An 87,189-nucleotide genomic window follows, 5' to 3' on the forward strand; every position below is an offset into this window, starting at 1 on the left:
CGATAACCTCGTGAAGGCAGGAAAGATCCGCTACATCGGCGCTTCCAACTTCGCCGGCTGGGAGTTGATGAAATCGCTCGCGATCGCCGACAAGCACGGCTACGCACGCCATGTCGCCCATCAGGTCTATTATTCGCTCGCCGGCCGCGATTACGAATGGGAACTAATGCCGTTGGGCCACGATCAGAATGTCGGTGCCCTCGTCTGGAGCCCGCTGGCATGGGGCAGGCTGACAGGCAAGATCCGCCGCGGCCAGCCATTACCGGAAAAGAGCCGCTTGCATGAGACAGCGTCATTCGGGCCGCCCGTCGATGACGAGAAGCTGTTCGATATCGTCGATGTGCTGGATGAAATTGCTGTCGAGACCGGGAAGAGTGTCCCGCAAATCGCCCTCAACTGGCTCCTGAGCCGGCCGACGGTCGCAAGCGTCATCATCGGCGCGCGCAACGAAGAGCAGCTGCGGCAGAATCTCGGCGCGGTCGGCTGGATGCTTTCGAAAGAGCAGATCGAAAGGCTGGATAAGGTCAGTGAGATGACGGTTCCCTATCCCTATTTTCCCTATCGGCGTCAGGAAGGCTTTGCGAGACTCAACCCGCCGCTCGTTTGACACGACAGGCGATCCCAATGACGGCGGCGAAGCAGGCAAATGCTCCGCCGCCGGATGAAACTTAACGGCCACCCTCGATCTTGCGATGGCGCTGGTTCCGGCCGCTTTCGCCATAAGGATAGGCGGCGGGTTGCGGCGCGCTGATCTCGTTAAGCCGATCCATCTCCGCCTCCGTAAGTTTCAGCTTGGCGGCGCCGAGATTGTCGGCAAGCTGCTCACGCGTACGGGCGCCGAGGATGACTGAAGTCACGGCTGGGCGCGCGGCCGTCCAGGCAAGTGCCACCTGCGCCATGGTCACATCTCGTGCCTTGGCGATCTCCTCGACGGCAGCGATGATTGCCCAGGTCCGCTCCTGCGCATTGCGCGGCGCAAAGGATTCGCTGCCGCGATTGGGGTTTTCGCCAAGCCTTGTGGCGCCGGTCGGCATTTCGTCGCGCTTGTATTTGCCGGTCAGCCAGCCACCGCCGAGCGGCGACCATGGCAGCAGGCCCATCCCGGCATCCAAGCAGGCGTCGACGATTTCAAGCTCGATGTCTCGGACAAGCAGATTGTATTGCGGCTGCAGCGTCACCGGCCGCGTATAGCCCTGCGCCTTGGCAATCTCGGCGGCCTTGGCGATGTGCCAGCCGACATAGTTGGAGAAGCCGTAATAGCCGATCTTGCCGGCACGCACGGCGTCATCCAGAAATCGCAATGTCTCCTCGATTGGCGTTAAAGCGTCCCAGGCATGCATCTGATAGAGATCGATATGGTCGACGCCGAGACGGCGCAGCGAATCGTTCAGCGCCTGGCCGAGATGGCGGCGCGACAGACCGATATCGTTCGGTCCGTTGCCCATCGGAAAGCGGCCCTTGGTGGCGATAACGGCCTGACGTGCTTCTGTCGGACGCGCCTTCAGCCAACGGCCAATGATCTCCTCTGACTTGCCAGCACTGTAGACATCGGCGGTATCGATGAAGTTGCCGCCCCATGCGAAATAATCGTCGAGAAGCCTGTGCGACGCGGCTTCGTCTGCTTCCGCGCCGAAAGTCATGGTGCCAAGGCAATAGGCCGTGACGACGGCCCCGCTTGGGCCGAGCTTACGATAATCCATTCCTGCCTCCTCTGAACGAAGCGCCGGCGCCCGATCGGCAAAGCTGTCGGGAAAGCCGCAGGCTCCGTGATCCATAGCAATGTGGCGCTTGAGACGGCCTCCACCGTCGATGGGGTTCGACGCTCGGCGTTTGACCGCCTTAGCCGCGAGAGGAGCATAACCAATCATCCCATGATTACCAAGCGCATTCATTGCCTGAGGGGCCTGCCTTGCGTAAAATTCTCCGTGATGATTCTTCTCTCGCCGAATGCCCCCTTCATGGATGAAACGCCGACAAGCCGCATGCTTTCCTGGGCACGCAACTCCACCATCTATCGTCTCGAGCGCCGGATGATGACCGAGAAGCAGTTGTTCGATGCGATTTCCAAGAAAGCGAAGCAGAAATTCGAGGATATCAGCGGCGCACAGATCAAGGCGCTCGCCGACTTCGCCGTCAAATTCGCCTATGAACTGAAGGTGCTCGATGACGTCGCTTTTGCTGAGATCAGCACGCGCTCTGCGGTCCGTTCCGGCAAATCGAAGAAAGCCATTGCCTTCAAGCTCGCATCCAAGGGCATCAATGGTGAAACGGTTGTCGCGGCCGTGGAGGAGGTCGATGATCTCCGTTCGGCCGTCATTTTTGCCAGGAAGCGCGGTTTCGGACCTTTCCGGCGCGGTGAACTGGATGAGAAGCGCAAGGCAAAGGAATTGGCTGCCTTCGCGCGCAACGGTTTCAGCTTCTCCATCGGAAGAAGAGTCTTCGAGATGGAACGAGAGGATGCCGAGGAAGTGCTTGAATCAAACCCTGCATTTTGAAGAGCGATGCTCGTTGAAATAGACGGGACCAATGGATAGCTTCGCGGCGCTTGAGGCCGTGGATGTGAGGACGTTGGTGACCGTAAATTTTCGATTGCTCGCTATGGCTATGTCCATCGCTTTGTTGCCGATAGCGGCCCATGCCGATTGGCAAGCGGTCGAGACGACCAAGACCTATGCGATTACGGGAACATCGGGGCGCGAGCTCTACGATTCCATCGGCGAGCGCGGCCCCTTGCTCGGACCCAAAGTGAGGGCGATTGCGCATACGGACTTCAAGCTGACCTGGACGCGGAAATATGAGCCGCAGCCGGACGGCGCCTGTACGATCACCGTCAATATACCGAAGCTGATTATCACTTACACATTGCCGAAGCCTTCGGCGCAATTGCCGGCGTCGACCCGCAAAAGCTGGCAGACATTCATCGCCGGGGTCGAAGCGCATGAGCGCGTGCATGGCGGCTTCATCAAGGACATGGTGAAGGAAATCGAAGCCATGAGCGTCGGTTTCTCCGTGCCCGACGACCCGAAATGCAGCAAGATCCGTGTGGAATTGACGAAGCGGCTTGGCGAGATTTCCAATAAGGAGCGGCAGAAAAACAGCGAGTTCGATAAAGTCGAATTCAGCGATGGCGGCAATCTCCAGCAACTCGTTTTGAAGCTTGTCAGGGAAGAGTAATGGCAAGCAGCGCAGCCGGCCGAATGCTTCCGGCTGCGCCCGCTCGAAAATGGATCAGCGGCCCTTCTGTTTCCGCCATTCGGCGAATTTGAGTTTCGGCGCGTCGCTGGTCGCCGGATAAAGGCCGATGATAGTGGCGCCGTTCATCACCTCTTCGGTGACGAAATCCTCGTAGGCCGTCATTTCCACGGTCTCAGTGGCAATCTCATCAGCGAGATGTGCCGGAATGACGATGACGCCCTCATTGTCACCGACGAGAACGTCATCGGGGAAAACCGCGACGTCGCCGCAGCCAATCGGGCCGTTGATTTCGATGGCTTGATGCAGGGTCAGGTTCGTCGGCGCAGACGGGCGGTGATGATAGGAGGGAATATCGAGCGCGGCGATCTCCGGGCTGTCGCGGAAACCGCCATCGGTAACGACGCCGGCCACGCCACGCACCTGCAGCCGCGAGATGAGAATGGAGCCGGCGGAGGCGGCACGTGCATCCTTGCGGCTATCCATGACCAGCACGAAGCCGGGCGGGCATTGCTCGACGGCGGCCCGCTGCGGATGTTCCGGGTTGCGGAAGACTTCCAGCGTATTCAGGTCTTCGCGCGCCGGAATATAGCGCAGCGTGAAAGCCTGGCCGACCATGTTCGCCTTCTTCGGCGAGAGCGGGCGCACATCCTGAATGAACTGGTTGCGCAGGCCGCGCCGAAAAAGCGCGGTGGCGATCGTCGGTGTTGCGACGCCCATCAGCTTGTCGCGCGTCTCTTTGCTCAGCACATAATTGCTCATGCGATATATCCTTTATGATCAATAGATGTCTGGTTCGCCCGGCGTCGGGCCGAAGCTGTTTTCCAGGAAATCGAAGTCGCAGCCGGTATCGGCCTGGGCCACATGGCGCGAGAACATCCAGCCATAGCCGCGGCCGAATTTTTCCGTAGGCTTGACCCATGCGTCGCGGCGGCGCTGCAGCTCGTCCTCGTCGACCAGCATGTCGATGCGCCGCGCCTCCAGATCGAGGCTGACGATATCGCCATTGCGCAGCAGCGCCAGCGGCCCCCCGACATGGGACTCGGGTGAGACGTGCAGAATGCAGGCGCCGTAGCTGGTGCCGCTCATGCGGGCGTCAGAAAGGCGCAGCATATCCCTGTGGCCCTTCTTCAGGAGCGCCTTCGGGATCGGCAGCATACCCCATTCCGGCATGCCGGGGCCGCCCTGCGGACCAGCACCGCGTAGCACCATGACGTGATCAGGCGTGATGTCGAGATTTTCATCGTCAACCGCCGCCTTCATCTCCGGATAGCTGTCGAAGACGAGCGCCGGACCCTGGTGCTTGTGAAAGCGCGGATCGCAGGCGGCGGGCTTGATGACGGCACCGGTGGGCGCAAGATTGCCCTTCAGCACCGCAAGCGACCCCTCATGATAGACCGGATTGTCGAGCGAGCGGATGACATCGTCATTGTAGCATTTCGCGCCTTCGAGCGTTTCGCCGAGGGTAACGCCGGAGACGGTGAGCGCCGAGAGGTCGAGCTTCGAGGAGAGCTTCGCCATCAGGGCGCGCAGGCCGCCGGCATAATAGAAATCCTCCATCAGATAGGTCTTGCCGGTCGGCCTGATATTGGCGAGCACCGGTGTCGTGCGTCCGGCCTTGTCGAGATCTTCGAGCGAGAGATTGATGCCGGCGCGCCGCGCCATCGCGATCAGATGCACGACGGCATTGGTGGAACAGCCCGTCGCCATCGCGACAGCGACGGCATTGTTGACCGCGGCCTGCGTGACGATTTTCGAGGGAACGAGATCTTCCCACACCATCTCGACGATCCGCCGACCGACAGCTGATGACATGCGGATATGATTGGCATCTGGGGCGGGTATCGAGCTTGCACCCGGCAGCGTCAGGCCCAGTGCCTCGGCGATTGCCGTCATCGTGCTTGCCGTGCCCATGGTCATGCAGTGACCATAGGAGCGGGCGATGCCGGCTTCAACATCGACCCATTCCTTCTCCGAAATGGTGCCGGCGCGGCGCTCGTCCCAGAACTTCCAGGCATCGGAACCAGAGCCCAGATATTCGCCGCGGTAATTGCCGCGCAGCATCGGGCCGGCCGGCAGGTAGATCATCGGCAGGCCCATGGAGAGCGCGCCCATGACGAGGCCAGGTGTGGTCTTGTCGCAGCCGCCCATCAACACGGCGCCATCGACCGGGTGCGAGCGCAAAAGCTCTTCGGCCTCCATCGCGAGCATGTTGCGATAGAGCATAGTCGTTGGCTTGACGTAGCTTTCCGACAGCGACAGCGCCGGCAGCTCCAGCGGAAAGCCGCCGGCCTGCAAGATGCCGCGCTTCACGTCCTCGACGCGATGCTTGAAATGCGCATGGCACGGATTGGCATCGGACCAGGTGTTGAGGATGGCGATGACGGGCTTATCCGTCCATTCCTCGGGCGCATAGCCCATCTGCATGGTCCGTGAGCGATGTCCCGAACTTCTGAGATCATCAGGCGCGAACCATCGGGCACTGCGCAAGTCCTGGGGATTCTTCCTGCTATTCATCGTATTTGCGCCTTGTATTCGAATGTTGGTGGAAGGGATAATCCGTGCGCCGCCTCATTCTTTCATGCCCCATTTCAGCAAGGTGCGGCGTTCGATCGTCTGGAAGACCAGGTTTTCGACAATAAGCCCGATGACGATCACAGTCAGCAGGCCCGCAAAGACCGAGGGAATGTCGAGAAGATTGCGGTTTTCGAAGATGAACCAGCCAAGCCCGCCCTGGCCGGAGGAGACGCCGAAGACGAGTTCGGCGGCGATCAAGGTGCGCCAGGAAAAGGCCCAGCCGATCTTCAACCCCGTGAGGATCGACGGGAACGCGGCGGGGATCAGGATGCGGAATACATAGGAAAGCCCCGTCAGCCCGTAATTGGCGCCCACCATGCGCAAGGTGCGCGAGACGCCGAGGAAGCCGGCATGTGTGTTCAGAGCGACGGCCCAGAGCACGGAATGTATGAGTACGAAGACGAGGCTTGCTGGACCGAGTCCGAACCAGATAAGCGCGAGTGGCAAAAGCGAGATGGCCGGCAGCGGATTGAACATCGCCGTCATGGTTTCGAGGAAATCGGTGCCGATGCGGGTGTTGATCGCAACGACCGTCAGCACGGCGGCAAGTACCGTTCCCGAGATGTAACCGGTCACCAATATCTTCAGCGTGGTCCAGATGCGAGCCGGCAGGACGCCATCGGCGAACCGGTCATAAAGCGCGGTCAGCGTGTCGCTCAGCGTCGGGAATAGCAGCGGATTGTCGAGATGCCGGGCATAGGCCTCCCATATGACGGCGAGGATAACGATCAGCAATGATTTGCGGAACAGGCCGGACTGCCAGAGGAGTTCCATCATGCCGAGCTTCTGCTCGACGGCTGCGATAGGGTCGGCGGCTTCTGCGGCCTGCGGGGCAAGGATAATCTGCGGTGCGCTCATGGCTTACTCCCTGTGGCCCTGCTCGGCAAACAGCATGTGATGAATTTCCTGCTCCAGTTTGGCGGCGGCAGCGGGATCGTCACGGACGGCTTCCACATCGCGCACCTCGGCCTTAACGCGGCCGGGATGCGGCGACAGCAGCAGGATGCGGTTGGAGATCTTGATCGCCTCGGCGATCGAGTGGGTGACGAAGATGACGGTGAAGCGCGTATCTTCCCAGAGCTGTAGGAGTTCGTCCTGCATCTGTCGGCGGGTGAGGGCATCAAGTGCGGCGAAAGGCTCGTCCATCAAGAGGATATCGGGCTGCATCGCCATGCCGCGGGCAATTGCGACACGCTGTTTCATGCCGCCTGACAGCATGTGCGGATAGGTGTCGACCGCGCGTGTGAGCTTGACCTTGTCGATGTAGTCGCGGGCGATGGCCTCGGCTTCGCCGCGCGGCAGGCGACGAGCCGTCGTCAGCGGAAACATGACGTTTTCCAGCACCGTCTTCCAGGGCAGCAGCTGATCGAATTCCTGGAAGACCATCATGCGGTCGGCGCCTGGCTTCTTGACCGGTTGCCCCTTGATCTCAATCCGGCCCGTGGTCGGTGTCATGTAGCCGCCGATGGCCTTCAGCAGCGTCGATTTTCCGCAACCCGAGGGACCAAGGAGGACGAAGCGGTCAGACTGGGCAACCGAGAAGCTGACGTTTTCCGTCGCGGTGATCAGCAGGTTCGGCGTCTTGTAGCGAAGCGTTACCCTGTCGACATTCAGAAGCGGTTTTACGGTCATTGTTTCCGTTACCGGTATGTCGGCGTGCGTTTTTGCCTGAAGCATGAGCCTTCTCCGAGGGATGGCTTGAAGGCGGCATTCGCGCCGCCAACAGGCGTCAGTTGCCATTGAGATCGGCTGCTTCCGGCAGGTAATAGTCGGTCCAGGCCTTGGGCATCGTCTTCAGAGTGCCGATCTTGTAGAGGTGGGTCGCAAACTTCATGGTTCCCTGGGGATCCATGCGGAACTCCATCATGTGCGGCTCGTTCAGGACCGCCACGAGATCTTCGACGCTGGTTTTGTCGCCGCTGACGGTCTTGTAGGCTTCCACGGCCGATTTCGGATCCTGCTTGATGAAATCGATGGCCTCAGCCGTCGCCTCGCGCACGGCCTTGATGATGGTTGGATTGGCGGTTGCGAACTGCGTCGTAGTGAAGAAGGTGCCCTGGGTCAGTTCGCCGCCGATGATATCGCGGGAATCGATGACCTTGTGAACGCCCGGCTGCTTCAGCTCGAGATATTGGAAGGGCGGGGCGGAGAAGTGGTTCTTGACCTCATGGGTCTGGTTGGCAAGCGCTGCCATCGCATCGGGATGGCCAAGCTGCACCGTGTTGGTATCGAACTTGTGCACCTGATCGTCGCCATACATTTGCGCGGCGGCTATCTGCAGCAGGATTGCCTGCGTGGAGACGCCGACCGTCGGCACGGCGATCTTGTCGCCCGGCTGAATATCCTTCAGCGACTGAATCCGCGGGTCGCGCGAAACCATGATGACGGGTTGGGCCGAATTGGTGACGATACCCTTCACCTTGCCTCGGGTGCGGTCCCAAAGCAGCAGCAGATTGCCGGTGCCGGTATTGACGATATCGACGTTGCCGGAGAGCAGCGCGTCAGTCTGCGCGCCACCGCCACTGAAGGTGCGCCATTCAACCTTGACGCCCTGAAGGCCATCAGCGGCGGCATGCTTCTCAATCAGCTTCTGCGTCTCCATTACATGGCTGGCGAGATAAAGAATGCCCGGCTGACGCGTGATCGAAATATCGGTCTTTTCGGCCGCACCGGCTGAAAAGGTGCCGGCAATCACCACGCCGATCGCGGTCAAACAGCGAAGAAATCCTCTCATTTGCTCCTCCCAATTGATCCAACCCTTTGAGAAAGAGGTTGGCGTCGGTTCACTAAAGCACTAATGTATCAGTGCATCAAGCCCCGAACTGTGTTTAATGAGCAGATGCTCTTGATCAGAAAGGCCGCCAGTGAAGCTCAATCCGAAGGAATTCGCACTTGATCGCTCCCGTCAGGTGGGACCTCAGATCCTGGAGATCCTGCGATCGCGCATTCTTTCGATGAGCCTGCCGCCAACGACGGTCCTGTCGCGCATCTCGCTGCAAAGCGAATTCAATGTCAGCCAGACCCCCGTGCGCGATGCTCTGATCCGGCTCGAGGAGGAGGGGTTGGTGGAGGTCTATCCGCAATATGCGACCGTCGTTTCGAGGATCGATATCCGCAACGCTATCGAGGCGCATTTTCTGCGATTGTCGATCGAGCTTGAAGCCGTTCGACGGCTGACGCTGGATTCACCCGATGAAACGGCAGCGTCTCTGGAGGCCGTTCTGGTGCGTCAGAAACATGTCATGTCGCCTGAGACCTACGATCTTTTCGATTCTCTCGATAAGGATTTTCATCGGGTGCTTTACGAGAGAGCAGATATCCTCGGCCTCTGGTCGACCGTCCGGCGCCAGGGGGTGCACATCGACCGACTGCGCATGCTGAACCTGCCGATGCCTGGCAAGCTGGAGCAGATCATCGTCGATCATCAGTCGGTTGTCGACGCTGTCCGTTCCGGCGATGCGGAGACCGCCGTCGTCGCCCTGCGCAAGCATCTCTCCGGCACCCTGTCGATCATCGATCTCATCTGCGAACAATATCCGGACTATGTGAGCCGCTAGCCTATTGGCTTCCGCACCTACGTGAGATGTGGAGCGTGCCAGCACCCGCATTGGCTTGCGCGTTGCTTCATGCGACAAAGTTACAGGGAAACAAATCATGGAGTTCGCTTGACCATCGGGCTTGCGCATGCGGAGCTGATCGCGGTTCTGACGGCCGTTACGGGCAGTGATCCCAGGGTGATGACGGTGCGGTCGGGCGATGCCTTGCCGTCCGGTCCGTTTGAGCTCGGACATCGCACCTTGCAGAGCGGATTGCGCGAATGGGTTCAGGATCAGACCGCCCATCCCGTCGGCTATCTGGAGCAGCTTTATACGTTTGCCGATCGCGATCGAAACAATGACATTCTCGGCGGTCGCACGATTTCGATCAGCTATCTCGGGCTCGTGCGCGAACAGGCTGCCCCCGGCGGCGGGATGCCGGGCTGGCATGGCTGGTACGAATATCTCCCTTGGGAGGATCACCGAAACGGTTCTCCAGCTATTCTCGACGATATCGCCGCCCGGCTTGCGCCATGGATCGAGGAGGATGCGATGCGCCGCGATCAGCGCCGACGGCGCGCCGATTTCGACTTCGGGCTGAATGGTGCGGCATGGAACGAGGATCTCGTCCTGCAGCGCTATGAATTGCTCTATGAGGCGCGTCTCGTCGCCGAGGCGGGCTGCGATCTCAAGCACAATTTTGGCCGATCGATGTTTGCCGATCATCGCCGCATCCTTGCGACCGGCATGGCGCGGCTTAGGGCCAAGATCAAATATCGGCCCGTCGTCTTCGAACTCATGCCGGAAAACTTCACGTTGCTGCAATTGCAGAAAACCGTCGAGGCGCTGGCCGGCCTTACGCTCCACAAGCAAAATTTCCGCCGGCTGATCGAGCAGCAGGAACTTGTGGAGGAAACGGGCGGCACCGAAAGCGAGACCGGCGGCCGTCCAGCCAAGCTCTTCCGCTTCCGCCGCGCAGTCCTCGAAGAACGCGAATTCGCCGGAACGAAATTACCGCTCTCCCGCAATTGACATATGCTCATATTGAGAATATCTATTTGCTCATGATATGCTCAACATGAGTATAATAAGGAGCCGGCCATGAATCTTCCCATATCCGCATCCTCCCTTTACGATCGTGTCAGCCGCGTCATCCCCAAAGCCGAATGGCTGTCGTTCCAGGATGATGTCGAGGCGATCCTCGAATTGAAGCGACGGCACAATGCCGTCATTCTCGCCCACAACTATCAGACGCCGGAGATATTCCACGGCGTTGCCGATATCGTCGGCGACAGTCTCGCGCTCGCGCGCAAGGCCGTGGACGTCGATGCCGATATCATCGTCCTTGCCGGCGTGCATTTCATGGCCGAGACCGCCAAGCTGCTGAACCCGGAAAAGACGGTTCTGATCCCGGACATGGAAGCGGGATGCTCGCTAGCGGAATCGATCACACCCGAAGATATCGCGCTGCTCCGTCAGGCCCATCCCGGCGTTCCTGTCGTCACCTACGTCAACACGTCGGCAGCCGTGAAGGCGGCGTCTGATATCTGCTGCACTTCGGGCAATGCCCGGCAGGTGGTGGAATCGCTCGGCGTGCCGAAGGTGCTGATGCTGCCGGACGAATATCTGGCCCGCAACGTCGCACGCGAAACCAATGTCGAGCTCATCGCCTGGCATGGGCATTGCGAGGTTCATGAACTCTTCACCGCGGACGATATTCGCCAGCTACGCGAGAATTACCCCGGCGTAACGGTGCTGGCCCATCCGGAATGCCCGCCCGACGTCGTTGCGGCGGCGGATTTCGCAGGCTCGACGGCCGTCATGTCCGACTATGTCGGCAAGAAGCGCCCGTCGCGTGTGGTGTTACTCACCGAATGTTCGATGAGCGACAATGTCGCCGTGCATCATCCGGACGTCGAGTTCATCCGGCCCTGCAATCTCTGCCCGCACATGAAGCGCATCACCCTTGGCAATATCCGTAAGGCTTTGGAAGAGGGGCGGCACGAGGTCACGGTCGACCCGACGATTGCGGCCGATGCCCGTCGGGCGGTTGAAAGGATGCTGGCGATATGAGCGAGATCCTCGAAGACTTGAGCGGCCGCATCGTCATCGTTGGCAGCGGCCTTGCCGGATTGATGACGGCGCTGACACTAGCGCCCGAGCCGGCCGTGATCGTCACCCGTGCCCTGATCGGCGCGGAAACGTCGAGCGCCTGGGCGCAGGGCGGCATCGCCGCCAGCATCGGCAAGGGCGATAGTGCGGCCCTGCATCTCGCGGATACGCTTGCCGCCGGCGACGGGCTCTGCGACGGGAAAGTGGCGGCGAGGATTGTCGCCGAAGCACCTGCCGCGATCGCCGCCTTAGAACGGGCGGGTGTTGAATTCGACCGCGATATGGCAGGCGAATTGTCCCTTGGCCTTGAAGCTGCACACTCGCTTCGGCGTATCGTGCATGCCAAGGGCGACGGTTCGGGGGCTGCTATCGTCCGCGCGCTTGCCGAGGCGGTTGCCCGTACGCCGTCGATCACGGTGCTCGAGGGCTGTCAGGCGCAACGCCTGTTGCTGGATGGGGATCGCGTCGCCGGCCTTCTGTGCGTGACCGACAAGGGCAGCGTCGTCTTGCCGTCCTCCCGTATCGTCCTTGCCACGGGCGGCATTGGTGGCCTGTTCGATGCCACGACCAATCCGGTCGGCAATTTCGGGCAGGGGATTGCGCTTGCGGCACGGGCCGGGGCGCGGCTTGCCGATATGGAGTTCGTACAATTTCATCCCACCGCACTCGACAGCCGCAGGCGCCCGCTGGCGCTTGTCAGCGAAGCCGTCCGCGGCGAGGGCGCGCTTCTCGTTAATGAAAGCGGTGAGCGTTTCATGGCTGACGTCGAAGGTGCCGAGCTTGCGCCGCGTGATGTCGTCGCGCGCGCCATTAGCGCGCAAATCGCCCGCGGCGGCCGGGTTTTTCTCGATGCGCGAGCTGCGCTCGGCAACCGTTTCGCCAGCCGTTTTCCGGTGATCGAAGCCCTTTGCAACGAGGCAGGCGTCGATCCGGCGAGTGACCTCATTCCAGTACGTCCTGCCGTTCACTATCACATGGGTGGCGTTGCCACCGACGAGAACGGCCGCAGTTCGGTTCCTGGCCTTTGGGTCGTGGGCGAGGCGGCTTCCACCGGCCTGCACGGCGCCAACCGTCTTGCCAGCAATTCGTTGCTGGAGGCGGCTGTTATGGGCATGCGGGCGGCGCACGATATTGCAAGTAGCGATGTGAGCCCTGCAAGCTTGCCGAAACATTTCCCCGAGACATTCGTGCCAGACCCGGCACTCGTTCGGCCGATTGCCTCGCGGCATCTCGGCGTGCTGCGCAATGGCGGCGCCATCCATGGCGCCATTGCGGCTCTCCTGCCGTTTTGTGAGAACGAAAGCACGGCAACCGACCCTGCGCTGGTGGCCTTGCTGATCGCCGTCTTCGCAAGTCTCCGGATGGAATCGCGCGGCGCCCATGCCCGCACGGATTTTCCGCTGAAACTGCAGCATGCGCAACGCCGTATGATGCATCTTACCGACGCGCTGGATATCGCCCGGTCTGTTACCCCCTATTCCATGGCAAGGAGTGCCTGATATGACACTTGCTCCCCTCCCGCGCCTGATCGTCGAGCCGCTGGTGCGCAATGCGCTGGTCGAGGATCTCGGCCTTGCCGGCGACGTCACATCCACGGCCGTCATCCCGGCGGAACATCGGTCCCGCGTTGCTATGGTAACCCGCCAGCCCGGTGTCGTCGCGGGTCTCGATGCCTCCGAGTTGGCTTTCCAGCTCGTGGATCCCGCTATCGCCATGACCCGTCACGTGCCCGATGGTGCGAAGGTTGGTGTCGGCGATGTCATTGCGACAATTGAGGGACCGTCCCGCGGGCTGCTGACGGCGGAGCGCACCGCGCTTAACTTCCTCGGCCATCTCTCCGGTATTGCCTCCGTGACCGGCAGCATCGTCGAGGCGATCGCCGGCACGAAGGCCTCGATCGTCTGCACTCGCAAGACGACGCCGGGCCTCAGGGCTCTGGAAAAATATGCGGTGCGCGCCGGCGGCGGTATGAACCATCGCTTCGCGCTTTATGACGCGGTGTTGATCAAGGACAATCACGTCGCAATTGCCGGGGGCATCGCCGAAGCCATCCGCCGAGCCAAGGCGGGCGTCGGTCATATGGTCAAGATCGAAGTCGAAGTGGATACGCTGGTGCAGCTTCGCGAAGCGATGCAGGAAGGCGTCGACGCCGTGCTGCTTGACAATATGACACCGGATCAACTGCGCGAGGCGGTCGATATCGTCGGCGGCGGGGCCATTACTGAAGCGTCGGGCCGCATCACGCCGGCAATGGCTGCCGCAATCGCCGCCTCCGGGGTCGATCTCATCTCCGTCGGCTGGCTGACGCATAGCGCGCCGACGCTCGATATCGGGCTGGACTGGAAGGCGGCGGCTTAGAGCCGCCGATCCCGGGTCAAACGACCACCGGCACCTGTGCGCCGTCCATGCTGATCACGACGCCGGTGACGTAGCTTGCTTTGGCCGAACTCAGGAAAGCGACGACATTGGCGATGTCGGCTGGATCGGCCATGCGGCCGATCGGGATGCGCTTAAGGGCATCGGCTAGCGCTTCCTCTTCGGTCAAGCCTGAGATCTTCGCCGCCGCCTTCAGGCCTTCAGCAACGCGATCCGTCTCGGTGAGGCCCGGATTGAGGCCGACGACGCGCACGCCCTTGCCGGCATAGGCGTTGGCAAGCCCGACGCTTGCGAGCATCAGGGCAGCATTAGCCGATCCGCCGGCGAGATGGACGGGCGAGGCGACCTTGCCGCCGTTGCCGATGATATTGATGACGGCACCCGTGCCGCGCGCGCCCATGCGCTTGATGACGGGATCGATCACGTTGATGTAGGAAAAGTATTTCGCGTCCATCGCAGCCCGCCAGATGGCAGGGGTCAACTCATCCGCCGGCGTGCGGGCCGCGGCACCTGCGCTGTTGACGAGGACATCGATCGGGCCGACGTCGGACTCGACCTTGTTCACCACGGCAAGTGCCTGCTCGTCGGAGATCAGGTCGACGGCGTAGCCGCGTGTGCCGGGAAGCCTGGAGAGGGCGGCATCTATATTGGACTGTGAGCGCGAACAGATCGCGACCCGGGCGCCTTCCTCCAAGAAGAGTTCGGCACAGGCATAGCCGATGCCCTTCGAGCCGCCGGTGATCAGAACGACTTTATCCTTGAGGCCGAGGTCCATGGAATGTCTCCGGAATGATTTGCTTGGATCGCCAAGCTACGTCCCGAAATCACCACCGTACAGGGTCGCGGTCGTCACAGCTTGGTTACCGGAGCGCGATCTTACGAAAGACGCTTGGCCTTCAGCACCGAAACGGCCGTCTCGCTATTATGGACATAGTCGTTGGCGTCAGGCTGACGCTGCACCAGGAGAATGAACAGCAGGTCGGTCAGCATCAGCTGTGCATCGCGGGCGGTGATTGCCGAGGAGCGGACGCGATCTTCATCGCCGACGGTATGAAGGCAGATATCGGCGACGCGGGCGAGTGGATTGTCCTGCAGCCCGGTGACGGCGATGACGGTTGCTCGGCGCTGGCTGGCCAATTCCGCAATCCGTAGCGTCTCGATGCTGGCGCCGGAATAGGAAAGCGCAAAGAGCAGGTCATCCGGCCCCAAGGTCGATGCATTCGCCATCTGCACATGGCTATCGCTGTCATGCAGCACGTTGCGGCCGAGCTTCATCAGCTTGTAGGAAAAGTCGCGTGCGACCAGCGACGAGGCGCCGACACCTGCCAGATGGATGCGCCGCGCGTCATGAAGTGCCTCGAGAGCCTTTTCGATATCGGCTTCGTTGTTGACCGAGATCGTTTGCTGCATCGCCTGCATCTTGCTGCCGAGCAGCTTCTGCAGGATCGTGAGATAGCCGTCGCCCACCTCGATCGTGCCGTGGATCATACCGGCCGGCGCCTGCCATTCCTGCGCTTTCGCCTCGCTGACGGCAAGTTTCAATTCCTGATAGCCGGCATAGCCTAGCTTCTGGCTGAACTTGACGACGCTCGACTGGCTGCGGCCGGTTTCGACCGCGAGCGCTGCTGAGGACAGGCGCAGCATCTGGTCGGGATTATCGATGATGAACTGTCCGATCTGGCGATCGGCGGGCGCCATGGTTTCGAGCTGCGCGCTGATTTTCTTTAAGATCGACATTTGTCCCTTCGAGCCATCAAGGCCGCTTCACCCGCCGACGCGAGCGCACCGAAAATAGCATCCGGTTCTAGCTCGGCAATCTCGCTTCGTGCGATCGGACAGTATCACAGCAAATTGGAATAAAAAATTCCAAATCTGATTGACACTCTGGAATGGCCGATTAGTCTTTGGAAGAAATGCGTGAAGGACTCGCGGTGTCCTCACCTTTTCCTCGACGGATACTCATCATGGACAGACTTCGCATCTCCGGCGGCAGACGGTTGCAGGGCGCGGTGACCATCGCCGGCGCCAAGAATGCCGCCTTGCCGGAAATCGCAGCGGCGCTCTTGAGCCCGCATCCGCTGGAACTGACGAACCTGCCCGCAGTCAGCGATGTCGAGAACATGCTCGATGTCATTGCCCTGCACGGTGCCAGAGTTGAGCGCGGGCCGCATGGCACCACGATCGATGCGAATAACATCGTCTCGAAGGAGACGTCCTACGATACGGTCAGGCGTATGCGGGCGACTGTGTTGGTGCTGGCGCCGCTGCTTGCCCGCTTCGGCCATGCGCGTGTTTCCCTTCCTGGCGGCTGCGCCATCGGCGCGCGGCCCGTCGATATGCACATCAAAGCCCTGGCGACGTTGGGCGCCGATATTGCGATCGAAAGTGGCCTGATCGTCGCTTCGGCTTCAAATGGGCTGAAGGGCGCGCGGATCGTGCTGAGTTCGCCATCCGTAGGTGCGACGGAAACGGCCATGATGGCCGCCTGCGCCGCCAAGGGAGAAACCGAGATATTGAACGCAGCCCGCGAGCCGGAGGTGGCGGATCTCGCGGCCTGCCTCAGCGCCATGGGTGCGCGGATCGAAGGGGCGGGGACCCATCGCATCCTCATCGATGGTGACACCGACTGGCGTCCGGCCAAGCATCACGGCATCCCTGACCGCATAGAGGCAGGCACCTATGCGGTGGCAGCGGCGATCACCGGCGGTCAGCTCGAGCTTATTCATGCCCGGTTGGAAAATCTGGCCTCAGTCGTCCAGGCGCTTGAGGCCATGGGCGTCAGCGTCTGGCCGAGTGATCGCGGTCTGGTGGTCTCCCGGAACGGCCCGCTCAAGGGAGCCGATATCACAACCGAACCCTATCCGGGCTTCCCGACGGACCTGCAGGCGCAGTTCATGGCGCTCGCCTGCTGCGCTGAAGGCGCGACGCTGATCCGCGAGACCGTATTCGAAAATCGCTTCATGCATGTGCCGGAGTTGACGCGGCTCGGCGCCAATATCACCCTGCAGGGCACGACGGCACTGGTGCGTGGCGGAGCGCCACTCAAGGGCGCGCAGGTGATGGCGACAGACCTCAGGGCATCCGTGTCGCTGGTTCTCGCCGCCCTCGTGTCCAAGGGCGAAACCATCGTCAACCGCGTCTATCATCTTGATCGCGGCTATGAGCAGCTGGACCGCAAGCTGCGTCTCTGCGGCGCCGATATCGAACGGCTGACGTCATGACCGCCGTATCGGAAAACGCTCCTTATTTCCTCGGCATCGATGGCGGCGGTACTGGCTGCCGGGCGCGCATCGAGGATGCTGAAGGCATGATTTTGGGGCAGGGATTGTCCGGCCCGGCAACGACCAGGCTCGGGATCGCCGAAGCATGGGCGTCGATTTCGCGTGCCTTTGACGCAGCAATAGAAGAAGCCGGGTTGAGTGCCGACGATATCGGGCGCATCCACGTCGGCGTCGGGTTGGCGGGCATCGGCCGCAAGGGCGCGCTTGATGCGTTGAAGGCGATAGAGCATCCATTTGCCAGCATCAAGTTCATTAGCGACGGGGAGGGCGCCTGCTTCGGCGCGCATTCCGGTCGCGATGGTGCCATCGTCATTGCCGGGACGGGCTCGATCGGGCTCGGTCTCGTCGAAGGACGGCAATTGCGGGTCGGCGGCTATGGTTTTCCGATTTCGGATGAGGGCAGCGGCGCCTATCTCGGGCTGAAGGCGGTGCAGCTTGCGCTGCGTGCCCATGATGGCCGCGAACAGAAGACGGCGCTGTTGGCCGAAATCATGCAACGCTTCCAGAATGATCCGATGGAGGCGGTCGCCTGGATGGACAGGGCTTCGGCCACGGATTATGCGGCCCTTGCACCGATGGTCCTCCGCCATGCCGATCAGGGCGATGCCGCCGCGCGGCGTATCGTGCAAAGTGCAGCCGCCCATATCGATACGCTGGTTCGCACCCTGTTCGAAAAAGGTGCGCCGCGCGTCTGCCTGCTTGGTGGTCTCGCAAGCCCGCTCGAGCCTTGGCTCTCGCCCGATGTACGCCGTCGCTTGAAACCCATCGACGGCGATGCCGTCTCAGGGGCTATCATCCTCGCCAGAAGGGCGATTTGCCAACATTGAACGATGCGACTGAGGGCAGAGCTTTTGCGCGATCGATATGGAATATTTTATTCCTTTCTGGATTGACGAAAGGAATAAATGGACATAGTGTTAACCAAGGTAAACAGGGAATGGACGGGGAACGAAGCCAGAAAGGCCATCCTCAGTCCCGGCTGACTTTGGTCTTCCGTTTAACTGAAAGCCAATCTTTGCTGCGGCGAGCCCGATCTTAATGGATCGAGCTCGCCATCCTGACCTATTGATACTCAAGCGTTATTTCGCGAGCAGGCCCATGACAGAGCAGACGTTGATATCCGAACTGGAGCAGTTGGTTTCCGAAGGGCGCAATCCGAATACGATGCATATCGATCTGCTGCCGACCTTCGATATCCTACGTGAAATGAACTATGAGGATCAGACGGTGCCGCTCGCCGTCGAGAAGGTCATTCCGGCGATCGCCGCCGCCGTCAATCAAATCGTCGCCGCCTTCCAGAAGGGGGGACGGCTGATCTATATGGGTGCCGGCACGAGCGGCCGTCTCGGCGTTCTCGACGCTTCCGAATGCCCACCGACTTTCAGCGTGGCGCCGGACATGGTCGTCGGCCTTATTGCCGGCGGTCCGGATGCGCTGCGGCGCTCGATCGAGGGCGCGGAGGACGATCCGGCGCAGGGGCGCCAGGCGCTGGAGGAGATCGAGCTGAGCAAGGATGATGTCGTCGTCGGCATCGCCGTCAGCGGTCGCACGCCCTATGTGATCGGTGGCCTGAATTACGCCAAGAGCATCGGCGCCTTCACTGTGGCACTTTCCTGCAATCCGAACTCCATCATCGCCGGTATTGCGGATCTGGCGATCTCGCCGGTCGTTGGTCCGGAAATCCTGACCGGCTCGACAAGGCTAAAGTCGGGCACCGCGCAGAAACTCATTCTCAACATGCTGACGACGGCAAGCATGATCCGCATTGGCAAGAGCTATCAGAACCTGATGGTCGATGTCAGCGCCAGCAACAAGAAGCTCGTGGCGCGCGCCTCGCGCATCGTCATGCAGGCGACCGGCTGTACCCAGCAGGAAGCGCGCCGCGTGCTTGATCTCACCGGCAACGACGTCAAGCTTGCCATTCTCATGGAAATTACCGGGATGGGCATTGAAGAAGCCCGCGCGGCATTGCAAAACGCTGATGGATTCCTGCGTAAGGCCATCAACGCCAGGACTGCTTGAGACAACCATCGCGGCACGCCGCGACGGCAATCAATAGGCTAAAATCGGCCGGGGACATTTAAAAAAATTTGGAGGACTGAAAGTGAAAGGGAATTTTGCAAAGATGCTGATTTCGGGAGTAGCGCTGGCCGTGGGGGTTGGTCTGGCGACCGTCGCGATTCCGGCGCAGGCAGCGACGCTGCGTATGGCATGGTCGCAGGACGCGACCGGGCTTGATCCGCATAAGCAGACGGCCTTCTCCTCCATCCGCCTGCTGGAGCTGATCTATGAGCCGCTCGTTCGCCTCGGCAGCAATCTGCAGATCGTGCCCGGCGTTGCCGAGAGCTGGCAGTTCTCCCCCGACGGCAAGCAGCTGACCTTCAAGCTCAATGCCAAGGCCAAATTCCAGAACGGCGCGCCGGTGACTTCGGCTGACGTCAAGGCCTCCTTCCAGCGCATTCTCGATCAGGCGACCGGCGCCGTTGCCCGCGCCAATTTCCTGTCGATCGCTAGCATCGATACGCCCGATGCCAATACCGTTGTCTTCAATCTGTCGCAGCCCGACGTTCCCCTTTTGACGGCGATGACCAGCCTCAATGCTGCCGTCGTGCCGGCCAGCGAAATCACCGCCGGCACCATCGGCACCAAAGCGATCGGTTCCGGCCCCTTCAAGCTCGACAGCTGGGTTCCGAATTCCAAGGAAGTCTTGAGCGCGAATAAGGATTGGGCCGGCGGCGCCACGGGCGTCGATGGCATCAATATCAGCGTGCTGCCGGATGAAACCGCGATCCTTGCGTCGCTCCGCACCGGTCAGATCGATTTCGCGCTGCTCAACGATCCGCTTGTCGCAACGCTGGTGCCGAAGGAGCCGAAACTGCAGCTCACCCGAACGCCGGTGCTCTCCTACAACGTCCTGCAGCTCAATCCCTCTCGGAAGCCGATGGATCAGCCGGCCGTGCGCCAGGCAATTTCCTGCGCCATCGATCGCAAGGATGTGATGGATACGGCCGCCCTCGGCGAAGGCAAGGTGACGGGGCCGCTGACGATGCCGCTCTATGCGACCGATCCCAGCAAGCTCTTCTGTTACACGCGCGATGTCGCCAAGGCGAAGAAGCTGATGGCCGATGCCGGCTTTGCCAATGGTTTCTCGGCGACGGTGATCGCCGCAACCGGCGAGCCGCCGACCGCCACGGCCGAGGCGCAGGTCATCCAGTCGCAGCTTGCCGAAATCGGCATCAAGCTCGATATCAAGGTGATAGAACTCAACGTCTATGTCGACACCTGGCTGAAGGGCAATTTCGACATGGCCGTTGCGCTGAACGGCGGCAGTGCCGACCCCTATTCCATGTACAACCGTTATTGGACCAAGACGGGCAATCTGCAGAAGGTCGCCAACTATATCGACGACACGCTCGACAGCCTGATGCAGAAGGGCCGCGCTGAAACCGATCCTGCCAAGCGCAAGGAGATCTTCGCCGAGTTCGAAAAGCATCTTGCCGAAGTGTCGCCCTGGATCTGGCTCTATACGGCCTATGGCTACACGGCCGAGCAAAAGAACGTGGCGGGCTTCATACCGACGCCGACCGGCTCGCTGTTCGGTCTGAGCAAGGTCTCGATCAAGTAACGATGATCGGGACCTAGAGCATTTCCCTTTCGAGCGATCTCATGGAAATGCTCTATCTCTTTGTTTTTACGCAATTTCATCTGTCAGTTCACGTCTTGGTTCAGCTGAAATTGTTTTAGAGGAATTGCAATGTCATATCTGACGCGCCGGCTGATGACATTCCCGCTGATCATGCTGGGCGTGTCCATCTTCGTCTTCGTCGCCATCCGGCTGGTGCCTGGCGATGCGATCACAGCGATGCTCGGAACCAACGCGGGCCTGCTGACGCCGGAGCAGCGGCAGGCCCTTGCCGCCTATTTCGGCATCGATCAGTCCTGGCCCGTCCAATACTGGCATTGGTTGCTCGGCGTATTCCAGGGCAATCTCGGCATATCCGTTACCTATGGCAAGCCGGTTCTCGATATCATTCTGGAGCGTTTTCCGCTGACGCTCGAGCTTGCCTTGCTTTCAATGGTGATCGCGCTTACGATCGGCCTGCCGGCGGGCGTCTTTGCCGCCACCAGAAACGAAAAGTTCTCCGATCTTTTCGTGCGCATCGTCGCCATGATCGGGCAGTCCACGCCGAATTTCGTTCTCGGCCTTCTGCTGATCTATGCCTTGTCTGCCGGTTTCGGTGTGCTGCCGACCATGGGTGCCTTCACGCCCCTTTGGGAGAACCCGCTTGAAAATCTCGGCCAAATGATCCTGCCGGCGCTGACGCTGGGGTTCGCCTTCGCCGCCTCGGTGACGCGTGTCGTGCGTTCGGCCATGCTCGACGTCTTGAGCGATGATTATGTCCGCACCGCCCGCAGCCGCGGCGTGCCGGCGCGCGGTGTCATCTGGCGGCATGCTCTGCCGAATGCGCTGATCCCGGTGGTGACGCTGAGCGGCGTCGAATTCGGCTATCTGCTGGGCGGCGCTGTGCTGGTCGAGCAGATCTATGCCCTGCCGGGGCTTGGCCGCATGGTGCTCGATGCCATCCTGCAGCGCGACTATGCACTGGTGCAGGGCAGCGTGCTGTTCATTGCCTTCAACTTCATGATCGTCAATCTGCTCGTCGATCTCGCTTATGTCGCGCTTGATCCGCGCGTCCGTCTGGGAGAAGGCTAATGAGCATCGTCAAAGCCATCTTTGGACATATGAGCGGCCGGATCGGCGGAATCATCGTCCTCATTTATGTTCTACTTGCCATTCTCGGCACGTCGGGTGTGACCCCGCATGATCCCTTGACGCAGAACCGCATCGACCGCTTGCACGCCCCGAACCTCACCTATTGGATGGGCACCGATCTTTTCGGCCGCGATGTTGCGAGCCGCCTGATGCATGGCATCGGCGAATCCTTCACCGTCGCCTTCTTCTCCGTTGCCTTTGCGACCTTGCTCGGTACGCTGCTTGGCTTGACGGCGGCATGGTCTGGCAAGGGCTGGGATGGCATCATCATGCGCGCGATGGATGTGCTTTTAGCTTTCCCGGCGACCCTACTGGCACTCCTGATCATCGCCATTGTCGGGCCTGGCACCTGGACCAGCGTTGCGGCGATTGCGATTGTCTATACGCCGATTTTTACCCGCGTGGTGCGAGGCCCGGCCCTTTCGCTGAAGGCACGCGATTTCGTCAATGCCGCCCGCACCTTCGGCAGCAGCCGTTCCTACATTCTGACGCGGCATCTCTTGCTCAATCTCGTCGCACCCTTGACCGTGCAGGTGACGCTGGCGCTTGCCTGGTCGCTGCTGACGGAAGCGGGCCTCAGCTTCCTCGGTCTGGGAACGCAGCCGCCGGCCTCCTCGCTAGGCCTGATGCTGAGCGACAGCCGCAATCTCATGGAAACGGCACCCTGGCTGCTGATCTTCCCGGGCGTGACCATCATGATCTCCATCCTCGGCTTCAACCTTCTTGGCGATGCCCTGCGCGATATCCTTGATCCGAAGATGCGGAGGGCGACGGTATGACACCGCTTCTTTCCGTCTCTGATCTCAGCGTCGGCTTCGGGCGCAATCCCGAGGCCAATCCCATCGTGCGTGGTGTCAGCTTCGATCTCGAAGCCGGCGAGACGCTGGCGATCGTCGGCGAGAGCGGCTCGGGCAAGTCGGTAACAGCACTGTCACTCAATCGCCTCGTCGATTTCGGCGGGGGCCGGATCACCGGCGGCTCGATCCGCCTCAAGCGTGCCGACAACAGCATCCTCGATCTCACCAAGGCGAGCGAAGCGGAACTGACGAAGACCCGTGGTGCCGAGATCGGCATGATCTTCCAGGAGCCGATGACCTCGCTAAACCCGGTCCTGACCATCGGCACGCAGATCGAGGAATCCTTCCGGCTGCACCGCGGCCTGACCGGCAGCCAAGCAAAGGCGGCGGCCAAGGATGCGCTGGATCGCGTGCGTATTCCCGATGCCGCGCGGCGGATGACCTATTGCCCGAACCAGCTTTCCGGCGGCATGTTGCAGCGAGTGATGATCGCAACCGCGCTTGCCTGCAATCCGCGTCTATTGATTGCCGATGAGCCGACGACGGCGCTCGATGTCACCGTGCAGGCGCAGATCATGGCACTTCTTGCCGAATTGAAGCGCGAGACCGGCATGTCGATGATCTTCATCACGCACGATATCGGCCTCGTCGCCGGCATTGCCGACAAGGTGATGGTGATGCAGGCAGGTCAGGCGGTTGAGCAGGGCGAGCTTAATCAGATCCTCGATCATCCAACCCATCCCTATACCCGGCATCTATTGCATTCCGTTCCACATTTCGCCTCGGGACAGGCTGCACGCACCGATTTTCAAAGGGATGAGGCGTCGTCCAAGCCGGCATTGAAGGTTGATGGCTTGACCGTCCGTTTTCCGGTTAAGGGCAGCTTCTTGCATCGACCGACAGGCGCCGTTCACGCCGTCGAAGGCGTCGGTTTCGACCTGATGCCGGGCGAGACGCTGGCGATCGTCGGCGAGAGTGGATCGGGTAAATCCACCACGGCCCGCGCAATCCTCGGATTGGTGAAATCGACCCGCGGCACTTTTGCGACGAATAGCGGCAAGGCGGCGGATCGCACCAGCGCGGTGCAAATGGTTTTCCAGAATCCTTATGCCTCGCTTAATCCGCGCCTTCGTGTCGACAACATCCTCGCCGAGCCGGTGATAGCATCGGGTGCGCGCGTCTCAGTCGAGACGCGCGAACGCATGCTGATGCTGCTGAAGCGGGTGGGCCTGCCGGAAAACGCCCTTGAACGCTATCCGCACGAATTTTCCGGCGGCCAGCGGCAAAGACTGTGCATCGCGCGCGCTCTGATGCTGAACCCGTCCGTACTTGTGCTTGACGAGGCGGTTTCCGCGCTCGACGTGTCCGTCCAGGCACAGGTATTGGAATTGCTGATCGAACTGCAGCGCGAATATGGGCTTGCCTATCTCTTCATCTCTCATGACATGGCTGTCGTGGAGCGGATCGCCCATCGCATCGCGGTGATCTATGCAGGGCAGATCGTCGAGATCGGCGATGCCGCCTCAGTCTTGTCGGAGCCCAAGCATTCCTATACCAGGCGGTTGATCGCGGCGGTTCCGACGGTGGCGCGGCGCAAGGAAAACTTCACGCTCGACACCCGCCAGGTTCCGTCCCTGGTGCGTCCTTTAGGCTTCGAGCCCACCGTTCCCGAGTGGCGCCGCTTTGCGCCGGATCACATCGCGCTGGCGGAAGCTTGAACGAGGCCGAGGAGAGGCGAGATGGCAAGCAGGGGGAGCATGCAGTTTCAGGAGCGTTTTGATCGAGCCTTCGCGCCGATCGAGCAATCGGTTTCGGCGGCGCGCATCCCCGGCGGCGTGCTTGGCATGGTCGATCTCGACGGTATCAGGCAGGTCCGCGCCGTTGGTTCGGCACAGAAGGTACCGGATGTCAGGCCGATGCTGGTCGACACCTGGTTCGACCTTGCGTCGCTCACCAAGGTCATTTTCACCACGCCGCGCATCCTGGCCCTGGCCGAGGCCGGCACGATCGACCTCGATGCTCCCTTGGTCGAACTCCTGCCCGATCTGCGTCAATATAGTGCCGAGGCCTGGGAGCGGAAAGTGACGTTCCGGCAATGCCTCGGCCACCAGACACCGTTTCCGGCAGTCGAGCCAATCTACACCTATGGCCGTGACCCAGAGCTTCTGCGCGCCTTCATCCTGCAGCGCGAATGGCGCGCCGGGCCGCCCGTCTATTCCGATATCAACTTCATCCTGCTAGGCTTCGCTCTGGAGCGGCTGAATAGAAAGACGATCCGCGCTATGGATCCGGGGTCTGGATTTGCCTTTTCCGCGCCGCCGGAATTGGCCGCTGCAACGGAAGACTGCACCTGGCGCCACCGCGTTCTGTCGGGCGAGGTTCATGACGACAATTGTTCGGCATTGCAGGGTGCCGGCCATGCCGGTCTCTTCGGAACGGCGGACGCGATTCTCGATTTCGCCAAGGGGTTGCTTGACGGTAGCGGCGCGTCGGCGCAGTCAATCGCGCTGATGCGGACACCGCTTTCCGCCACTCGCACCCATGGCTGGGAACGGCCCCATGACGGTTGGCATGGCGGCACTCTTTGCTCGCCCGGCACGATCGGCCATACGGGGTTTACAGGCGTGGCCCTCTGGGTCGATTTTGACCAAGGCAAGGCCTGGACCCTCCTTACCAACCGCATCCATCCGACGCGCCACTTCGACAGCGGCATACTGGCGCTTCGTCAGTCCGTCAGCGATCTCGTCAACGCAGCATAGGAGCCTGACCATGGAACCAATCTGGGCAGTCGGTCTGATGACCGGGACCGTCCTCGACGGCAATATCGATGTCGCCATGCTGAAGACCGATGGCGAGCGCGTCGCGGAATTCGGCCCTTACGTGCTGGCCCCCTATCCCGATTGGATCCGCAGGCTCCTGGAAGAGACGCTGGCACAGGCGCGCGTTTGGAATTTTGAAGGGCCGGAGCCGGCGATCTTCAAGCAAGCCGAGGAGGCCTTGACGCGGGCGCAATCGGAGGCGGTCAGGGAATTGGTCGAAGGGAATGGCATGACGATGGCAGACATCGGTGTCGTTGGTTTCCATGGCCAGACTGTCCTGCATCGCGCGCCACAGAAGGATCGGTTGGGGCAGACGCGCCAGCTTGGCGATGGCGAGCTGATGCGGTCCATTCTCGGCACGAAGGTCGCCTATGATTTCCGCTCGGCCGACATGCGCGCCGGCGGGCAGGGAGCGCCGCTTGCTGCCGCCTACCATACCGCGCTGTTGCGCGGTGCAGGTGCTGCGGGCGAGGCGGCTATTCTCAATCTCGGCGGCGTTGCCAATGTCACCTGGTCGGATGGAGAAGGCAATTTCGTTGCTTTCGATACCGGCCCGGCCAATGCGCCGCTCAACGACTTCATCAAGTCGCACGGGCTTGGCGAGATGGACCGCGACGGTGCGCTTGGGGCTGCCGGCAAGGTCGATGAGGCACGGCTCGAGCGGCTGCTGCAGCATCCCTATCTCACGGCGCCCTATCCGAAGTCGCTGGATCGTTTCGATTTCGGCGCCTCCATGGCGGATGGCCTCAGCCCGGAGGATGGTGCAGCCACACTTTCGGCCTTCACGGCAAGCGCTGTGGGCAAGGCGCTGGATCTCCTTCCTCGCAGGCCCACCAAGGTCGTCGTCAGCGGCGGCGGCCGGCATAATCCGACGATCATGTCGATGCTGAAGAGCCGGGCCGGGGTGGAGCCGATCTTCGCCGAAGATCTCGGCTGGCGCGGCGACGCGGTGGAGGCGGAGTGCTTTGCGTTTCTCGCGGTGCGCGTGCTGCGGGGCCTGCCGATCAGCTTTCCCGGCACGACGGGCGTGCCGGCGCCGATGCGCGGCGGCCGCCTCGCGCAATAGCCGCCCGCGAACCAGCTATCGCGTGAGAGGTTTTCGCTTCCGTCCATCGATGATATGAAGAGGCCACGAATTTGCGATCGCTTGGTCTCGGACGGATATCGCTTATATGGCAGGCAGGCATTACCGGGCAGGCTTCGTCGGCATCATCGTTGCTTTTGCGATCGCATTTGCCATCGATGCTTTTGTTTTTAGCCCAGCAGCTGCGCAACCGGAATGGCGCGTTGCGCCTCCCGTCTGCGTTTCCGGCCCAATGACGACGGAGACGGGCGAGACGCTTTGCCTGCGCAAGGACAGCTACAATCGCGATCTCTGCACGGCCATCGAGTATTTCGCTCACAGCAATCGTCTGCCGCCGGAATATCTGGCGCGGCTGGTCTGGCGTGAAAGCCTGTTTCGCTCCGATGCAGTCAGCCCTAAGGGCGCTCGCGGCATCGCGCAGTTCATGCCGGGAACGGCGAAGCTGCGTGGCGTGCGCGACAGCTACGATGCGCTGGAAGCACTTAGCAAGGCGGCGACCTATCTCGATGAATTGCGTGACCGTTTTGGCAATCTGGGTCTTGCCGCCGCTGCCTATAATGCCGGCGAGGGCGGTCTTGCCAATTTCCTGAATTCCGGCGGGCTTCCCTATGAGACGCGCAACTATGTGAGCGCGATCACCGCCCACAGCGTCGAGGAATGGCGCGACGATCCGCCCGATATCGCAGCTCCGGTGCTGGATAAGAGCAAGCCGTTCGTCGATTCCTGTGTCGCGCTTGCGCAAAGCCGGCGGCTAAAGCCCATTCCCTTGGAGCAGGAGCGGCCCTGGGCGCCCTGGGGCGCGCAACTCGCCGAACATTTTCAGGTGGATGCCGCTCGCCGTCTGTTTACCGCAAATATCCGGAAGCTGCCGGCTCCGCTGAACGCGGAAAAGCCGTTGATCGTGCGGCAGCGCAATGCCGACTTTGGCCGCCGTGTCCGTTATGCGGCGCGCATTCCGCGGCAAACGCGGGAGGAAGCGGATGCCGTTTGCACGCAAGTCCGGCAGCAGGGCGGCTCCTGCCTGGTCTTCAGGAACTAATGTAAGCGCATAGCTCCGGCATGCTTGGTGATTGTTTGATTCTCTGTCGCTTGATTGTGCTTTACTCCCTGATGTCGCAAGCTTATTTCTTGCAAGCCCGACCTTTGGGAGGAAGCCGTTTGGGTTGCTAAAGGAGCGTATGATGGCGCAGAAGCGTGAAGTCCCCGGTATTCGTCCCTACAACAGCCCCGCTGGCGGTTGGGGAGCCCTGAAGGCGACCGCCAATGCAGTGCGCGAGCAGATGGACATCACCGAAGCGCCCGGCCTGCTGCTGCGCACCAACAAGCCCACGGGTTTCGATTGCCCTGGCTGTGCCTGGCCCGACAAGGAACACACCTCCACCTTCCAGTTCTGCGAAAACGGTGCCAAGGCCGTCACCTGGGAAGCGACGAACAAGCGCGTAACGCCCGAATTCTTCGCCGAGCACACGGTCAGCGAACTTCTGACCTGGAGCGACTACGAGCTGGAAAATTCCGGACGGTTGACGCATCCGATGGTCTATGACCGCGCATCCGATACCTACCGGCCGATTGCCTGGGAGGACGCCTTTGCCCGCATCGGCGAGGTCATGCGCAGCCAGCCCGATCCGGATATGGTCGAATTCTATACGTCGGGCCGCGCCTCCAACGAAGCGGCTTTCCTCTTCCAGATTTTCGCCCGCGAATACGGCACCAACAACTTCCCCGACTGCTCGAACATGTGCCACGAAGCGACCAGCGTCGGCCTGCCGCAATCGATCGGCATCGGCAAGGGCACCGTCTCGCTCGACGACTTCGACGAATGCGATCTGATCATCTCCATGGGGCACAATCCCGGCACAAATCATCCGCGCATGATGGGTACGCTGCATGAATGCTCGCGCCGCGGCGTGCCGATCATCGTCTTTAATCCGCTGAAGGAGCGGGCGCTGGAGCGTTTTGCCGACCCGCAGGATCCGATCGAGATGGGAACCTTCAGCTCGACCCGGATCGCATCGTCCTATTATCAGGTCAAGATTGGCGGCGATGCCGCCGCGCTCAAGGGCATCATGAAGGCGGTTCTCGCACTGGCCGAGACCTCGTCAGATGTTCTTGATCATGCCTTCATTGCCGAACACACCACCGGCTTCGACGCGCTTGTTGCCGATATCAATCAGACGGAGTGGGCCGATATCGAGCGTGTCTCTGGTCTTGCCCGGGCTGATCTGGAGCGGGTTGCCGACGCCTACGTCAAGTCAAAGGCGACGATCGTCGCCTATGGCATGGGCATCACTCAGCATGCCAAGGGAACGGCCAATGTCCAGCAGATCGCCAATCTCTTGCTGCTGCGGGGCAATTTCGGCAAGCCGGGAGCCGGCATCTGCCCTCTGCGCGGCCATTCCAACGTGCAAGGCAATCGCACCGTCGGAATTACCGAGAAGCCGACGCCGGCCTTGATCGAGGGTATCGAACGGGCGTTCGGCTTCACGTCGCCGGCTCATCATGGTCACGATGCCGTTGCCGCCATGCAGGCGATGGCGGAGGGGCGCTCCAAGGTGCTGCTTTGCCTCGGCGGTAATTTCTCGATTGCGCTTCCCGATCCGGAACTTTGCGCGCAGGCGATGCGTAAGCTCGATCTCGCCGTCCATATGAACACCAAGCTCAATCGCTCCAATCTACTTATTGGCAAGGAATCCTTCCTGTTCCCCGTGCTTGGCCGTACCGAGCAGGACGTTCAGGCAACCGGCGCGCAGTCAGTCACGATCGAGGATTCGATGTCGATGGTGCATGCGTCGCGCGGGCGGCTGAAGCCGGCCTCCGACCAGCTGCGTTCCGAGCCTGCCATCGTTGCGGGAATAGCGCAGGCGGCCCTGCCGAACAGCAAGGTTGCGTGGATGGAGCTCATCACGGACTACGATCTGATCCGCGACAAGATCGAAATCGTCTATCCGGATTTTGCCGATTACAATGAGCGCATCCGGGTGCCGGGCGGCTTTCGCCTGCCGATCGGGCCGACGGAACGCGTCTGGAAGACGCCCTCCGGCAAGGCGGAGTTCAAGCTGTTTTCCGGCCTCAACGAGGACATCTCGCTTTCAGATGGGACTATCCTCAAGCTCGCTACGATCCGCAGCCATGATCAGTACAACACGACGATCTACGGTCTCGACGATCGTTATCGCGGCGTCTTCGGCCGCCGTGACGTGCTGTTCATGAACGATAGGGATTTGAAGGCAAAGGGGTTGGAGCACGGCGATCTCGTCGAGATCGAGACCGCGCTGCCCTCAGGCGGCAAACGGCTCTTGAAGCTGACCGCCATTTCCTACGATATTTCCGAGGGCTCTGTTGCTGCCTATTACCCGGAGGCAAATTGCCTGATCCCGATCGACTACCAGGACAAGGAAAGCGGCACTCCTTCGTATAAGTCCGTTCCGGTGCGGGTCAGCAAGGCGGCTTGATCTTCACACGATCATCCAGCCGACGTTTGTTACCTTGTTGGCTGGGTAAACGACCTACCGCAGCCGTCCGCCCTGCTTGTCGAAATAGCGCCGACGTTCGGGCGGGCAGTAAAGATGGAGCGTGTCGCCGCGCTCGATCTCCGGCCCGTCGCGATATTCGGCGATGATCGCCTGGCCGTCCTCTGTCTGGCAATAGAGATAGCGTGTGCCGCCCAGATATTCGGTGACATCGACCGTGACCCGCACGGCATCGGCTGCATTTGAAACGACGACGAAATGTTCGGGGCGCATGCCGAGCAGGATCTTTTCGCCGGATGATGGTTTGTGCTGGCTAAGATCGACTTTGATGCTGCCATTGCCGACCTTTGCCGATCCGTCGCCTGACCATGTCGCTTCGATCATGTTCATCCTCGGCGAGCCGATGAAGCCGGCGACGAAACTGTTGGCCGGATCTTCATAGACCTCGCGCGGGCTGCCGACCTGCTCGATCCGGCCGTCCCTCAGCACGACGATCCTGTCGGCGAGCGTCATGGCCTCGGTCTGGTCATGGGTGACATAGATCATCGTATTGCCGAGCTCGCGGTGAAGTCGGGCAATTTCGATGCGCATCGAGACGCGAAGTTCCGCGTCGAGATTGGAAAGCGGCTCGTCGAAGAGAAAGACATCCGGCTCGCGAACGATGGCGCGGCCGATGGCGACACGCTGGCGCTGGCCGCCGGAAAGCTGGCCCGGCCGGCGGTCCAGGAGATGATCGATCTTGAGGATCGAGGCGGCGGAGCGCACCCGTCTTTCGATTTCGGAGGCATCGGTTCGGGCCATTTTCAGGCCAAAGCCGAGATTGTCGCGAACGCTCATATGCGGATAGAGCGCATAGGACTGGAAGACCATGGCGATGCCGCGCTCGGACGGATCGAGATCAGTGACGTCTCGGCCCTTGATGGCGATCTCGCCGTCCGTGACTTCCTCCAGTCCGGCAATCATCCGCAGCAGCGTGGACTTGCCGCAGCCGGACGGGCCGACGAAGACGACGAAAGCCCCTTCCGGTATGTCAAGATCGATGCCGTGAATGACCTCCAGTCCGCCAAAACTCTTGCGGACGCCGGTCAGGCGCATGCCGTTCTTGGTCATGTCAGGCTCCGCGCTGCATCTGACCGGCGCGGATCCAGACGAGCATCTCGCCCGGATCGCGATTGTCCCAGAGATGGTAGGGCACGAAACGCGCGGTGGAGGCAACGCTTTTCGGCGGTGTCGTCCGATAGAGATCTGAGCCCCAGTCCGCCTCATCTCGCGTGACCGAAACATCGAGCGCCACTGCGCCCTCCAATGCGGCAATTTCCGTCGTCTCGGCGGAGGACGGATCGCTGGAAAGCGAAATGCCGTTGAGGTCGTGACCATTGTCGGTAGTTTCGACGCAATAGACGAGCGGCCCGCGCATCAGGGCCGCACGCCCGGCGTCCTGGCGGACTTTCGGATTGGCAAACAGCGTGCGGGGGATGAGCGGAAGGGTCAGGTCGACGCTGTCGCACGCCTGCCATTCCCGCTCGATGCGGGCATAGCCGTCGACGGTGATCGTTGCCAGATCGACCGGTGCGCCATTGACTGCGAGCGTCGCGCCCTCGGCCCATTCGGGGATGCGCAGCGATAGTGCGAATTTGGCCGCGCGATCCAGATTGACCTCGAAGCGAATTGCACCGTCCCAAGGGTAGCGCGTTTTCTGGGAAAGCTGCACGGTCACGCCGCCGGCTAGAGGGACGCGGGCTTTGCTTTCGCCGTAGAGATGGACGGCGATCTCGTTGTCGGCGGCGGCATACATATAGGAGCCGACGGAGGCGAGCAGGCGTGCGATATTGGGCGGGCAGCAGGGGCAATGGTGCCAGGTCCAGCGGTGATGCTTGCCGGCGCTTTCCAGCGGGTTTTCATAGAAGAAGGTCTTGCCGTCTTGCGACAGGCCCGCCATTGCGCCGTTGTAGAGTGCTACTTCCATGATGTCGGCATAGCGCCGGTTCGGTCCGCGACCGAGCATGCGATTGGCCCAGAAGACCAGACCGACCGAGGCGCAGGTCTCGGCATAGGCGCTCTCGTTCGGCAGGTCATAATAGTCGGTAAAGCCCTCGTTGGAGGCAGCCGGTCCGATACCGCCGGTTATATACATCTGCTTCGTCGTCAGGTCGTCCCAGAGCGTCTCAAGGGCCGAGGTCAGCGTATCGTCGTTATATTCCGTGGCGATATCGGCCATGCCGGAATAGAGGTACATGGCGCGCACGGCGTGGCCGACGACCTTGGTCTGTTTGCGCACCGGCAGATGCGACTGGCTGTATTCATAGGTCTTCTGTACGAAATTCTTTGGGTCGCGACCATCGCGAATGGCTTCCTCAGTGAAGAAATGCGGTTCCTGGCCGCGCTGGTCGATGAAGTATTTGGCAAGATCGAGATATTTCTTCTCACCGGTGACGCGGCCCAGCTTGACGAGTGCAAGCTCCACCTCTTCATGGCCGCAATAGCCGCGCAGCTGGCCTTCGCCATGCCCGAAGACAGTGATCATGTAATCGGCAAAGCGGCTCATGATGTCGAGCAGCTTGCGCTTGCCCGTTGCTTGGTAGTAGGCGACGGCCGCCTCGATTAGATGGCCGGCGCAATAAAGTTCGTGATGATCGCGCAGGTTGGTCCAGCGACGGCCGGGCTGGACGCGCTGGAACCAGGCGTTCAGATAGCCGTCCTCCTGCTGCAGCTTTTCGTACATGTCGATGATGGCGTCCGCACGCGCCTCCAGTTCGGCATTGGGACGACGATAGAGCGAATAGGCGATAGTCTCGATCGACTTGCCGAGATCGCTGTCCCAGAACATCTGCGTCGAGCCCGACCATGTCTGCAACGGGATGACGATGCCGGGGCTTGGCTGACTGACGTCGATCGCCTGGATCATGCCCGCTTCGACGCACCGGTCGAGAAGGGTCGCAGCGGTGGAATTGCAGATGGCATCCTGGCGGGCGCCGAAAAGCCCTCCGAGCTCGACATTCGGAACGGGTAGGGGGCGAAACTGGCGGCTTTCTCTGTCAGACATGGCTTGATCCTTACTTAAAGGGTTATTTCACCGCGCCGGCCGTCAGCCCGCGCATGTAATAGCGTTGCAGAAGCAGGAAGACGATGACGCAAGGGATGGTCATGACGGCGATACCGGCCTGGACCGCTCCCCAGTTGACGGCGCCGAGGCGACCGGTCCTGACGGCGATCATCAGCACCGGCAGGGTGAATTTCTCGTTGCTCGACAGGAGTACCAAAGCTGCCAGGAACTCGTTCCAGGCATTGAGGAAGGCGAAGATCGCGACGGTTGCGACACCCGGCAGCACCAATGGGAAGAGAACGCGGAACAGCAGTTTCAGATCGCGTGCGCCGTCGATGCGTGCCGCTTCCTCGATTTCCTTGGGCACGGCGTCGAAGGCGTTGCGCATCATGAAGACCGAAAAAGGAAGCTGCAGCGTCACATAGACGAGCGTCAGCCCGATCAGCGAATTGTTGAGGCCGAGCCTTGCCAGGATGATGAAGAGCGGCGTCAGGATCGACTGGAAGGGGATCATCAGCGTCGCGATGATCAGGATGAAGAGCGCACTCTTGAAGGGGAAATGATAGCGCGAGAAGCCATAGCCGGCGAGCAGGCTGACGATGACGGTCAACAGCACCGTTCCGACCGAGACGAACAGGGAGTTCAGTGTATGCTGGACGACGCCGGCGCCGAAGCCATCGAGCGAGCGGTAGGCGTCGAAGCTGAAGCCGGTCGTCGGCCATGGTGGCAGCGGCGGCAGGCTCGCCTCGGTTCCATGCCGGAATGACGACAGCAGTGCAATGGCGAATGGCGCGAAGAAAAAGATGACGATAACGACGCCGATGCCGTGATAACCGATGCCGCCCCAGAGCTTGCGCCGCACGCGACGCTCCTTAGCCGTGCTCATGGCTTGTCCTCCCCGACGCGCAGCAGCCAAAGCTGGACGATGCTGATCAGCACCAGGATGACGAGGAGCGCGATCGAGAGCGCTGCGCCATAACCGAGATTGAAGGATACGAAGGACTGGTTGAAGATGTAATAGACCACCGAAATCATACGGTTCTGCGGGCCGCCTGATGTCATGATGTAGAACTGGTCGAAGGCAAGCACCGAGCCGGTGATGGAAATGATGAGCGCAAGCGCAATCGTGCGACGCATCAGCGGCAGGGTGAGATGTCGGAAGCGCTGCCAGCGCTTGGCGCCGTCGATTCGCGCGGCCTCGGTCAGTTCGGAGGGGATTGCCTGCAGGCCTGTCAGCAGGATGATCATGGTAAAGCCGGCGATCTTCCAGACCACCATGACGATGATGGTCGCGAATGCCATGTCGAAATCGGCAAGCAGGTTTGGCCTCTTGTCGACGAGACCGAGCGCCAGAGCGACCGGTGCGAAGAAGCCGGCGTCGACATTGGCGAGCCAGACCCAGAGCAGCGACGCCGTTGCAAGTCCGACGACGACGGGAAGGAAGATGATCGTGCGGTAGAAGCCGACGAACGGCCGGTGTTTTTCGACGAAGAAGGCGAGCGGGAAGGCTATGGCGAAGATCGCAATGGTCACGATCACCGTGTAATAGGCGGTGAAGCGCAGCGCTGCCATGAAGCGCATATCGGAGACCATGCGGATATAATTACCGAAGCCGATCCAGCGGGGATTGCCGAGCAATGGCCAGTTGTGGAAGCTCATCCAGAAGGTAAAGGCCACGGGTAGCAGGAAGAAGACGATCACGAGCGCCATGGCCGGCGCGATATAGAGAAACCCGTGCCAACTGGCACGCCGTCGTTTTCGGGGACGTGCGGTTGCGATAGCTCCAGGGCCAGCCATGGAATGCTCCCGATATTGCGATGGAGGAACCGGGGAACACAAAGCTCCCCGGCGCGGGTGAGTTTACTATTGTTGAGCGTTGTCGATGATCGACTGCATCTCCGATTGGGCATTGGAGAATGCGCCATCGACGTCGCTTCCGAAGATGGCTGCGTTGGTGAAGCCCGCCCACGGTCCGTTAGCGCTGTTGATCAGGTCGTTGAACTGTAGCGTGTAAGGCGTTTTGGCAACCGAGATTGCCTTCAGCCCGACCTGCATGCGCGGATCCAGGCCCTGAAGCACCTGGTCGGCGATATCGCCGCGCGTCGGCAGGCTGCCGTACTTCGCCATGATCTTCTGTCCGTCGAGCGAATAAGTGTATTCGAGGAACTTCTTCACGGCATCGAGCTTCTTCGTGCCCTTTGAGATGACGAAATTGTCGCCGCCAGCAAAAGAGGACGGCTTGCCGTCGACGCCGGGGATCAGCGTCACGCCGAAATGGATATCGGGATATTGCGTGATCAGTGTGCCGATCGAAAAGGCGCCGATGCTCTGCTGGCCGATCTTGCCGTTACTGATGCTCAGAAAGTTGGTGCCGGTATCACTTGCGGCACCCGCCGGCACCAGATCCTTCTTGACCATGTTGCGATAGATGTCGACTGCCTTGCGCATTTGCGGCGTGTCGAGCGTAGCCTTCTTGCCGTCCTCCGAGAGAATATCGGCGCCGGCACCCCAGACGAGTGGCGTGAAGGTGAAGATCATGCAGCCGCCGCAGCCGCCGCCGGAGAAGTAGAAGCCGTAGGTATCGCCACCGAGCGCGCGAATCTTCTCGGCATTGCTTGTGATCTCCTCCCATGTGGTCGGAGCCTTTTCAGGGTCGAGGCCGGCCTTTTTGTAAAGATCCTTGTTCCAGGCGAAAACCGAGGTTTCGACGGATAGGGGCAGGCCATAGATGTGACCGTCATAGGTGCCGAGCTTCACATGCGAGGGCGACAGCGAATTGAAATAGGGCAGGCTCTTTGCCCAGTCCGTCAGATCCTCGAGCTGACCGGCGGCGGCGAAAGCCGGCGTATAGATGAGGTCCATCGACAGAGCGTCCGGCGCCTGGCCGCCGGCAATCGCCGTCGCATATTTCTGCACGAGTTCGGCAAAGGGTACTTCGGTCAGCGTGACCTTGTCCTCATGGCCGGCATTATAGGCCTCGACGACCTTCTTGAAGGAATCGCCAATGCCGCTTCGAACCCACATGGAGATGTTTTCGGCAGATGCACCGGATGCAAGCATTAAGGATATGAGGCCTGTTGCGGCCAGAAATCGCTTCATCATGTTCTCCTCCCATGGGGCTACTCCCGTCAGCCCCTTTCCCTTTAATCAACGACCGGGGCTTCCCCCGCATGATTGCCGCACGATAAGCTCGCAGGGCAAAGTTCTGATGCCGGGTTCGACGCTGCGTCCTTCTGCAAGCGCGAGAACCGTCAGCCCGGCCTCGCGGCCAAGCGCCTTGAGATTCATGTCGACCGTCGTCAGCGGCGGCCGGGTCTGTGCGGCGACGATTTCCCAATTATCGAAACCCACCACCGAGACATCCTCCGGCACCCGCACACCGCGTTCGCGAAGCGCATCGACGACCGCGCGGGCAATCTGGTCGTTGCCGCAGAAGATCGCGTCCGGCTTTGCTCCAGCCACGCTCCAAAGCTGTGCGACGGCGTGGTGTCCCCAGGCCTCGGACCATGTACCGTACATGACCGGCAGCCCGTCTCCGGCGAGGTCGCGATAGGCCTTGGCGCGCTCACGCACCGAAACGAAGCTTTCAGGGCCGGTCACATGGGCAATCCGGCTTCGGCCGAGCCCCTGCAACCATTCGACGGCAAGGGCGGCCCCCTGATAGTCGTCGGCGCAGAAGGTGACGCTTCCCGGAGCCCCCTCGGTAAATGCATAGATGACCGGGATCGGCAGATTGGACAGATCGACGGGCAGGCGGCGGTCGATCCGCTTTCCAGAGGCGATGATGCCATCCACATGCTTGTCCAGCATCGCGTCCACATGAACCTTTCCAAGCGCCGGATCGTCTTCGATCGTGCAGAGGAAGACCGATACCCCGTGATCGACGAGCGCTTCCGTGATGCCGGCCATGACCGGCAGGGTGAAGCGGCCATATGTATCGTTGGTCAGAAGACCGATCGTGAACGTGCGATTGCTGAGCAATCCCTTGGCCAAGGCATTCGGACGGAAGCCGATGTCGGCGGCGGCACGCTTGACCCTTTCGCGTGTGTCGTCGCCCATGCGGCCGGTATTGTTCAAGGCCTTGGATGCCGTTGAAATGCTTACGCCCGCAGCCGCCGCAACGTCGTGAATCGTTGCGCGTCCGCTTTTCGCACGCTGATTTTCCAGATGTCTTCTCCCAGTCGAGTTTCCCTGAGAAAAGCTTTTCTCATGGCAAGAGTCAACTAGAGAAAAGCTTTTCTCAAAAATTTCTGCGCGAAAAAGAAGGAGGCCGGGAAGCTGGGTGAGGGCCGTAGCGAATTGGCAGGTCACTGCAGAATGTACGCCATGAAACGAAGCGGCGGCCGAGACCTGCCGGTCCCGGCCGCCGCGTTCTAGATCGCCGTTAGTTTCAGCCGATCGTCATCAGGCTGGCATTGCCGCCGGCGGCCGCGGTGTTGATTGATGTCGTCACCTCTTCGAGCAGCCAGTTGAGGCAATAGGCGTCTGCGTTCTTGGCAATTTCCTCGCTCGACGCAGCCTGTGTGAGAACCAGCGGGCCGGGGATAGCCGAGATCGTCTTGATCGCCTGCTGGATGCGTGCAGCGTCACCTTCGATGAGAGCGCCAGCGAAAGGTCCATCGGCCGCCCAGTCTTTCGTCCAGGAGATGCGGTTTGCGACCTGCGCCGGCAGGCCATGAAGCTCTTCCTGCAAGCCGGATGCTGCATCGATGGCGATCGAATTGCCTGTCGCAAGGCCTGCGGCGATCTGGACATGCAGGCCAGGAGCCGTCTGCGGAACAAGCAGGATCCTGCCGCGCGGATGCAGCGCGTAGAGGTTCAGCTCGCCGACCGGGCCTTGCAGCTCGGTATTGAAGCCGAGCGACGATTGGGCGGCGACGGCACGGGCCTGTTTGGCTGTGTCCGCGGCACCCTTGCTTTCGAGCCAGGCGATAAACTGCTGTGCAGTCGGATCGACCTGCACGGAGGCATCGCGCAACGGTTCCGTCGAGAAGGCGACCAGACGGCGCAGATACATCGGGCCGCCGGCCTTCGGACCGGTACCGGAAAGCCCGCGGCCACCGAAGGGTTGGACGCCGACGACGGCGCCGATGATGTTGCGGTTGACATAGAGATTGCCGGCGCGCACGCGCTCGGTCACATGGGCGATCGTATCGTCAAGCCGGGTGTGCAGGCCAAAGGTCAAGCCGTAGCCGGAGGCATTGATATCGGCGATCAGCTTGTCGAGCCCCTTGCGCTGATAGCGCATGATGTGAAGGACCGGGCCGAATACTTCGCGCTTCAGATCGCTGAGCTTCTTCAGCTCGATGATGGTGGGAGCGACGAAGGTGCCCTTGGCAGCGCTTTCAGGAAGGTCGAGCTGTTCGACATTGCAGCCGAGCTTGCGCATGCGTTCGATATGCTCGTCGATGCCGCGCTTGGCGTTGTCGTCGATGACGGGGCCGATGTCGACTGCAAGTTGATCGGTCCTGCCGACCGAGAGCTCGCGAAGGGCGCCGCGCAGCATGGTCAGCGTACGATCGGCCACTTCCTCCTGCAGGCAAAGGACGCGCAGGGCCGAGCAACGCTGGCCGGCACTGTCGAAGGCCGAGGCGATGACGTCGCCCACGACCTGCTCGGCAAGGGCAGAGGAGTCGACGATCATGCCGTTCTGCCCGCCGGTTTCGGCGATGAGGGGAATCGGCCTGCCGAATTTGGAGAGTCGTTCCGCAAGCTGAGCCTGGATCAGGCGAGCAACTTCCGTCGAGCCTGTGAACATGACGCCGGCGGTTTCGGGAGCACCGACGAGGGCTGCGCCCGTTCTGCCACTACCGGGGACAAACTGCAGGACATCGCGCGGGATGCCGGCCTCGTGCAGGATGCGGACGCCCTGCGCCGCAATCAGCGGCGTATTGCCGGCCGGCTTGGCGACGACCGGATTGCCGGCGACCAGCGCGGCCGCAACCTGTCCGGTGAAGATCGCCAGCGGGAAGTTCCACGGGCTGATGCAGACGACAGGGCCGAGCGGCACGCTCTCCGGCTTCAGCACCTGGCGTGCCTGCGCGGCATAATAGCGAAGGAAGTCGATCGCTTCCCGGATTTCGCCGACGGCGTTTGCGGCCGATTTGCCGGCTTCGCGGATGGTCAGGCCGACGAGAGCGGGCATCTCGCTCTGCATGAGATCGGCGGCGCGTTCAAGGATGGTGGCCCGCTCTGCGGGGCTCACCGCGGCCCAACGCTCGGCAGCCGCAGCGGCAAGCCGCATGACGTCGGGCGCATCTTCCGGCTCCAGTTCGACGACATGGCCAACGAGGTCCGCATGGTCGGCAGGATTGAGAACTGCACGGGCCACGCCGCGCTCGGAGCCGTCGGCGAGAAGTGGCTTGGCGGTCCAGTCTTTGGCTGCCGAAGCTTGCAGCTGCGCAGACAGATTGTTGAGCGCCGTTTCATTTGAGAGATCGACACCAGCGGAATTCCGTCGCGCGCCGCCGAACAAATCGGCCGGGAGAGCGATCTTGTCGTGCTGCACGCCGACAACCGTCATGCTGCGCACGATCTCGACGGGATCGGCGATCAGCTCCGATACCGGGACGGCAGGGTCGGCGATCTTGTTGACGAACGAGGAATTGGCACCGTTTTCCAGCAGGCGGCGGACAAGATAGGCAAGCAGCGTTTCATGGGTGCCGACCGGCGCGTAGATGCGGCAGGGGCGATTAAGATTTTCGGCGCCCACGACCTCTTCATAGAGCGGCTCGCCCATGCCGTGCAGGCACTGGAATTCATATTTGCCGACCGCAAAGTCGTCGCCAGCCATATGGTAGATGGTGGCCAGACTCTGGGCGTTGTGGGTGGCAAATTGCGGGAAGACCACGTCGGTGGCGGCCAGGAGCTTCTTGGCGCAGGCGATGTAGGAGACGTCGGTGTAGATCTTGCGGGTATAGACGGGGAAACCTTCCAGGCCGTCCAACTGCGCGCGCTTGATCTCGGCGTCCCAATAAGCGCCCTTGACGAGACGGACCATGAGGCGATGCCCGGAGCGGCGGGCGAGATCGATAATGAAATCGAGGACGAAGGGGCAGCGCTTGCCGTAGGCCTGCACCACGAAGCCGATGCCATCCCAGCCGGACAGATCCGGATCGAGGCACAGCTCTTCCAGCAGATCGAGCGACAGCTCCAGCCTGTCGGCCTCCTCCGCGTCGATATTCAGGCCGATATTGTAGCGTTTGGCGAGCAATGCCAGCGCCTTCACCTTCGGCAGAAGTTCGCCCATCACCCTGTCGGCCTGCGAACGCGAATAGCGCGGGTGCAGCGCGGAGAGCTTGATGGAGATCCCGGGGCCTTCATAGATGCCGCGCCCGGCCGAGGCCTTGCCGATCGCGTGAATGGCGTTTTCATAGTCGCGATAGTAGCGTTCTGCATCGGCGTGGGTCGTGGCCGCCTCGCCGAGCATGTCGTAGGAATAGCGGAAGCCCTTCGCTTCGAGCGCACGTGCTCGCTTCAATGCTTCATCGATGGTCTCGCCGGTGACGAATTGCTCGCCCATCATGCGCATGGCCATGTCGACGCCACGGCGGATGACGGGCTCGCCGGCGCGGGCAATCAGCTTTGTCAGTGCGGCGGAGAGGCCGCCTTCGTTGACCGTCGAGGTCAGCTTGCCGGTCACGACGAGGCCCCAGGTCGCGGCATTGACGAACATCGAGCGGCCACCGCCGATATGCGACTTCCAGTCGCCGCCGGCGATCTTGTCGCGGATCAGCGCATCGCGCGTCGCGGTGTCCGGGATGCGCAGCAGTGCCTCGGCAAGGCACATCAGCGCGACACCTTCCTGGCTCGACAGGGAATATTCGTGCACCAACCCCTCGACGCCGTCGCCCTTGTGCTTGGCGCGCAGCGCTTCGATCAGTTTCCTGGCCGTTTTCCTTGTCGCCTCGCGAGTCGTTTCCGGCAAGGTCGCCGTTTCAACGAGGAAGGGCAGGCACTCGGTCTCGGGGCGTCTGTAGGCGGCAGTGATCGCCTGGCGCAGCGGGCTCTGCTCACGAATGGGCGGCGCGAAATGCGAAAATGGGGCAGCATCTGCAGTTGGTTTTTCAGTGGCGAGCTTGGCAGAGACAATCATGATAACCTCAAGGTGCAAGGGGCCTAATGGTTTGAGCTGAGGTTAGCGATATCGCCACCCGTAGCCCTCCCGTTGCTTCGACGAGAACATACTTCATTCCAAAAAAGCGTTCCGCCTTGAAACTGCGGCTTTCCAGTCATATTGAACTTCAATAGCGCTTATTTCAAATAGGAATGCCTGCGAAAATGACCAAATCCAGTGAAATTGACCAGTTCGACCAAAAGATCCTCGACGCCCTCGTCGAAGACGGCCGCATGTCGATCACGGAGCTTTCCGAGCGGGTCGGCCTTTCCAAGACTCCCTGCCAGGCACGCCTTAAGAAACTGATCGATTCCGGCTATATCGACGGCTTCAAGGCCATCCTCAATCCGATCAAGCTTGGTCTCGATCACGTCGCCTTTGCCGAAGTGAAACTCACGGATACCCGTGAGGAGGCCTTGCTCAGCTTCAACAATGCCATCAAGAAAATCAAGGAAATCGAAGAGTGCCACATGATCGCCGGCCGCTTCGATTATCTCCTCAAGGTGCGGACCTCGGACATCCGCCGCTACCGCATCGTTCTTGGCGAGAAAATTTCCAGCCTGCCTTTCGTCGCAAGCACCTCGACCAATGTGGTGATGCAGTCGGTCAAGGAAAACTGGTCGTAATTCCGCTTCCTACTTCATCCGCTTTCCCATCCACCGCGTAAGGCTTCGCCGCCCGATCCATCTTGCCGGCTAAACAATGACCTAGATTTCGCCATTCGAATCGGATCATTGCGAGACGCTAAAATAAGTAGGATGGAGTATGCATGGAGATCAGTGCAGGCGACCGCGACCTTGTTGAGGTCATGAAGCGGTACTTTGCGGTGAAGGCCGAAGTCGAGGAAATGAAGCTTCGCCTGGAGGCGGCAAGGCGGGAGAGCGGCGAAGAGATCAACGCATTCTACAATCCGCGCAGCAATCTGAGCCACGCCGCCGATATTATCCGTTCGCATGCTCTCAGGCAGGAGATGGCGCGTCTGATGGATTGGGCCGAGGCCTGGGGGCGGCAGAGCCTAGCGCCAAACGAGGCCTGACGGTCGAATAGAAACCGCCAGGCCGCGATCACGAAATCGGGTCGTTTCAGCTATCCGATTTCAGCTTTCCTGCTGTCGCCCAGGACTCTTTCGAAATCTCGGTAATGATGATTTCCACCGATTCCGGCGGGCAGACGAGTGTTTCCACAGCGGCTTTGGTCGCTTCGCGAACGAAAGCGCGCTTCTGGTCTTGCGTGCGGCCGGGATGCATTTCCAAGCGCAGGATGGGCATGGCAACTCCTTGAGCAATTATCGCCGGATGTTCGGCGCCCACGGACTATCTTGCAAAACCAATCGGCGATAAATACGCTTCCATTTGCTTCATTCCGAACCTGTGGGTATGCAATCATGGACAAGTTGGCTGGAATGGCGATGTTCATCAGAGTGGTCGAACAGGGCAGTTTTGCTGCCGCTGCCGACATAAGCCGGGTGTCGCCGGCCATGGTTGCTAAACATGTGAGGACGATCGAACAGCGGCTCGGTGCGCGCCTGCTTCATCGCACCACACGCCGCCATCAGCTGACCGAGGTCGGCAAGCTTTATTACGAGCGTTGCAAGACGGTGCTGGCGGAGGTGGAGCTCGCCGAGCAATCGGCCTCCGAACTACAATCGGCACCGCGCGGGCGCCTACGGCTCGTCGCCCCCGTCAGTTTCGGGACGCAAAGCCTCGTGCCGGCGCTTGTCGACTATCTGCATGAAAATCTCGAGGTCAGCGTCGATCTGGCGCTCGACAATAATCCGCATGATCTGATCGGCGAAGGCTACGAACTCGGCATTCATATCGGCGATCTGACGGACACCAATCTCGTGGCGCGTCCGTTGAAACCCTATCGGCGCATTCTTGCGGCGTCGCCGGATTATCTGGATCAGTGCGGCAGGCCGCAAAGCCCCGAGGAGCTTGCCAATCATATGTGCCTCGGCCATTCCTACTGGCGGCTGCAGGGACGCTGGCATCTCGTCGGTCCAGACGGGGAAACGCGTGAGATCGCCATCAGGGGCAGGTTCACCACCAATCAGGGCGGGGCTTTGCGCGTTGCCGCTCTGCACGGAGCCGGCATCGTGCTGCAGCCGGAACTGCTCCTGGCGGCCGATCTCGATGCCGGCCGTCTTGAGCCCGTCCTGCCCCTTTGGTCGTACCAGCCGACACCGATGCACCTTGTCTATGCGCCGGACCGGCGTCCGACGGCCATGCTGCGCAGCGTCATCGATTTTCTCGTCACTCGCTTCGGCTGAAATTCCCCCTCTTTCATCTATCGCGAATCCATGATCAAATCTGATCATCGGGTTGGAAAATGAGGAAAGCGTGGCCAAGATTACGTTGAAGGATGTGGCGGCCGCCGCGGGTGTGGGAGCAGCCACCGTCGAGCGTGCGCTCAATGGCCGCGGCAATGTTTTGCCGGAAACGGCGGAAAAGATCTTCATCGCGGCCAAGCGGCTTGGCTACCGCACGCCGCCTGCAGGAATCAGGCACGGTCTGGTGCGCATCGAGGTCGTGCTGCTGCGGCCTGAAACCTATTTCTATTCAAGGCTCAATCGAGCCTTCGAGCGCATCGCCGCCTTGCTCGACAAGGATATCCAGATCCAGCGGACTTTCGCCAGGGAGGACGATCCTGCCGATTTTTCGCGTCATATCACCAATCCACAGGCACGGCGCTCCGCGCTGATCGTCGTTGCGCCCGATCATCCCGATGTGGTCGGAAGCATCCGCAAGGCTGCCGGCGATGGCATTCCTGTCGTGCAGATCATGACGCGGCCAGCATTGGAGCTGCCTTACGTCGGCATCGACAATGAGGCGGCCGGTCGCACCGCCGCCTTCTACATGGCGCGCATGCAGTCGAATATCTCCGGCACTTTCGTCGCGCTCTGCCACAGCGGCGCTTACGAGAACCACAAGGCGCGTATCCGCGGCTTTTCCAACTATCTGCTCGATCATGCGAACCCATCGCATCGCTTCGTTGAAGTCATGTTCGATGAGGACGATGAAATGAAGACGATCGAGCTGCTGACCAACGCCGTCGCCCGGTATCCCGATATTATCGGCCTTTATAGCGCCGGCGGCGACAATGCCGCGATTGCGACGGTTCTGCGCCGGTATCACCCTCGGCCGGTATTCTGGGTCGGGCACGAATTGTCCGATGCGACGCGCGGCTATCTGAAGGAGGGTTTGATGACGATCGTTCTCGATCAGGCTCCGGAGGTTCAAGCCCGCCGCGCCATCGATCTGACGCTGAAGCGGCTGGGCCTGATCGATACCGATGTCGATCTCGAACCGGTCCGTTTTCTGACCGTTACCCCTGAAAGCCTTTGAGAACGTTGGCGGGTTGGCTCAGATATCTCGAGCCAACCAGCGCTCGTGGCTTAAACTGCATAGGCGCCTGTGGGAGGGTTGTCTTGATTTTTCATGCCTACAGAGCTAAGTATATCCCAATTGCATATCCCAAAATCAGGAGCCGGACATGACGAGTTCGACTGTATTCATCAGCAACAGAAGCCAGGCTGTGCGTCTGCCCAAGGCTGTGGCATTCCCCGAGGACGTACATCAGGTCGATATCCTGAAGATCGGCCGCAGCCGCGTGATTGTGCCCAAAGGCAAACGATGGGATGATCTCTTCCTCCATGGCCCCCGTGTCAGTGACGACTTTCTGGACGAGCGTGAACAGCCAGTGGCGGAAGAACGCGAGTCCTTCTGATGCTGACCTATATGCTCGATACGAATATTTGTATTTATGTGATAAAGACCTATCCGCCCGCCGTGCGGGACAAGTTCAACGCGCTGGCGGAACAGCTTTGCATATCGAGCACAACGCTTGGTGAGTTGTACTACGGTGCGGAGAAGTCGGCTCGGCGCGTGGAAAACTTGACTGCCATCGAACATTTCGTGGCTCGGCTGGAGGTTCTGTCGTTCGGCGACAAGGCGGCTGCACATTACGGGCAGGTACGAGCTGAGTTGGAACGCGCAGGGACCCCATGTGGTCCGCATGACATGCAGATCGGCGCCCATGCCCGGAGCGAGGGACTGATCGTGGTGACGAACAACATGAAGGAGTTCACCCGCATGCCCGGCGTTCGGGTGGAAAATTGGGTGTAGCCGTCGCCGTCGTGATCTTGGCGAGGGGCGGTTCGAGTCGTCCAGATTGACGCCTAAGCGATTGCGGCATTGGCAGCAATCAGCCAGTTGCGAAACGTTTCAGCATCGTTGGAAAGATGGTTGGCTTCGATCAGCCAATAGGATTTATCGGTGTCCAGTGCCGTATTGGATAGGGCAACCAGCGTTCCATTGCCCAATTCTTCTGCAATCAAGGCCGAGGGGCAGAGGCCCACACCTTGACCGCCGATGACGGACCCGATCATCAAGCCGAAATCGGCAAAGATCGGGCCGGCTGTTGGAGGCTGGTGGATACCTTCGAGGGCGAACCAGCGTGTCCATGCGGCCGTCGTTTCATCGTGCAGGAGGTCGAGATCAAGGAGATCGGCTGGCGTCCTGATCGGTCCGTGACGGCGCTCATATTCTCTCGAACAGGTCGGCCGTGTTTCGGCCGTCAATAGCGAGATGGCATGCGTTGAAGGCCTCGCTCCGTGACTGATCAGAAGATCGACGCTTACCTCTTCCGGCGTCCTCGCATCGAGCGCGTAGACGATATTGATCTGGATTTCGGGATATTCTTTCTTGAATGCGGTCAGCCGGGGTATCAGCCAACGCGTGGCGACGGAAGCGATACAGGCCACGCTGACCGGCCGATTATTGCTGGCAAACCGCAGCTGCCGGGCGGCGATATCGATATGTCCGAGGCCGTTTGCAACGGCAGCCCCGAATTCACGGCCGGCCATCGTCGCCGTGACACCACGGGCATGGCGCGTAAAGAGCTTGATGCCGAGCCATTCCTCCAAGGTACGGACATGCTGGCTAACGCCCGCGGCCGTGAGATTGAGCTCGGCCGCCGCCTTGGCAAAACTCTCGTGGCGAATGGCCGCCTCGAAGGCGCGAAGGGAGGCAAGGGGGACATGTTGCATTCCAACAGGCTAAGTAAGACTTAGCCAAAGCGCAAGCGCGATCACCGTTGCGCAAGGAGCTGGTATCCTTACAGTGCTGCCGAGACGAATGTCTTCTTGTCAGATCGAGTAGGAATGAAAGCCGCCATGGACAGTATTTTCGATATGCCCGCACCCGCCGATGCCGAGGAGCGGCGCGGCAAGCCCCCCGTTGTCGTCTACCCGAACGGAACGCTGCCGCCGGTCGATATGGATGTGCTGCGCGCGGCAAGGCAAACCATGACCAAGATTGCCGAAATCATCGTGCCTGCGCGCGAAGGCGGCAGTTTTCGCGTGCCGAAGGGACATTTCTTCCGGATCGTCAGCGTCGAGGGCGCGCAGGTGGGCGATCTCAATCTGTGGAATGCTGCCGATCTTTCTGAGCGCTTCTTCAGCGGCAAGACGCGGGCTTTGCATGCCACCCATGTCGGTGTCGGCGATCGGCTGTGGAGCACGTTGCCCTATCTGCGGCCAATGGCGACGATCACCCATGATACGCTTGGCTGGTATGGCTGGGACGCGGATGGAGCCGGCGTTCACGACGTCATCGGCACGCGCTGCGATCCCTATACGAACCGGCTGCTGAACGGCGACGACTATCACCGTTGCTGCCATTCAAACCTGTCACGCGCGCTCGCCAAGGAAATGAACATCCCTGTCCAAGAGGCGGAGTTTCACGTTCACGACGTGCTGAACGTGTTCATGTGTACCGGATTTACGCGCGACACCCACCAGTATTTCATGAAGGCAAGCCCCGTGCGGCCGGGCGACTTCCTCGAGTTCTTCGCGGAGATCGATCTGCTCGGCGCACTTTCGGCCTGCCCCGGCGGCGATTGTGGCAGCGAACATTCGAGCGATACGGTGCCCTGCTATCCCTTGCTCGTCGAAATTTGGCGACCCGAACCGGAAACCCTTGCCGGGCGAGCATTCCCGGAGCGCAATGCCTATCCGAGGACGCACGGACTATAATTTACCGCATAAAATAAATTTGCCGGCGGTTCCGGCCGCCGGCAAATCCGAATCAAACGATGCCTCCATTCAGGCGGACGCATCGTTTATTGCCTAATTACAAACGCGAATGCGCTCGTAATGCCAGCCATAGTCATACTCGTTCTGGACGCGGCGATCCTCGTACCAGCACCTGGGCGGCGGCGGGGCGACTTCATAAACCGGGCCCCTGTTGGCAAGAGCGCCGCCAACAAGCAGGCCGCCGAGAAGACCGGCAGCAACGCCGCCGGCGATCGCGCCCCCATTGCCATGGTGGTGATGACGACGCCAATCGTCATGGCCGCGCCAGTCACCGCGATGGCCGTCGTAATACTGTGCCTGTGCGCTGCTGACGGGCGCCAATGCGCCGCCTACGACCGTAGCGGCCAGCAAAACCGTAAGAACCGTCTTCTTTATCATGACTACCTCCAAAGCAGTCTTTGTGCTCAGCGAATACGCGAGTCATCTAATTAACGCCTTCAGCATGATTATGTTCAGCTGAATATTCTATGAATGGCCCGTTCATCGGGCAATAGCGGCTGAAAACAGCCCCTTGCATGGGCTCCTGAGGGGCGATCTTGTCAATTTGGAGGCGTCTGCCGGCTCGCCGCCACCCATTCGAGCGTTCGCGATTCGGGGTCGGCATTGTGGGTGATATCCGTTACGACCGCGGCGATATCGGCGCCATGCTCGAATACGCCCGCAAGACGTTCGACCGTCAGGCCGCCGATCGCAACGAGAGGCCGGTTGCCGATGCGCGCCTTCCACGCGCCGATCCGATCGAGGCCTTGGGGTGCCCAGAGCATAACCTTGAGGACGGTCGGATAGATCGGCCCCAGCGCTATATAATCGGGTTCGGCAGCAAGCGCCGTCTCCAGCTCCGCCTCGTCATGTGTCGAAAGCCCCAGCTTCAATCCGGCATCCCGTATGGCGGAGAGATCGGCAGAAGCGAGATCCTCCTGGCCGAGATGGATGAAATCGCAACCCTCCTCGATTGCCAGCTGCCAATAGTCGTTGACGATCAATTGGCACTCATGCGCGGCGCAAATTGCCTTCGCCTCGCGAATTTCCGCGCGGATCTCAGGCGTTGAGCGATCCTTGATGCGCAACTGTACCAGCTTGACGCCGAGCGGCACCAATCGCCTGATCCAGGCGGCGCTATCGACGATGAGGTAGAAGGGATCGAGCGTCATGCGAACACCGGCTTTCCGATCACTGGTGTCGATGGCACCGCCATATCGCGCGGCTCAAGCATGCCGGCGCCGTATGCCTGCCGGCCGGCATCGATGGCCTTGGCGAAGGCTTCCGCCATCGCGACCGGATCGCCGGCCCCGGCAACCGCTGTGTTGAGCAGCACGGCATCGAAGCCGAGCTCCATGACGGTCGCTGCATGCGAAGGCCTGCCGATGCCGGCGTCCACTACCAGCGGAACCTCAGGAAAATGTGCCCGCATCGATCGCAGAGCGGATAGATTGAGCGGTCCGGCCGCCGTTCCGATCGGCGCGCACCAGGGCATCAGCACCTTGCATCCGGCTTCCAGCAGCCGCTCGGCGACGATGAGATCGTCCGTCGTGTAGGGGAAGACCTCGAAGCCGTCATCGGTGAGGATTCTCGCCGCCTCCACCAGCGCGAAGACGTCGGGCTGCAGCGTATCGTGATTGCCGATCACCTCGAGCTTGATCCAATTGGTCCGAAAGACCTCGCGCGCCATTTTCGCGGTCAGTACTGCTTCCGATACGCCGTGGCAGCCTGCTGTATTGGGAAGGACGCGAACGCCGAGTTCGCGGATCATCTCGAAGAATGCGCCGCCATTACGCCCGCCTGCCGTTTCCCGGCGCAGCGATACAGTCGCGATCCCGGTTTGCGAACGTTTGACAGCTTCCGCCAGTACGGCCGGGGAGGGATAGCGCGCCGTGCCGAGAAGAAGGCGCGATATAATTTGGGTTCCGTAGAGTTCAAGCATGGTCAGCCTCCCTGCATTGGCGTCAGGATCTCGATCCTGTCATCGTCGGTTAGGATATGGTCGCCGCGTTCCTCGCTATGGACGAGTTCGCCGTTGACGGCGGTTGCCAGCCACTCGCCCTCATATTCGAGAGCCGTGAGAAGTTGCGAAAGCGTCGTTGCTTCGACGATCTGCGCTTCGCCATTGATGATCAGGCGCATTGGCGGCTCCTTTCGTCGTGTCCGGAAAAGACGAGATCGGCGGCTTTCTCGGCCATCGCGGGCGCGAGCAGGAAGCCATGGCGATAGAGGCCGTTGACAAGGATGGCTTTGCCCTGCCGCGTCACGCGCGGAAGGTTGTCTGTAAAGGCAGGGCGGATGCCGGCGCCGGTTTCGACCACCGCAGCTTCGGCAAAGGCCGGATGCAGCGCATAGGCTGCGTTCAAGAGTTCCATCAGCGAACGGGCGGTGATCGGCCCTTTGAAGTCGGTCTCGATCATCGTCGCACCGACCATGAACAGGCCTTCGCCGCGCGGCACGATATAGACGGGAAAACGTGGATGCAGCAGGCGGACGGGGCGCGAAAGCACGATCTCATCGCTCTGCAGATAGAGCATTTCGCCGCGTACGCCGCGCAAATCGCGGATGCGGCCGATGCGGGCAGCTCCCGTGCAATCGATGATTTCAGAGAAGCTATCGTCATCCACGAGCCCGTCGATAAAGGTGACGCCTTTTGCAGATAGATCGCCCTTCAACGATTGCAGGACCTCGCGGGGATTGAGATGTGCTTCCTGCGGAAAGAACAGGCCCTGGCGGAATCGGCCGGCAAGCGAAGGCTCAAGGGTGGCGATTTCGTCTTCGTCCACCCAGCGATAGTCCGTCGTGCGGCCGGCGAATCGCTTCAGCTCGTTTTGATCGCGGTTCGGCGCGACGACGAGCGTTCCATTGCGGACGATCTTGCCAGGCAGAATCGCTTCCCATCGATCGGCGGAATCACGGCCGAGCGTCAGCACAGCCTCATCGGCACTTTCGCACTCGCACCATGGCGCCAGCATGCCGCCGGCAAGCCAGGAGGCGGCATGATGAAAATTCCGGCTTGGATCTGAGATCGTGACCTCCGCTCCGCGCCGGACTAGCTCGTGGGCGACCGTGAGGCCGGCAACGCCGGCCCCTTTAACGAGAATACGCATGTCATTCAGCCGGCTGTGCAGGGGTTTCGACCGGCATATAGAGGTCTCCGCCCTCTCGATACTTGGCCGCCATGGCTTCCAGCCCTTCCTTCTGCGCTTCGGCGCGGATGTCGTGCGAAATCCGCATCGAGCAGAATTTCGGACCGCACATCGAGCAGAAATGGGCCACCTTATGAGCTTCTTTCGGCAGGGTTTCGTCGTGGAAGCTGCGAGCCGTGTCCGGATCGAGCGAAAGGTTGAACTGATCCTCCCAACGGAATTCGAACCGGGCGCGCGACAGAGCATCGTCACGAACCTGCGCGGCCGGATGACCTTTGGCGAGATCCGCCGCATGCGCTGCGATCTTGTAGGTGATGACGCCTGTCTTGACGTCGTTGCGATCGGGCAGACCAAGGTGCTCCTTCGGCGTGACGTAGCAGAGCATCGCCGTCCCGAACCAGCCGATCATGGCAGCGCCGATGCCCGATGTGATGTGGTCATAGCCGGGCGCGATATCCGTCGTTAGCGGCCCGAGCGTGTAAAAGGGCGCCTCGCCGCAGACGGAAAGCTGCTTGTCCATGTTTTCCTTGATCTTGTGCATCGGCACATGGCCGGGGCCTTCGATCATCACCTGGCAATCCTTGGCCCAGGCGATCTTCGTCAGCTCGCCGAGTGTTTCCAGTTCGGCGAATTGTGCGGCGTCGTTGGCATCAGCTATCGAGCCGGGGCGCAGGCCGTCGCCGAGCGAGAAGGAGACGTCATAGGCACGGCAGATATCGCAGATTTCCTCGAAATGCTCGTAAAGGAAGCTCTCGCGATGGTGATGCAGACACCACTTGGCCATGATCGAACCGCCGCGCGAGACGATGCCGGTGACGCGATTGACGGTGAGCGGGATGTAATGCAGCCGCACACCGGCATGGATGGTGAAATAGTCGACGCCCTGTTCCGCCTGCTCGATCAGCGTGTCGCGATAGATTTCCCAGGTCAGTTCCTCGGCAATGCCGCCGACCTTTTCCAGTGCCTGATAGAGCGGTACGGTGCCGATCGGCAGCGGCGAATTGCGGATGATCCATTCGCGGATGTTGTGGATGTTGCGGCCGGTCGAAAGGTCCATGACGGTATCGGCACCCCAGCGGGCAGCCCAGACCATCTTCTCGACCTCCTCCGCCATTGAGGAGGTGACTGCGGAATTGCCGATATTGGCGTTGATCTTCACCAGGAAGTTCCGGCCGATGATCATCGGCTCGCTTTCGGAGTGATTGATGTTGGCCGGAATGATCGCCCGGCCGCTCGCAACTTCCTGGCGGACGAATTCCGGGGTGACATGATCCGGAATATGGGCGCCGAAGCTTTCGCCATCGCGAATCAGGGCTTCTGCCTTGGCCTTGCGGCCGAGATTTTCGCGAATGGCGATGAATTCCATTTCCGGCGTGATGATGCCGGCGCGCGCATAGGCGAGTTGGGTGACCGCCTTGCCGTCTTTCGCCCGCAGGGGCTGGCGCTTGGCCGGAAATTCCGGTGTCAGCCGCTCGCCGGTGACGAAACCATTGTCTTCAGGGCGCACATGCCGGCCTTCATAAGTCTCGACATCGCCGCGAGCGAGAACCCAGTCGCGGCGTAGCTGAGATAGACCCTCCTCGATGCGGATATCGGCGCCCTCGATTGTGTAGGGGCCGGAAGAATCATAAACAATGACAGGCGGCTCGCCCGAGGTCGGATGGACGCTGATTTCGCGCATCGGCACGCGGATGTCCGGGTGGATCTCTCCGGGAACATAGATTTTCGCGGATGCCGGCAGCGGGCCGGTGGTGACGGTCGGAGTGAGGTTCTTTGCGGCAATATTCATGGTTTGAGGCTCCAAGTTGCAGTTGGAGACCCAGTCAATCAGCCGGAATGATGAAAAGACGCCGGCATGGAATCCAGGCGGGAATCCGAAGCCTTCGAGCGCTTGCACCGTCCCTACGCCAGTATGAACTGGATCAGGTTCAACGGGTCACTGCGCAACAGGAGGCAAAGCCTCATTGTCCAGCAGTATCTCAGCCCCTTGCCGGGACCCCCCTGGTGAATACGGAAAGGCTATGCCTTACCCTTGTTCTCTGTCAACCCCGCAACGACGGTCGCGTTTTCTCAATCGATTGACCAGTGTGGCGCGGGGGCGGCTTGGATTCTATAGGGGCGAGCCTCCTATAGGCGCGATCATCATCTTCGATGACGCTGCTCTTGATCTAAGCCCGTTCCCGCATAAATGGTACCGATGAAAATTCCGGATCTCGAGCCTGATTGGGGAAGGCTGTCTCGATTTGGTGCGAATTCTTGAACCTTGGCGACGGCCGACTATTCCGGCAGTAAAAGGCTCAGCCCGCCGCCAGTTGCATTTAAGCAACAGCAATCAAGTCTAATGCCGGGGCGGGTTTCACAGAATTGACAAACATACGGGCTGTTTGTAAACCAAATATAGGACATAACTGTCTTACGGACGAGCAATCGGCCGGATCGGTAGAGGCATTTCAAAACCTTTGCCGCGGGGTGAATTATGGAGGTTAGAGGGGACTCAAGCCGACATCAGGTGCGTATCTGCCGGACTGCCCGGTTGCGTTTAAACCGACGTAATCCTCAGGGTGGTGTTCCAGCTTTGTACTCGCGGTAAATTGGAATGCATATTGCAACCAGGAGTTTAAAATGAACATCAAGAGCCTTCTTCTCGGCTCCGCTGCTGCGCTGGCAGCAGTTTCTGGCGCCCATGCGGCTGACGCGATCGTCGCTGCTGAGCCCGAGCCGCTGGAATACGTTCGCATCTGCGACGCATACGGCGCTGGCTACTTCTTCATTCCAGGCACCGAAACCTGCCTCAAGATCGGCGGCCGCGTCCGTACCGAAGGCGAGTGGTACGATGCCTACAACCCGAACAGCCATAACGGTACGCTGTGGCACACCCGTGCGGAGCTGAGCGTCGACACGGCAACCGACACCGAATACGGCCCGCTGAAGACCAACACGGTCATCCGTTGGGACTGGAATGACGGCAACTCCACCTCCACGAAGCTGCTGTTCGCAAACATCAGCCTCGGCGGTTTCCTCGTTGGTAAGGCTGACTCCCAGTACAACTCCTACATCGGTTATGCCGGCGACGTCATCAACGACGACGTGATCTATGACGGTCCGTACGAACTCAACCAGTTGACCTACAACTACGACGCCGGCAACGGCTTCACGGCTGTGATCTCGGTTGAAGACTCGAACTCCAGCGGTTCTGGCGCTTCCTATGGCTCCAGCTGGTGGTCTGACGACAAGGGCAACCACTACGCTCCTGACGTCGTTGCCGGTGCTGGCTTCAAGTCCGGCGCATGGGGCTTCAAGGTCGTTGGCGGTTACGACTCGATCGTCGAAGAAGGCGCCATCAAGGCTCGTGTCGATGCTGACTTCGGTACCTTCTCGGCCTTCTTGATGGGCGGCTGGAACACCGACGGCGACAAGCTGAACAAGTATGCCGGCACCAACCTCGATCGTTCGGCTTGCCCGGTTAACGATGCATCGAAGTGCGGCTGGGGTGACTGGGCTGTTTGGGGCGGCGTTGGCGTTCCGATCAACGAAAAGCTGAAGTGGAACCTGCAGCTCGCCTACACCGACTCGAAGATTTTTGCCGCAACCACCAACGTCAAGTGGAACCCGGTCAAGAACCTGCTCATCGAGCCGGAAGTCTCCTACACCAACTTCGATTCTGTGAACCAGGATCAGTGGGCTGGTATCCTGCGCTTCGAGCGTAGCTTCTAATATTGAATTACCCGGCTCAATGCCGGGTAAGAGAAGCCTGACGTTCCAATCCGTCAGGCTTCTTTCATCGATCGGTTGACCTCCGATCAAAGCAAAGGATCTGGCTTTCCCTCCGGATCCTTTTTTATTTCCAGCTTTGGGAAATCGGTTCAGCTCCCGGCAGAAGCTTCAAACTGCCGTCGTTGGTTCTCTTCAATTCCGAAGAGACCACCGTTCTAGGCTTTTTCCGGTATCATCGCGGCAATCGCCAGTTCCTGCGTCTGTGCAAGCGGGAACCAGGTTTTAAGCACCATCTTTATGAACATCTGTCCACACGGGACCAGTTCGAAGCTGCCTCGGTCGAGGGTCCATTCGGTGATCAGGCCGCCGATGACCGCTGTCAATGCGGAAGAGGCAGTATCCGGCGTCCAGGGAGGCGGAAGTTTTGTCTTTTCATCCATAAGGGTGAATATGCGTTCGAAATTTTCGTGCATGTCGTGCCGAAACGAACTCGCACGGCTCGTGGTGCCGTCGCAAAACGCCATGTCGAGATGCATCATAACTTTCAGCATGCTACGCTTGCGCGGGTCGCTGTGGATATCGTCAAATATCGCGGCTATGGTATCGGCGATGAGATCGAGCGGGTTGGGCGGCAGTTCCTTCGACATCCGCTCCGCCAGATCCTTGAACGGCTGCTGGGCCTCGTCGCGGATCGCAAACATCAGCCCTTGCTTGTTCTTGAAATGCCAATGCACTGCCCCCCGCGTGACACCGGCGGCTACGGCTATCTCTTCCAGGCTGACATTCTCGTAGCCCTTGTCGAGAAACAGAGCTTTTGCGGATTGCAAAATCTCGTTCCTCGTTTCTGCCGCCTCCTCCTTAGTTCGCCTCATTCACCTCTCCACAGAAACCGATGTTCAAGCTGCGCCCCTCTTATTGATATTCTTCTTCCATCATACCGTTCAGTGCTGGAGCCCATATACCAGCGATGCTCAACGGAGTGGAGGTATTTATCTATCCTCAAAAATTGAGCAAGCAAATCGTAACAGAATATATCCTGTCAAGCGCTATAAGCCACGCGCAAGTTTCCGTGAGCAATTTCCCCATGTTGTGAAGTGAAAATCGGAAAGTGCAAATGCTGATATAGCCATGATGGCGAAATATATTGGCCGGGCGATCCCCGGTCCGCTTGTTCCGGAAGCGATGCAGCGTTCAAGTTGAAACCTATGATGCATTTAGCCTGCGGCGTTCGCAGATCCGTCAGCTCATATCGATCATCGAAGTCTTGATCCCGCCGTCATGCGGCGGGTCTGACCGCCATGGCTTTGGTCGAACTGGCGGAACCGGTCGACAAGCGATCTGCTGCAGCTCTGACCTAGCTTGAGCTTTCGTCTGTCTTTTTGCAAGCTGACAATAGTTCGAGCGCAAATCGTCTTTCAGCGTGGAAAGAGAATTCGAAAATTCCTGGCATAAGAGCGACGGATTTGCATAAGCGCCGCGTTCAATTCTCGTGAACCCGCGTTTGATGTCGAAGGATGATACGCTGACCGAGATGCTGCGATCCAAGTGGCACTGTTTGCCGACTATAAGGCCGAGGTGCCATGCAACTATCGCAGTGAACTGGAGCGGTGGCGATTGTCGATGAAGTGGGATCGCGCGCCCAAGAGTGGCGACCAGGATGAGGATCTACTTGGCCGAATCGCTGCAGGCGATGTTTCGGCGATGCGCATGATGGTCGCGCGGCAATTGCCGCGCATCGTCGCCGTCGCGACCCGCATGCTTGGCGATGCGGCCGAGGCCGAAGATGTGGCGCAGGAGACATTTTTGCGCATCTGGCGAAATGCCGGCGGCTGGCGCCAGCGCAACGCGCGCTTCAGCACCTGGGTGCATCGTGTGGCGATCAACCTTTGCTATGATCGCCTGCGCCGCCGCAAGGACGTTCTTGCCGAACATCCGCCTGACATCGAATATGAAGGGCCGGCGCCGGATGCGGACTTGATGAGCGAGGATGATCCGTCGAGACGCGTCGAACGGGCCTTGCAGATGATTGCGTCCCGGCAGCGCGAGGCGATCATTCTGGTTTATTATCAGGCGCTGTCGAATGTCGAGGCGGCTGAGGTCATGGATGTCAGTGTCGATGCACTGGAAAGCCTGCTTGCGCGTGGAAGGCGCTCCTTGCAGGGGCTTTTGTTGAAGGATGAGGGCGATGGTTGAAAATATCGCGGGTCCGATGAATGCCGAGCGGTTTGAAGCACTGACTGCGGCCTATGGCAGTGATATCGGCCGATGGCCGCAGGCCGAGCGCGCAGCCGCGCGGGATTTTGCCAAGGGTACCGCCGCCGTGCAAACACTTGCGCGCGCCGCCGATCTGGATGCGCTGCTCGACACCTACGTCGTAAGACCCCGTCACACCGGCCTGGAAGAGCGAATCCTCGCAAAGCTCGTGCGGCGCCTGACGATACGAAACTGGTTCCGCTTCGGTTCGGCCGGGATCGGCCTTGTGGGGGTCGGCATCGCCGGCGCGCTTGCCGGCAGCATTGCAATCGCCGTCTTGGTTCCGAGCCTGACATCCGATACCTCGATCGTCTCAGATGGAACTGCGACCATGTTCGGCGATATCGGACCGGACGCGGGTACAGCACAGCAGGACAGCCAATGACGGAACGCAGCTTTCGAATAGTGGTCATTTTTCTTTTGGTGCTGAATACGTTCCTGGTCGGAGCATTGGCCGGTGGTGGGCTGACCTGGATACGTAAGACGCAGGCGCGGGCCGGAATGATGCCGCTAGCCGGCGAGCAATTGCCATCGACCCAGAAGAAAGCTTTGCGCGCCGCCCTCAACGAGGCACGCAAGGGCGAGCGCCAGACCATTCTCGAGGCGCAGCAGGCAAAGATCGATGCAGCCTCCATCCTCGGTCAACCCACGCTCGATACGGCGGCGCTTTCGGCGGCGCTGGCAAGGGCACGCGATGCCGATATGGCCCTGAGGGCGAAGGTCGAACAACGTGCCGTCGATTTTGCGGCAACGCTTTCCTACGACGAGCGTCGGGCGCTATCGGAAAGCCTGGTCCGCCGCAGCATGCCCAGGGCTGCCGCTGCCACAAAATGATCACACTTACCGAGCGACGGATCGAAACCAAGCCTGCGTTAAAGGAGCATGTTTGATGCAGGAGTTGGCAAGTCCATGGCACAGCAGTCCAATGATGTTTACGCCGCGCTCGCGCTTTCCCGCTTTGGGCTAGGGGCTGACCACAACGGCACCACGTCGATCGCATCGGATCCGCGCGGCGCGTTGTTGGAAGAAATCACTGAGCGCTTCGTCCCGGTTCCAGTCGGGCCGCAGCTACAATCCACAGCCGATCTTCTGGTTTCTCTCTATGCGTTCCAGGAAGAGCGCAAGCAGGCCAGGCAGCAGGCGGCAGTCGCGGTCGCCGCCGCACCGCAAGACAAACTGATGCAGGGGCCGGAGCAGCCGCAGAAACCTTCGGCACAGCCGTCCGGCACGACGCCAAACAGTCAAGCCATGGCGGCGCAGCCGAACAACCAAGCTATGGCGGCTGCCATCGGCAAGGCAGTCGAGAAGCTGGAAAAGCCCGCAATGCCTTACCTGCCGCAGCAGGTCCTGTTGGCGGAAGTGGATGCCCGCTTCAACGGCACTATCCGGCAGCCATTGATCGGTTTTGGCGAGCGGCTTGCCATGTTCTGGGCAAACCATTTCGCGGTCGCCGTCTCGAAGAGCGAGGAAGTTCATATCGTTGCTGGTGCCTTCGAGCGGGAAGCAATCCGGCCGCACGTCTTCGGTCGTTTCGCCGATATGCTATTCGCCGTCGAGACCCACCCAGCCATGCTTGCCTATCTCGACAACCAGCAATCGATCGGACCGAACTCGAAGGCCAATGCCAACAAGAAGCGCGGCTTGAACGAGAATCTCGCCCGCGAAACGTTGGAGCTCCACACGCTCGGCGTCAATGGCGGCTACACGCAGACGGATGTGACGACGCTTGCCAGGATCATCACCGGCTGGACGGTGGCGCGCGCCGAGGGCAGACTCGGAACGCCCGGTACCTTCGTCTTCAATGCCGGCGCGCACGAGCCTGGCGACCAGACGCTGCTCGGTCTCACCTATGCCGACAACGGCGTGGGGCAGGGGCGGGAGGCGCTGCGCGATCTTGCCCGCCATCCGGCAACGGCACAGCATATCGCCACCAAGCTCGTCCGGCATTTCGTCGCCGATACACCGCCGCCAGGACTTGTGCAAACCGTCGCGGCGACCTTCAGCAAGACGGATGGTGATCTTTCGGCCGTCTACCGGGCGCTCGTCGGCTCCGAGGATGCATGGAACCCGACCCTGTCGAAAGTTCGCTCGCCGCTCGAATTCATGACCGCGCTTTTGCGGGCAAGCGGCGAGACGCCGAAGCCGAATGTCATTCTCGGCGCCCTGACAGCCATGGGCCAGCCTTTCTGGGCGCCAGCCGGTCCTAACGGCTTTGCCGACACCGCCGATGTCTGGGCTTCGAGCGAAGGCCTGAGCATGCGCATGGATGTCGCCAATATGATCGCGAATGCGGTGCCACCTCAGGTCGATCCCCGCAGTTTCGTGTCCGACAGCCTGGGGCCGCTTCTTTCGAACGAAACACTGCAGGCGGTATCGCGTGCGGAAACCCGCAAGCAGGGCCTGACGATCGCTTATCTTTCCCCCGAATTTCAAAGGCGCTGACCATGACCTGCGAACTCATGACCCCCACCCGTCGTGCCGTACTTGGCGCTTCCGGCGCCTTGTTTGCCTGGGCCTTCATCCCGCGCTTCGCCCATGCCGCCGGCGGACGCGACCCGCGTTTCATTACTATTATCCTGCGTGGGGCGCTTGATGGTCTGACCGCCGTCCCGCCCGTTGGCGACCCCGATTACCAGGCTTTGCGGCAGGCGATCGCCATGACGACGAGCGGCCCCGAGGCGGCGTTGCCGCTCGACAGCTTCTTTGCGCTGCATCCGTCGATGCCGAACTTCAACAGGCTCTATCGCGCTGGGCAGGCGGCCGTCGTGCATGCCAGTGCGACGCCCTATCGCGATCGGTCCCATTTCGACGGTCAGGACGTACTGGAGTCCGGTTACGAAATGCCCGGCCGCGTCGAATCCGGATGGCTGAACCGGATGCTGGAGGGCCTTCCGAAGGGCGACAAGGTTTCACCGGGAGCTTCCGAGATCCGAGGCCTCTCGGTCGGTGCCAATGCACCGCTTGTCATTCGCGGTGAGGCGCCGGTACTCGGCTGGTCGCCATCGACCCTCCAGCCGGTGAGTGACGATCTGCCGCCGCGGCTGATGGATCTCTACAACCACACCGACCCGCTCTTTGCGAAAATCCTCACTGAGGGCATTTCGACCGGCAAGATCGCTGCCGGCCTCGATGTCAAGGCGAAGGGAGGGCCCGGCGATCCCACGGGCATGGAACAGATGGCGAGAGGGGCCGCGCGTCTTTTGGCCCAGGACGATGGTCCTCGCGTTGCGGCACTGGCCTTCGAAGGATGGGATACCCATGCCGGAGAGGTCGATCGGCTGAACAAACTGCTCGTCGGGCTCGACAATTCCTTTGCCGCCTTCCAGCAGGAGCTTGGTCCGGCTTGGAAAGATACCGCTATTCTTGTTGCAACCGAATTCGGTCGCACGGCGCAGGTCAACGGTACGCAGGGTACCGACCACGGCACTGGAACGGCCGCCTTCCTCGCCGGCGGCGCGATCAAGGGTGGCCGGGTCATCGCCGATTGGCCCGGTCTCAAGCAGGCGCAATTGCGTGATGGCCGCGATCTTGCCGCCACGACGGATCTGCGCGCTGTGGTCAAGGGTATCGCGGTCGATCTGCTTGGCGCGTCACCGGCGCTATTGACGCGCGATGTCTTCCCGGGCTCCGATCACGTCCTGCCGATGAAAGGGCTCATCGCCTGACTTGTGTGCCGGCGGCAGGTGTTAAGGGCCGCGGCCTTCTAATAGAAATTACGTGAGAGCGGCGTTTGGAGGAACGGCGCCACTGCGCCTTTCGTTGGCTGCGGAGAGGATGGCAACCACGCAGGCCAAGGCAAGCGTGATGGCGCCGAGCACCGGCAAACTGCGATAGCCATACCCGCTCTCGAGCAGTGCGGCGCCGACGCTTGCTGCGATCGCGATCCCGATATTGAACCCCGACGGAATGAGCGAGGAAGCAAGGCCTGGTGCATCGGCGGTCCACATCAGGATGCGAGCCTGGATAGGGGTGCCGATGGCAAAATTAAGCGCGCCCCAAACGAAGATCGCCACACTCATCGGCAAGGGGTAGGGGCTGACCAGATAAAGGACGACGAGTATTGCGGATTGAATGGCGAGCATCGCGATAAGCGAGGGCATCAGCTTCCAATCCGAAAGTCTGCCACCGATCACAACTCCCAATGTCGCCCCGACGCCATTGAGCAGGAGAACCCAGGGAATGAGCATGGCATCAAGGCCCGTCACTTCACGCAGCAGCGGCGTTATGTAGGTGAACGGCACCATCTGGCCGATCATCAATGCGAGCATCATGATGAGAGATGTCCAGACCTGCTGGCGGCCGAGAACACGCACTTCTCCGCTCAAATGGCCGGATTGCTGAGTTTCTGCCTTCGTCTGTGGGATCAAGACCCATATCGCGACCAATGCGAGGACGCCAACCAAGGTCATCGCCCAAAACGTCGTCCGCCATCCCCAAAGTCCACCGATGGCCGCACCCAGGGGAACGCCGACAATATTGGAAACCGTCAGGCCTGCAAGGATCACGGACACGGCGCGACCGCGAAATGCCTGCGGCACGAGGCCAACCGCGACCACCATGGCAATCCCGAAATAGGCGCCGTGAGCAATTGCGGTCGCGATGCGGAAGAGGAGCATAGCGGCGAAATCGGGCGCAAGCGCACAGGCGATCTGGCCCAGGCAAAAGGCGATCGTCAGAGCGATCAGAATGGTCCGGCGCGAAACCTGTCGCGTCGCCATGGTCAGGAGCGGCCCGCCGAGTGCGATTCCCAGTGCGTAACCCGATACCAGATAGCCGGCAAAAGGGATCGAGACATCAAGACCCTGCGCCACGTCCGGAAGAATGCCCGCGATGACGAACTCGGTCGTGCCGAAAGCAAAGGCGGCCAGAAACAAAGCGAAGAGGGGTAAGGGCACGATGACGTTCCATATAAAGGAATAGGGATTTCTTTATATCGCCGGCGATGGCGGTATCAAGTGCAAGTTGTTGCCGATGGCGTTATCAACATAAAGTCGGCTTTTCGAATTGTGTTGCGGCCCCGCGAGCAAGCGCCATTTCGTGAGCCGATCCTTGACAAGCGCGGAATGTTTGTGAAGTTTGACTGTCATGAGTGAGGTGGCTGATTGGTTATCTGATACAAGTCCTATCAGTCGGAAAAACGCTGCCGAGGCAGTGTTTGAGGATATTCGTTCGGCGATAACATCGGGACGGTTGGTGGTCGGGATGCGACTGCCCGCCGAGTCGCAGCTTGCCACGCGTTATGGTGTCAGCCGCCCGATCATCCGCGAAGCACTCCGTTCGCTTCAGACGCTCGGCCTCACCCAGACGCGCACGGGCAGCGGCACCTATGTTTTGACCTCCACTCCCGGTCCGGAACTCCATTATGGCGGTTATTCCGCCCGCGACCTGATCGAGGCGCGTCCGTTCATCGAAGTTCCCGCCGCAGGTTGGGCGGCGCTACGGCGCACGGGGCAGCAATTGGCGCGATTGCTTGAACTTTGCGATGAGATGGACCGGGAAGAAGACCCTCTGAAGTGGGTAACTCTGGACTCGGAATTCCATTCGATGATTGCCGAATCTTCCGGAAACGCCGTCTTTTCCAAGATCGTTTCCGACGCCCGCGATGCACTGATGCGCCAGTCGGAGCTTGTCAACATGATGGCCCAGCGCCGCGTGGCCTCGAATGTCGAGCACCGCCGCATCGTCGAGGCGATTGCGGCGGCATCGGAGGAGGGGGCCATCGCGGCAATGGAGGCCCATCTCGGTCAGGTTAAGCGCGTGGTGACCACGATCATCGGCGAGGATCAGCCGCATCGTTGAGACCAGCGGGCAAGTTGGCGAGGCGCTCCGGCCGCAGTGCCTCGAAGAGCTCCTCTGCGGTCAGATATCCATGGTCCAGCACGATTTCCGGCACTGTGCGTCCGGTTGCCAGCGCCTCCCGAGCGACCTTGGTTGCCGCCTGATAGCCGATCAGCGGATTGAGTGCCGTCGCAAGGCCGATCGATTCCTGCAGGCGCTGCGCCATCAGAGCCGGATTGGCCGTGATGCCATCGATGCAGCGTTCGGCGAGGATATGGCAGGCCGCGGTCAGATGTATGATGCTTTCCGACAGCGAACGCACGATAATCGGCTCGAAGGCATTGAGTTGCAGTTGCCCCGCTTCTGCCGCCATGGTCACGGTGATGTCGTTGCCTATGACGGAGAACGCCACCTGATTGACCATTTCCGGGATTACGGGATTGACCTTGCCGGGCATGATGCTCGAGCCCGCCTGCATCGCCGGCAGCGTGATCTCGCCGATGCCGGCGCGAGGACCGGAAGAGAGCAGGCGCAGGTCATTGCAGGTCTTCGACAGCTTGACTGCGACGCGTTTCAGTACGCCGGAGAGGTGGACGAAGGCGCCGGGGTCCTGTGTTGCTTCGATGAGGTCGCTTGCGGTAACCAGCGGGCGGCCCGTCAGCCGGGCAAGATGGGTGCAGGCAAGGGCGGCATAGCCGACAGGTGCATTAAGGCCGGTGCCGATGGCAGTAGCGCCGAGATTGACCTCATGCAGGAGAGCGGCCGATTCGATCAGGCGGGATCGATCTTCCCCGAGCATGACGGCAAAGGTCCTGAATTCCTGACCAAGCGTCATCGGCACGGCGTCTTGCAGCTGCGTGCGGCCAATCTTTAGAATGCGGTCAAATTCCTTGGCCTTGCGTTCGAAGGCCTCCTGCAGCGTTTCCATTGCCGCCGCGAGATTGTCGATTGCTTCGATGAGCGCGACGTTGACGGCCGTCGGATAGGCGTCGTTGGTGGATTGGCTTAGATTGACGTGATCGTTCGGGTGAAGGTGAGTATAGTCGCCTTTGGCATGGCCGAGCAATTCGAGCGCGCGGTTGGCGATGACCTCATTGGCGTTCATGTTGGTGGAAGTGCCGGCGCCGCCTTGAATCACGTCGACGACGAACTGGTCGTGAAGCTCGCCGGCGCGGATTTCGCGGCAAGCGCGCACGATTGCATCGAGCTTGTCTTCGCTCAGCAAGCCCAGTTCGTGATTGGCAAGAGCCGCTGCTTCCTTGACGAAGGCCAAGCCTCGGATGAGATGCGCATAGCGGCCGATCGGTGTTCCCGTCACCTGGAAATTCTCCACGGCTCTTGCCGTGTGCACCCCCCAATAAACCTCGGCGGGAATATCCTTCTCGCCCAGCAGGTCATACTCGCTTCGCGTCTTGACCACATTATCCTCCTACATGGAAATCAAGCTAAATCTGTCAAGCTGTATGACAGATTTAGAAATCAGTTATCCCTTAGCTCCCGCCGCGTCAATAAGTGTCGTTTGGCTTGACCCGCCGTTATTTCTGTGTCTAAGAGGAAATCTGTCATACAGCATTACAGCATGACCGGCGATCGCTAAGTTCGATCGACGGCCAGATTAAGGCAATGGCATCCGGTCGGGTGCAACACCAGCACCCCGGATCCGCTCATGGACAAACGGCTCGAGGGAGGAGCAATGTCAGTCGAACCTATTCAGAATATTCCGGCGGATCGCCGGCCGCCGGTCAATGAGGACCTTGGCTATCACAAGGCCTTGAAGCCGCGGCAGATCCAGATGATCGCCATTGGCGGCGCGATCGGCACCGGTCTTTTCCTTGGCGCAGGCGGACGCCTTGCCGCGGCAGGTCCGGCTCTCATCTTCGTCTATGCGCTCTGCGGTTTCTTTGCCTTTCTCGTGTTGCGCGCGCTTGGCGAACTGATCATGCATCGCCCGAGCTCCGGCTCCTTCGTTTCTTACGCCCGCGAGTTCTATGGCGAGAAGATGGCCTTTGCCGTCGGCTGGATGTACTGGCTGAACTGGGCCATGACATCGGTTGCCGATGTGACGGCCGTCGCCCTCTACATGAATTTCTTCAAGCACTACGTGCCCTGGCTGGCCGGTATCGACCAGTGGGTCTTCGCGCTGATCGCGCTGCTGGTGGTGCTGGCCATGAACCTTCTATCGGTGAAGGTCTTCGGCGAGCTCGAATTCTGGTTCAGCCTGATCAAGGTTCTGGCGCTGGTCAGCTTCCTCGTCATTGGCATCTATTTCGTCGTGTCAGGTACGCCGATTGCCGGTCATTCAGCAGGCTTCAGCATCATCAGCGATAGCGGCGGTTTCTTTCCCAATGGCATCTTGCCGGCCTTCGTCATCATACAGGGCGTGGTCTTTGCCTATGCATCGATCGAACTGATCGGCACGACCGCTGGCGAAACCGAAGATCCGCGCAAGGTGATGCCGGGTGCGATCCGCACGGTAGTTGCCCGTCTGTTGGTCTTCTATGTCGGCTCGGTCCTGCTTCTGTCGCTGCTTCTGCCCTATACGGCCTACAAGGCGGGTGAGAGCCCGTTCGTCACCTTCTTCGGGACGATCGGCATCCAAGGTGCCGATATCATCATGAACCTCGTCGTGCTGACGGCCGTTCTGTCCTCGCTCAATGCCGGCCTTTATTCGACGGGTCGCATCTTGCATTCGATGGCGGTTTCGGGCTCGGCACCGGCAGCGCTCGCCAAGATGAATAAGGCCGGCGTGCCTTATGTCGGCATCGCCGTGACGGCTGTCGTGACCGTCATCGGCGTGGCGCTGAACGCCGTCGTTCCGTCGGCCGCTTTCGAGATTGCCCTCAATATCTCGGCGCTCGGTATCATCTCCGCCTGGGGCGTGATCGTATTGTGCCAACTGAAGCTCTGGAAGTTGTCGCAGCGCGGCGAGATGGCCCGCCCGGATTTCCGCATGTTCGGCGCGCCCTACACCGGTATCCTGACGCTCGTTTTCCTCTTCGCGGTACTGGTGCTGATGGCGCTCGACTATCCCGTCGGCACGTGGACGATTGCGTCCCTCATCCTGATCGCACCGGCTCTTGTCATCGGCTGGTATCTGTTGCGTGACCGCATCTATCGGCTGGCGGCCGAGCGGGGCCAGTCGTGACGGCAGGGCAAGTCAATCCGCTGGTGGCAGTCATTGCCACCGGCGGCACCATTGCAAGCGAGCGCACCAATAGCGGCGCCAGCATACCGTCGTTGACGGGTGAAAGCCTGCTGGCGCTTCTTCCCAACATGCCTGTCGATCTCAGACCCATCGAGCTGATGGCGAAGGATTCGGCGAGCCTGACGCTCGCTGACATGCAGGAGATTAGCGACAAGGTCGGCGAACTGCTCGCCGATGATGCCATCAGCGGCATCGTCATTTTGCATGGTACGGACGCCATGGAAGAGACGGCGCTGCTTGTCCATCTGCAGCATGGCTTGATTAAGCCCGTCGTGTTTACCGGTGCGCAATTTACCGCTGATCATCCCAAAGCCGACGGACCGGGTAATCTCGCCGCGGCCGTTGCCGCAGCCGTCGATCCGGCCAATGCGGGCCGCGGCGTGCTCGTCTGTTTCGGCGGCCGCCTGCTGCCGGCTTGGGGGCTTTATAAGCACTCTTCCGATGTTGCCGACGCTTTTCGACAATCGCGGCCGCTCGAAAATCCGCCAAGCCCGTGCCTTGCGGCGGCACTTGATAACGTGCGGATTGATGTCGTCGCAATCTACCCTGGCTGTGACTCGGTGCATGTGGATGCGAGCCTTAGGGCCGACGCCCATGGCATCGTTCTGGCTGCCCTCGGTTCCGGCAATGCCAATCCGCGTCTGGTCGAAGCCGTCAGGCGGTGTGCCGATGTCGGCGTACCCGTCGTGGTTTCCAGCCGCGTACCGGATGGATTGCTTGTTTCCAGCTATGGCGGTGGCGGCGGCGGGCATGACCTTGCTGCGGCCGGGGCAATCCATTCCTCGACGCTACGCCCGGGGCAGGCGAGAATTTTGCTGGCATCCCTCGTCGCGTCCGGTGCAAGCGCGGAGGCGATCGAGCACACGTTTGCGGACTTCGCCAGCGACCCTACGCCCTGATTGCAGCCACGAAAACGGGCCGCCCCTCGATTGACGGCGCGGCCCGAACATTCGCTGAATACTGTCTTCGTTATGCCGTTTGCGTTGCCTTGGCGACGACGACGGGGATCAGGAGGTCGCCCCAGTTGCCGTTGCCGCCGTGGTGACGGGCCGAGCGGACGAGCTCGACCGAAACGCCGGCCTCGACCGCATTCATGACGGTTTGGTTGAGGCGATGCAGTTCGTTGGCCAGCATGCGGATGACCGCCTGCTGATCGGCATTCATGGTGAGAGATTGCTCCTCCGCTCTCTCGCGAACGCGTGCTATCGATGCCATGTCATTCTCCTCCTAATTTCCTGATATCACTCTGCTGCCGGTTTGAATTGGGCATGCTCTGTCGATCCGTGCATGGCCGTTGTCGATGACTGGCCGCCGGTGATCGCCAGCGAGACCGCATCGAAATAGCCGGTGCCCACTTCGCGCTGGTGCTTGGTGGCGGTGTAGCCATTGGCCTCGGCTGCAAATTCGGCTTCCTGCAGCTCGGAGTAAGCGGCCATCTGGCGAGCCTTGTAGCCGCGGGCGAGCTCGAACATGCCGAAATTCAGCTGGTGGAAGCCGGCAAGCGTGATGAACTGGAACTTGTAGCCCATGGCGCCAAGCTCGCGCTGGAATTTTGCGATCGTCGCATCATCCAGGTTCTTCTTCCAGTTGAAGGACGGCGAGCAATTGTAAGCTAGCAGCTTGCCCGGATGGACCCGATGCACGCCTTCGGCAAATTTACGTGCCTGTTCCAGATCCGGTTTCGACGTCTCACACCAGATGAGGTCGCAATGCGGTGCATAGGCGACGGCACGGGCGATGCAGGGCTCGATGCCGTTCCTGACCTGATAGAAGCCTTCGACCGTGCGTCCGGCGTCGTAGTCGACGAAGGGTCGGTCGCGCTCGTCGATGTCCGAGATCAGAAGCTTCGCTGCTTCGGCATCGGTGCGCGCCACGACAAGGGTCGGCACGCCCATAACGTCGGCGGCAAGCCGCGCCGCGTCGAGATTGCGGATATGCGCCGCCGTCGGAATGAGCACCTTGCCGCCGAGATGGCCGCATTTCTTCTCCGATGCCAACTGGTCCTCGAAGTGGACGCCGGCCGCACCCGCCTCGATATAGGCCTTCATGATCTCGAAGGCATTGAGGGGGCCACCGAAGCCCGCTTCGGCATCGGCGACGATCGGCGCAAACCATGTGTCAACGGAAGGCCCTTTGCCTTCGGCGGTTTCGATCTGGTCGGCCCTTTGCAGCGTGCGGTTGATGCGCTTGGCCAACTCTGGACCCGCATTGGCAGGATACAGCGATTGGTCGGGGTACATGGCCGAGGCCGTATTGGCGTCGGCGGCGACCTGCCATCCCGAGAGATAGATCGCCTTCAGGCCGGCGCGAACCATCTGCATGGCCTGATTGCCCGAAAGCGCGCCAAGCGCATTGACGAAATCCTCCTCGTGAATGAGCTGCCAGAGACGGTTCGCACCCATTTCGGCCAATGAGTGCCGAATGGTGATCGAGCCGCGCAGCCGCTCCACATCCGCGGCCTGATAGGGGCGCTCGATACCATCGAAACGTCCGGCGGGCGCGCTGGGAACCAGTTTGTAAAAATCTGTCATACTATTCTCCCGATACTTTTCTCTCGATCCTCCGATCGATCTCGACTGCATAACTATTTTTACAACATTGATGCTGAAACAGCGAGCAAAACTGGAAAATGCTGTTAGATAAAAGGGTTATGATGTGTTATTGTTGACATCCGTTTTCGGTAAAATTGTAAATCTTGTAAAAGGTTGCCGACTGAAGAATTGTAAAAGGTATGACTCATGGTTGAGCGCAAGATCTTTGCCGGCCCGAAGGTTCGGCGCATCCGCATGGGCCTCGGTCTGACGCAGACGACGATGGCGCAGGCGCTCGATATCTCGCCGTCCTATCTCAATCTCATCGAGCGCAATCAGCGGCCACTGACCGTACAATTGCTGTTGAAGCTGTCGGCGGTCTACAAGGTTGATCTCGACGAATTGCAGGGCGAGCAGGGCGGCAGCGCAGGGCAATTGCGTGAAATCTTTGCCGATCCATTGCTGGCAGGCGAGATCCCCGGCGATCAGGAGCTGATCGAACTCGCCGAAGCTGCGCCGAATGCGGCAAACGGCATGATCCGGCTTTATCGCGCCTATCGCGAGCAGGCCGCAAGACTGTCCGATCTCGCCGAGCTTCTAGCCCGCGAGGGCAGGGTTGCCGAGGTCGCCGGACCGCGCCTGCCGCTCGACGAGGTTCACGATCGCCTGCAGTCGCGCCCAAATTTCTTTGCTCGCATCGAAGATGCTGCGGAAACCTTCCATGAACGCCTATCGCCCGGCGACGACCTGACGGGCGCTTTGAAGGCATGGCTAAAGGCCGAGCATGGCATCGCGGTACGCCTGTTGCCGGTGCACGCCATGCCTGGCTTGCGTCGGCGCTATGACCGGCATTCGATGCGGCTTTTCCTGTCGGAGCGTCTGTCGCCCTTTGATCAGATCCGGGAGATTGCGACAGAAGTCTCTCTTTTGGCCCTGCGCGAGGAGATCGCCGCCGAGCTGACCTCCCTCACGCTTTCGACACCAGAAGCCAACCGCATCGCCCGCTTCGAGCTGGCGCGCTACGCGTCCCATGCGCTTCTGATGCCCTATGGCGCCTATCTTTCGGCAGCGCAGCGACTGCATTATGATATCGAAGCCCTCGGCGCTCGCTTCGGCGTCTCCTATGAGCAAGCCGCGACGCGGCTGAGCAGCCTGCAGAGACCAGGCGCATCCGGCATTCCGTTTTTCCTGATGGAGATCGACAATGCCGGCCATCGCCTGCGCAAGGCGGGCGCCCAAGGCTTTCCGCAGGCGCGCTTCGGCGGCGGCTGTCCGAAACTCAACATCCATGCCGCCTTCGCTCAGCCCGGACAGATATTGGTGGACGCTGCCCAGATGCCTGACGGGGCCGGCTTCCTGACCGTATCGCGAACGATTGAGGGACCGCGAGCCGATTTCGGAGAAAGGGTACGCCGCACGGCACTTCTGATCGGCTGCGATATCGCCCATCGTGACGAGGTGGTCTATGGCAAGGGGTTGGATGCCAATCAGACCCCAATCGGCCCCGCCTGCCGCCTATGCGAACGGCAGGGCTGTCTGGCGAGAGCCGAGCCGCCGGTGACGCGCCCGCTTGGCCTCGATGAAATGGCGGCCGGTCTCAGTGTGTTCGATTTTCAGTGATTGCCTTGATTGCCATTGTTGAAAATAAGGCCTGAACCTCGCCGCGACGAGTGGAAGACCTAGCCTCATCGAGAATGCTGCGCTCGCGACCGGGCTTTCAAAGCGAACGGGATCGGCGGATCACCTCGGCCCGCGTCGGTGCCCCGGATCGTCCTCCAAAGGACTCGCACTTGATGGCAGCGGCTATGGAGGAAAAGCGGATTGCGTCTGCCGGCGCCATTCCCTCGGCAATCGCCAGCGCGAAGGCGCCGTGGAAGATGTCTCCTGCGGCAAGCGTGTCGACGGCTTTGACGGAAATGGTCGGGCAATGCGCGACGGCGTTGTTTTGCTCGTCGAACCAGTAGCTGCCGGCCGACCCTGCCGTGATGCAGATGAAAGCATGATCGAAGCGCTGTTTCAGACGATGCGCCATCGCGGACACATCGCTCGCTCCCGTCAGGCGCTGTGCGGCCGGCTCGGAAAAGACAATATGGGTCGCTTCCGGTGCCAGTCGTTCGATGATGCCGTCAGGAGCCACGTCGCCGTCGAGAATGGCGGGCTTGCCCATCGCTCTGGCAGTTTTGAGAACCTGCAGCGCCAGCGCCGGCCAGCGAACGTCCACCAGCACAGCATCGAATGCAGCGATATGCTCGGCCGTGAATTCCTTCACCGTATGGTGCAGCTTCGGATCGTAGAAGGGAACGATCAGCCTTTCGCCGTCATCGTCCACCAGGATCGTCGAGACAGCGGAACGGGCGCCGCCTACACGCAGCATGCCGTGCATATCGATGCCGGCGGCATCCAGATCGCGGATAATGCGCTCGCCGGTATCGTCGTCACCAACGGCGCCCCACAGGCTCGCCTCGCCACCGAGCCGGACAATGACGTAGGCAGCGCTGGAGGCCATGCCTTCGGTGATCTGCAGCATGTCATAAGGCAAAACCTTCCCCTGACCGTGCGGAAGGGTATGGACGCGAAAGAGCGTATCGAGAACAGCGGCGCCGACGCAAAGAACGTGCTTGGCCGCGCCGGCGGGCGGATCGAAGATGGATGGAGCGGTCAAAGTCGCTTTCCGCTTGCCTTGTCGAAAAGATGGATGCTTGCCGGATCGACGCCGATTTCGATCTTGTCGCCGAAGCGGATATCCAGCCGCTCGCGGAACAGGCAGGAGATTTCCTCGCCGCCGCAATCGAGCTTGACATAGATCTCAGATCCCGTGCCTTCGACAATGCCGACGCTTGCCGACAGGCCGCTTGCCGCAGCGCGGATATGTTCGGGCCTGATGCCGTAGACGAGGGGACGTCCCCCGTGCTCCGCGATCGGAAAGCCCTCCGGCAAGGGCAGGATGAGACCCTTGTCGCTGCGGAAGGCGCCCTCCTCGATCCTGCCGTCGATGAAGTTCATCGAGGGCGAACCGATGAAACCCGCGACGAACAGGTTGGCTGGACGATCGTAGAGTTCGAGCGGCGCGCCGACCTGCTCGATCAGGCCGCCATGCAGCACGACGATCTTGTCGGCCATGGTCATTGCCTCGACCTGATCGTGTGTCACGTAGATCGTCGTTGTGCCGACGCGCTGATGCATGGACTTGATCTCGCCGCGCATCTGCACGCGCAGCTTTGCGTCGAGGTTGGAGAGCGGCTCGTCGAACAGGAAGACCTGCGGATCCCGCACCAGTGCGCGGCCCATGGCGACGCGCTGGCGCTGGCCGCCGGAAAGCTGACGAGGCAGACGATCCAGCAGATTTTCCAAACCGAGGATGGCGGCCGCCTTCTGCACCTTGGCCGCGATTTCCGAAGCGTTTGCCTTTTTCAGTTTCAGCGCAAAGCCCATGTTTTCGGCGACCGTCATATGCGGATAGAGCGCATAGTTCTGAAAGACCATCGCGATATCGCGGTCGCGCGCCGGCAGATGGCTGACTTCGCGCCGACCGATATGAATTTCACCGTCGCTGACCTCTTCAAGCCCGGCGATCATGCGCAGCAGGGTGGACTTTCCGCAGCCCGAAGGGCCGACGAGGACAACGAATTCGCCGTCGGCGATATCGACGCTGATATCGTGAATGACCTTCACCTGGCCATAGCGCTTCTGGATGCTCTGTATATTGACGGGTGCCATGAATGTGATCCTTTCCAAAAGGGGAGGCGGTCATTTGACCGCGCCGGCCGTCAGACCGGCGATGATCTGCCGTTGCGCGAACATCGTCAGCACGAGCACCGGCAACGTCACGATCAGGGCCGCCGCCGCAAGCGGTCCCCAGCTCACCTGCTCGAAGGAGAGCATGTTATAGACGGCCACCGGCAGTGTGCGGGTCTCGCGGCTCGCAAGCACGATGCCGAAGACGAAATTGTTCCACGAGAAGATGACCGAAAGAATGAAGGCGACGACGATGCCGGGACGGGCGATCGGCAGGGCGACGAGGCGGAAGACTTGCCATGGCGTCGCGCCATCGATGCTTGCCGCCTCCTCCAGTTCCATCGGCGTCGTCTCGAAATAGCCGATCATGATCCAGACGACGATCGGCACTGTGACGACGAGATGGATGATGATCTGCGGCCAGAGCGTTCCAAGCAGATTGAGCCATTGGAACAGCAAAAACAACGGGATGAGGAAGGAAAGACCGGGCGTCATGCGAGCGATCATAATGACGACGGCAGACTTCTCTGCCTTCAGTCGCGCGATGCCGTAGCCGGCCGGCACGCCGATGACGAGCGCGAGCAGGGTGGCCGCCCCCGTGACGAGAATGGAGTTCCAGAAATAGAGGAAGAAGTTGTTTTCCTGGAAGACATTGACGTAGTTCGCCCAGGCGAAACGGTCCGGAATGAGGATTGGCGGATAGGCGCCGTTATCGATCTCGTATTTCAGCGACAGCGAGATCATCCAGAGGAAGAACAGAATAACGGGCGAGACGATGACCAGGGCCACGAAGAACAGGCCGATACGGTTGAGTGTCGAGCGTTTCATCTCAATGTCCCTCCGCGTCGGTCCATTTCGTCCGCTGCCGCATCATCAGGAGGATGAAGGAGAGCGCGACGATGAGGATGAAGAACACCACAGCCATGGCCGAGCCATAGCCGATGTCGTAATAGGAAAAGGCGGTGTTGTAGAGGTAGATGTTGATGGTCTCGGATGCCGTTCCCGGGCCGCCCTGCGTCATCGCATAGATGATGTCGAAGCTCTTGATCGCATCGATACCGCGGATGATGACGGCGATCATCAAGAAGGGCGAGATCATCGGCAGCGTCAGATAACGGAACTTCTGCCAGGCGTTGGCGCCGTCGATTTCGGCGCTCTCATAAGGTTCGCGCGGCACGGAGGCGAGGCCGCCGAGCACGATCAGCATGACCAGCGGCGTCCATTGCCAGACTTCGACCAGAACAAGCGAGGGGATGACGCTTGTCTGGTTGTAGATCCATTCCTGCGGTCCGATGCCGACAAATGATAGCAGGTAGTTGAGCACGCCGAGTTGCGGATGGAACATCATGGTCCAGACGAGGGCCACGGCAACCGGCGTTGCCATCATCGGCATGACGAAGATGCCACGCAGGAAACCGCGCAACGGAAAGTTCGCATCGAAGATGAGTGCGGCCAGCGTTCCGAAGATCAAGGGGCCGACGACGGAGAGCACGGTATAGAAAACCGTGTGCCAAAGGGATTCCCAAAAGCGTGCGTCAGTCGCCAGCCGCACATAATTGTCCCAGCCGACGAAACTCTGCGATTGACCGAGCGTCCACTTGTTCACGCTCATCCACAGGGTGAAAACCCAGGGAAAGACGATGACAGCGGCAATCACGATCAGCGCGGGGATGACGAAGGGCCAGTAGTTGGTAGCAAGCCGTTGCGGCTTGCTCCTTCCTTTGGTTGCCTTCGCCGCAGTATCTTCGATGCTCACAGAAGCCATCATCCCTCGCTTCGTGCCAGAACCGGCTCGAACTGGGCGGTCGCCGTCTTCAGTTCAGCTGCGGGATCTGCGCCACCGATCATGTTCGTCAGCGCGACACCGTAGATGTCGCGGAACTCGGTGACCGGGATGATAACGGGCAGCGCGAGCTGAGAGACCTTGGCGGAGCCGGCGACAGCATCGAGCCAGGCACCCGGCATCTTCACACCCTCGCGCACCTTCTGATCCTCCAGGATGGATTGGCGGAAGGGAACACCGGCGCCTGCCTGCAGGAGGCGCGCGCCCATGTCGTGCGAAATCGCCCATTGGCAGAAGAGATAAGCGGCTTCCTTTTTCTGGCTGGCCGCCGTCACGCCGAGGCCGTCGCCGGTCGTCGCCGCTGCCTGCGCATTCGGTCCTTTCGGCATGACGCCGTAGCCAACCTGGCCGACGACGCGGGATTTTTCCGGGTTTTCGATCGGCGGCGCAAATCCGACGCCATCGACCCACATGCCGATCTTGCCCTGCAGGAAGGCCGATTGCGCTTCGGCCCAGTTGAAGCCGGAGACACCCGGAGGCGCCGATTTCGTCATCAGGCGCTGATAGAGCTTGGCAGCGTCGACCGCGCCCTGCGATTCCGTCTGCAGCTTGCCGTCAGCCGAAAGCGGCGTCGTGCCATAGCCGAGCATGAAGGTCGTCCACACCGGCGCGTTGGCATTCTTCAGGCCGCGTGCCACGAAGCCGTAGGTATTGGTCGACTTGTCGGTCAGCGCCTCGGCGGCCTTCGCCATATCTTCGAAGGTTTCCGGATAGGCGAGGCCCTTCTTCTCGAACAGGGCCTTGTTCCAGTAGACGATCCAGTAGTCGACCGAGAAGGGCAGGGAGCGCATGACGCCTGCGGAATCCTTGGCGAACTTCAGGCCAGCCTCGGCGAAATCGCTCTCCGTCAACGACGGATCGGTGAGCGACGGGTCCTTCATGAAGCCGCTGATATCGGCAAGCCAGCCGCCCTTTTCGAACTGGCGCTTCTGGACGTGATAGCTCAGATGCACGACGTCGAAGCTTGGCTTGCCGGAGCTGAGCTCGATCGTGGTCTTCTGTCGCTGCTGTTGTTCCGGCGTCGCCTCGGCATTGACCTTGATGCCGGTCAGGGCTTCGAACTCGCTTAGGTATTTGAGGATCGTCTCGCTGCGCGGGCTCTTGACCAGATTGACCTCGAGCGTCGTGCCGGCAAAGCGCTTCCAGTCTACCGCGGCTGAGGCGGTGCGCACGCCCATAAGGCTCGTTGCGCCTAGTGCGGCCGTGCCGGCCATGAAGCCGCGACGTGTCGGATTGAAAAATGACGATGACATGTTGTTCCTCCTCCTCTGGCCGAAAATCTCCTCATTCGCGGCCTGTTGTCTAAAGCTGTTTACATCTTTAACGCGCGATCCCGCGCTCCGCCGATATGGGCTACCAGCGCGGTAACCGCCTCTTCGGCTGAGCGCCTCTTAATGGCTTCAAGCACTTTCAGATGCTCTTCCATAACCGGGCCGACATGGCCGTTGATACGAAACCTGTCCTGGCTGATCAGCCGCATCTTGATCGAATTGACCCGATAGGCATTCGAGATGATCGTGTTGCCGAGCGCATCGATGAAGGCATCGTGCATGCCCCAGTCCACCGACTGCGCGTGAAGTTCGAGTTCTTGCGAGCTGTCGCCGGCCCGAATGGCATCCGCGATATCGCGATGGTCCTTCAAAAGCTTGGCAATCGTCTCGTCTGACGCCGAATAGGTGAACAGCGCGACGGCTTCCTTTTCCAGAAAGAGACGGAGCTGGAAAGCCTCCCGGATCAGGTCGAGATCGATATGCGCGATCTGCAATCCGCGCTGTGGAACCGTCTTGATCAGCCCTTCGGCCTCCAGGCGCGGGATCAATTCGCGGATCGCGCCGAGCGTCAGTCCCGTTAGTTCGACTAACCGCCGCTGCGATATGAATTGCCCAGGGCGAACGTCGCGCGCCAAAAGATGGCGCGTGAAGCTCTCATAGGCTTTCTCTCTCAACGTCGTCTGTTCGCCTGGTCCGTCCATCGGGAGCTCCGGGCTGTTCGGTTAGGCTGCCTTGGCGCGAAACAGCGCGCCGAAAGCGGCAAAGAGCGTGTCGGAATCTTGGCTGTTCAATGCCACGAGCGGCGGACGTACAGCGAGCCAGCCATCGTTGTCAGTCAAACAGGCGAGAATGGCCTTGATCGAGGGGATGACCGGATAGTTCAGCAGTTGCCCGACGAAGCGCTCCACATTGGCGTCGTCGATGCCCTTTTCCGCCATGACCTGAACTTCGCGAGGAAGGAGATTTGCCATGCCGGAGATTGCTCCCTGTCCGCCGAGCCGAACGCCGCGGGCCAGATGCCGCTCGTCACCGATCAGTATGATGAGATCGCCATGCGTCTTCAGCAACTCCTCGGTATAGGGCCAATCGCCGGAGGAGTCCTTGACGCCGACAACAACATCCGGAAATGCGGCGCGCAGGCGGCCGACCAGCGAGATCGAGAGCGGCACCATCGTCACCGACGGAATATTGTAGACGATCACGTCGCGGGCATGGGTGCCGAGCATGGTGAAAACGGCCGAAAACCATTTGAAGAGGCCGTCGTCGCTGACATTCTTGAAGTAGGAGGGTGGGGCGAGGAGAATGTTGCGGACACCTTGTGCCAGCGCCTGTCCAGCCTGGGCAGCGGCATCCTCGGCGGCATCGACGAGCACGCCCATGACGATTTGCTTGGGCGCAATGCCGGCGGCGAGCATCGCGGCCAGAACCTGCTTGCGCTCCTGCATGCCGATCGACGCGCCTTCGCCCGTGGTGCCGAAAAGGGTGACGCTCTTGCAGCCATTGGCAAGGCAATGCTTCGCCTGCTCGATCACGCCTGGGATTGCAATCTCGCCATCCGCGTCGAAAGCTGTTGCCAGCGCGGCCGACAGGCCAAAATTCTCACTCATCCGATCCTCCCAAACTCATGAGTTAGTGCGTAGCATACTGACATGTTAGTTGTAAAGTAAAGTTCGTTTCAGTGATGCATATGTGATTTACTGGATGAGGAAGAGCATCGCGAGGGAACTTCCGCCGCGACGAATATTGGATATGCAGCGTGCTGTTGCCGCCGAATTTTGTGGCGCAGACCATGCTTGGCTCGACCGCGCGGAGAAAGCACGATCAGCGACGTTGCAATGATATCGCTTGTTAGGCTGGCGAGGTGTTAGTTCCCGACAGGCACATAATCGAGCCCGCCATCGATCTGCGAAGGCCGCCCGTCGAGGAAAAGCTCGCCGATGCGCGGCGCCGAGCGGGCGATGACCTTGCCGCGCTTGATAACGGCGAGGCGATTGGGTTTCAGGCGCAGCGCTTCCAGCGTGTCGACGGCCTGCAGTACGACGAAATCGGCATTGCAGCCCTTTTCCAGGCCGTAGCCTTCAAGGCCGAGCGTCCTGGCGGAGTTGACGGTGAGTGCGTCGAAGATCTTCTTCTTGTCTTCGATGCCCGCCATCTGCGCAACGTGGATGGCCATATGACCGACTTCGAGCATGTCGCCCGAGCCCATCGAATACCAGGGATCCATTACGCAATCGTGGCCGAAGGAGACGTTAAGTCCGGCATCCATCACTTCGCGCACGCGCGTCATGCCGCGCCGTTTAGGATAGGTGTCGTGCCGGCCTTGCAGCATGATGTTGATGAGCGGGTTGGGGATGACGTTGATCTTCGCCTCCGCCATCAATGGGATGAGCTTGGAGACGTAATAATTGTCCATCGAATGCATCGAGGTCAGGTGCGAGCCTGCGACCCGGCCCTGCAGTCCGAAGCGGATAGTCTCTGCCGCCAGCGTCTCGATATGGCGCGACATCGGATCGTCGGTTTCGTCGCAATGCATGTCGACGGGAAGGCCGCGATCGGCCGCGATCCTGCAAAGTGCCTCGACCGAGGCTCTGCCTTCATCCATCGTCCGCTCGAAATGCGGAATGCCGCCGACGATATCGACGCCCATGTCGAGCGCGCGTTCAAGAGAGGCCACGCCATCCTTGGCGCGATAGTAGCCATCCTGCGGGAAGGCGACGAGCTGCAGGTCGATATAGGGCTTGACCCTCTCCTTCACCTCCAGAAGCGCCTCGGCTGTCACCAGCTTTGGATCGGAGGTGTCGACGTGGCTGCGGATGAAGAGCAGGCCTTGGGTGACGGCGAGATCGCAGTAGCGCAATGCGCGATCGACAAGCTCCTCCTTCGTCACGATCGGGCGCAGCTCTCCCCAAAGCGCGATGCCCTCCAGAAGCGTGCCGGAAATATTCATGCGCGGCAGGCCAAGCGAAAGCGTCGCATCCATATGGAAGTGCGGATCGACGAAGGGCGGGCTCACCAGCCGGTTGGTCGCATCGATTTCTTCCTTTGCCTCGGCGGCGATCGAGGCTTCGATTGCTGCGATCTTGCCGTCCTTGACCGCAATGTCGATGCCCTTGCGGCCATCAGGCAGATTGGCGTTACGAATGATCAGATCGAACATGGAAGGCTCCTTGGATTATCTTTCGCCACGGCGATAGGGTTGCATCAGCGCCTGTGGCACGCGGGCACGCCTGCTCATGACGGCAAGGGCGACGATGGACAGGATATAGGGCGTCATCAGGAAGATCTGATACGGCACACCCTGCACCGCCGTCTGCAGACGCAGCTGGAATGCGTCGAAGAAGGCGAAGAGCAGGGCGCCGAACAGCGCCCGGCCCGGCCGCCATGATGAAAAGACGACAAGCGCGATGCAGATCCAGCCGCGGCCTTGCACCATGGTTGGAAAGAAGCTGTTGAAGGCGGAAAGCGTCAAGAAAGCGCCGCCCATGCCCATCAGGGCGCTGCCGGCAATGATCGCGCCATAGCGGATCTTCATCGGGTTGAGGCCTTGAGCCTCGGCCGCATGCGGGTTCTCACCCGTCATGCGGATCGCAAGCCCCGCCGGTGTGCGAAAGATGAGGTAGGCCATGACGAGCGCGACCAGGATTGCGAAATAAGTCGGGGCGGTCTGCGTGAAGAGAGCAGGGCCGATGAAAGGCAGGGTGGAAAGCCCGGGAATGGCGATCGGCTGGAACGGCGTAATGGTCGGCGGCGTCCCGGCGACGGGAACGATCAGCCGGAAGACGTAATAACTGAAACTGGATGCAAACAACGTCACACCGAGACCTGAAACATGTTGCGACAGGCCGAGCGTCACCGTCAGGGCCGAATGCAGAAGCCCGAAAATGCCGCCGGCGATCGCCGCGATCAGAAGTCCGGTCCACAGATCGGCGCCGTGATAGACGGAGAGCCAGCCGATCATCGCGCCGAAGGTCATGATGCCCTCGATACCGAGATTGAGGACACCGGCCCGCTCGCAAAGCAGCGCACCGAGCGTGCCGAAGATCAAGGGTGTCGCAATCCGCAACACGGCAGCCCAGAGCCCGGCCGAAGCAATGATATCGACAAGCGTGCTCATCGGCGGATCCTGTACTGGGTGAAGAACAAGGCGATCAGCATCGTCAGCAGCGACAGGGCGACCGTGACGTCGGCGATGTAAGTGGGGATGCCGAGGCTGCGGCTCATTCCATCGGCGCCGACGAACATGGTTGCGGTGAAGATCGCCGCAAGCACGACGCCGAGCGGGTTGAGATTTGCCAGCATGGCGACGACGATGCCGGCATAGCCGAAGCCGGGTGAAAGATCTGTCGTGACGTAACCTTTGACGCCCATCACTTCGATCGCGCCGGCAAGGCCGGCCAGCCCGCCCGAAAGGCATGCGACCTTGAAGAGCGTTGAGCCGAAGCGAACGCCGGCAAAGACGGCGCCTGACGGATTGAGGCCTGCTGCCCGCGACTGCATGCCGAAGACCGTGCGCGACTGGACGAAATAGACGGCCGCCGCAATGACGATTGCAATTGCAAAGCCGATGTGGAGGCGCGACCGCGCGATCAGTTTCGGCAGCATGGCGTGATCGGCAAGCGCCTGGGATTGCGGCCAGCCGAACGCCGTCGGGTCCTTCAGCACGCCGTCAATCAGCATGGAGACGAAGAGAACCGCGATGAAATTCAGGATGAGGCTCGTCACAACCTCGTCGACGGAGAAGCGCAGCCGCAGCCATAGCGGCACGAGGATCAATATCATCCCGGCGAGCGCGCCGATGATCATCAACAGCGGAATGAGGATCGGGCCGGGCAGCCCGGCAAGCATTTTCGACCCGAAGGCCGCAACGGCAATGGCGCCGAAATAGAATTGTCCCTCGGCGCCGATGTTCCAGAGGCGGGCACGAAAGGCGACCGCGGCGGCCAATCCCGTCAGGATCAACGGCGTCGCGCGGGTCAGCGTCTCCGTTGCCGAAAGCCTGGAGCCGAAGGCACCGAGCAGGATCCGCCGATAGGCCTCGAAGACCGGCGCGCCGGCAATCGCAATCAGGATGCCGGCGAGTGCGAGCGCTGCGATGATTGCAAGCAGGGGAGCCAGGGTCATCATGTAGAGTGGGCGGTGCTCGCGCCGTTCAAATCGCATGTTCGGTCCCGCTCTTGTCTTTCCATTCTCCGGCCATCATCAATCCCAACAGGCGCGCATCGGCCTCACTGGCATCGATCGGTGCCGAAAGGCGACCGCCGACGATGGCCTGGATGCGATCGGCTAAGGCGATCACTTCGTCCAAATCCTCCGAGATCAATAGAACGGCGGTGCCTTGCCGGCGCGCTTCCAGAATGCGTCCGTGGACGGCGGCAACGGCCCCTTCGTCCAACCCGCGCGCTGGCTGGGCGGCGATCAGGATTCGTGGTCGTTCATGGAGATTGCGGCCAAGGATCAGCTTCTGCATGTTGCCGCCAGACAGCAGCCGGGTGCGGGTCGCGGCATTGCCGCCGCGCACATCGAACGCCTCGATGATCTCCTGCGCAAAGGCCATGCCGGCACTGCGGTCGACCAGACCATGCTTCGAATAGGAGGACAGGCGCTCGAGTACGGCATTCTCCCAGATCGCCATTTCGCCGATCGCACCATCACGATTTCGGTCTTCCGGAATGCGACCGATGCCGGCCTCGATGATCGCAGCCACATCAAGATCGCCGACGGGCTTATTGAACAGAAGAAGCTCGCCGGAAGAACGGTTTGCGGTGCCGGACAGGATCTGCCCCAGGTTCGCCTGGCCGTTACCCGACACGCCGATAATGCCCAGAACTTCACCGGCACGGACATGAAAGCTGATCTTCTTCAAGCGCTCGACGCCGCCGCTTTTGAGCGTGATGTCGCGGGCTTCGAGCGCAATAGCGCCGGGGATGCTTTTCTCGCGAGTTGGGCGCGTGACGCGATGTCCGACCATAAGTTCGGCAAGCTCGGCCTTGCTGGTCTGAGATGCCTGCCTTTCGGCTGCAACCTTGCCGCCGCGCAGGACGACGATACGGTCGGCCGTGGCCATGACTTCATCGAGCTTGTGGGAGATGAAGATCAAGGATAGGCCTTGTGCGGCCATCTGTTTCAGCGTCGAGAAGAGCTTTTCTGCCTCGATCTGGGTGAGAACGGCGGTCGGCTCGTCGAGGATCAGGATGCGCGCATCGTTGTAGAGCGCTTTCAGGATTTCCACCCGCTGCTGCTCGCCGACCGAGAGATCGCCGAGGCGGGCATCGGGGTCGACCTTCAGGCCGAAACGTTCTGAGATCGCCAGAAGCTTGTTGCGGGCCGCCGTCATTTGAGATGTGAGCGACCATAACCTCTCAGTCCCCGTCATGATGTTTTCGAGCACAGTCAGGTTTGGTGCGAGTGAGAAATGCTGATGCACCATACCGACGCCAGCCCGAATTGCGGCGCGCGGCTTGCCCTTTGGCAACTCCACATTGTCGATCAGGATGCGGCCGGTATCGGGCACATAGTGGCCGAAGAGGATGCTCATCAGCGTCGTCTTGCCAGCGCCGTTTTCTCCGAGCAGGGCAACGATCTCGCCCTTTGCCAAGGACAGCGAGATATTGTCATTGGCGAGGGTGCTGCCGAAACGCTTGCTGACACCTTCGATGGTGAGAACGGCTGTGGTCATGTCGCGAAGCCTGCAATCGGGAAGCGGTGTTGCCACCGTTGCTCGGCCTCGAGCGCAGATGCAAGCTGCAGCAACAGCTTATCCTCGCTCATGGGCGCCATCATCTGAATTGGCAGCGGCAATCCCTGGGCGTCTTTGCCGAAGGGGAGCGTGATTGCCGGGAAGCCGGATATGTTGGCGAGCGAGGCAAGCGGGGCGAAGGATGTCATGCGCTCGAGATGCAAATCGATGTCCGAGTGATCCGTGGGGAAAGAACCAATCGGCGGTGGTGCGGCGGCAAGCATGGGCATGACGATGACATCGACCCTGTCGAAGATTTCCCACAGAGTGCGGCTTGCCCTGACGGCGCCATTAAGCGAGCGCCAAAGGACTGTTGCCGGCATGGCGCGTCCGCGCATGATGAAGGCTTGCGTCATCGTCTCCACGAGGCGCACGTCCAGTTTGAGATCGTCAATCACGCCGGCGATATTGACGGAGATGATATCGCCAAAGGCACGCGCGCTGGCCTGGATGGCACTTTCCATCTCATCCCAACGGATGGATATCAGCGCGTTTCCTTGGTTTTCCAGGAACCTGGCCGCTGCTTCCACCGCTTGGGCCCGATCCGACTCGATAGCGTAGTGCCGCCCGGTATCGGTAAGGAGGCCGACGCGAAGTTTGCCCGTCTTGGCCGTGTGTTGAGCGATGTCCGCGTACGGCCCCCTTGTCCTTCCCCGGACAACATCGAAGATCGTTGCGGTGTCGCGCACGGAGCGGGTGACAGCGAGTTCGCTGGCGATGCCGCCGAGATGATTGCCGAAGGAGGGACCGGCGGGCACGGCTCCGCGCGTTGGCTTCAGCCCGACAAGGCCGCAGCAGGCGGCCGGCACCCGTATCGAGCCGCCCGCATCCGTCGCATGCGCGATCGCCACGATACCGGTGGCGACTGCGGCCGCGGCACCACCTGACGAGCCGCCAGCGGTTCTGCTCGGATCCAACGGATTTCGGCAGATCGGGCCGATTGCCGGCTCGGATGCGAGTGAGAAGCCGAATTCCGGACTTGTGCTCAAGCCGAAGACGCAGAGGCCGGCATCACGAAAGCGCTCTGCCAAATCGCTGTCAGCGCCTTTGCCGGCGCGGGCGAACAAGCGAGAGCCAGCGGTCACCGGCAGCCCCGGGAAGGGGCCGCCGAGATCCTTGGCGACCGTCGGCACGCCGGCAAAGGCGCGCCGCGCAAAGTGCTCGGGATGCACCGAGGCCTCCTGATCCAGGGCGAGCGCTGCCGCGAGCCCTGTTTCAGGATTGACATAGGCAATGGCGCCAAGCCCATCTTGCTCGGCGCAGGCATCAAGCGCAGCCTGCATGGCATCCACGCAGGTAAGCGTGCCGGATTTGATGGCGCCAGCTAGCTCCGTGGCATCGGCGTATGATGGGCTGCGCATGATCGCGCCACGCAGTTACTTCGGCTGATCCGCTACCTTCGGCACTTCGAAGGTCCCGGCCTTGATGTCGGCGCGGACCTTCTCCATTGCAGCTTCGGCCTCTGCTGGTGCGATGCCCTTCACATAGACGATGTCACTGCCGCCTTCCTTCATGAGACCATAGGCCGTATAGTTGCGGCCGACCGGTTTGCCGGCGGCAACGTCGGCGATCGCAGCATTGAGAATGGGACGGAAGTACCACATCGCATTGGCAAAGACGGTGTCCGGGTAGCGTGGCGTGTAATCGATCAGCGATCCCACCGATTTGATATGCCGCTCCTTGGCGGCATCCGCGGTGCCGATGCGTTCACCGAAGAGAATGTCGGCGCCGGCGTCGATCTGCGCGAGACCGGCTTCGCGTGCCTTCGGAGGATCGAAGAAGGTGCCGATGAAAGAGACGAGATGCTTGCAGTCGGGATTGACCGCTTTGACGCCGGCGGCAAAGGCATTGATCAGCATGTTGACTTCGGGGATCGGGATCGCGCCGACCGAGCCGACGACATTGGACTTGGTCATCTTGCCCGCCAGCATGCCGGCGAGATAGGCGCCGTCATAGTTCCAGGTGCCAAAGACGCCGAAATTGCTGCCGGCTGCCTCGCCGCTGGAGCCGAGAACGAAAGCCGTATCCGGATAGTCGGCGGCGACCTGGCGTGCTTCCTTCTCCACCGCATAGGCCTCGCCGATAATCAGTTTATTGCCCTGTTCGGCATATTCGCGCATGGCACGCGGATAGTCCGTGCCCGAAACGCCCTCGGAAAAGACGTATTCGATAACGCCTTCCTTGGCGGCATCTTGAAGTGCCTTGTGAAGACAGGAATTCCAGGCGTTTTCGACCGGCGAGGCATGAATGCCTGCCACTTTGAGCGGCGCGGCTGCGCGGGCAGCCGGCGCAAGAGCGCTGACGCTGAGAGCGATGCCTGATGCAATGACGGCACGGCGTGACAGTATGATTTCATTGGTCATTTTTTAGTTCCCCAGCTTTTTGATCAATTGGTAAAAATCATATGGGGAGGCTAAAAATGTGTCAAGCGATCCCGGTGCTCAAATAATGTGCTGGGTGGCCGATATCCGCTCGTTGCCAGTGGCGGCACGGTCGCTATTTCATCGCTTCAGGCGCAACGATCTGACGGGCTTGGCTGGTAAGCACTTCACTCTGCGATCCGTTCGATCATATGGCCGATCGCCTGACGGTAGCGGTCAGCATCGCCGCCGGCATCGATCGCAAGGGCGGCCCGATCGAAGGCGGCCGATAGAATGTCGGCAAGCGCGTCCACCGGAGTGCCGGAATTACGGCCGTGATTGAGCGTTGCTTGCAAACCCTGTCTGAGAGTGAGGGCTGTCGTCTCTTCGTCCAGTTTTTTCATCTCCGTAAAGCCCAGCACCGTCGGTCCTTCGATCAGCAGAAGTCGAGTGCGACCATTAACCCGCATGGCATCGAGATAGCCGTTGCTGCCGGCAATTAACGCGTCGCGAGCAGGAAGCTGCGCCGGCGTCGCTTGCTCGATGGTGCGGGTGACCGCCAGCGCCTCCTCTCTGACGACGGCGCGAAAGAGCGCGCGCTTGTCTTCATAGTGATGATAGAGCGCGCCGCGGGTGATGCCGGCTGCTGCGACGATCTCCGGCGTCGATGTTTCAGCATAGCCTTTCTCCACGAACAGGGCTCGTGCCGCGGCGATGAGAGCAGCCTTGGTCTTCTCGGTTCTTTCACGATTGGAGCGCGGATCTTGCATGCATGCAGCCTGTATGTTATGTAAAAAATACAGGCAGATTGTATGTCTTTTTTGGAGAGATGTGAAGCATGAAGGTGACAAGCTATTATCCTGTCATCATGACCGAGCGGGTGGAGGAGACGGCCGCTTTCTACATCGCGCATTTTGGGTTTCGGGAAAACTTCGCGAGCGATTGGTATGTCCATCTGCAATCGGCCGAAGACAGCAGTATCAATCTCGCCATTCTGGATGGCCGGCATGAGACGATCCCGTCGCAAGGGCGTGGCCGGGTAGCCGGGCTGTTGCTCAATTTCGAAGTGGAAGACGTCGATGTGGTCTACGACCACGTGCGGGAAGCTGGATTGCCTATTTTGTTAGCGATCCGCGACGAAGATTTCGGTCAGCGACATTTCATAACGTCCGATCCGAATGGCGTCCTGATCGACATCATCAAGCCGATACCGCCAAGCGCCGAGTTCGCAGCTCTTTATGCCGAGAGTACCTTGCCCTCTGGCCAGTAAGGTGTTGAGCCCAATCGATAAAATCGAGCAATACAACTCTATCTTTGATTAACTAGGTCGCTTCACCCAATATTTCGCTTTTCATGCGACAAAGCCGGCAGAGGTAAGGTGACCCATGCAAGAGCTTCCGGTTTCGTCAAAAATCATCAAATCAGTCTATTTCCGTCCGGATGACGGACGGCTTTACATCCGCTTCAAGAACGGTGAGGAACGTCAGTTCACCGGCGTTCCGCAAAAGGCGGCGATCGCCATGGTAAAGGCGCCGTCGCCCGGCCAGCACTATATCGAGCACATCCGCACGAAATTCGAACGCGTCGCCTGAAGCGCAGCCTACAGCCTACACTCTGATTGGCATTTTCGCTTTGAAAGTGCCAGCTCGTTCGTCATCTGTCGCGAAGTCGAACGAGCTTTATGTTTCAGCGCATTGATAAACGCTGAGTTGCGCTATCTACATCGATCAGAACCATCTCCCAGGGAGGACGCGGCGTGATTGATGAAAAGCAGCTTATATCCAAGATCACCTGGAGGATTATGCCCTTCCTGGGCATCCTTTATCTGATCGCCTATATCGATCGCCAGAACGTCAGTTACGCAAAGCTGCAGATGGTCGGCGATCTCGGCATGAGCGAATATGCCTATGGTCTCGGCGCGTCGCTGTTCTTCATCGGTTATTTCATTTTCGAAGTGCCGAGCAATCTGCTTCTTGACAGATTCGGCGCCAGTAGGTGGTTCGCGCGTATCTTGATCTCATGGGGAGCGGTCACTGTCGCGCTCGCCTATACGCAGAATGCCACCATGTTCTACATTCTCCGTTTCTTGCTCGGCGCCTGCGAAGCCGGCTTCTTTCCAGGCGTTCTCTATCTGCTGACCCTCTGGTATCCTTCGGCCTATCGCGGCAGGATGGTCGGGCTTTTCATGATCTTCAGCGCCTTTGCCAACGCGATCGGTGCGCCGCTCGGCGGCGTGCTGCTGGATTTGAACGGGCTCTATGGTATTGCCGGCTGGCAATGGGTCTTCCTGGTGACCGGTGTTCCCGCCATCCTTGCCGGCTTCATCACCCTGTTTTATCTGCCGGACCTGCCGTCCAAGGCGCCGTTCCTTGACGACACGGAAAAGAAATGGCTGAAGGACCGGCTCGCGGCGGAAAATTCGGGCATGGAGCAGAACGCCGCCGATGGCTTCAAGGCGCTGATCAATCCGCGCGTACTGCTGATGGCGCTTTGCTATATCGGTTTCCCGCTTGCCGCTTACGGTCTCAGCTACTGGCTGCCGACCATCGTCAAGAATTTCGGCGTCAGCAACACGACGAACGGCTTCCTGAACATCATTCCATGGCTTCTTGTCGCAATCGCTCTTTATGCCGTGCCCGCGGCAGCAGACAAGGCGGAGACCAAGACGCCCTATATCGTCATTCCCGCGCTGGTCGGTGCTATGAGCCTGGTTCTGTCAGCCGTTATCCCGGACCATACGCTGCAATTTGTTTTCCTCTCCATTGCGGCAGCCGGCATTTTTGCGGGCCAGCCGGTGTTCTGGAGCCTGCCGTCGCGCTTCCTGCAGGGAGCGGGTGCGGCAGCGGGTCTTGCCGCGATCAACTCCGTTGGCAATCTCGGCGGCTTTATCGCCCAGAACGTCGTCCCCTGGATCAAGGATTCCACGGGAAGCACGATCGCGCCGATGTTCTTCCTGGCGGCCTGCCTGCTGGCAGCGGCACTTTTGGTTCTAGTGGTAGGGCGCATGGTGCCGCGCACGCCACGCCCGGAAGATTTCGGTAATTCAGGCGCAGCCCGAGTCAAATGATTGCGCTCATCTGAGCAGAACATTCTTCGGATGAGAGGGGCGGTCTGATGGCCGCTCCCGGGAGGCGTCGGCATTGACGTCAAAACGCTCGGCGAGCTTCTAGAGCACCTGGGTAAATTCGAGCTTCCAACGACGCGGCCTGCCAGAGACAGGGCCGCCATTCCCGCCATACCTCCTAGGACGGCGCGTCTGCTCACGCCGTGGGGCAATATTTCATCGCGCATCGAATCCCTCCCGTTTTAATCTCGACCTGGCTCTGCCTCGGCCGATGCGACAGGCTCCCGTCCCGTCACCATG

Annotated in this window: 81 protein-coding genes, 1 pseudogene and 1 riboswitch (1 of these 83 cut by a window edge); of the genes and pseudogenes, 39 read left to right on the top strand and 43 right to left on the bottom strand. The window is 60.5% G+C overall.

What is annotated here, in order from left to right; translation table 11 throughout:
- Positions 1 to 607 carry the 3' portion of an aldo/keto reductase gene (locus FHT73_RS14145; protein WP_183712350.1) on the top strand. 428 nt of this gene lie to the left of the window's left edge, so 607 of the gene's 1,035 nt are visible here — the last part of the coding sequence; its start codon lies off the left edge, out of view; the stop codon is at positions 605 to 607.
- A 61-nt stretch (positions 608 to 668) separates the two neighbouring features.
- Here FHT73_RS14145 and FHT73_RS14150 read toward each other — a convergent pair whose 3' ends face one another.
- Positions 669 to 1,700: an aldo/keto reductase gene (locus FHT73_RS14150; RefSeq protein WP_183712352.1), complete on the bottom strand. Its 1,032-nt coding sequence runs from the start codon at positions 1,698 to 1,700 to the stop codon at positions 669 to 671.
- Positions 1,701 to 1,958: 258 nt separating this feature from the next.
- Here FHT73_RS14150 and recX point away from each other — a divergent pair, with 258 nt between their 5' ends.
- Both recX and FHT73_RS14160 read left to right on the top strand, forming a co-directional pair.
- Positions 1,959 to 2,495: a recombination regulator RecX gene (recX, locus tag FHT73_RS14155; RefSeq protein ID WP_112336906.1), complete on the top strand. Its 537-nt coding sequence runs from the start codon at positions 1,959 to 1,961 to the stop codon at positions 2,493 to 2,495.
- Positions 2,496 to 2,598: 103 nt separating this feature from the next.
- Positions 2,599 to 3,174, top strand: coding sequence for a DUF922 domain-containing protein (locus FHT73_RS14160; RefSeq protein ID WP_183712354.1), 576 nt, complete (start codon positions 2,599 to 2,601; stop codon positions 3,172 to 3,174).
- A gap of 54 nt (positions 3,175 to 3,228) precedes the next feature.
- Here FHT73_RS14160 and FHT73_RS14165 read toward each other — a convergent pair whose 3' ends face one another.
- From FHT73_RS14165 to FHT73_RS14185, 5 genes are read right to left on the bottom strand one after another with little or no spacing between them, the layout of a single operon-like run.
- Positions 3,229 to 3,954, bottom strand: coding sequence for a ribonuclease activity regulator RraA (locus FHT73_RS14165; protein WP_183712356.1), 726 nt, complete (start codon positions 3,952 to 3,954; stop codon positions 3,229 to 3,231).
- Positions 3,955 to 3,972: 18 nt separating this feature from the next.
- Entirely contained in the window at positions 3,973 to 5,709 is a 1,737-nt protein-coding gene (gene araD / locus FHT73_RS14170; protein WP_183712358.1) for an L-arabinonate dehydratase, read from the bottom strand.
- A gap of 54 nt (positions 5,710 to 5,763) precedes the next feature.
- Positions 5,764 to 6,627: an ABC transporter permease gene (locus FHT73_RS14175; RefSeq protein WP_183712360.1), complete on the bottom strand. Its 864-nt coding sequence runs from the start codon at positions 6,625 to 6,627 to the stop codon at positions 5,764 to 5,766.
- A gap of 3 nt (positions 6,628 to 6,630) precedes the next feature.
- A complete protein-coding gene (locus FHT73_RS14180; RefSeq protein ID WP_183712362.1) occupies positions 6,631 to 7,446 on the bottom strand; it encodes an ABC transporter ATP-binding protein in 816 nt (271 codons plus the stop codon).
- Positions 7,447 to 7,498: 52 nt separating this feature from the next.
- Complete coding sequence (locus tag FHT73_RS14185; protein WP_183712363.1) at positions 7,499 to 8,503, bottom strand: ABC transporter substrate-binding protein; 1,005 nt, start codon at positions 8,501 to 8,503, stop codon at positions 7,499 to 7,501.
- A gap of 130 nt (positions 8,504 to 8,633) precedes the next feature.
- On the opposite strand from FHT73_RS14185, the gene FHT73_RS14190 reads away from it, so the two are divergent.
- The 5 genes from FHT73_RS14190 to nadC all read left to right on the top strand — a co-directional run bounded on the left by FHT73_RS14190 (position 8,634) and on the right by nadC (position 13,775).
- On the top strand, positions 8,634 to 9,326 hold the full coding sequence (locus FHT73_RS14190; RefSeq protein WP_112410861.1) for a GntR family transcriptional regulator: 693 nt from the start codon (positions 8,634 to 8,636) through the stop codon (positions 9,324 to 9,326).
- Between the two features lie 108 nt (positions 9,327 to 9,434).
- The gene (locus tag FHT73_RS14195; RefSeq protein WP_183712365.1) at positions 9,435 to 10,337 is read left to right on the top strand and encodes a hypothetical protein; all 903 of its coding nucleotides are present in this window, start codon (positions 9,435 to 9,437) and stop codon (positions 10,335 to 10,337) included.
- Positions 10,338 to 10,406: 69 nt separating this feature from the next.
- On the top strand, positions 10,407 to 11,378 hold the full coding sequence (nadA, locus tag FHT73_RS14200; RefSeq protein WP_183712367.1) for a quinolinate synthase NadA: 972 nt from the start codon (positions 10,407 to 10,409) through the stop codon (positions 11,376 to 11,378).
- Entirely contained in the window at positions 11,375 to 12,916 is a 1,542-nt protein-coding gene (locus FHT73_RS14205; RefSeq protein WP_183712369.1) for an L-aspartate oxidase, read from the top strand. Before nadA ends, FHT73_RS14205 begins: the two co-directional genes overlap by 4 nt.
- 1 nt (position 12,917) lies before the next feature.
- Positions 12,918 to 13,775, top strand: a complete 858-nt coding sequence (gene nadC / locus FHT73_RS14210) for a carboxylating nicotinate-nucleotide diphosphorylase (RefSeq protein WP_183712371.1) — start codon at positions 12,918 to 12,920, stop codon at positions 13,773 to 13,775.
- 16 nt (positions 13,776 to 13,791) lie between these two features.
- Here the strand turns inward: nadC and FHT73_RS14215 are convergent, their stop codons facing one another.
- A complete protein-coding gene (locus FHT73_RS14215; RefSeq protein ID WP_112603449.1) occupies positions 13,792 to 14,568 on the bottom strand; it encodes an SDR family oxidoreductase in 777 nt (258 codons plus the stop codon).
- Positions 14,569 to 14,669: 101 nt separating this feature from the next.
- On the bottom strand, positions 14,670 to 15,530 hold the full coding sequence (locus tag FHT73_RS14220) for a MurR/RpiR family transcriptional regulator (RefSeq protein ID WP_112400849.1): 861 nt from the start codon (positions 15,528 to 15,530) through the stop codon (positions 14,670 to 14,672).
- 227 nt (positions 15,531 to 15,757) lie between these two features.
- Here FHT73_RS14220 and murA point away from each other — a divergent pair, with 227 nt between their 5' ends.
- The 11 genes from murA (at position 15,758) to FHT73_RS14275 (ending at position 30,000) form a co-directional block, all read left to right on the top strand.
- On the top strand, positions 15,758 to 17,014 hold the full coding sequence (gene murA, locus FHT73_RS14225; RefSeq protein ID WP_183712373.1) for a UDP-N-acetylglucosamine 1-carboxyvinyltransferase: 1,257 nt from the start codon (positions 15,758 to 15,760) through the stop codon (positions 17,012 to 17,014).
- Entirely contained in the window at positions 17,011 to 17,901 is an 891-nt protein-coding gene (locus tag FHT73_RS14230; protein WP_183712374.1) for an N-acetylglucosamine kinase, read from the top strand. The genes murA and FHT73_RS14230 overlap by 4 nt, the downstream gene beginning before the upstream one ends.
- Positions 17,902 to 18,172: 271 nt before the next feature.
- On the top strand, positions 18,173 to 19,096 hold the full coding sequence (murQ, locus tag FHT73_RS14235) for an N-acetylmuramic acid 6-phosphate etherase (protein WP_112336889.1): 924 nt from the start codon (positions 18,173 to 18,175) through the stop codon (positions 19,094 to 19,096).
- Positions 19,097 to 19,199: 103 nt separating this feature from the next.
- Complete coding sequence (locus FHT73_RS14240; RefSeq protein ID WP_183712477.1) at positions 19,200 to 20,699, top strand: ABC transporter substrate-binding protein; 1,500 nt, start codon at positions 19,200 to 19,202, stop codon at positions 20,697 to 20,699.
- Positions 20,700 to 20,828: 129 nt separating this feature from the next.
- A complete protein-coding gene (locus FHT73_RS14245; protein WP_112603453.1) occupies positions 20,829 to 21,788 on the top strand; it encodes an ABC transporter permease in 960 nt (319 codons plus the stop codon).
- Entirely contained in the window at positions 21,788 to 22,627 is an 840-nt protein-coding gene (locus tag FHT73_RS14250) for an ABC transporter permease (protein ID WP_183712376.1), read from the top strand. The genes FHT73_RS14245 and FHT73_RS14250 overlap by 1 nt, the downstream gene beginning before the upstream one ends.
- Positions 22,624 to 24,363 (top strand): ABC transporter ATP-binding protein, encoded by a 1,740-nt coding sequence (locus tag FHT73_RS14255; RefSeq protein WP_112603457.1) that lies wholly within the window; start codon positions 22,624 to 22,626, stop codon positions 24,361 to 24,363. The genes FHT73_RS14250 and FHT73_RS14255 overlap by 4 nt, the downstream gene beginning before the upstream one ends.
- A gap of 21 nt (positions 24,364 to 24,384) precedes the next feature.
- Positions 24,385 to 25,404 (top strand): serine hydrolase, encoded by a 1,020-nt coding sequence (locus FHT73_RS14260; RefSeq protein ID WP_183712378.1) that lies wholly within the window; start codon positions 24,385 to 24,387, stop codon positions 25,402 to 25,404.
- 10 nt (positions 25,405 to 25,414) lie between these two features.
- Complete coding sequence (locus FHT73_RS14265) at positions 25,415 to 26,530, top strand: anhydro-N-acetylmuramic acid kinase (protein ID WP_112603460.1); 1,116 nt, start codon at positions 25,415 to 25,417, stop codon at positions 26,528 to 26,530.
- Positions 26,531 to 26,636: 106 nt separating this feature from the next.
- The gene (locus FHT73_RS14270) at positions 26,637 to 27,587 is read left to right on the top strand and encodes a lytic transglycosylase domain-containing protein (RefSeq protein WP_112603462.1); all 951 of its coding nucleotides are present in this window, start codon (positions 26,637 to 26,639) and stop codon (positions 27,585 to 27,587) included.
- A gap of 142 nt (positions 27,588 to 27,729) precedes the next feature.
- Positions 27,730 to 30,000, top strand: a complete 2,271-nt coding sequence (locus tag FHT73_RS14275) for an FdhF/YdeP family oxidoreductase (RefSeq protein WP_112603544.1) — start codon at positions 27,730 to 27,732, stop codon at positions 29,998 to 30,000.
- Positions 30,001 to 30,054: 54 nt separating this feature from the next.
- Here FHT73_RS14275 and ugpC (FHT73_RS14280) read toward each other — a convergent pair whose 3' ends face one another.
- The 7 genes from ugpC (FHT73_RS14280) to putA all read right to left on the bottom strand — a co-directional run bounded on the left by ugpC (FHT73_RS14280) (position 30,055) and on the right by putA (position 41,156).
- Complete coding sequence (gene ugpC, locus FHT73_RS14280; protein ID WP_183712380.1) at positions 30,055 to 31,128, bottom strand: sn-glycerol-3-phosphate ABC transporter ATP-binding protein UgpC; 1,074 nt, start codon at positions 31,126 to 31,128, stop codon at positions 30,055 to 30,057.
- Position 31,129: 1 nt separating this feature from the next.
- Entirely contained in the window at positions 31,130 to 33,061 is a 1,932-nt protein-coding gene (locus FHT73_RS14285) for a glycoside hydrolase family 127 protein (protein WP_183712382.1), read from the bottom strand.
- Positions 33,062 to 33,083: 22 nt separating this feature from the next.
- Entirely contained in the window at positions 33,084 to 33,947 is an 864-nt protein-coding gene (locus FHT73_RS14290; RefSeq protein WP_183712384.1) for a carbohydrate ABC transporter permease, read from the bottom strand.
- Positions 33,944 to 34,858 carry a sugar ABC transporter permease gene (locus FHT73_RS14295; protein WP_183712386.1) on the bottom strand — a complete coding sequence of 305 codons (915 nt, stop codon included), beginning with the start codon at positions 34,856 to 34,858 and terminating at the stop codon, positions 33,944 to 33,946. The genes FHT73_RS14290 and FHT73_RS14295 overlap by 4 nt, the downstream gene beginning before the upstream one ends.
- A 66-nt stretch (positions 34,859 to 34,924) precedes the next feature.
- The gene (locus tag FHT73_RS14300; RefSeq protein ID WP_183712388.1) at positions 34,925 to 36,163 is read right to left on the bottom strand and encodes a sugar ABC transporter substrate-binding protein; all 1,239 of its coding nucleotides are present in this window, start codon (positions 36,161 to 36,163) and stop codon (positions 34,925 to 34,927) included.
- Between the two features lie 45 nt (positions 36,164 to 36,208).
- On the bottom strand, positions 36,209 to 37,228 hold the full coding sequence (locus FHT73_RS14305) for a LacI family DNA-binding transcriptional regulator (RefSeq protein WP_183712479.1): 1,020 nt from the start codon (positions 37,226 to 37,228) through the stop codon (positions 36,209 to 36,211).
- Between the two features lie 223 nt (positions 37,229 to 37,451).
- The gene (gene putA, locus FHT73_RS14310) at positions 37,452 to 41,156 is read right to left on the bottom strand and encodes a trifunctional transcriptional regulator/proline dehydrogenase/L-glutamate gamma-semialdehyde dehydrogenase (protein WP_183712390.1); all 3,705 of its coding nucleotides are present in this window, start codon (positions 41,154 to 41,156) and stop codon (positions 37,452 to 37,454) included.
- A gap of 185 nt (positions 41,157 to 41,341) precedes the next feature.
- Between putA and FHT73_RS14315 the strand changes: the two genes are divergently transcribed.
- Positions 41,342 to 41,803: an Lrp/AsnC ligand binding domain-containing protein gene (locus FHT73_RS14315; protein ID WP_015342703.1), complete on the top strand. Its 462-nt coding sequence runs from the start codon at positions 41,342 to 41,344 to the stop codon at positions 41,801 to 41,803.
- Positions 41,804 to 41,946: 143 nt separating this feature from the next.
- Positions 41,947 to 42,213 (top strand): hypothetical protein, encoded by a 267-nt coding sequence (locus FHT73_RS14320; protein ID WP_112336873.1) that lies wholly within the window; start codon positions 41,947 to 41,949, stop codon positions 42,211 to 42,213.
- Between the two features lie 46 nt (positions 42,214 to 42,259).
- On the opposite strand, the gene FHT73_RS14325 is transcribed toward FHT73_RS14320, so the two are convergent.
- Positions 42,260 to 42,445 carry a 4-oxalocrotonate tautomerase gene (locus tag FHT73_RS14325; protein ID WP_112336872.1) on the bottom strand — a complete coding sequence of 62 codons (186 nt, stop codon included), beginning with the start codon at positions 42,443 to 42,445 and terminating at the stop codon, positions 42,260 to 42,262.
- 116 nt (positions 42,446 to 42,561) lie between these two features.
- On the opposite strand from FHT73_RS14325, the gene FHT73_RS14330 reads away from it, so the two are divergent.
- The 4 genes from FHT73_RS14330 (at position 42,562) to vapC (ending at position 45,301) form a co-directional block, all read left to right on the top strand.
- Positions 42,562 to 43,446, top strand: a complete 885-nt coding sequence (locus FHT73_RS14330; protein ID WP_183712392.1) for a LysR family transcriptional regulator — start codon at positions 42,562 to 42,564, stop codon at positions 43,444 to 43,446.
- A 70-nt stretch (positions 43,447 to 43,516) separates the two neighbouring features.
- Complete coding sequence (locus FHT73_RS14335) at positions 43,517 to 44,521, top strand: LacI family DNA-binding transcriptional regulator (protein WP_183712394.1); 1,005 nt, start codon at positions 43,517 to 43,519, stop codon at positions 44,519 to 44,521.
- A gap of 148 nt (positions 44,522 to 44,669) precedes the next feature.
- Positions 44,670 to 44,903, top strand: coding sequence for a type II toxin-antitoxin system VapB family antitoxin (gene vapB, locus FHT73_RS14340; protein WP_183712396.1), 234 nt, complete (start codon positions 44,670 to 44,672; stop codon positions 44,901 to 44,903).
- Positions 44,903 to 45,301 carry a tRNA(fMet)-specific endonuclease VapC gene (vapC, locus tag FHT73_RS14345; protein ID WP_183712398.1) on the top strand — a complete coding sequence of 133 codons (399 nt, stop codon included), beginning with the start codon at positions 44,903 to 44,905 and terminating at the stop codon, positions 45,299 to 45,301. Before vapB ends, vapC begins: the two co-directional genes overlap by 1 nt.
- Positions 45,302 to 45,354: 53 nt before the next feature.
- On the opposite strand, the gene FHT73_RS14350 is transcribed toward vapC, so the two are convergent.
- Complete coding sequence (locus FHT73_RS14350) at positions 45,355 to 46,224, bottom strand: LysR substrate-binding domain-containing protein (protein ID WP_183712400.1); 870 nt, start codon at positions 46,222 to 46,224, stop codon at positions 45,355 to 45,357.
- Positions 46,225 to 46,350: 126 nt separating this feature from the next.
- On the opposite strand from FHT73_RS14350, the gene FHT73_RS14355 reads away from it, so the two are divergent.
- The gene (locus FHT73_RS14355; protein WP_183712402.1) at positions 46,351 to 47,211 is read left to right on the top strand and encodes a DUF1989 domain-containing protein; all 861 of its coding nucleotides are present in this window, start codon (positions 46,351 to 46,353) and stop codon (positions 47,209 to 47,211) included.
- A gap of 93 nt (positions 47,212 to 47,304) precedes the next feature.
- Here FHT73_RS14355 and FHT73_RS14360 read toward each other — a convergent pair whose 3' ends face one another.
- The 6 genes from FHT73_RS14360 to thiC form a co-directional block, all read right to left on the bottom strand.
- A complete protein-coding gene (locus tag FHT73_RS14360) occupies positions 47,305 to 47,649 on the bottom strand; it encodes a hypothetical protein (protein ID WP_112336866.1) in 345 nt (114 codons plus the stop codon).
- A 161-nt stretch (positions 47,650 to 47,810) separates the two neighbouring features.
- On the bottom strand, positions 47,811 to 48,422 hold the full coding sequence (locus tag FHT73_RS14365) for a thiamine phosphate synthase (protein WP_112336865.1): 612 nt from the start codon (positions 48,420 to 48,422) through the stop codon (positions 47,811 to 47,813).
- Positions 48,419 to 49,192, bottom strand: a complete 774-nt coding sequence (locus FHT73_RS14370) for a thiazole synthase (protein ID WP_183712404.1) — start codon at positions 49,190 to 49,192, stop codon at positions 48,419 to 48,421. Before FHT73_RS14370 ends, FHT73_RS14365 begins: the two co-directional genes overlap by 4 nt.
- Before the next feature lie 2 nt (positions 49,193 to 49,194).
- Positions 49,195 to 49,392: a sulfur carrier protein ThiS gene (gene thiS, locus FHT73_RS14375; RefSeq protein WP_015342713.1), complete on the bottom strand. Its 198-nt coding sequence runs from the start codon at positions 49,390 to 49,392 to the stop codon at positions 49,195 to 49,197.
- Positions 49,383 to 50,360 carry a glycine oxidase ThiO gene (gene thiO, locus FHT73_RS14380; protein WP_183712406.1) on the bottom strand — a complete coding sequence of 326 codons (978 nt, stop codon included), beginning with the start codon at positions 50,358 to 50,360 and terminating at the stop codon, positions 49,383 to 49,385. Before thiO ends, thiS begins: the two co-directional genes overlap by 10 nt.
- Position 50,361: 1 nt before the next feature.
- The gene (gene thiC / locus FHT73_RS14385) at positions 50,362 to 52,188 is read right to left on the bottom strand and encodes a phosphomethylpyrimidine synthase ThiC (protein ID WP_112603552.1); all 1,827 of its coding nucleotides are present in this window, start codon (positions 52,186 to 52,188) and stop codon (positions 50,362 to 50,364) included.
- Positions 52,189 to 52,280: 92 nt separating this feature from the next.
- Positions 52,281 to 52,412: riboswitch (TPP riboswitch) on the bottom strand.
- Positions 52,413 to 53,021: 609 nt separating this feature from the next.
- On the opposite strand from thiC, the gene FHT73_RS14390 reads away from it, so the two are divergent.
- Entirely contained in the window at positions 53,022 to 54,113 is a 1,092-nt protein-coding gene (locus FHT73_RS14390; protein WP_132717958.1) for a porin, read from the top strand.
- A 215-nt stretch (positions 54,114 to 54,328) separates the two neighbouring features.
- On the opposite strand, the gene FHT73_RS14395 is transcribed toward FHT73_RS14390, so the two are convergent.
- Positions 54,329 to 54,814, bottom strand: coding sequence for a TetR/AcrR family transcriptional regulator (locus FHT73_RS14395; RefSeq protein WP_246712130.1), 486 nt, complete (start codon positions 54,812 to 54,814; stop codon positions 54,329 to 54,331).
- Positions 54,815 to 54,985 (bottom strand): annotated as a pseudogene (locus FHT73_RS29505) (TetR family transcriptional regulator); the annotation flags it as partial. It abuts the gene before it with no gap.
- Positions 54,986 to 55,733: 748 nt separating this feature from the next.
- Between FHT73_RS29505 and FHT73_RS14400 the strand changes: the two are divergent.
- The 5 genes from FHT73_RS14400 (at position 55,734) to FHT73_RS14420 (ending at position 60,031) form a co-directional block, all read left to right on the top strand.
- Positions 55,734 to 56,306, top strand: coding sequence for an RNA polymerase sigma factor (locus FHT73_RS14400; protein WP_112611501.1), 573 nt, complete (start codon positions 55,734 to 55,736; stop codon positions 56,304 to 56,306).
- Positions 56,299 to 56,751 (top strand): hypothetical protein, encoded by a 453-nt coding sequence (locus tag FHT73_RS14405; protein WP_112415799.1) that lies wholly within the window; start codon positions 56,299 to 56,301, stop codon positions 56,749 to 56,751. Before FHT73_RS14400 ends, FHT73_RS14405 begins: the two co-directional genes overlap by 8 nt.
- Complete coding sequence (locus tag FHT73_RS14410; protein ID WP_183712408.1) at positions 56,748 to 57,200, top strand: periplasmic heavy metal sensor; 453 nt, start codon at positions 56,748 to 56,750, stop codon at positions 57,198 to 57,200. Before FHT73_RS14405 ends, FHT73_RS14410 begins: the two co-directional genes overlap by 4 nt.
- A 75-nt stretch (positions 57,201 to 57,275) precedes the next feature.
- Positions 57,276 to 58,808 carry a DUF1800 family protein gene (locus FHT73_RS14415; protein WP_183712410.1) on the top strand — a complete coding sequence of 511 codons (1,533 nt, stop codon included), beginning with the start codon at positions 57,276 to 57,278 and terminating at the stop codon, positions 58,806 to 58,808.
- Between the two features lie 2 nt (positions 58,809 to 58,810).
- Positions 58,811 to 60,031, top strand: a complete 1,221-nt coding sequence (locus tag FHT73_RS14420; RefSeq protein WP_183712412.1) for a DUF1501 domain-containing protein — start codon at positions 58,811 to 58,813, stop codon at positions 60,029 to 60,031.
- Positions 60,032 to 60,079: 48 nt separating this feature from the next.
- Here FHT73_RS14420 and FHT73_RS14425 read toward each other — a convergent pair whose 3' ends face one another.
- Positions 60,080 to 61,261, bottom strand: coding sequence for an MFS transporter (locus FHT73_RS14425; RefSeq protein WP_183712413.1), 1,182 nt, complete (start codon positions 61,259 to 61,261; stop codon positions 60,080 to 60,082).
- A 190-nt stretch (positions 61,262 to 61,451) separates the two neighbouring features.
- On the opposite strand from FHT73_RS14425, the gene FHT73_RS14430 reads away from it, so the two are divergent.
- A complete protein-coding gene (locus tag FHT73_RS14430; RefSeq protein ID WP_183712415.1) occupies positions 61,452 to 62,165 on the top strand; it encodes a FadR/GntR family transcriptional regulator in 714 nt (237 codons plus the stop codon).
- On the opposite strand, the gene aspA is transcribed toward FHT73_RS14430, so the two are convergent.
- On the bottom strand, positions 62,137 to 63,564 hold the full coding sequence (gene aspA / locus FHT73_RS14435) for an aspartate ammonia-lyase (protein ID WP_183712417.1): 1,428 nt from the start codon (positions 63,562 to 63,564) through the stop codon (positions 62,137 to 62,139). The genes FHT73_RS14430 and aspA overlap by 29 nt on opposite strands.
- A 273-nt stretch (positions 63,565 to 63,837) precedes the next feature.
- Between aspA and FHT73_RS14440 the strand changes: the two genes are divergently transcribed.
- Positions 63,838 to 65,289, top strand: coding sequence for an amino acid permease (locus tag FHT73_RS14440; RefSeq protein ID WP_183712419.1), 1,452 nt, complete (start codon positions 63,838 to 63,840; stop codon positions 65,287 to 65,289).
- The gene (locus FHT73_RS14445) at positions 65,286 to 66,248 is read left to right on the top strand and encodes an asparaginase domain-containing protein (RefSeq protein WP_183712421.1); all 963 of its coding nucleotides are present in this window, start codon (positions 65,286 to 65,288) and stop codon (positions 66,246 to 66,248) included. The genes FHT73_RS14440 and FHT73_RS14445 overlap by 4 nt, the downstream gene beginning before the upstream one ends.
- 70 nt (positions 66,249 to 66,318) lie before the next feature.
- Here the strand turns inward: FHT73_RS14445 and FHT73_RS14450 are convergent, their stop codons facing one another.
- Together FHT73_RS14450 and aceA are read right to left on the bottom strand one after the other, a co-directional pair.
- Positions 66,319 to 66,564 carry a hypothetical protein gene (locus FHT73_RS14450; RefSeq protein ID WP_015342730.1) on the bottom strand — a complete coding sequence of 82 codons (246 nt, stop codon included), beginning with the start codon at positions 66,562 to 66,564 and terminating at the stop codon, positions 66,319 to 66,321.
- A 26-nt stretch (positions 66,565 to 66,590) separates the two neighbouring features.
- Positions 66,591 to 67,880, bottom strand: a complete 1,290-nt coding sequence (aceA, locus tag FHT73_RS14455) for an isocitrate lyase (RefSeq protein ID WP_183712423.1) — start codon at positions 67,878 to 67,880, stop codon at positions 66,591 to 66,593.
- A gap of 207 nt (positions 67,881 to 68,087) precedes the next feature.
- Here aceA and FHT73_RS14460 point away from each other — a divergent pair, with 207 nt between their 5' ends.
- Complete coding sequence (locus tag FHT73_RS14460; RefSeq protein WP_183712425.1) at positions 68,088 to 69,500, top strand: XRE family transcriptional regulator; 1,413 nt, start codon at positions 68,088 to 68,090, stop codon at positions 69,498 to 69,500.
- A 97-nt stretch (positions 69,501 to 69,597) separates the two neighbouring features.
- Here FHT73_RS14460 and FHT73_RS14465 read toward each other — a convergent pair whose 3' ends face one another.
- The 14 genes from FHT73_RS14465 to FHT73_RS14530 form a co-directional block, all read right to left on the bottom strand.
- Positions 69,598 to 70,542 (bottom strand): sugar kinase, encoded by a 945-nt coding sequence (locus FHT73_RS14465; RefSeq protein ID WP_183712427.1) that lies wholly within the window; start codon positions 70,540 to 70,542, stop codon positions 69,598 to 69,600.
- On the bottom strand, positions 70,539 to 71,597 hold the full coding sequence (ugpC, locus tag FHT73_RS14470; RefSeq protein WP_183712429.1) for a sn-glycerol-3-phosphate ABC transporter ATP-binding protein UgpC: 1,059 nt from the start codon (positions 71,595 to 71,597) through the stop codon (positions 70,539 to 70,541). Before ugpC (FHT73_RS14470) ends, FHT73_RS14465 begins: the two co-directional genes overlap by 4 nt.
- Before the next feature lie 30 nt (positions 71,598 to 71,627).
- Positions 71,628 to 72,443: a carbohydrate ABC transporter permease gene (locus tag FHT73_RS14475; protein ID WP_183712431.1), complete on the bottom strand. Its 816-nt coding sequence runs from the start codon at positions 72,441 to 72,443 to the stop codon at positions 71,628 to 71,630.
- A 1-nt stretch (position 72,444) separates the two neighbouring features.
- Positions 72,445 to 73,380 (bottom strand): sugar ABC transporter permease, encoded by a 936-nt coding sequence (locus FHT73_RS14480; RefSeq protein ID WP_183712481.1) that lies wholly within the window; start codon positions 73,378 to 73,380, stop codon positions 72,445 to 72,447.
- Positions 73,380 to 74,711, bottom strand: coding sequence for a sugar ABC transporter substrate-binding protein (locus FHT73_RS14485; RefSeq protein ID WP_112415807.1), 1,332 nt, complete (start codon positions 74,709 to 74,711; stop codon positions 73,380 to 73,382). Before FHT73_RS14485 ends, FHT73_RS14480 begins: the two co-directional genes overlap by 1 nt.
- Positions 74,712 to 74,770: 59 nt before the next feature.
- Positions 74,771 to 75,430, bottom strand: coding sequence for a GntR family transcriptional regulator (locus FHT73_RS14490; RefSeq protein WP_183712433.1), 660 nt, complete (start codon positions 75,428 to 75,430; stop codon positions 74,771 to 74,773).
- A 21-nt stretch (positions 75,431 to 75,451) separates the two neighbouring features.
- Positions 75,452 to 76,336 carry a dihydrodipicolinate synthase family protein gene (locus FHT73_RS14495; RefSeq protein WP_112411118.1) on the bottom strand — a complete coding sequence of 295 codons (885 nt, stop codon included), beginning with the start codon at positions 76,334 to 76,336 and terminating at the stop codon, positions 75,452 to 75,454.
- Positions 76,337 to 76,593: 257 nt separating this feature from the next.
- The gene (locus FHT73_RS14500; protein WP_112411117.1) at positions 76,594 to 77,886 is read right to left on the bottom strand and encodes an amidohydrolase family protein; all 1,293 of its coding nucleotides are present in this window, start codon (positions 77,884 to 77,886) and stop codon (positions 76,594 to 76,596) included.
- Between the two features lie 15 nt (positions 77,887 to 77,901).
- The gene (locus FHT73_RS14505; RefSeq protein WP_112401296.1) at positions 77,902 to 78,843 is read right to left on the bottom strand and encodes an ABC transporter permease; all 942 of its coding nucleotides are present in this window, start codon (positions 78,841 to 78,843) and stop codon (positions 77,902 to 77,904) included.
- Positions 78,840 to 79,889 carry an ABC transporter permease gene (locus tag FHT73_RS14510; protein WP_183712435.1) on the bottom strand — a complete coding sequence of 350 codons (1,050 nt, stop codon included), beginning with the start codon at positions 79,887 to 79,889 and terminating at the stop codon, positions 78,840 to 78,842. The genes FHT73_RS14505 and FHT73_RS14510 overlap by 4 nt, the downstream gene beginning before the upstream one ends.
- The gene (locus FHT73_RS14515) at positions 79,879 to 81,405 is read right to left on the bottom strand and encodes an ABC transporter ATP-binding protein (protein WP_183712437.1); all 1,527 of its coding nucleotides are present in this window, start codon (positions 81,403 to 81,405) and stop codon (positions 79,879 to 79,881) included. The genes FHT73_RS14510 and FHT73_RS14515 overlap by 11 nt, the downstream gene beginning before the upstream one ends.
- Positions 81,402 to 82,826: an amidase gene (locus FHT73_RS14520; RefSeq protein WP_112415813.1), complete on the bottom strand. Its 1,425-nt coding sequence runs from the start codon at positions 82,824 to 82,826 to the stop codon at positions 81,402 to 81,404. Before FHT73_RS14520 ends, FHT73_RS14515 begins: the two co-directional genes overlap by 4 nt.
- A 15-nt stretch (positions 82,827 to 82,841) precedes the next feature.
- Positions 82,842 to 83,828: a BMP family protein gene (locus tag FHT73_RS14525; protein WP_183712439.1), complete on the bottom strand. Its 987-nt coding sequence runs from the start codon at positions 83,826 to 83,828 to the stop codon at positions 82,842 to 82,844.
- Between the two features lie 185 nt (positions 83,829 to 84,013).
- Positions 84,014 to 84,595 (bottom strand): TetR/AcrR family transcriptional regulator, encoded by a 582-nt coding sequence (locus tag FHT73_RS14530; protein ID WP_183712441.1) that lies wholly within the window; start codon positions 84,593 to 84,595, stop codon positions 84,014 to 84,016.
- Positions 84,596 to 84,663: 68 nt separating this feature from the next.
- Here FHT73_RS14530 and FHT73_RS14535 point away from each other — a divergent pair, with 68 nt between their 5' ends.
- The 3 genes from FHT73_RS14535 to FHT73_RS14545 all read left to right on the top strand — a co-directional run bounded on the left by FHT73_RS14535 (position 84,664) and on the right by FHT73_RS14545 (position 86,892).
- Positions 84,664 to 85,095, top strand: coding sequence for a VOC family protein (locus FHT73_RS14535; protein ID WP_183712443.1), 432 nt, complete (start codon positions 84,664 to 84,666; stop codon positions 85,093 to 85,095).
- Positions 85,096 to 85,210: 115 nt separating this feature from the next.
- Positions 85,211 to 85,417, top strand: a complete 207-nt coding sequence (locus tag FHT73_RS14540; RefSeq protein ID WP_015342748.1) for a KTSC domain-containing protein — start codon at positions 85,211 to 85,213, stop codon at positions 85,415 to 85,417.
- 164 nt (positions 85,418 to 85,581) lie between these two features.
- On the top strand, positions 85,582 to 86,892 hold the full coding sequence (locus FHT73_RS14545; protein WP_183712445.1) for an MFS transporter: 1,311 nt from the start codon (positions 85,582 to 85,584) through the stop codon (positions 86,890 to 86,892).
- The last annotated feature ends 297 nt before the right edge of the window (positions 86,893 to 87,189 follow it).

Origin of the sequence: Rhizobium sp. BK098 (assembly GCF_014193155.1) — a bacterium.
Classification (GTDB): Bacteria; Pseudomonadota; Alphaproteobacteria; order Rhizobiales; family Rhizobiaceae; genus Rhizobium.

Bases quoted from the DNA above. Each gene is read 5' to 3' on its own strand.
- FHT73_RS14150 (WP_183712352.1), bottom strand. From the start codon at position 1,700: ATGGATTATCGTAAGCTCGGCCCAAGCGGGGCCGTCGTCACGGCCTAT.
- recX (WP_112336906.1), top strand. From the start codon at position 1,959: ATGGATGAAACGCCGACAAGCCGCATGCTTTCCTGGGCACGCAACTCC.
- FHT73_RS14160 (WP_183712354.1), top strand. From the start codon at position 2,599: ATGGCTATGTCCATCGCTTTGTTGCCGATAGCGGCCCATGCCGATTGG.
- FHT73_RS14165 (WP_183712356.1), bottom strand. From the start codon at position 3,954: ATGAGCAATTATGTGCTGAGCAAAGAGACGCGCGACAAGCTGATGGGC.
- araD (WP_183712358.1), bottom strand. From the start codon at position 5,709: ATGAATAGCAGGAAGAATCCCCAGGACTTGCGCAGTGCCCGATGGTTC.
- FHT73_RS14175 (WP_183712360.1), bottom strand. From the start codon at position 6,627: ATGAGCGCACCGCAGATTATCCTTGCCCCGCAGGCCGCAGAAGCCGCC.
- FHT73_RS14180 (WP_183712362.1), bottom strand. From the start codon at position 7,446: ATGCTTCAGGCAAAAACGCACGCCGACATACCGGTAACGGAAACAATG.
- FHT73_RS14185 (WP_183712363.1), bottom strand. From the start codon at position 8,503: ATGAGAGGATTTCTTCGCTGTTTGACCGCGATCGGCGTGGTGATTGCC.
- nadA (WP_183712367.1), top strand. From the start codon at position 10,407: ATGAATCTTCCCATATCCGCATCCTCCCTTTACGATCGTGTCAGCCGC.
- FHT73_RS14205 (WP_183712369.1), top strand. From the start codon at position 11,375: ATGAGCGAGATCCTCGAAGACTTGAGCGGCCGCATCGTCATCGTTGGC.
- nadC (WP_183712371.1), top strand. From the start codon at position 12,918: ATGACACTTGCTCCCCTCCCGCGCCTGATCGTCGAGCCGCTGGTGCGC.
- FHT73_RS14215 (WP_112603449.1), bottom strand. From the start codon at position 14,568: ATGGACCTCGGCCTCAAGGATAAAGTCGTTCTGATCACCGGCGGCTCG.
- FHT73_RS14220 (WP_112400849.1), bottom strand. From the start codon at position 15,530: ATGTCGATCTTAAAGAAAATCAGCGCGCAGCTCGAAACCATGGCGCCC.
- murA (WP_183712373.1), top strand. From the start codon at position 15,758: ATGGACAGACTTCGCATCTCCGGCGGCAGACGGTTGCAGGGCGCGGTG.
- FHT73_RS14230 (WP_183712374.1), top strand. From the start codon at position 17,011: ATGACCGCCGTATCGGAAAACGCTCCTTATTTCCTCGGCATCGATGGC.
- murQ (WP_112336889.1), top strand. From the start codon at position 18,173: ATGACAGAGCAGACGTTGATATCCGAACTGGAGCAGTTGGTTTCCGAA.
- FHT73_RS14240 (WP_183712477.1), top strand. From the start codon at position 19,200: ATGCTGATTTCGGGAGTAGCGCTGGCCGTGGGGGTTGGTCTGGCGACC.
- FHT73_RS14245 (WP_112603453.1), top strand. From the start codon at position 20,829: ATGTCATATCTGACGCGCCGGCTGATGACATTCCCGCTGATCATGCTG.
- FHT73_RS14250 (WP_183712376.1), top strand. From the start codon at position 21,788: ATGAGCATCGTCAAAGCCATCTTTGGACATATGAGCGGCCGGATCGGC.
- FHT73_RS14255 (WP_112603457.1), top strand. From the start codon at position 22,624: ATGACACCGCTTCTTTCCGTCTCTGATCTCAGCGTCGGCTTCGGGCGC.
- FHT73_RS14260 (WP_183712378.1), top strand. From the start codon at position 24,385: ATGGCAAGCAGGGGGAGCATGCAGTTTCAGGAGCGTTTTGATCGAGCC.
- FHT73_RS14265 (WP_112603460.1), top strand. From the start codon at position 25,415: ATGGAACCAATCTGGGCAGTCGGTCTGATGACCGGGACCGTCCTCGAC.
- FHT73_RS14270 (WP_112603462.1), top strand. From the start codon at position 26,637: ATGGCAGGCAGGCATTACCGGGCAGGCTTCGTCGGCATCATCGTTGCT.
- FHT73_RS14275 (WP_112603544.1), top strand. From the start codon at position 27,730: ATGGCGCAGAAGCGTGAAGTCCCCGGTATTCGTCCCTACAACAGCCCC.
- ugpC (WP_183712380.1), bottom strand. From the start codon at position 31,128: ATGACCAAGAACGGCATGCGCCTGACCGGCGTCCGCAAGAGTTTTGGC.
- FHT73_RS14285 (WP_183712382.1), bottom strand. From the start codon at position 33,061: ATGTCTGACAGAGAAAGCCGCCAGTTTCGCCCCCTACCCGTTCCGAAT.
- FHT73_RS14290 (WP_183712384.1), bottom strand. From the start codon at position 33,947: ATGAGCACGGCTAAGGAGCGTCGCGTGCGGCGCAAGCTCTGGGGCGGC.
- FHT73_RS14295 (WP_183712386.1), bottom strand. From the start codon at position 34,858: ATGGCTGGCCCTGGAGCTATCGCAACCGCACGTCCCCGAAAACGACGG.
- FHT73_RS14300 (WP_183712388.1), bottom strand. From the start codon at position 36,163: ATGATGAAGCGATTTCTGGCCGCAACAGGCCTCATATCCTTAATGCTT.
- putA (WP_183712390.1), bottom strand. From the start codon at position 41,156: ATGATTGTCTCTGCCAAGCTCGCCACTGAAAAACCAACTGCAGATGCT.
- FHT73_RS14315 (WP_015342703.1), top strand. From the start codon at position 41,342: ATGACCAAATCCAGTGAAATTGACCAGTTCGACCAAAAGATCCTCGAC.
- FHT73_RS14320 (WP_112336873.1), top strand. From the start codon at position 41,947: ATGGAGATCAGTGCAGGCGACCGCGACCTTGTTGAGGTCATGAAGCGG.
- FHT73_RS14325 (WP_112336872.1), bottom strand. From the start codon at position 42,445: ATGCCCATCCTGCGCTTGGAAATGCATCCCGGCCGCACGCAAGACCAG.
- FHT73_RS14330 (WP_183712392.1), top strand. From the start codon at position 42,562: ATGGACAAGTTGGCTGGAATGGCGATGTTCATCAGAGTGGTCGAACAG.
- vapB (WP_183712396.1), top strand. From the start codon at position 44,670: ATGACGAGTTCGACTGTATTCATCAGCAACAGAAGCCAGGCTGTGCGT.
- vapC (WP_183712398.1), top strand. From the start codon at position 44,903: ATGCTGACCTATATGCTCGATACGAATATTTGTATTTATGTGATAAAG.
- FHT73_RS14350 (WP_183712400.1), bottom strand. From the start codon at position 46,224: ATGCAACATGTCCCCCTTGCCTCCCTTCGCGCCTTCGAGGCGGCCATT.
- FHT73_RS14355 (WP_183712402.1), top strand. From the start codon at position 46,351: ATGGACAGTATTTTCGATATGCCCGCACCCGCCGATGCCGAGGAGCGG.
- FHT73_RS14360 (WP_112336866.1), bottom strand. From the start codon at position 47,649: ATGATAAAGAAGACGGTTCTTACGGTTTTGCTGGCCGCTACGGTCGTA.
- FHT73_RS14365 (WP_112336865.1), bottom strand. From the start codon at position 48,422: ATGACGCTCGATCCCTTCTACCTCATCGTCGATAGCGCCGCCTGGATC.
- FHT73_RS14370 (WP_183712404.1), bottom strand. From the start codon at position 49,192: ATGCTTGAACTCTACGGAACCCAAATTATATCGCGCCTTCTTCTCGGC.
- thiS (WP_015342713.1), bottom strand. From the start codon at position 49,392: ATGCGCCTGATCATCAATGGCGAAGCGCAGATCGTCGAAGCAACGACG.
- thiO (WP_183712406.1), bottom strand. From the start codon at position 50,360: ATGCGTATTCTCGTTAAAGGGGCCGGCGTTGCCGGCCTCACGGTCGCC.
- thiC (WP_112603552.1), bottom strand. From the start codon at position 52,188: ATGAATATTGCCGCAAAGAACCTCACTCCGACCGTCACCACCGGCCCG.
- FHT73_RS14390 (WP_132717958.1), top strand. From the start codon at position 53,022: ATGAACATCAAGAGCCTTCTTCTCGGCTCCGCTGCTGCGCTGGCAGCA.
- FHT73_RS14395 (WP_246712130.1), bottom strand. From the start codon at position 54,814: ATGTTTGCGATCCGCGACGAGGCCCAGCAGCCGTTCAAGGATCTGGCG.
- FHT73_RS14400 (WP_112611501.1), top strand. From the start codon at position 55,734: ATGAAGTGGGATCGCGCGCCCAAGAGTGGCGACCAGGATGAGGATCTA.
- FHT73_RS14405 (WP_112415799.1), top strand. From the start codon at position 56,299: ATGGTTGAAAATATCGCGGGTCCGATGAATGCCGAGCGGTTTGAAGCA.
- FHT73_RS14410 (WP_183712408.1), top strand. From the start codon at position 56,748: ATGACGGAACGCAGCTTTCGAATAGTGGTCATTTTTCTTTTGGTGCTG.
- FHT73_RS14415 (WP_183712410.1), top strand. From the start codon at position 57,276: ATGGCACAGCAGTCCAATGATGTTTACGCCGCGCTCGCGCTTTCCCGC.
- FHT73_RS14420 (WP_183712412.1), top strand. From the start codon at position 58,811: ATGACCTGCGAACTCATGACCCCCACCCGTCGTGCCGTACTTGGCGCT.
- FHT73_RS14430 (WP_183712415.1), top strand. From the start codon at position 61,452: ATGAGTGAGGTGGCTGATTGGTTATCTGATACAAGTCCTATCAGTCGG.
- FHT73_RS14440 (WP_183712419.1), top strand. From the start codon at position 63,838: ATGTCAGTCGAACCTATTCAGAATATTCCGGCGGATCGCCGGCCGCCG.
- FHT73_RS14450 (WP_015342730.1), bottom strand. From the start codon at position 66,564: ATGGCATCGATAGCACGCGTTCGCGAGAGAGCGGAGGAGCAATCTCTC.
- aceA (WP_183712423.1), bottom strand. From the start codon at position 67,880: ATGACAGATTTTTACAAACTGGTTCCCAGCGCGCCCGCCGGACGTTTC.
- FHT73_RS14460 (WP_183712425.1), top strand. From the start codon at position 68,088: ATGGTTGAGCGCAAGATCTTTGCCGGCCCGAAGGTTCGGCGCATCCGC.
- ugpC (WP_183712429.1), bottom strand. From the start codon at position 71,597: ATGGCACCCGTCAATATACAGAGCATCCAGAAGCGCTATGGCCAGGTG.
- FHT73_RS14475 (WP_183712431.1), bottom strand. From the start codon at position 72,443: ATGAAACGCTCGACACTCAACCGTATCGGCCTGTTCTTCGTGGCCCTG.
- FHT73_RS14480 (WP_183712481.1), bottom strand. From the start codon at position 73,380: ATGGCTTCTGTGAGCATCGAAGATACTGCGGCGAAGGCAACCAAAGGA.
- FHT73_RS14485 (WP_112415807.1), bottom strand. From the start codon at position 74,711: ATGTCATCGTCATTTTTCAATCCGACACGTCGCGGCTTCATGGCCGGC.
- FHT73_RS14490 (WP_183712433.1), bottom strand. From the start codon at position 75,430: ATGGACGGACCAGGCGAACAGACGACGTTGAGAGAGAAAGCCTATGAG.
- FHT73_RS14495 (WP_112411118.1), bottom strand. From the start codon at position 76,336: ATGAGTGAGAATTTTGGCCTGTCGGCCGCGCTGGCAACAGCTTTCGAC.
- FHT73_RS14500 (WP_112411117.1), bottom strand. From the start codon at position 77,886: ATGTTCGATCTGATCATTCGTAACGCCAATCTGCCTGATGGCCGCAAG.
- FHT73_RS14505 (WP_112401296.1), bottom strand. From the start codon at position 78,843: ATGAGCACGCTTGTCGATATCATTGCTTCGGCCGGGCTCTGGGCTGCC.
- FHT73_RS14510 (WP_183712435.1), bottom strand. From the start codon at position 79,889: ATGCGATTTGAACGGCGCGAGCACCGCCCACTCTACATGATGACCCTG.
- FHT73_RS14515 (WP_183712437.1), bottom strand. From the start codon at position 81,405: ATGACCACAGCCGTTCTCACCATCGAAGGTGTCAGCAAGCGTTTCGGC.
- FHT73_RS14520 (WP_112415813.1), bottom strand. From the start codon at position 82,826: ATGCGCAGCCCATCATACGCCGATGCCACGGAGCTAGCTGGCGCCATC.
- FHT73_RS14525 (WP_183712439.1), bottom strand. From the start codon at position 83,828: ATGACCAATGAAATCATACTGTCACGCCGTGCCGTCATTGCATCAGGC.
- FHT73_RS14530 (WP_183712441.1), bottom strand. From the start codon at position 84,595: ATGCAAGATCCGCGCTCCAATCGTGAAAGAACCGAGAAGACCAAGGCT.
- FHT73_RS14535 (WP_183712443.1), top strand. From the start codon at position 84,664: ATGAAGGTGACAAGCTATTATCCTGTCATCATGACCGAGCGGGTGGAG.
- FHT73_RS14540 (WP_015342748.1), top strand. From the start codon at position 85,211: ATGCAAGAGCTTCCGGTTTCGTCAAAAATCATCAAATCAGTCTATTTC.